Annotated in this window: 107 protein-coding genes and 1 tRNA gene (1 of these 108 only partly in view); 39 read left to right on the top strand and 69 right to left on the bottom strand. The window is 70.7% G+C overall.

The features are described from left to right. Nucleotides 1-107, top strand: partial view of a DUF445 domain-containing protein gene (locus CF165_RS05790; RefSeq protein WP_093946338.1) — the 3' portion only. Its footprint begins 1,102 nt before the window's first position; only the last 107 of its 1,209 coding nucleotides appear in the window; its start codon lies beyond the left edge, outside the window; it ends in the stop codon at nt 105-107. Here CF165_RS05790 and CF165_RS05785 read toward each other — a convergent pair. Genes CF165_RS05785 through CF165_RS05775 form a run of 3 tightly spaced genes read right to left on the bottom strand, consistent with a single transcriptional unit; the run spans nt 104 to nt 2,748 of the window. Continuing rightward, the gene (locus tag CF165_RS05785) at nt 104-985 is read right to left on the bottom strand and encodes a metal ABC transporter permease (protein ID WP_093946337.1); all 882 of its coding nucleotides are present in this window, start codon (nt 983-985) and stop codon (nt 104-106) included. The genes CF165_RS05790 and CF165_RS05785 overlap by 4 nt on opposite strands. 3 nt (nt 986-988) lie before the next feature. After that, on the bottom strand, nt 989-1,834 hold the full coding sequence (locus tag CF165_RS05780; protein WP_093946336.1) for a metal ABC transporter ATP-binding protein: 846 nt from the start codon (nt 1,832-1,834) through the stop codon (nt 989-991). A 2-nt stretch (nt 1,835-1,836) separates the two neighbouring features. Continuing rightward, a complete protein-coding gene (locus tag CF165_RS05775; RefSeq protein ID WP_093946335.1) occupies nt 1,837-2,748 on the bottom strand; it encodes a metal ABC transporter solute-binding protein, Zn/Mn family in 912 nt (303 codons plus the stop codon). 177 nt (nt 2,749-2,925) lie between these two features. Between CF165_RS05775 and CF165_RS05770 the strand changes: the two genes are divergently transcribed. From CF165_RS05770 to CF165_RS05750, 5 genes are all read left to right on the top strand, one after another. Then, nucleotides 2,926-4,026: a LacI family DNA-binding transcriptional regulator gene (locus CF165_RS05770; RefSeq protein ID WP_093946334.1), complete on the top strand. Its 1,101-nt coding sequence runs from the start codon at nt 2,926-2,928 to the stop codon at nt 4,024-4,026. Nucleotides 4,027-4,128: 102 nt separating this feature from the next. Beyond that, nucleotides 4,129-4,620, top strand: a complete 492-nt coding sequence (locus CF165_RS05765; protein WP_093946333.1) for a beta-class carbonic anhydrase — start codon at nt 4,129-4,131, stop codon at nt 4,618-4,620. Between the two features lie 46 nt (nt 4,621-4,666). Continuing rightward, nucleotides 4,667-5,617, top strand: coding sequence for a glycosyltransferase (locus tag CF165_RS05760; RefSeq protein ID WP_093946332.1), 951 nt, complete (start codon nt 4,667-4,669; stop codon nt 5,615-5,617). A gap of 9 nt (nt 5,618-5,626) precedes the next feature. After that, the gene (locus CF165_RS05755; RefSeq protein WP_093946331.1) at nt 5,627-6,502 is read left to right on the top strand and encodes an iron-sulfur binding domain-containing protein; all 876 of its coding nucleotides are present in this window, start codon (nt 5,627-5,629) and stop codon (nt 6,500-6,502) included. A gap of 63 nt (nt 6,503-6,565) precedes the next feature. After that, nucleotides 6,566-7,522 carry a peptidoglycan recognition protein family protein gene (locus CF165_RS05750; RefSeq protein ID WP_093946330.1) on the top strand — a complete coding sequence of 319 codons (957 nt, stop codon included), beginning with the start codon at nt 6,566-6,568 and terminating at the stop codon, nt 7,520-7,522. Between the two features lie 130 nt (nt 7,523-7,652). Here the strand turns inward: CF165_RS05750 and CF165_RS05745 are convergent, their stop codons facing one another. Further along, the gene (locus tag CF165_RS05745) at nt 7,653-8,399 is read right to left on the bottom strand and encodes an alpha/beta fold hydrolase (RefSeq protein WP_093946329.1); all 747 of its coding nucleotides are present in this window, start codon (nt 8,397-8,399) and stop codon (nt 7,653-7,655) included. 74 nt (nt 8,400-8,473) lie between these two features. On the opposite strand from CF165_RS05745, the gene CF165_RS05740 reads away from it, so the two are divergent. After that, nucleotides 8,474-9,880, top strand: a complete 1,407-nt coding sequence (locus tag CF165_RS05740; RefSeq protein ID WP_093946328.1) for a M1 family metallopeptidase — start codon at nt 8,474-8,476, stop codon at nt 9,878-9,880. Here CF165_RS05740 and CF165_RS05735 read toward each other — a convergent pair. Beyond that, a complete protein-coding gene (locus CF165_RS05735) occupies nt 9,866-11,254 on the bottom strand; it encodes an AAA family ATPase (RefSeq protein WP_093946327.1) in 1,389 nt (462 codons plus the stop codon). The two genes, CF165_RS05740 and CF165_RS05735, sit on opposite strands and share 15 nt — an antisense overlap. A 49-nt stretch (nt 11,255-11,303) precedes the next feature. On the opposite strand from CF165_RS05735, the gene CF165_RS05730 reads away from it, so the two are divergent. Continuing rightward, entirely contained in the window at nt 11,304-11,615 is a 312-nt protein-coding gene (locus CF165_RS05730; protein WP_020641917.1) for an antibiotic biosynthesis monooxygenase family protein, read from the top strand. Then, entirely contained in the window at nt 11,608-12,435 is an 828-nt protein-coding gene (locus tag CF165_RS05725; protein ID WP_093946326.1) for an SIR2 family NAD-dependent protein deacylase, read from the top strand. Before CF165_RS05730 ends, CF165_RS05725 begins: the two co-directional genes overlap by 8 nt. Before the next feature lie 18 nt (nt 12,436-12,453). Here the strand turns inward: CF165_RS05725 and CF165_RS05720 are convergent, their stop codons facing one another. Continuing rightward, on the bottom strand, nt 12,454-13,536 hold the full coding sequence (locus CF165_RS05720; protein ID WP_143268444.1) for a hypothetical protein: 1,083 nt from the start codon (nt 13,534-13,536) through the stop codon (nt 12,454-12,456). A gap of 25 nt (nt 13,537-13,561) precedes the next feature. After that, nucleotides 13,562-14,524, bottom strand: coding sequence for an endonuclease/exonuclease/phosphatase family protein (locus CF165_RS05715; RefSeq protein WP_093946324.1), 963 nt, complete (start codon nt 14,522-14,524; stop codon nt 13,562-13,564). 225 nt (nt 14,525-14,749) lie between these two features. Here CF165_RS05715 and CF165_RS05710 point away from each other — a divergent pair, with 225 nt between their 5' ends. Both CF165_RS05710 and CF165_RS05705 read left to right on the top strand, forming a co-directional pair. Next, the gene (locus tag CF165_RS05710; RefSeq protein ID WP_093946323.1) at nt 14,750-15,730 is read left to right on the top strand and encodes an ATP-binding cassette domain-containing protein; all 981 of its coding nucleotides are present in this window, start codon (nt 14,750-14,752) and stop codon (nt 15,728-15,730) included. Next, nucleotides 15,727-16,533: an ABC transporter permease gene (locus CF165_RS05705; RefSeq protein WP_093946322.1), complete on the top strand. Its 807-nt coding sequence runs from the start codon at nt 15,727-15,729 to the stop codon at nt 16,531-16,533. The genes CF165_RS05710 and CF165_RS05705 overlap by 4 nt, the downstream gene beginning before the upstream one ends. Before the next feature lie 73 nt (nt 16,534-16,606). Here CF165_RS05705 and CF165_RS05700 read toward each other — a convergent pair whose 3' ends face one another. Continuing rightward, nucleotides 16,607-19,774 carry an AfsR/SARP family transcriptional regulator gene (locus CF165_RS05700; RefSeq protein ID WP_093946321.1) on the bottom strand — a complete coding sequence of 1,056 codons (3,168 nt, stop codon included), beginning with the start codon at nt 19,772-19,774 and terminating at the stop codon, nt 16,607-16,609. 148 nt (nt 19,775-19,922) lie between these two features. Between CF165_RS05700 and CF165_RS05695 the strand changes: the two genes are divergently transcribed. Further along, nucleotides 19,923-21,356, top strand: a complete 1,434-nt coding sequence (locus tag CF165_RS05695) for a M1 family metallopeptidase (protein WP_093946320.1) — start codon at nt 19,923-19,925, stop codon at nt 21,354-21,356. A gap of 65 nt (nt 21,357-21,421) precedes the next feature. Continuing rightward, nucleotides 21,422-22,063 carry a pyroglutamyl-peptidase I gene (pcp, locus tag CF165_RS05690; RefSeq protein WP_093946426.1) on the top strand — a complete coding sequence of 214 codons (642 nt, stop codon included), beginning with the start codon at nt 21,422-21,424 and terminating at the stop codon, nt 22,061-22,063. Here the strand turns inward: pcp and CF165_RS05685 are convergent. The 5 genes from CF165_RS05685 to CF165_RS05665 all read right to left on the bottom strand — a co-directional run bounded on the left by CF165_RS05685 (nt 22,060) and on the right by CF165_RS05665 (nt 28,101). Beyond that, nucleotides 22,060-22,719: an Ig-like domain-containing protein gene (locus CF165_RS05685; protein WP_093946319.1), complete on the bottom strand. Its 660-nt coding sequence runs from the start codon at nt 22,717-22,719 to the stop codon at nt 22,060-22,062. The two genes, pcp and CF165_RS05685, sit on opposite strands and share 4 nt — an antisense overlap. A gap of 239 nt (nt 22,720-22,958) precedes the next feature. Beyond that, nucleotides 22,959-24,653, bottom strand: coding sequence for an Hsp70 family protein (locus CF165_RS05680; RefSeq protein ID WP_093946318.1), 1,695 nt, complete (start codon nt 24,651-24,653; stop codon nt 22,959-22,961). 58 nt (nt 24,654-24,711) lie between these two features. Beyond that, complete coding sequence (locus CF165_RS05675; protein ID WP_093946317.1) at nt 24,712-25,074, bottom strand: helix-turn-helix domain-containing protein; 363 nt, start codon at nt 25,072-25,074, stop codon at nt 24,712-24,714. 3 nt (nt 25,075-25,077) lie between these two features. Continuing rightward, entirely contained in the window at nt 25,078-25,443 is a 366-nt protein-coding gene (locus CF165_RS05670) for a type II toxin-antitoxin system RelE/ParE family toxin (RefSeq protein WP_093946316.1), read from the bottom strand. 99 nt (nt 25,444-25,542) lie between these two features. After that, nucleotides 25,543-28,101 carry an ATP-dependent Clp protease ATP-binding subunit gene (locus CF165_RS05665; protein ID WP_093946315.1) on the bottom strand — a complete coding sequence of 853 codons (2,559 nt, stop codon included), beginning with the start codon at nt 28,099-28,101 and terminating at the stop codon, nt 25,543-25,545. A 358-nt stretch (nt 28,102-28,459) separates the two neighbouring features. Here CF165_RS05665 and CF165_RS05660 point away from each other — a divergent pair, with 358 nt between their 5' ends. Then, on the top strand, nt 28,460-29,284 hold the full coding sequence (locus tag CF165_RS05660; RefSeq protein WP_093946314.1) for a (2Fe-2S)-binding protein: 825 nt from the start codon (nt 28,460-28,462) through the stop codon (nt 29,282-29,284). Between the two features lie 188 nt (nt 29,285-29,472). On the opposite strand, the gene CF165_RS05655 is transcribed toward CF165_RS05660, so the two are convergent. Beyond that, the gene (locus CF165_RS05655; RefSeq protein WP_093946313.1) at nt 29,473-30,042 is read right to left on the bottom strand and encodes a TIGR03086 family metal-binding protein; all 570 of its coding nucleotides are present in this window, start codon (nt 30,040-30,042) and stop codon (nt 29,473-29,475) included. Between the two features lie 33 nt (nt 30,043-30,075). Here CF165_RS05655 and CF165_RS05650 point away from each other — a divergent pair, with 33 nt between their 5' ends. Beyond that, nucleotides 30,076-30,936: a helix-turn-helix domain-containing protein gene (locus tag CF165_RS05650; protein ID WP_093946312.1), complete on the top strand. Its 861-nt coding sequence runs from the start codon at nt 30,076-30,078 to the stop codon at nt 30,934-30,936. A gap of 122 nt (nt 30,937-31,058) precedes the next feature. Here CF165_RS05650 and CF165_RS05645 read toward each other — a convergent pair whose 3' ends face one another. Both CF165_RS05645 and lysS read right to left on the bottom strand, forming a co-directional pair. Next, the gene (locus tag CF165_RS05645; RefSeq protein ID WP_020641935.1) at nt 31,059-31,409 is read right to left on the bottom strand and encodes a histone-like nucleoid-structuring protein Lsr2; all 351 of its coding nucleotides are present in this window, start codon (nt 31,407-31,409) and stop codon (nt 31,059-31,061) included. A 146-nt stretch (nt 31,410-31,555) separates the two neighbouring features. Continuing rightward, the gene (gene lysS, locus CF165_RS05640) at nt 31,556-33,067 is read right to left on the bottom strand and encodes a lysine--tRNA ligase (protein WP_093946425.1); all 1,512 of its coding nucleotides are present in this window, start codon (nt 33,065-33,067) and stop codon (nt 31,556-31,558) included. 75 nt (nt 33,068-33,142) lie between these two features. Here lysS and CF165_RS05635 point away from each other — a divergent pair, with 75 nt between their 5' ends. Both CF165_RS05635 and CF165_RS05630 read left to right on the top strand, forming a co-directional pair. Beyond that, complete coding sequence (locus tag CF165_RS05635) at nt 33,143-33,895, top strand: class I SAM-dependent methyltransferase (protein WP_093946311.1); 753 nt, start codon at nt 33,143-33,145, stop codon at nt 33,893-33,895. A gap of 66 nt (nt 33,896-33,961) precedes the next feature. Then, the gene (locus CF165_RS05630) at nt 33,962-34,384 is read left to right on the top strand and encodes a DUF6640 family protein (RefSeq protein WP_093946310.1); all 423 of its coding nucleotides are present in this window, start codon (nt 33,962-33,964) and stop codon (nt 34,382-34,384) included. Nucleotides 34,385-34,653: 269 nt separating this feature from the next. Here CF165_RS05630 and CF165_RS05625 read toward each other — a convergent pair whose 3' ends face one another. The 7 genes from CF165_RS05625 to CF165_RS05595 all read right to left on the bottom strand — a co-directional run bounded on the left by CF165_RS05625 (nt 34,654) and on the right by CF165_RS05595 (nt 41,976). Continuing rightward, nucleotides 34,654-35,430 carry a type III pantothenate kinase gene (locus CF165_RS05625; RefSeq protein WP_093946309.1) on the bottom strand — a complete coding sequence of 259 codons (777 nt, stop codon included), beginning with the start codon at nt 35,428-35,430 and terminating at the stop codon, nt 34,654-34,656. Nucleotides 35,431-35,435: 5 nt separating this feature from the next. Next, nucleotides 35,436-35,933, bottom strand: a complete 498-nt coding sequence (gene panD, locus CF165_RS05620) for an aspartate 1-decarboxylase (RefSeq protein ID WP_093946308.1) — start codon at nt 35,931-35,933, stop codon at nt 35,436-35,438. 9 nt (nt 35,934-35,942) lie between these two features. Next, a complete protein-coding gene (gene panC, locus CF165_RS05615; protein WP_093946307.1) occupies nt 35,943-36,848 on the bottom strand; it encodes a pantoate--beta-alanine ligase in 906 nt (301 codons plus the stop codon). Then, nucleotides 36,845-37,804 carry a Rossmann-like and DUF2520 domain-containing protein gene (locus CF165_RS05610; protein WP_439098492.1) on the bottom strand — a complete coding sequence of 320 codons (960 nt, stop codon included), beginning with the start codon at nt 37,802-37,804 and terminating at the stop codon, nt 36,845-36,847. Before CF165_RS05610 ends, panC begins: the two co-directional genes overlap by 4 nt. A gap of 90 nt (nt 37,805-37,894) precedes the next feature. Beyond that, nucleotides 37,895-38,998, bottom strand: coding sequence for a PrsW family intramembrane metalloprotease (locus CF165_RS05605; RefSeq protein WP_093946305.1), 1,104 nt, complete (start codon nt 38,996-38,998; stop codon nt 37,895-37,897). A 164-nt stretch (nt 38,999-39,162) separates the two neighbouring features. Beyond that, nucleotides 39,163-41,445 (bottom strand): DUF6779 domain-containing protein, encoded by a 2,283-nt coding sequence (locus CF165_RS05600; protein WP_093946304.1) that lies wholly within the window; start codon nt 41,443-41,445, stop codon nt 39,163-39,165. Nucleotides 41,446-41,514: 69 nt separating this feature from the next. After that, the gene (locus tag CF165_RS05595) at nt 41,515-41,976 is read right to left on the bottom strand and encodes a DUF3180 domain-containing protein (protein WP_093946303.1); all 462 of its coding nucleotides are present in this window, start codon (nt 41,974-41,976) and stop codon (nt 41,515-41,517) included. 118 nt (nt 41,977-42,094) lie between these two features. On the opposite strand from CF165_RS05595, the gene CF165_RS05590 reads away from it, so the two are divergent. After that, entirely contained in the window at nt 42,095-43,030 is a 936-nt protein-coding gene (locus CF165_RS05590; RefSeq protein ID WP_093946302.1) for a helix-turn-helix domain-containing protein, read from the top strand. Nucleotides 43,031-43,097: 67 nt separating this feature from the next. Here CF165_RS05590 and folK read toward each other — a convergent pair whose 3' ends face one another. From folK to dacB, 13 genes are all read right to left on the bottom strand, one after another. Further along, nucleotides 43,098-43,589, bottom strand: coding sequence for a 2-amino-4-hydroxy-6-hydroxymethyldihydropteridine diphosphokinase (gene folK / locus CF165_RS05585; RefSeq protein ID WP_093946301.1), 492 nt, complete (start codon nt 43,587-43,589; stop codon nt 43,098-43,100). After that, the gene (gene folB / locus CF165_RS05580) at nt 43,586-43,945 is read right to left on the bottom strand and encodes a dihydroneopterin aldolase (protein WP_093946300.1); all 360 of its coding nucleotides are present in this window, start codon (nt 43,943-43,945) and stop codon (nt 43,586-43,588) included. The genes folK and folB overlap by 4 nt, the downstream gene beginning before the upstream one ends. After that, nucleotides 43,938-44,735 (bottom strand): dihydropteroate synthase, encoded by a 798-nt coding sequence (gene folP, locus CF165_RS05575; RefSeq protein ID WP_093946299.1) that lies wholly within the window; start codon nt 44,733-44,735, stop codon nt 43,938-43,940. Before folP ends, folB begins: the two co-directional genes overlap by 8 nt. A gap of 35 nt (nt 44,736-44,770) precedes the next feature. After that, a complete protein-coding gene (gene folE, locus CF165_RS05570) occupies nt 44,771-45,376 on the bottom strand; it encodes a GTP cyclohydrolase I FolE (RefSeq protein ID WP_167441360.1) in 606 nt (201 codons plus the stop codon). Next, nucleotides 45,354-47,753: an ATP-dependent zinc metalloprotease FtsH gene (gene ftsH, locus CF165_RS05565; protein ID WP_093946297.1), complete on the bottom strand. Its 2,400-nt coding sequence runs from the start codon at nt 47,751-47,753 to the stop codon at nt 45,354-45,356. The genes folE and ftsH overlap by 23 nt, the downstream gene beginning before the upstream one ends. Before the next feature lie 186 nt (nt 47,754-47,939). Next, nucleotides 47,940-48,779, bottom strand: a complete 840-nt coding sequence (locus CF165_RS05560) for an ESX secretion-associated protein EspG (protein WP_093946296.1) — start codon at nt 48,777-48,779, stop codon at nt 47,940-47,942. 106 nt (nt 48,780-48,885) lie between these two features. Beyond that, nucleotides 48,886-49,671 (bottom strand): ESX secretion-associated protein EspG, encoded by a 786-nt coding sequence (locus CF165_RS05555; RefSeq protein ID WP_093946295.1) that lies wholly within the window; start codon nt 49,669-49,671, stop codon nt 48,886-48,888. 55 nt (nt 49,672-49,726) lie between these two features. Further along, nucleotides 49,727-51,136 carry a hypothetical protein gene (locus tag CF165_RS05550; protein ID WP_093946294.1) on the bottom strand — a complete coding sequence of 470 codons (1,410 nt, stop codon included), beginning with the start codon at nt 51,134-51,136 and terminating at the stop codon, nt 49,727-49,729. A gap of 22 nt (nt 51,137-51,158) precedes the next feature. Beyond that, the gene (locus CF165_RS05545; RefSeq protein WP_093946293.1) at nt 51,159-51,524 is read right to left on the bottom strand and encodes a hypothetical protein; all 366 of its coding nucleotides are present in this window, start codon (nt 51,522-51,524) and stop codon (nt 51,159-51,161) included. A 141-nt stretch (nt 51,525-51,665) separates the two neighbouring features. Next, nucleotides 51,666-52,217: a hypoxanthine phosphoribosyltransferase gene (hpt, locus tag CF165_RS05540; RefSeq protein ID WP_093946292.1), complete on the bottom strand. Its 552-nt coding sequence runs from the start codon at nt 52,215-52,217 to the stop codon at nt 51,666-51,668. A gap of 3 nt (nt 52,218-52,220) precedes the next feature. Beyond that, on the bottom strand, nt 52,221-53,180 hold the full coding sequence (gene tilS / locus CF165_RS05535) for a tRNA lysidine(34) synthetase TilS (RefSeq protein WP_093946291.1): 960 nt from the start codon (nt 53,178-53,180) through the stop codon (nt 52,221-52,223). Next, entirely contained in the window at nt 53,177-54,187 is a 1,011-nt protein-coding gene (locus tag CF165_RS05530) for a zinc-dependent metalloprotease (protein WP_093946290.1), read from the bottom strand. Before CF165_RS05530 ends, tilS begins: the two co-directional genes overlap by 4 nt. A 94-nt stretch (nt 54,188-54,281) precedes the next feature. Further along, complete coding sequence (gene dacB, locus CF165_RS05525; protein ID WP_093946289.1) at nt 54,282-56,783, bottom strand: D-alanyl-D-alanine carboxypeptidase/D-alanyl-D-alanine endopeptidase; 2,502 nt, start codon at nt 56,781-56,783, stop codon at nt 54,282-54,284. A gap of 175 nt (nt 56,784-56,958) precedes the next feature. On the opposite strand from dacB, the gene CF165_RS05520 reads away from it, so the two are divergent. Continuing rightward, entirely contained in the window at nt 56,959-57,477 is a 519-nt protein-coding gene (locus tag CF165_RS05520; protein WP_093946288.1) for an inorganic diphosphatase, read from the top strand. Between the two features lie 53 nt (nt 57,478-57,530). Here CF165_RS05520 and CF165_RS05515 read toward each other — a convergent pair whose 3' ends face one another. Next, on the bottom strand, nt 57,531-59,186 hold the full coding sequence (locus CF165_RS05515; RefSeq protein WP_093946287.1) for an MDR family MFS transporter: 1,656 nt from the start codon (nt 59,184-59,186) through the stop codon (nt 57,531-57,533). A gap of 93 nt (nt 59,187-59,279) precedes the next feature. After that, complete coding sequence (locus CF165_RS05510) at nt 59,280-60,218, bottom strand: Lrp/AsnC family transcriptional regulator (RefSeq protein WP_240521467.1); 939 nt, start codon at nt 60,216-60,218, stop codon at nt 59,280-59,282. Nucleotides 60,219-60,279: 61 nt separating this feature from the next. On the opposite strand from CF165_RS05510, the gene CF165_RS05505 reads away from it, so the two are divergent. Beyond that, nucleotides 60,280-61,041, top strand: coding sequence for an inositol monophosphatase family protein (locus tag CF165_RS05505; RefSeq protein WP_167441359.1), 762 nt, complete (start codon nt 60,280-60,282; stop codon nt 61,039-61,041). Here CF165_RS05505 and glyA read toward each other — a convergent pair. The 5 genes from glyA to CF165_RS05480 form a co-directional block, all read right to left on the bottom strand. Next, the gene (gene glyA / locus CF165_RS05500) at nt 61,029-62,297 is read right to left on the bottom strand and encodes a serine hydroxymethyltransferase (RefSeq protein WP_093946284.1); all 1,269 of its coding nucleotides are present in this window, start codon (nt 62,295-62,297) and stop codon (nt 61,029-61,031) included. The two genes, CF165_RS05505 and glyA, sit on opposite strands and share 13 nt — an antisense overlap. 142 nt (nt 62,298-62,439) lie before the next feature. After that, entirely contained in the window at nt 62,440-62,862 is a 423-nt protein-coding gene (gene rplK, locus CF165_RS05495; RefSeq protein ID WP_093946283.1) for a 50S ribosomal protein L11, read from the bottom strand. Between the two features lie 33 nt (nt 62,863-62,895). Next, nucleotides 62,896-63,414 (bottom strand): gamma carbonic anhydrase family protein, encoded by a 519-nt coding sequence (locus CF165_RS05490; RefSeq protein ID WP_093946282.1) that lies wholly within the window; start codon nt 63,412-63,414, stop codon nt 62,896-62,898. An 84-nt stretch (nt 63,415-63,498) separates the two neighbouring features. Then, nucleotides 63,499-64,704 carry a M14 family metallopeptidase gene (locus tag CF165_RS05485; RefSeq protein ID WP_093946281.1) on the bottom strand — a complete coding sequence of 402 codons (1,206 nt, stop codon included), beginning with the start codon at nt 64,702-64,704 and terminating at the stop codon, nt 63,499-63,501. A 106-nt stretch (nt 64,705-64,810) separates the two neighbouring features. After that, entirely contained in the window at nt 64,811-65,398 is a 588-nt protein-coding gene (locus CF165_RS05480) for a TetR/AcrR family transcriptional regulator (RefSeq protein ID WP_093946280.1), read from the bottom strand. Between the two features lie 123 nt (nt 65,399-65,521). On the opposite strand from CF165_RS05480, the gene CF165_RS05475 reads away from it, so the two are divergent. The 7 genes from CF165_RS05475 (at nt 65,522) to CF165_RS52435 (ending at nt 71,246) form a co-directional block, all read left to right on the top strand. Next, a complete protein-coding gene (locus tag CF165_RS05475) occupies nt 65,522-65,977 on the top strand; it encodes a GreA/GreB family elongation factor (RefSeq protein ID WP_093946424.1) in 456 nt (151 codons plus the stop codon). 146 nt (nt 65,978-66,123) lie between these two features. After that, nucleotides 66,124-66,993: a hypothetical protein gene (locus tag CF165_RS05470; RefSeq protein WP_093946279.1), complete on the top strand. Its 870-nt coding sequence runs from the start codon at nt 66,124-66,126 to the stop codon at nt 66,991-66,993. A gap of 808 nt (nt 66,994-67,801) precedes the next feature. Continuing rightward, a complete protein-coding gene (locus CF165_RS05465; protein ID WP_093946278.1) occupies nt 67,802-68,704 on the top strand; it encodes a TIR domain-containing protein in 903 nt (300 codons plus the stop codon). A 306-nt stretch (nt 68,705-69,010) separates the two neighbouring features. Then, nucleotides 69,011-69,916: an AAA family ATPase gene (locus CF165_RS05460; RefSeq protein WP_240521466.1), complete on the top strand. Its 906-nt coding sequence runs from the start codon at nt 69,011-69,013 to the stop codon at nt 69,914-69,916. Further along, the gene (locus CF165_RS05455; protein ID WP_240521465.1) at nt 69,913-70,068 is read left to right on the top strand and encodes a DNA-binding protein; all 156 of its coding nucleotides are present in this window, start codon (nt 69,913-69,915) and stop codon (nt 70,066-70,068) included. The genes CF165_RS05460 and CF165_RS05455 overlap by 4 nt, the downstream gene beginning before the upstream one ends. Then, nucleotides 70,052-70,891 carry a site-specific integrase gene (locus CF165_RS05450; protein WP_240521464.1) on the top strand — a complete coding sequence of 280 codons (840 nt, stop codon included), beginning with the start codon at nt 70,052-70,054 and terminating at the stop codon, nt 70,889-70,891. Before CF165_RS05455 ends, CF165_RS05450 begins: the two co-directional genes overlap by 17 nt. Nucleotides 70,892-70,991: 100 nt before the next feature. Then, the gene (locus CF165_RS52435; RefSeq protein ID WP_240521463.1) at nt 70,992-71,246 is read left to right on the top strand and encodes a tyrosine-type recombinase/integrase; all 255 of its coding nucleotides are present in this window, start codon (nt 70,992-70,994) and stop codon (nt 71,244-71,246) included. A 971-nt stretch (nt 71,247-72,217) separates the two neighbouring features. Here the strand turns inward: CF165_RS52435 and CF165_RS05445 are convergent. Continuing rightward, nucleotides 72,218-72,291: transfer RNA gene (locus CF165_RS05445), tRNA-Thr, on the bottom strand. A gap of 133 nt (nt 72,292-72,424) precedes the next feature. On the opposite strand from CF165_RS05445, the gene CF165_RS05440 reads away from it, so the two are divergent. Then, on the top strand, nt 72,425-74,089 hold the full coding sequence (locus CF165_RS05440) for a hypothetical protein (protein WP_205660773.1): 1,665 nt from the start codon (nt 72,425-72,427) through the stop codon (nt 74,087-74,089). Between the two features lie 52 nt (nt 74,090-74,141). Here CF165_RS05440 and CF165_RS05435 read toward each other — a convergent pair whose 3' ends face one another. The 8 genes from CF165_RS05435 to topA form a co-directional block, all read right to left on the bottom strand. Next, nucleotides 74,142-75,347: a DNA polymerase III subunit delta' gene (locus tag CF165_RS05435; protein ID WP_093946277.1), complete on the bottom strand. Its 1,206-nt coding sequence runs from the start codon at nt 75,345-75,347 to the stop codon at nt 74,142-74,144. Then, a complete protein-coding gene (locus CF165_RS05430; RefSeq protein ID WP_093946276.1) occupies nt 75,344-77,458 on the bottom strand; it encodes a bifunctional MFS transporter/dTMP kinase in 2,115 nt (704 codons plus the stop codon). The genes CF165_RS05435 and CF165_RS05430 overlap by 4 nt, the downstream gene beginning before the upstream one ends. A gap of 149 nt (nt 77,459-77,607) precedes the next feature. Continuing rightward, the gene (locus tag CF165_RS05425) at nt 77,608-78,222 is read right to left on the bottom strand and encodes a hypothetical protein (protein WP_240521462.1); all 615 of its coding nucleotides are present in this window, start codon (nt 78,220-78,222) and stop codon (nt 77,608-77,610) included. Nucleotides 78,223-78,466: 244 nt separating this feature from the next. Beyond that, nucleotides 78,467-79,258: a hypothetical protein gene (locus tag CF165_RS05420; RefSeq protein ID WP_093946274.1), complete on the bottom strand. Its 792-nt coding sequence runs from the start codon at nt 79,256-79,258 to the stop codon at nt 78,467-78,469. Continuing rightward, nucleotides 79,251-79,547 (bottom strand): hypothetical protein, encoded by a 297-nt coding sequence (locus tag CF165_RS05415; RefSeq protein ID WP_093946273.1) that lies wholly within the window; start codon nt 79,545-79,547, stop codon nt 79,251-79,253. Before CF165_RS05415 ends, CF165_RS05420 begins: the two co-directional genes overlap by 8 nt. Continuing rightward, nucleotides 79,540-80,337, bottom strand: a complete 798-nt coding sequence (locus tag CF165_RS05410) for an ESX secretion-associated protein EspG (RefSeq protein WP_093946272.1) — start codon at nt 80,335-80,337, stop codon at nt 79,540-79,542. The genes CF165_RS05415 and CF165_RS05410 overlap by 8 nt, the downstream gene beginning before the upstream one ends. A gap of 86 nt (nt 80,338-80,423) precedes the next feature. After that, a complete protein-coding gene (locus tag CF165_RS05405) occupies nt 80,424-81,032 on the bottom strand; it encodes a hypothetical protein (RefSeq protein ID WP_240521461.1) in 609 nt (202 codons plus the stop codon). 117 nt (nt 81,033-81,149) lie between these two features. Then, nucleotides 81,150-84,020 (bottom strand): type I DNA topoisomerase, encoded by a 2,871-nt coding sequence (gene topA, locus CF165_RS05400; protein WP_205660772.1) that lies wholly within the window; start codon nt 84,018-84,020, stop codon nt 81,150-81,152. A gap of 296 nt (nt 84,021-84,316) precedes the next feature. Between topA and CF165_RS05395 the strand changes: the two genes are divergently transcribed. Next, nucleotides 84,317-85,123, top strand: coding sequence for a S1 family peptidase (locus CF165_RS05395; RefSeq protein ID WP_093946271.1), 807 nt, complete (start codon nt 84,317-84,319; stop codon nt 85,121-85,123). Between the two features lie 18 nt (nt 85,124-85,141). Here the strand turns inward: CF165_RS05395 and CF165_RS05390 are convergent, their stop codons facing one another. The 3 genes from CF165_RS05390 to CF165_RS05380 form a co-directional block, all read right to left on the bottom strand. Further along, on the bottom strand, nt 85,142-85,798 hold the full coding sequence (locus tag CF165_RS05390; RefSeq protein WP_093946270.1) for a hypothetical protein: 657 nt from the start codon (nt 85,796-85,798) through the stop codon (nt 85,142-85,144). Nucleotides 85,799-85,849: 51 nt separating this feature from the next. Beyond that, nucleotides 85,850-86,440, bottom strand: coding sequence for a hypothetical protein (locus CF165_RS05385; protein ID WP_093946269.1), 591 nt, complete (start codon nt 86,438-86,440; stop codon nt 85,850-85,852). Between the two features lie 161 nt (nt 86,441-86,601). Continuing rightward, the gene (locus CF165_RS05380; RefSeq protein WP_093946268.1) at nt 86,602-88,896 is read right to left on the bottom strand and encodes a sodium-translocating pyrophosphatase; all 2,295 of its coding nucleotides are present in this window, start codon (nt 88,894-88,896) and stop codon (nt 86,602-86,604) included. A gap of 313 nt (nt 88,897-89,209) precedes the next feature. Here CF165_RS05380 and CF165_RS05375 point away from each other — a divergent pair, with 313 nt between their 5' ends. Then, complete coding sequence (locus CF165_RS05375) at nt 89,210-91,762, top strand: DEAD/DEAH box helicase (protein ID WP_167441358.1); 2,553 nt, start codon at nt 89,210-89,212, stop codon at nt 91,760-91,762. A gap of 84 nt (nt 91,763-91,846) precedes the next feature. On the opposite strand, the gene CF165_RS05370 is transcribed toward CF165_RS05375, so the two are convergent. The 9 genes from CF165_RS05370 to ssd all read right to left on the bottom strand — a co-directional run bounded on the left by CF165_RS05370 (nt 91,847) and on the right by ssd (nt 97,927). Continuing rightward, nucleotides 91,847-92,470: a bifunctional DNA primase/polymerase gene (locus tag CF165_RS05370; protein ID WP_093946267.1), complete on the bottom strand. Its 624-nt coding sequence runs from the start codon at nt 92,468-92,470 to the stop codon at nt 91,847-91,849. Nucleotides 92,471-92,987: 517 nt separating this feature from the next. Beyond that, on the bottom strand, nt 92,988-93,320 hold the full coding sequence (locus CF165_RS05365) for an Rv3654c family TadE-like protein (protein ID WP_093946266.1): 333 nt from the start codon (nt 93,318-93,320) through the stop codon (nt 92,988-92,990). 76 nt (nt 93,321-93,396) lie between these two features. After that, entirely contained in the window at nt 93,397-93,732 is a 336-nt protein-coding gene (locus tag CF165_RS05360) for a TadE family type IV pilus minor pilin (protein WP_093946265.1), read from the bottom strand. A gap of 20 nt (nt 93,733-93,752) precedes the next feature. Then, nucleotides 93,753-93,932, bottom strand: coding sequence for a DUF4244 domain-containing protein (locus tag CF165_RS05355; protein ID WP_093946264.1), 180 nt, complete (start codon nt 93,930-93,932; stop codon nt 93,753-93,755). A gap of 23 nt (nt 93,933-93,955) precedes the next feature. Beyond that, nucleotides 93,956-94,675: a type II secretion system F family protein gene (locus CF165_RS05350; protein WP_093946263.1), complete on the bottom strand. Its 720-nt coding sequence runs from the start codon at nt 94,673-94,675 to the stop codon at nt 93,956-93,958. Further along, the gene (locus CF165_RS05345) at nt 94,672-95,430 is read right to left on the bottom strand and encodes a type II secretion system F family protein (protein ID WP_093946262.1); all 759 of its coding nucleotides are present in this window, start codon (nt 95,428-95,430) and stop codon (nt 94,672-94,674) included. The genes CF165_RS05350 and CF165_RS05345 overlap by 4 nt, the downstream gene beginning before the upstream one ends. A 64-nt stretch (nt 95,431-95,494) precedes the next feature. Beyond that, nucleotides 95,495-96,646 (bottom strand): TadA family conjugal transfer-associated ATPase, encoded by a 1,152-nt coding sequence (locus CF165_RS05340; protein WP_093946261.1) that lies wholly within the window; start codon nt 96,644-96,646, stop codon nt 95,495-95,497. Nucleotides 96,647-96,650: 4 nt separating this feature from the next. Beyond that, entirely contained in the window at nt 96,651-96,857 is a 207-nt protein-coding gene (locus tag CF165_RS05335; RefSeq protein ID WP_093946260.1) for a hypothetical protein, read from the bottom strand. After that, nucleotides 96,854-97,927 (bottom strand): septum site-determining protein Ssd, encoded by a 1,074-nt coding sequence (gene ssd, locus CF165_RS05330; RefSeq protein ID WP_093946259.1) that lies wholly within the window; start codon nt 97,925-97,927, stop codon nt 96,854-96,856. The genes CF165_RS05335 and ssd overlap by 4 nt, the downstream gene beginning before the upstream one ends. A 632-nt stretch (nt 97,928-98,559) precedes the next feature. On the opposite strand from ssd, the gene CF165_RS05325 reads away from it, so the two are divergent. The 7 genes from CF165_RS05325 to nicT all read left to right on the top strand — a co-directional run bounded on the left by CF165_RS05325 (nt 98,560) and on the right by nicT (nt 108,265). Further along, nucleotides 98,560-99,390 (top strand): HAD family hydrolase, encoded by an 831-nt coding sequence (locus CF165_RS05325; protein WP_093946258.1) that lies wholly within the window; start codon nt 98,560-98,562, stop codon nt 99,388-99,390. A gap of 783 nt (nt 99,391-100,173) precedes the next feature. Continuing rightward, nucleotides 100,174-101,913: a glycoside hydrolase family 3 protein gene (locus tag CF165_RS05320; protein ID WP_093946257.1), complete on the top strand. Its 1,740-nt coding sequence runs from the start codon at nt 100,174-100,176 to the stop codon at nt 101,911-101,913. Further along, nucleotides 101,910-103,184, top strand: a complete 1,275-nt coding sequence (locus tag CF165_RS05315) for an exo-beta-N-acetylmuramidase NamZ family protein (RefSeq protein WP_093946418.1) — start codon at nt 101,910-101,912, stop codon at nt 103,182-103,184. Before CF165_RS05320 ends, CF165_RS05315 begins: the two co-directional genes overlap by 4 nt. Nucleotides 103,185-103,231: 47 nt before the next feature. Further along, entirely contained in the window at nt 103,232-104,956 is a 1,725-nt protein-coding gene (locus CF165_RS05310) for a serine hydrolase domain-containing protein (RefSeq protein ID WP_093946256.1), read from the top strand. A 238-nt stretch (nt 104,957-105,194) separates the two neighbouring features. Continuing rightward, nucleotides 105,195-106,169 (top strand): MurR/RpiR family transcriptional regulator, encoded by a 975-nt coding sequence (locus tag CF165_RS05305; RefSeq protein WP_439098491.1) that lies wholly within the window; start codon nt 105,195-105,197, stop codon nt 106,167-106,169. Between the two features lie 23 nt (nt 106,170-106,192). Next, nucleotides 106,193-107,122 (top strand): N-acetylmuramic acid 6-phosphate etherase, encoded by a 930-nt coding sequence (locus tag CF165_RS05300; RefSeq protein ID WP_093946255.1) that lies wholly within the window; start codon nt 106,193-106,195, stop codon nt 107,120-107,122. A 54-nt stretch (nt 107,123-107,176) separates the two neighbouring features. After that, the gene (gene nicT, locus CF165_RS05295) at nt 107,177-108,265 is read left to right on the top strand and encodes a Nickel transporter NicT (protein ID WP_093946254.1); all 1,089 of its coding nucleotides are present in this window, start codon (nt 107,177-107,179) and stop codon (nt 108,263-108,265) included. On the opposite strand, the gene CF165_RS05290 is transcribed toward nicT, so the two are convergent. Beyond that, nucleotides 108,201-109,394, bottom strand: coding sequence for an MFS transporter (locus CF165_RS05290; protein WP_240521459.1), 1,194 nt, complete (start codon nt 109,392-109,394; stop codon nt 108,201-108,203). The two genes, nicT and CF165_RS05290, sit on opposite strands and share 65 nt — an antisense overlap. Nucleotides 109,395-109,448: 54 nt before the next feature. Here CF165_RS05290 and CF165_RS05285 point away from each other — a divergent pair, with 54 nt between their 5' ends. After that, a complete protein-coding gene (locus tag CF165_RS05285) occupies nt 109,449-109,754 on the top strand; it encodes an ArsR/SmtB family transcription factor (RefSeq protein ID WP_093946416.1) in 306 nt (101 codons plus the stop codon). A gap of 1 nt (nt 109,755) precedes the next feature. On the opposite strand, the gene CF165_RS05280 is transcribed toward CF165_RS05285, so the two are convergent. Beyond that, nucleotides 109,756-110,286, bottom strand: a complete 531-nt coding sequence (locus tag CF165_RS05280) for a hypothetical protein (RefSeq protein ID WP_093946252.1) — start codon at nt 110,284-110,286, stop codon at nt 109,756-109,758. A 57-nt stretch (nt 110,287-110,343) separates the two neighbouring features. Further along, nucleotides 110,344-111,216, bottom strand: a complete 873-nt coding sequence (locus CF165_RS05275; protein WP_205660778.1) for a helix-turn-helix transcriptional regulator — start codon at nt 111,214-111,216, stop codon at nt 110,344-110,346. 125 nt (nt 111,217-111,341) lie between these two features. On the opposite strand from CF165_RS05275, the gene CF165_RS05270 reads away from it, so the two are divergent. Continuing rightward, nucleotides 111,342-112,259 (top strand): NADP-dependent oxidoreductase, encoded by a 918-nt coding sequence (locus tag CF165_RS05270; protein ID WP_093946250.1) that lies wholly within the window; start codon nt 111,342-111,344, stop codon nt 112,257-112,259. Here CF165_RS05270 and CF165_RS05265 read toward each other — a convergent pair. After that, nucleotides 112,256-112,978, bottom strand: coding sequence for a Fic family protein (locus tag CF165_RS05265; RefSeq protein ID WP_093946249.1), 723 nt, complete (start codon nt 112,976-112,978; stop codon nt 112,256-112,258). The genes CF165_RS05270 and CF165_RS05265 overlap by 4 nt on opposite strands. Continuing rightward, a complete protein-coding gene (locus CF165_RS05260; RefSeq protein WP_093946248.1) occupies nt 112,975-113,472 on the bottom strand; it encodes a phosphoribosyltransferase in 498 nt (165 codons plus the stop codon). Before CF165_RS05260 ends, CF165_RS05265 begins: the two co-directional genes overlap by 4 nt. Between the last annotated feature and the right edge of the window lie 67 nt (nt 113,473-113,539).

Raw genomic sequence — 113,539 nt, 5'->3', positions numbered from 1 at the left:
GCCTGCTGCGGCCGGCTTTCCGGCAGGACGAGTGGAAGCTGATCGCCGTGGGCGGGGTGATCGGGTTCGTCGTGGGCGAGCTTCAGGTCCTGCTGATGCTGGGTTAGACCGCCGCGACCAGGTCAGGAGCCGGATCGGCCGAGCGGACGCGGGTCCGGCGGTCCCGCTGCCACGCGATCACCCGGCACACCACGTAGATCAAGAACGAAATCGCCGTCACGAACGCGCTCACCGGCAGGCCCGGCGCCAGCGACAGCACGATCCCGCCGAGCGCCGACACCTCCGCGAAGACCACCGCCAGCACCGTCGCCCGCAGCGGCGACGCCGTCACCCGGGCGGCGGCCGCGGCCGGCGTCACCATCAACGCCACCACCAGGAGCGAGCCGACCACCTTCACGCTCAACGCCGTCGACACCCCGACCAGCAGCGCGAACACCACCGTCAGCGTCTTGACCGGGACCCCGCGCGCCACCGCCACGTTCCGGTCCACCGAGGCGAACAGCAACGGCCGGTACACCAGCCCCAGCACTGCCAGCACCACCACCGACGACACCACGAACAACGTCAGGTTCGTCGAATCGATCGTGATGATCTGGCCCGTCAGGATCCCGAACTTGTTCCCGGACCGTCCTTTGTAGAACGACAGGAACAGCACGCCCATGCCGAGGCCGAACGAAAGGATCACGCCGATCACCGAGTCGCGGTCCGCGTCGCGCGCGCCGAGGATGCCCAGCAGCAGCGCCGCCACCACCGCGCCGATCAGGGCGCCGTACTCGACGCCGATGCCCAGCAGCAACGCCGCCGCGCCGCCGGTGAACGCCAGCTCCGATGTGCCGTGCACCGCGAACGACATGCGCCGCATCACGATCAGGGGCCCGAGGACCCCGGCCACCAGGCCGAGGATCGCCGCGGCCAGCAGGGCCGTTTGCACGCCGGGCAGCTCGGTGATCAGCTCCCAGGTCTTGCCGAAGTCGAACAGATCCAAGACTCAGCCCACTTGCTCTTCGACGTCGTGTTCGTGGTGGTGCGGTTCCCCTTCGCACAACGCACTCTGCGCACCCGCGATGTGGATCTGCCCGCCGACCTTGAGCACCTCGACGCGTGTGCCGTACAGCTCCGACAGCGTCGACGTGGTCATGACCTCGTCCGGCTTGCCGATCCGGAACTGGCCGTTGACCAGGTACAGCACCCGGTCGACGAACGGCAGGACCGGGTTGATCTCATGCGTCACGAACAGCACCGCCGTCCCCGCCGCGCGCCGCCGGAAATCGATCAGCTCGCTGATCGCGCGCTGGTGCGCCAGGTCGAGCGACAGCAGCGGCTCGTCGCACAGCAGCACCTCGGGGTCGCCGACCAGGGCTTGCGCCACCCGCAGCCGCTGCTGTTCACCGCCGGACAGGCGGCCGACCGGCTGTTTCGCGTACCGCGTCGCCCCCACATGGGAAATCGCCGAAGCGACGAGACGACGTCGTGCCGCCAAGCCGGAGAGCCCGAAACCCCAGCGGTGCCCGTCGAGACCCAAGCCCACCAGGTCGACGCCGCGCAGCGTCAGCGACTCGTCGATCGCGCGCTGCTGGGGGATGTAGCCGATCTTGCGGTTCGCGCCGCCCGGACGGCCGCCCGCGATCTCGACCGTGCCCGCCGACAGGTCCTGCATGCCGAGCAGCGCCTTGAGGAAGCTGCTCTTGCCGGACCCGTTCGGACCGAGCACGGCGAGGAACTCGCCCGGCTCGACGACGAGGTCGAGCCCCGACCAGAGGGTCCGGGGACCGAACGCCAGGCCCGCCCCGCGGACCCGGACCGCGGGACGTAAGTCGTCGGAGACGGGTGCCATGGCTACTTCAACGCCCCCGACAGCTCGTCGACTTCCCCGGTCATCCAGCCAATGTAGTCCGTCACACCCTTGGGCAGCGTCTCGGTCACGTCGACGACGCCGAGCCCGGCCGCCTTCGCCTGCCCGACGACGTCCTGGGTCAGCGGCGTCACCGTCTGCGCGTTGTTGATCAGCGCCTTGACCTGCTTGGTCGCGATGAGCTGCTTGTAGGTGCTGACCGCGTCGGCGGGCACGTCGGTGTCGTTCTCCACCGCGTCCGAGAACGCCTTCGGCGTCGCGTCGGTGATCTTCGCGCTCGCCAGCAGGTAGTGCGCGACCGGCTCGGTGACGACGACCTTCGTGCCCGGATGGGTGGTCCCCAGCTCTTCGAGGCGCTTCTCCAGCGCGTCGACCTTGGCCTTGAACGCCGTCGCGTTGGCGGCGAACTGCTGCTTCGACGCCGGCTGCAGCTCGCCGAGCTGCGCCGCGACCTGGTCGGCGACCTTGTCGACGCCCGGCAGGTCGTACCAGACGTGCTCGTTCTCGTCGCCGGTCGCGGCGATGTCGTAGGCGACGAGCTTCTTCGCGTCTCCCGCCTGTTCGGTGAGCTTGCCGAAGAACTCGTCGTAGCCGCCGCCGTTGGACAGCAGCAGCTGCGCGCCCTTCGCCGCGAGCGCGTCGTCGGCCGTCGTCTCGTACGAGTGCGGGTCGGCCGACGGGTCGTGGATGATCGACTTGACCTCGACCTTGTCGCCGCCGACGGCGCTGACCACGCTGCCCCAGACGTCGGTCGACGCGACGACCTTGATCTTCCCGGAGCCGCCGGACTGCGCGCTTCCGTCGGAGCCGGACGTCCCACCGGAGCACGCGGCCAGTGCGAACAGGGACAGGGCCGAAGCGGTGGCAAGCGCGGTCCTGGTGCAGCGGGAACTCATCGAGGGACTCCTGGAGACGCTAATGGAAACCGTTGTCAGATTCACCTTACCCCATCCGGATGACTTTCTGGCCATCCGCTCCCGCTTTGGTGTATGCGTCTTCACGCATGCGGATCGAGACATCGACCACGCGGGGTGTCTCTTCATGAATTCGATCTGAACCGTTACGGTTTGCTGATGGGCCGTCCTATTCGCACTCGTAGGCAGGCGACACTGGCGTCGCTCGCGGCGGAGCTCGGCGTGTCCAGGACCACGGTGTCCAACGCCTACAACCGGCCGGACCAGCTGTCCCCCGAACTGCGCCGCCGGGTCCTCGAGACCGCGCGGCGCCTCGGCTACCCCGGCCCCGACCCGGTCGCCCGCTCCCTGCGCACGCGCAAAGCCGGCGCGGTCGGGCTGCTGCTCACCGAGAACCTCTCCTACGCCTTCCGCGACCCCGCCGCCGTCGGCGTGCTCGAAGGACTGGCCCTGGCCTGCGAAGACGCCGGAGTCGGCCTGCACCTGGTACCGGCCAGCCCGGGCCGCGAAGACGTCGCCGCGGTGCACCGCGCGGGCGTCGACGGCTTCGTCGTCTACTCCGTGCCGGACGACGACCCGCACCTGGCCGCCGTGCTCGAGCGGCCGGTGCCGACGGTGATCATCGACCAGCCGAGCTTCGAAGGCGTCGACCGCGTCGGCCCGGACGACGCGGCGGCGGTCGGCAAGATCGCCGAGCACCTCGTGGCCCTTGGCCACCGCCAGGTCGGCGTGATCTGCATGCGGCTGGCTCGCGAGCGCAACGACGACTTCGTCTCCGCGACGCGGCAGAGCGGCGCGCACTTCCACGTCCAGCGCACCCGGCTGGAGGCGCTGGCCGTCGCGTTCTCGGCGGCCGGCGTCGACTGGGCGGGCGTCCCGGTGGTCGAGCGGTTCGACCACACGGTGGACGACGGCGCGTCCGCGGCCCGTCAGCTGCTGGACGCCTACCCGCAGATCACCGCGGTGATCTGCACCTCGGACATCCTCGCGCTCGGCGCCATGGCCGAGGCCGAACGGCGCGGGCTGCGGGTGCCGCAGGACCTGACCGTCACCGGTTTCGACGGCATCGCCGAGGCCGAGCGGATCGGGCTCACCACGGTCCACCAGCCCGTGCTCGAGAAGGGCAAGACGGCCGGACGGCTGCTGCTCAGCTCGGGCGAGCGGAGCGCGCCCAAGACGATCACCCTGCCGACCGAGCTGCGCGTCGGGCGGACGTCGGCGCCGCCGCGGACGGTCGAGGAGCCCTGGTTCGGCGGCTGACCGGCCGTGACATTGCTCGTAGTGCATTGCCCGATCGGGTACCCACCAGGTGCAATGGAGTGGTACGCCCGCGCCGCGGGGCCACTGGCCGGAAGGTGACCGATGACCTCGATCGACGTCTTGCTCAAGCGCAACCAGCAGCTCGGCGAAATCACGCCAGGCGACCGCTCGACACCGAAACCCTCGCTCCAGGTGGCCGTTCTCACCTGCATGGACGCCCGGATCCGGGTCTTCGAGATCTTCGGCCTGCTCCAAGGCGAGTCGCACGTCCTGCGCAACGCGGGCGGGGTGGTGACCGACGACATGATCCGCTCGCTGGCCCTGTCGCAGCGCAAGCTCGGCACCCGCGAGGTGCTGATCGTCCAGCACACCGAGTGCGGTCTCTCGATGGTCACCGAGGACGACTTCAAGGACGAACTGGAGAACGACACCGGTCTGCGCCCGACCTGGTCGGTCGAGGCGTTCCGCAATGTCGAGAACAGCGTCCGGACGTCGGTGGAGCGGGTGCGGCGCAGCGCCTACCTGCCGCACACGGACAACGTCCGCGGGTTCGTCTACGACGTGAAGACGGGGAAGCTCACCGAGGTCGAGTAGGCTATCGTCCCCATTCAGATGTTCTAGACATCCGAATGGGGACAGCATGCGCGTGCTCTTCGCCGGTCTCGCGTCGGCCGGCCACACGTACCCGATGGTCCCGCTCGCGGTCGCGGCGCGGGACATCGGGCACGACGTGCACTTCGCCGCCGGTGAGCACGTCCACGCGCCGCTGCGGCGACTGGGGCTCAACCCGTTCCGGCCCGCCGATTCGTTCTACGAGATCTACGCCGAAGACCTCGAGCCGGACCTGGCGCGGCTGCGACCGGACCTGGTCGTGCACGGCTGGGGCGTCCCTGATGCAGGCGTCGCCGCGCGGCGCGCCGGGATTCCCGCGCTCTGGCACGGGTTCGGCCGGATGTTCCCGCCCGGCATCGGGTTCGAGCGCCCCACCGGCGGCGTGCACCTGGACATCTGCCCGCCGTCCTTGCAGGACGCCGACTTCCTCTCGACCGCCGAGCGCCTCGCCCTGCGTCCCGTTCCCTTCGCCGAGCCGGGTGACTTCCGAGGGCCGCTGATCTACCTGACCCTCGGCACCGCCTTCGGCACCCCGGAGGTGCTCACGACGGCGATCCGGGGACTGGCCGCCCTCGGCGTGCCACTCGTGGTGGCCACCGGACGGGTGCGCCCCGAGGAACTCGGCCCTGTGCCAGACCACGTCACCCTGCACGCCTGGGTCCCGCAGGCGGCGGCGCTCGCGCGCGCGGACCTGGTGGTGCACCACGCGGGCAGCGGAACCACGCTGGGCGCGCTGGCCGCGGGTGTGCCGCAGCTCGTCCTGCCGCAGGGAGCCGACCAGTTCGCCAACGCCGAGGCGCTCGTCAGCGCGGGGGCCGCGGTGCGCCTCCTGCCGGGCGAACTGAGCGCGGACGCCGTTACCGAACAGGCCCGGAAGGCGTCGTCCTGCCGCGACGCGGCTCGCGTGATCGCCGCGGAAATCGCCGCCATGCCGTCCCCGGACGAAGTGGCCCGCGAGCGTCTCGCCGAGGTGAAGTAGCCTCCCGGCGTGGCTGTGGACGCTGACGTACTGCTCGACTGGTTCTCCGCGCACGGCCGGGATCTCCCGTGGCGCGAGCCCACCTGCTCGGCCTGGGGTGTCCTGGTCAGCGAAATCATGCTCCAGCAGACGCCGGTCGTCCGCGTCCAGCCGATCTGGCACGAGTGGATGGCGCGCTGGCCGGTGCCCTCGGCGCTGGCCGCGTCGTCGCAAGGTGAGGTCGTCCGGGCCTGGGGAAAGCTCGGCTACCCGCGTCGCGCCCTGCGGCTGCACGAGGCGGCCGGGGTGATCGCGCGCGAGCACGGCGACGTCGTTCCGTCCGATGTGGACACTCTGCTCGCGTTGCCGGGGATCGGGGCCTACACCGCGCGTGCCGTCGCCGCGTTCGCCTACGGGCGGCGCGCGCCGGTCGTCGACACGAACGTCCGACGGGTCGTCGCGCGGGCGGTGCACGGGGCCGGGGACGCCGGGCCCGCGTCGAACACCCGGGACATGGCCGACGTCGAGGCGCTGCTGCCGGCCGAGGACGCGCCCGCGGCTCGATTTTCGGCGGCGATCATGGAGCTGGGTGCGCTGATCTGCACCGCGCGGTCGCCGAAATGCGCGGACTGCCCGATCTACGACGCCTGTGCGTGGCAGCACGCCGGGCGGCCCGAGTACACCGGCCCGGCCAAGCCGGTGCAGCGGTACGCCGGCACCGACCGGTACGTCCGCGGGCGGCTGCTCGACGTCCTGCGTGGCAGCGAGGGCCCGGTCGACAAGGCTCGCCTCGACCTCGTCTGGCACGACAGTGGCCAGCGCGACCGTTGCCTGGACTCCCTGCTGGTCGACGGCCTGCTCGAACAGACCCGGGACGGCCTCTTCGCTCTACCGGGTGAACACTAACGCGCTACGACCAAAGTTGGTCAATAGTTGTCATCGGCGCGAACCGGAGTTACCTTTCTCACCATGGTCCACGTTGACCGCCGGACCCTGCTGAAGGCGGGGATGACCGCGACCGCGGCCGGCGCACTGGGGATGACGACCACGGGGACGGCCGGCGCGGCCGTGCCGGCACCGACGATCCACCCGACGTCCGAGTGGGGCGCCCGGCCCGCCTCGGGCGCGATCGTGGTGGAGAACCACAAGCCGACCTACATCGTCGTGCACCACGCGGTGGATCCGCCGATGAACAACGACTTCTCGTTGTCGCGCGCCTTCTACGTCTCGCGGTTCATCCAGAACCTGCACATGGACAAGAACGGCTGGATCGACAGCGGCCAGCAGTTCACGAACAGCCGTGGCGGGTACGTCACCGAAGGCAGGCACCGCAGCCTGGAGATCCTGCGCGGCGGCACGCAGCACGTCCAGGGCGCGAACGTCGGCAACCACAACAGCGAGGTCATCGGCATCGAGAACGAGGGGCTGTACAGCACCGTGGACGTGCCGACGGCGCTGTGGAACTCGCTGGTCTCGCTCGTCGCCTACATCGCGCACCAGTACGGCATCGCGCCCGAGTTCATCAAGGGCCACCGCGACTTCAACTCGACCGAGTGCCCCGGCCAGGTGCTCTACAACCGGCTGCCCGAGCTGCGGACGGCGGTGGGCCGCGTCCTCGGCGTCCCGGTGACGCGGTCCGAAGCGGAGTGGCCGCTGCTCAAGCCGGGCGACACGGGCCGGAAGGTCCAGCTGGCGCAGCGGTTCCTGCGCGCGTCCGGCTTCGGCGTCACGGCCGACGGCGTCTTCGGGAAATCGACGAAGGAAGCCGTGACGGCCTTGGCCACGCAGGCGGGGCTGCCGCGCGACACCTGCACCGCGGCCAAGGCGGCCGACGAGACCGGCTTCCTCGGCGCGGACGTCTGGCCGCTGATCGTCCCGGCCGACCGCTCCACGGCGGCCTGGCGAGCGGACCTGGCCCGGGCCTGAAGGGTCGACACGCGTGATCGGGAAGCCGACACGCGTGATTGGGGCGACGACACGGCGGCTCAACGGCGCGCTCGGCGTGTCGTCCCCCTGATCACGCGTGTCGACCCGGCAATCACGCGTGTCGACCTGTTCAGCGGGTCAGGACCTGGGAGAGGAAGGCTTCGACGGCGCCTCGGTAGGTCTCCGGGGCCTCGTCGTGGGGCAGGTGGGCCGAACCCGGGACCACCAGGTGCTTTGCTCCCGGGACGCGGTCGGCGACGAGCGCCTGCTGGCCCGGCGGCATGGCCGTGTGCTCGCCCTCGACCAGCAGCAGCGGGCAGCGGATTCCGTCCACAATGGACCAGAAATCCCGGCGCCCCCACTCGGCGGCGATGACGTACAGGTTCTCGAGGTCGGCGACCAGGTGGAAGCCGTCCTCGTGCTCCTCGACGCAGTCCGCGAAGTACCCTCCCGCGTCGCCGAAGAACTCCCGCACATGGTCGAGCGACTTGAACGGGACCGGCCAGCTCTCGAAGTACCCCCGCCAGGTCTCCACGGTGCGGCCGCGCTGATCCGGCGCGAAGTCCTCGGACACGACCGCGCGCACCAGCTCCGGGTACCGCGCCGCGGTCGCCCACGCGTGCAGGCCGCCCATCGAGTGCCCGATGAGCACCGCCGGACCAGCGTCGAGGCGCCGCAACGCTTCGGCGACGTCGTCGGCGAAGCGCTCGGTCGTCCACGGCCCGACGCGAGGCGCGTTGCCGTGGCCACGCGCGTCCAGGCCGTACACCGCGCCGTAGGGCCGGAGCCACTCCGCGACCCGCCACCACGTCCGCGCCCGGCCCATCAGGCCGTGCAGCAGAACGATCGGCACGCCGCTGCCGCCGAAACAGAGCACGCGGCCACCTAACCACATCTTCCCTGGTGCGGAACGTGACGAAGTGATCGCTTTCCATCACCTATGGTGGTCGTATGCGCCGCCGACCCACCGCCCTCGCCGTCTGCGCCGCGGTGATCGTCGCCGCGGCCTGCGGGGGTGACGCCGTCACGGCCGCGCCCCCGCCACCCCCGATGCACCCCGCTCCCGGGGCCGCCGGTGGCGGCGATCCGTATTACCCGGACGACGGCAACGGCGGTTACGACGCCCAGGGCTACCAGGTCGGCGTGACCTACGACCCGCCGAGCGGGCACCTCGACGGCGACACGACAGTCACGGCGAAGGCCACCCAGGACCTCAGCCGGTTCGACCTCGACCTGCGCGGCCTGGACGTGCACGGGGTCGAGGTCGACGGCAAGCCGGCGCGGTTCACCCGCGAGAAGGCGTTCGAGCTGGTCGTCACGCCGCCGGAGCCGATCCGCGCCGGGACGACGTTCCGCACGCGGGTCCGGTACGGCGGCGACCCGGCGAAGACCCCGCACGACGGCGGCAGCGAGAACGGCTGGCAGCACTCGGCCGACGGCGGCGCGTACATGGTCGGCGAGCCGCACTCGGCGGCGTTCTGGTTCCCCGTGAACGAAACCCCACGCGACAAGGCCACTTTCACGCTCACCGCGCACGTCCCGCCGGGGTGGACGGTCATCTCCAACGGCCGCGAGGGGCCGCCGGGCACCTGGACCGAGCCGAACCCGGTCGCGAGCTACCTGACGACCATCGCGATCGGCAAGTTCAGCGTCGACAAATCGACCCTGCCGGACGGCACGCCCGTGGTCTCGGCGTACGCACCCGGCACCGAGGACCGCCGTGCGATCGGCGACCGGCTGCCGGAGGTGATCGGCTTCCTGAGCGGCAAGTTCGGGCCGTACCCGCAGTCGGCGGCGGGCGGGATCTTCCTGAACGAGGACGTCCGCTTCTCCCTCGAGACGCAGACCCGGCCGACGTACGCGAAGTGGGCCGACCTGCCGACGCTGGTGCACGAGAACGCCCACGAATGGTTCGGCGACTCGGTGTCGCTCGAGAACTGGTCCGACATCTGCCTGAACGAGTGCTTCGCGTCGTATGCGCAGTGGCTGTGGGCCGAGCGCGAGGGCCAGAACCTGGACGACCGCTACCGCGCGGCCATCGAGATCACCCACGCCAGCACCGACTTCTGGGCGCAGAAGCTGGTCAGCATGGGGCAGGGCCACGAGTTCGAAGGCGTCTACAACAAGGGCATCCTGGCGTTGCACGCGCTGCGCCGCCAGATCGGCGACCCGGCGTTCGACCGGCTGCTGCACGAGTGGCCGTCCCGCTACCGCCACGGCAACGCGACCTGGCCGGACTTCGAGGCGATGGTGACGCGGATCAGCGGCAAGAACCTGCGCGCCTTCTTCGACGACTGGTTCCGCGGCACGGCGCTGCCCGCCGACGCCGACCTGTTCCCCGGCTCACTGCGCAGCTGAGCCACCCAGCAAAGACCGCGTCAACGCACTCCGCGCCTCCTGCATCTCCCGCAGCGCCGCCGCCAGCTCCTCGTCCCCGACGGCGACGTCCTCGTCCGGGCGCGCGCTCAGCGCCAGCAGCGACGCGCGGCGCAGCAGCTCCTTCACGAAAGACGCCGTCATCCCCTCGGTCGCTTCGACGATCGGGGCGAGGTCCGCCGTCAACGTGAGACCCCGTGCGTACAGGCGAAGCAGCGCTTCACGCCCCACCGCGTCCGGCAGCGGGATCTCGACGGCGAGGTCGACCCGGCCCGGCCGGTCGGCCAGCGCCTTCTCCAGCGCTTCGGTGCGGTTGGTGGTGAGCAGGAACGTCACGTCGGCGTCGCCGCCCACGCCGTCCATCGCGTCGAGCAGCGTGAACAGCAGGGGGTGCGCGTCCGGCCCGTGGCTGCGGTCCTGCGCGATGAGGTCCACGTCCTCCACCACGACCACGCTGGGCTGCAGCCGCCGCGCCAGCTCCGCCGCCTTCGCCACGAACCGCATCGCCGAGCCGGTCAGAACGATCACCGTGGTGCCCGGCAGGCGGCCCATCAGGTACCGGACCGTGTGCGTCTTGCCGGTGCCGGGCGGCCCGTGCAGCAACAGCCCGCGCTTGAGGTGCTGCCCGGCGGCCAGCAGCCGCTCGCCGTGCTCGGCGATGCCGACCGTGTGCCGCTCGATCGCGTCGAGGACGCCGTCCGGCAGCACGACCTCCTCGCCGGTCAGCTTCGGCCGCGGGAGGAACGTGAGCAGCTCGTTGCCGCGGTGCTCGCTGGTGCCGAAGGCCAGCACCTGCCCCCGCAGGAGGTCGTGCTCAGCCATCAGGCGCTCGACGCGGTCGCGCACCTCGGTGGCGAGCCCCCGTGACGTCGCGAGCACCTCGAGCCGGCACTCCATCTGCCCCCACTGCGGGTTGCCGCCCCGGATCGCGACCACCACCGGCGCCCCGCTCGGCGCGCTCGTGCCGACGAGCCCGAGCTGGACCACTTCCGTCGCTGCGTCCGGGCCGACCGTCGTCGTCGTGAAGTCGACCGAACCGAGCTCGAACGTTCCTCGCATGCGTGCCATCACCAGCATGCCGATGAGGTCCTCGGGACTGCGCTGGCCGCCGGCGACGCCGAACCAGTCCACGGCCGTGCCGTGCTCGGCGAGATAGGCGTCGACACCGCGCTGGAGGTTGGCGTGCTCCCACATCGGCCAGCTGCGCGTCACGACCACCGCCTCCAGCAACCGGACGCCGAGGTGGCCGGTCACGCGGTCGATCAGTTCGCTGCCCTGGTCACTCGCGACTTCGTCGGCGGTGGCGCGGACGATCCGGGCGAGGTCGGCGGCGAGGTCGCGCTCGGTGCTCCCCATGCCACCACAGTGGCACGGATCACACCGCGCGGCCAACTAGTCTGGGGTCATGAGTGTCGTGAAGATCAATGCCATCGAGGTCCCCGAAGGCGCCGGGCCCGAGCTGGAGAAGCGCTTCGCCGCGCGCATGCACGCGGTCGACGAGCAGCCCGGCTTCCTCGGCTTCGAGCTGCTGCGCCCGGTTTCCGGCGAGACGCGCTACTTCGTGTACACGAAGTGGGAGACCGAGGAGCACTACCAGGCGTGGGCGAAGGGCGGGCCGGCCGCGGCGGCGCACTCGGGTGAGCGGGCCAAGCCCGTGTCCACCGGGGCGAACCTGCTGGAGTTCGAGGTCGTCCTCGGCTCGAAGCCGGGTGAGTGACCTCACTGACGCCGCGGAGCTCCTGGACGGCGCCGGCGCGCTCCTGATCTGCGCCGGCGCCGGGATGGGCGTCGACTCCGGCCTGCCCGATTTCCGTGGCGGGGAAGGGTTCTGGCGGGCGTATCCGCCGTACGCCCGGCTCGGACTGCGGTTCGAGGAGCTCGCCGACCCGCGGCACTTCGCCGAGGACCCCGAGCTGGCCTGGGGTTTCTACGGGCACCGGCTGGAGCTGTACCGGAAGACCGTGCCGCACGACGGTTTCCGGCTGCTGCGGTCGTTCGGCGCGCACCTCCCCGGCGGTGTCCGCGTGTTCACGTCTAATGTGGACGGTCAGTTCCAGGCGGCGGGCTTCGAGTTCGTCGCCGAGGCCCACGGCTCGATCCACCACCTGCAGTGCCTGTCCGGCTGTACATCCGGAATCTGGCCCGCGGAAATGGCCGTCGTCGTCGACGAAGAGACCATGCGCGCGGTGCCGCCGCTGCCGTCGTGTCCCCGCTGCGGCGGGCTCGCCCGGCCCAACATCCTGATGTTCGGCGACTTCTCCTGGGTTCCCGACCGCAGCCAAGCCCAGCTGGACGAGCTGACGGCGTGGCGCCGGACCGCGCGTGACCTCGTGGTGGTGGAGCTGGGCGCGGGCCAGGCCGTCCCGACGGTCCGCCGTTACGCCGAGCTCGCGAGCGCGGCGACCGGCGCGCTGATCCGCATCAACCCGCGGGAACCGGAGATCCGCCACGGCCGCGGGGTGTCGATCGCGGCGGGCGCACGGGAAACGCTCACGACCCTGCTCGCAGCCAGAGATCCCGGTTCCCGGCGAGCATGACCCGCCCGTCGGCCAGCGTCACGGCCGCGTGCACCGGGGACTCGCCGCACCCCAGCTCGCCGCGTTGCCAGCCCCGGCCGTCCCGGGCCAGCACGGACGAACAGGACCGCGTGTTTTCGTTGGGCCGCTGCGGTTCGAAAGTCCGCCCGGCCAGCACCGGGTTGCCGTGCGCGTCGAGCGTGCCCGCCACGATCCCACCCGGCCCCGGAGCGTCCACAGTGGACCATGTGCCCGGCTTGCCGGTGACCACGAACGGTTCTGCGAGAAGCCGTTCGAGACCTCGCCGTAGAGCAGCCACTGCCCGGCGACCGGCAGGATCCCGTACACCAGTGTTTGGTCCGATGGCGTCGAAAGCTCCGACACCGTCCAGCTGCCGCCGCCGTCGTGGGACGCCCAGATCTGCAGCCGCGGGTTCGAATACCCGGCCGCGAGCAGTTCGGCACCGTTCGCCGCCACCGACCAGGGGCCGTTCGCGCCGTCCACCCCCGGGACGACCGGCATGACCACCGTGCGTTCGGTCTTGCCCTCGTCGTCCGACACCCAGGCCACCGGCCGGGTCGTCTGCGCGTCGAGGAACGCCGTGCCGACGGCCACGAGGTTGCCGCCCGACCGCGCCAGCGCACCCGGGTCACGCTGACCGCGCAGCTCGGCGAGTTCGGTGACCGTTCCGTCGGCGTCCCGGCGGGTGAACTTGGTGGAGACGCCCAGCACCGAGCCGTCCGGCGCGGGCACCGCTCCCACGGCGGGCAGCCCGCCGCCACGCCAGCCGTTGCCCGCGCCCACGACTTCCGGACCGGGCCCGCCGCTGCCCGGCGCCGGATCGATCTTCAACGCCGAGCAAGCCGCGTCACCGGTCCAGTTCGCGGTGACATTGCGGTAGCCGTTCGAATAGTTGCCGAGGCCGAGCACGCAGCCGCCCACGGGGACCAGCTTCTTCAGCCCGACGTTCGACGCCACCCAGTCGCCGTCGGCCGGGAACTGGACCGCCCCGGCGTGTGCGGTGAAGCCGAGGGCGCTTTTCGGGCCGTCCGCGCTCGCGGCCGGAGCCTGGCCGCAGCCGGCGACCAGCAGGACCAGCAGCAGCGGCACGAGTCTTCGCATGCCGGCCAGCCTGCCAGGGACGCCGTCACGGCAGGCGCACTTCGGCGAAAACCGCCCGGTGATCGCTGCCCGGAACGTCGAAGACCCGGTAGTCCAGCACCGCCGCCCGGTTGTCCACCACCACGTGGTCGATCGTCACCACCGGGGTGTGGTCCGCCGGCCACGTCGGCACCAGTGCCTCGCCGCGTTCCTCCGCCGCGTCGTTGTAGCCGCGGGACAGCACGGTCCGGAACGCCGCGTGGTCCAGCGTCGCGTTGAAGTCGCCCGCCAGGACGCGCAGGCCGTGCTCGCCCGCCGCGCGCGAAAGGTCCTTCATCTCGCGCTCCCACTGCGGGGTGTCGACGTCCGGGGAGATCGGGTGGACGGCGACGATCTCGGCCACCACGCCGTCGCCGAGGTCGGCCTGGGCGCCCGGCTGCTTGGCCGCCGAATCACCGGTCAGGTTGATCTCCTTCAGCGGGAACCGCGACACGATCCCCGAGCCGAACGCGCCGGGCGCCGGGTGCAGCACCCGGTACGGCAGCGTCTCGAACAGCCCGGCCGCGGCCAGCCCGTCGACCGCGCGCGGCGTCATCTCGACCAGGTTCAGCACGTCGATCCGCTGCTCCCGCACCAGATCGACGACGGCCTTGGGGTCCGCCCGGCCGTAGAGCAGGTTCGAGGCGAGCACCCGCAGCGTCTTGCCGTGCACCTCGCGCTGCTCGGCCGCCGACAGGCGCGGGACCACGAGGACCACCAGCACGATCGCCAGCACCAGCGCGACCCCGCCGGTCCACCACCGCCGCAGCGCCAGGGCGACGCCGCCGAGGAGCACGCCGGCGGCCGCCGCGTACGGCGTCAGCGACAGCACGACGATCGTGTACCAGTCGCCGTCGAAACCGATCAGGCGCAGCCCGACCCACGCGCCCAGCAGCGCCACCGGAGCCACCAACAGGCCCGTGACCAGCGGGTTCTTCCGCCGCGACCGCGTCTCTTCCGCAAGCACCATGCTGCCGAGTATGCCGAGTCCGCCCCTGGGCGGCCCGGGTTACGCAACTCCTCCACAAGATCTCCACCAGCGGCTGCCAGCGCGTACCAGCGCCCTGTGCGTGGCTTGCCAGCCCGGACCCCCACTGTGATCTCGGAAGCGACAACTGTTTCTGGGGCCCTGCCCCAGACCCCGGGCCGGGGGCAAGCCCCCTGGACCCCCAAAAGCAGTCAAGGAGGAACGCCCATGTCGCACGCGATCCAAGCCGAGGGCTTGGTCAAGAAGTTCGGGGAGACCAAGGCGCTGGACGGGGTGGACCTCGAGGTGCCGTTCGGGCAGGTCGTGGGGGTGCTCGGGCCGAACGGCGCGGGCAAGACGACCGCCGTCCGGATCCTGGCGACCCTGATGAAACCGGACGCCGGAAGAGCCACGGTCGGGGGCTACGACGTGGTCGCCGACCCCGTGCGGGTCCGCAGCCTGATCGGGCTGACCGGGCAGTACGCGTCGGTCGACGAGGACCTGAACGGCATCGAGAACCTCGTCCTGATCGGCCGGCTGTACGGCTACTCGCGCGCGGTCGCCAAGGCGCGGGCCACCGAGCTGATCGAGCGGTTCGAGCTGACCGGCGCGGCCAAGCGGCCGATCCGGACGTACTCGGGCGGCATGCGGCGGCGGCTCGACCTGGGCGCGAGCCTCGTCGGCCGGCCCGAGGTGCTCTACCTCGACGAGCCGACCACCGGGCTCGACCCGCACGCCCGCAACGAGGTCTGGGACGTCGTCCGCGGCCTCGTCGCCGAGGGCGCGACGGTGCTGCTGACCACGCAGTACCTGGAGGAGGCCGACCAGCTGGCCGACAAGATCACCGTGTTCGACCACGGCCGGGTCGTCGCCGACGGCCGCGCCGACGAGCTGAAGCGCCGTGTCGGCGGGCAGACGCTGCAGGTGCGGCCGACCCAGCTGTCCGACATGGACGCCGTCAACCGGATCCTCGGCGACCTGTCCGGCGTCCGGCCGACCCGCGACGACGCGAGCGGGCTGCTCACCGCACCGGTCAACGACCCCGTGCTGCTGTCCACTTTGGTCCGCAAGCTGGACGAAGCCGGGATCACCGCGGACGAGCTGGCGCTGCGGCTGCCCAGCCTCGACGAGGTGTTCCTCGCCCTCACCGGCCACAAGGCCGAAACGCCCACCGAAGACGTTCGTGACCTCGAAGGGAGCCTGGCATGACGACGCTGGCCCTCGACCGCCCCGCCCCGCCGCGGCACATCAGCCCCGGCAAGGGGTTCCAGCACGCGCTTTCGCTGGCGTGGCGCGGCATCCTGAAGATCCGCAAGAACCCCGAACAGCTCGCCGACGTCACCCTGATGCCGATCATCTTCCTGGTGATGTTCGTCTACCTGTTCGGCGGCGCGCTGTCCGGCTCGACCGACGCCTACCTGCAGATGGTCGTGCCCGGCATCATCGTGATGAACATCCTGCAGGCGTGCCTCGCCGTGGGGACACAGCTCAACACCGACGTCACCAAGGGCGTGTTCGACCGGTTCCGCAGCATGCCGATCGCCCGCTCGGCGCCCCTGATCGGCGCGGTGCTCGCGGACATCGTGCGCTACCTGGTCTGCCTGGTGGTGCTGATGATCGTGGCGACGATCATGGGCTACCGGATCGCGACCAGCCCCGGCGAGTTCGCGGTGGCGATCCTGCTCGCGCTGGCGTTCGGGCTGTCCTTCTGCTGGGGCTCGGTGTTCGTCGGCATGGTGATGAAGTCGCCGGGCTCGGCGCAGGCGCTGATGTTCGTCTTCATCATGCCGCTGACGTTCGGCAGCAACGTGTTCGTGCAGACGAACACCATGCCGGGCTGGCTGCGGGCGTGGGCGGACATCAGCCCGGTCAGCCTGATGGCGAACGCGCTGCGCGGCCTGATGAACGGCGGCGCCGTCGCCGGTCCGCTGGCCGGGGCGCTGGCCTGGATGGCCGGTGCGGTGGTCGTGTTCTTCCCGCTGGCGACCTGGGCGTACCGCCGGCGGGTCTGAAGGGCGCGCACGCACGGGGGTGAGTCGCGCCAGGGGAAGCTGAAAGGGACGTTCGCGGGGGCGGACGTCCCTTTCAGCCGTTTCCGACTTCGTCGAGCAACCAGGCGACGACGTCCTTTTTGGACACCTGACGCGCCCGCTCGTAGATCTCGTCGTAGTCCGGCAGCGCTTCGCGCAGCTCGGCGATCAGTTCACCCACCTCGGGACTGCCGCGGTCGAGCCGGCCGCGGACGACCGCGGAGGCGGCGATCACCCGGGCAGCAGTCTCGTACCGGCCCTGCCGTGCGCGCACCATCGCCAGCAGTTCCACCGCCCCCGCCATGTCCGGCATGTCACCACGCCGGTTCGTCGCCCGGATCGCGATGGCGAGGTGGCCCTCCGCCTCTTCGGCGCGCCCCTGGGCCAGCAGGATCCGCGCCTCGAAGGCGTGGACGAACTCGTCGCCGATACCGCCGGGGAACCAGTCGTCGCCACCCAGCGCCTTGACGCGGTCGAGCAGCGCCCGCGCTCCGGCCAGGTCACCCGTGCGCAACAGCAGCTCGAGCCGTCCGAACATCAGGATGGCCCGGTGCTGCAGGTTCGTGATGCCTTCGCCGTAGCGCTCCGCGGCCTCCTGGTCGCGCCAGGCGCCCTCGAAGTCCCCGGTGCGGGCGCGCTCGACGGCCAGCCGCCACCAGTGCTGCACGGTGTCCTCGTGCGAGCGCAGCTCCATCGAAAGCGCCAGGCCCTCCTGGAAGAACTCGATGGCCTTGACACTGTCGCCGTCCTGGGAAAACGCGTTCGCCTTGAAGCTCAACGTCATCGCGAGGCCCCAGCGGTCACCGATCGCCGCGAACCCGGCGTGCGCCAGATCGCGCGCCCGGTCGGCCCCCTCGACGTCGCCCAGGTCTTCGAGCAGGAAGCTCTCCACCCAGTGCCCGCCGGCCCGGGTCCACGGGTCCGTGTGCTGCTCGGCCCGGCGCACCTCCCGGACGGCGACCTCGCGGTCACCGCCGAGGAAGGCCAGCATCGGCAGGGCCACCGCGAGCCCGGGGTACCGGTTCACCGCTTCGCTGCGCACGCAGTCGTCGACCAGCTCGAGGATCCCCTCGCGGTCGGAGCGCACCGGGATTTCGTCCATGAGGTACAGGAGCGCCCGGTAGGCCGCCGCGACCGCGGGCGGCAACCGGTCGCCGAACGTGAGGGCCTCGCGGATCAGCCCGCCGACCCGGCTGCCCTGGCCGAGCACGGTGAGGTACCAGAACATCCCGTCCAGCAGCGCCACGGCGTTGTCCACATCGGACATCTCGATCGCGCCGCGCAGGGCCGCGACCATGTTCGCGCTCTCGGCCTCGTACTGGCCGATCGCCCGCAGCTGCTCGGCGGTGCGCAGCGTCGGCTCCAGCCGTTGCGCGAGCTCGGCGTAGTACGACGCCACCGCGCGGCGCATCCGGTCGTACTCGCCCGACTCGGCCAGCCGCTCGGTGGCGTAGGCCCGCAGCGTTTCGAGCATCCGGTACCGCGGCTCGCCGCCGGCACCGGCCACTGTGTCCACAATGGACTTCTCGACCAGGCTGCCGAGCACGTACGGCACGTCGGCGGCGGGCAGCAGCTCGTCGGCGCACACGACCTCGATCGATTCCAGCTCGGCGCCGCCCGCGAACACCGCGAGCCGCCGGGCCAGCACCAGTTCGGACTCGGTCAGCAGGTCCCAGCTCCACTCGACCACCGCGCGCAGCGTCCGCTGGCGCGGCAGGGCCGTGCGGCTGCCCGAAGTGAGCAGCCGGAACCGGTCGCCGAGGCGCCCGGCGATCTGGGCCACGGTCATCGAGCGCAGCCGCGCCGCGGCCAGCTCCAGCGCCAGCGGCATCCCGTCGAGCCGGCGGCAGATCTCCCCGACCTGGTCCACAGTGGACTCGTCGAGCACGAAGTCGGGACGGACCGCCGCCGCCCGGTCGAGGAACAGCCGGGTCGAGTCGAGCTCGGCGGCCTCCGCGGGCGCGGCGCGTTCCGCGGGCACCGGCAACGGGCCGAGCGGGCAGAGCGCCTCCCCGGTGATGGCCAGCGGCTCGCGGCTGGTGGCCAGGATCCGCAGCCGCGGCGCCCGGTGCAGCAGTTCGTCGGCCAGCCGCGCGGCCGCGTCGACGATGTGCTCGCAGTTGTCCAGCACCAGCAGCGCTTCCGCGCCGCCGAGCACCTCGACCGCCTGCTCCACGGGGTCCGCCTGGCGGCGGTGGACCTCGGTCTCGGTGCGGATGTCGCGGACCTCGAGCGCGCCCAGCAGCGCGCCGCCGACGTCGTCGGAGTCGCGCACGCCGGCCAGGGCGGCGAACCAGACCCGGCCCCGCTGGTGGGCCGGGTGCCGTGACGCCGCCTCGGTGGCCAGCCGCGTCTTGCCCGCCCCGCCCGGCCCGGTCAAGGTGACCAGCCGGGCCCCGCCGAGCAGTTCCGCCAGCAGCTTGAGCTCATCGTCGCGGCCGACGAACGTGGTCAGCCGCGTCGGCAGCCGGTCCGCGACGGGCGACGGCGGCGCGAGCTCCCCGCGCAGCGCGGCGACGTGGATCTCCTGCAGCTCGGCCGACGGGTCGACGCCGAGCTGGTCGGCCAGCGTGCGCCGGAGCCCGGCGTAGACGGCCAGCGCCTCCGGCTGCCGACCGGCCGCGCAGAGCGCGCGCATCCGCAGCCCGGCCAGCCGTTCGCGCAACGGGTCGGCGTCCGCCGCGGTGGTCAGGTCGGCCAGCACGCCGGCGTGCTCACCCAGCCGGATCAGGGCGTCGAACCGGTCCTCGGCCGCCTCCGCCCGCAGCTCGGCAAGGCGCCGGGCGGGCGCCACGGCGAACGGCGCGTCGAGGACGTCAGCGAGCGCGTCACCCTGCCAGAGCGCGAGGGCCTCGGTGAGCAGCTCGGCCGCGCGAGCGTCCCGGCCCGCGGCGAGCTCACGGCGACCGTCGGCGGCGAGCCGTTCGAACCGCTCGGCGTCGACGTCGTCGGCCGCCAGCGCGAGCCGGTAGCCACCGGGTCCGGATTCGACGGCCACCGGAAGTGCTTTCCGCAGCCGGGAGACCAGCGACTGCAGGGCGTTGGCCGCGTCCGACGGCGGTTCGGCGCCCCAGAGCCCGTCGACGAGCGTGTCGGCCGGGACCGCCCGCCCGGCGTCCAGCGCCAGCCTGGCCAAGAGCATGCGGAGGCGGGCGCCGCCGATGTCGATCGGCGTGCCGTCGTCTTCCGCCGCCCGCAGCGGGCCCAGCAGCGCAACGCGCATGTGTCCAGCTTTCCAGACGCCCGCCCGGCACCGGACCGGGCAGACGGAAGTGCTGATTATCCGGACAAATCCGGCGGGAGCCGCCGGATCGTCCGTCCGTGCCGATACGTTGCGGAACGAAGTCACCCCAAACGGACAGGGAGCGTTCATGAGGGCACAGAAGCCGGTCGTGGTGGCGGCGGCCGTGGTCGCCAGCCTCTGCCTCGGCACCGGTGTCGCCGCCGCGGGTGAAGGCTGGGGCCCGGCGCGGCCCGGCAGCGACGGGGCCGGCGACAGTTACTACCCGCAGGACGGCAACGGCGGCTACGACGTCGCCGACTACAACCTCAAGGTCGGCTACGACCCCGCGTCGCACCAGCTCACCGGGGTCCAGGACATCTCGGCTCGGGCGACCCAGTCGCTGAGCTCGTTCGACCTGGACCTGCACGGCCTCACCGTCGACTCGGTCAAGGTCGACGGCCGGGACGCGAAGTTCAGCCGGACCGGGGACCACGAACTGGTCGTCACACCGTCGCGGGCGCTGTGGCGAGGCCAGAACTTCGCGGTCAAGGTCGCCTACCACGGCGTGCCCGCGCCGATCAGCGACCCGCTGCTCGGCGACAACGGCTGGCAGTTCACCCCGGGCGGCGCGACCTTCGTCGCCGGCGAGCCGAAGTCGGCGACCACCTGGTACCCGGTCAACGACACGCCGCTGGACAAGGCCACGTTCCACCTGGCGATCACCGTGCCCGACGAGTGGGGCGTGATCGCCAACGGCCGCGAACGCGGCTCCTTCAAGGCACCGGGCGGCACCACGCACGTCTGGGCCGAAGAGACGCCGATCGTGCCGTACATGACGACGGTCGCGATCGACAAGTGGACCTTCGACCGGCAGAAGCGCGCGGACGGCACCCCGATCGTCAGCGCGTTCGCCCCGGGCGTGCCCGACTCGGCGAAGCAGGCCGAAGCCCGCCTGCCGGAAATCCTCGACTTCCTCGAGTCCAAGTTCGGCAAGTACCCGGTCGACGCGGCGGGCGGCATCTTCCTCAACGCGCAGATCGGGTTCTCGCTGGAGACGATGAGCCGCCCGATCTACTCCGGCGGCTGGGCCGGGGTCGTCCCGGTGATCGTCCACGAGAACGCCCACCAGTGGTACGGCGACTCGGTCGCGGTCGCGCACTGGCGCGACGTCTGCCTCAACGAGTGCTTCGCCTCCTACGCTGAGTGGCTGTGGGACGAGGCGAAGGAGGGCGTCGACCTGAACAAGCAGTACGCGGCCGACGTCAAGAAGGCGTCGACGGCGTTCTGGAACGGCAAGCTGTACGACATGGGCCCCGGCAAGGAGTTCACGTACGTGTACTCGAAGGGCCCGCTGATGCTGCACGCGCTGCGCAGCTACATCGGGCAGCCGGCGTTCGACTTCGTGCTGAAGACGTGGCCGTCGCTGCACCGGGGCGGGAACGCCAGCATGCAGGAATTCCAGTGCTACACCGAACTCGTCGCGCACCGGAGCCTCAAGGGCTTCTTCGACGCGTGGGTTTACGGCACCGGCAAGCCCGCCGACCAGTACCTCTTCCCGGGCGGCCTGAAGCCGGCCGCCTGAGCCAAGTCCGTGAAGGCCACCTCGAGGAACGTAAGGTGGCCTTCACGGCGGTTCCGGAGGACATGATGGCCAAGGTGCTGATGACGGGGTTCGCGCCGTTCGGCGGCGAGTCGGTGAACCCGTCGTGGCAGGCGGTTTCCCTGGTGGGCGCGCGCCGGAACGACGTCGTCGCGGTCGAGCTGCCCTGCGAGTTCGCCGCGTCGCTGCCCGCGCTGCGCCGGGCTGTCGAAGAGCACCGGCCGTCGCTGGTGGTCTGCGTCGGCCAGGCGGGCGGCCGCTTCGACGTGACGCCGGAGCGCGTCGCGATCAACCTGATCGACGCCCGCATCCCGGACAACGCGGGCGCGCAGCCGATCGACGTCCCGGTGGTCCCGGACGGCCCGGCGGCCTACTTCACGACGCTGCCGGTCAAGGCGTGCACGGCGGCGATCCGCGCCGCGGGCGTGCCGGCGTCGGTTTCCCACACCGCCGGGACGTACGTGTGCAACCAGGTCTTCTACGGCCTGATGCACTTGCTGGCAACGGACTTCCCTGGCGTGCGCGGCGGTTTCGTGCACGTCCCGTTCAGCCCGGAGCAGGTCGCGGCCGCCGGCAAGCCCGCGCCTTCACTGAGCGTCGAGAAGATCGCCGACGCGCTGGAAGCCTTGGCGGACACGGCGTCGAGGGTCACCGAGGACCTGCCGGTCAGCGCGGGCGCGGAGCACTAACCGCCGCGGCCGGTGAGCTCCACGAACGCCGCCGGGCCCGGGACGTTGTGGTGGACCGTCAGGTCCACGGCCCGTTCGCCGGTCGAGGCCGGGGTGAAGCTGACCACCAGCGTGCACCGCCTGCCCGGCTCGACGTCGTGGCCGACGCACGCGCTCGCGTCCACCGCGAAGTCCGGGCCGTCCAGTTCGATCCCGCTCACCCTCAGCGCGCTCGCACCGACACTGCGGACCGCCACCGTGCACGTCGTCGTCGTGCGGACGGGCGTCGCGGGGCAGGTGACCGACTCCGGGACGAGCACGCGGGGCACCGCCGTCTCGGGCACCACCGGGAACGTCGCCGGGCGCCCGCGCACGAGGTCGAGCACGGTCACCCCGGTCACCGTCAGGACCAGCGCGCCCGTCGCCAGCAGCACGATCGCGATCGCCTTGATGCCGCGGGCGCTGCCGTCCTTGACGGTGAACCCGCCGGCCGCCAGGACCGTGACCGCCAGCGTCGAAACCAGCGTCGCGTTCGGGCCCGCGCCGATCGCGGCCGGGACGAGCGTGCCGAGCAGCGACGCCGCGACCGTGACGGCGAAACCGGTCCAGGAGAAGCGTTTCGCGTCCCGCAGCTGGCTCCGCACGGTCGGCGCGCGAGCTTCCGTGAGTGTGCTCATGCAGGGAGGAGCGCCGGACCCCGCCGGCACGGACAAGGTTCCCCCGTTCGGCGGTACGGCGAGCCGCTCGTGATCTGGGGCAAACCACCCTGCTCAGGCTGCGCCGTCCGAACCGGAGCCGGACAACGCCGCCTTGAAGGATCGATCCGCGGATGCGCCTCCGGCCGCGCCGCCGTCCGGGCCCGTCGCCGACGACGACTGGTACGGCAAGGGGATGCGGCTCGAACAGGCCTGGTGACTCAGGCCGGCTTGACCTCGCGGGTGAAGAAAGCGATCAGGTCCTCGGTGCGAATGGGTTCGTACGCGCGGTAGATTCCGGCCGCCCGGCGGTCGTCCGAGCCGAAGAGCACGATCGTCGAGCTCAGGCCGGCGCCGGCGACGTACTTGCCGTGCAGCCCGCCGCCGTCCCAGGTGCCGCGGCCGATGTCGCTGCCGGGGAGCGGCACGTTGGCTTTCTCCTCGAACTCTTCGGCGGTCACGCCCTGGTAGTAGCTGACGGTGCCGCCCGGGATGCCACAGACGACCGCGACCTGGGCGCCCAGCTGCCGGCCGATGTTGTCGATGGTCTTGCAGGTGCCCCGGTCCGGGACGGAGCCGGCCAGCGAGCGCAGGCACGGGGTGAACCCAGCCTGGTCGCGCTGCGCCGTCGATGTGCAGCCCATTGCGTCCTTCGTGGCCCCGTCTCGGGTGAGGAGCACGACGGCGGCGGCCACGAACGCGACGACCACCAACGTGGCGAACGCGAGGAACCAGGGCCGCGCGATCCGGCGCGGTTTCTTCGGCAGCGGCGCGTACTGCGGGACCTGCTGCCAGGGTTGCGGCCGCGGCGGCGACACGGGCGGGCGGACGGGCGCGAACGCGGGCACGGTGAGGTCGGTGGTGCCCAATGGCACGTGGTGGAGTCCGAACGCGACGGCCGTCTCGGGCTGGTCCTGCGTGGTGGGCGTGACGCCGAGCTGCCGTCCGAGCAGGGTGGCCAGCAGCGGCATCCGGCTCGGGCCACCGACGAGGTAGACGCCGCCGAGCTGCGCGGGGTTCAGCCCGGCGCGGCGGATCGTCGTGCCGAGCAGTTCGGCGCTGCGCAGCAGGCTGGGCCGCACGAGTGCTTCGAGCTCGTCCCGGGTGACGAGGACGTCGCCGAAGGGTTCGGGCATCGGCACGTGGGTTCGGGCGTGCCGCGACAGGCTTTCCTTGGCGTCGCGGACATCCTGCAGCAGGGCCCGGCGCGCGCGGCGGTCGGCGGTGGTCTGCGGACGCAGAAGCCGTTGCCACTGTGCGGGATCGGCGTGCGACACTTCGCGTCCGATGTGGACGAGCAGGGCCTGGTCGATGTCGAGGCTGCCGAGGTCGGGCAGGCCGTCCTCGGCGAGCACGGCGAAACCCTGCTGCGTCACGCCGACGACAGCGCAGTCGAAGGTGCCGGCCCCGAGGTCGTAGACGCCGATGGGCCCGCTGGTCCGGCTCCCGAGACTCGCGTAGTGCGCGGCGGCGGCCACCGGCTCGGGAATCAGCCGCACCTCGCCGAACCCGGCCTTCGCGGCGGCGGTCCGGAGCACCTCCTGCCGAGTGGCGCCCCAGCCGGCGGGGTGCGAAATCCGCGTCTGCGCGGGCGGCCGGCCCAGCTGCCGTTCGGCCTCCTCACCGACCCGCCGCAGCACGGCGGCGAAGGCATCGGGGATCGCGACGGCGGTCTCGCCGAGCTGGAGGACGCCCTCGTCGATGCGCCGCTTGGGGTTCGGCTCGAACCGGCTGGGATCGAGCCGAGCCCGCCGCTCGGCATCCTGCCCGACGACGAGCAGGCCGTCGTCGTTGACGTAGACGGCGGAGGACATGGTGACGGACCCGTCGACCTCGATGGCGCGGGGTCCGCGCCCGAAGGCGGAGAGCACCCCGACCGTGCTGGAAGTCCCGAAGTCGATCGACAGCACGTCCAAAGCGGTTCCCCTCCCGAGCCCGCGGGCATCGTCTCACGGGCGGAGGGTGCTGCTTCGATCAGGCGCAGGCGTCGGCCGAACCACGCTCCGCAGCCGAAACCGTGACGTCGTGGTCTTCGAAATCGGCGACCACGTGCATCCGGCCGCCGAGGGCCGTGATGTAGCGGCGGAGGGTGTCCAGTTCCATCTGCCCGGGGTCCCCCTGTTCGAGCTGACTGATCCGCGGCTGGCTGACCCCCATCCGGCGGGCGAGCTCGGTTTGACTGATGCCGGCATCCTCGCGGAGCTGAGCCAGGCGAAAACCGAGCACGTACGCCTCGGTGGCCTCGCGTGCGGCGACGCGGGCGGCCCCGACATCGCGGCCGGCCTCACGGTCGATGGCGAGTTTGTCGGCCTTGACGTCTTTCCAGGATCGGCTCATCGCTCAGTCCTCCCTTCGCTCACACAGGTGATCGCGAAACCGTCGCTCCGCGATCGGGATGTTGACGTCGTACCAGCGCTTCCAGTTTCCAGCCTTGTCGCCGGCCACCAGCAGCAACGCGTGCCGAGTGGGGTCGAACGCGAAGAGGATCCTGATCTCGCTGCTCCCCGCGGACGCCGGTCGCAGTTCTTTCAAGTTGTGCAGGCTCGAACCCTTGACCCGATCGACCAGCGGCCTGCCGAGCCGGGGACCCTCACGGGCGAGCATGTCGATCGCCTCTTCGACCCGGTCCGCGGAGACCGGGTCTTCACGGCACAGATCCACGAACCACTGGTCGACCTCGTCATGCAGTTCGATCTCCCACGCCATCTGCAGACTATAACGTCTACCTTATAGCGCGAATCCTCCAGACGCAAGAAGGGCGGCTCCCCTCGGGGAACCGCCCTCCTGCGAACCACTCAGCCGAGATCAGTCGTTCTCGGCTTCGCCGCCCTGCTCCTCGTGGCCGGCGCCGATGCTGACCGGCGGGGCGTCCGGGATCGACGACGGACGGCGCTCACCGCGGAAGGTGAACTTCGCCTGGTCGTCCTTGTCCTCCGGGTTGCCGCTCCAGCCTTCGACGTCGACCAGGATGATCTGGCCGGGCTCGACCTCGCCGAAGAGGATCTTCTCCGACAGCTGGTCCTCGATCTCGCGCTGGATCGTCCGGCGCAGCGGCCGGGCACCGAGCACGGGGTCGAAGCCGCGCTTCGCGAGGAGGGACTTCGCCTTCTCGGTCAGCTCCAGCTCCATGTCCTTGGCCTTGAGCTGCGTCTCCACGCGGTTGATCATCAGGTCGACCATCATGATGATCTGTTCCTTGGTCAACTGGTGGAACACGATGATGTCATCGATCCGGTTCAGGAACTCCGGGCGGAAATGCTTCTTCATTTCCTCGTTGACCTTCTGCTTCATCTTCTCGTACCGGGTGCCGGTGTCGTTGCCCCCGGCGAACCCGAGCGAGACGGACTTCGAGATGTCCGACGTACCCAGGTTGGACGTGAAGATGAGGACCGTGTTCTTGAAGTCGACCGTGCGACCCTGACCGTCGGTCAGGCGGCCGTCCTCCAGCACCTGCAGGAGCGTGTTGTAGATCTCCTGGTGCGCCTTCTCGATCTCGTCGAACAGGACCACCGAGAACGGCTTGCGACGCACCTTCTCCGTCAGCTGGCCGCCCTCTTCGTAGCCGACGTAGCCCGGAGGGGCACCGAAGAGCCGCGAAGCGGTGTAGCGGTCGTGGAACTCACCCATGTCGATCTGGATGAGCGCGTCGTCCTCGCCGAACAGGAACGAGGCCAGCGCCTTGGACAGCTCGGTCTTACCGACACCGGACGGGCCGGCGAAGATGAACGAGCCCGACGGGCGCTTCGGGTCCTTCAGACCGGCACGCGTACGGCGGATCGCCTGCGAGACGGCCTTGACCGCGTCCTCCTGGCCGATGATGCGCTTGTGGAGCTCGTCCTCCATGCGCAGCAGCCGGGTGGTCTCCTCCTCGGTCAGCTTGAACACCGGGATGCCGGTCCAGTTGGCCAGCACCTCCGCGATCTGCTCGTCGTCGACCTCGGCGACGACGTCGAGGTCGCCGTCCTTCCACTGCTTCTCCCGCTCGCCCTTCTGGCCGAGGAGGGTCTTCTCCTCGTCACGCAGGCGGGCGGCCCGCTCGAAGTCCTGCGCGTCGATCGCGGACTCCTTGTCGCGGCGGACGTTCGCGATCTTCTCGTCGAACTCGCGCAGGTCCGGCGGCGCGGTCATCCGGCGGATGCGCATCCGGGCGCCGGCCTCGTCGATCAGGTCGATCGCCTTGTCCGGGAGGAACCGGTCGTTGATGTACCGGTCCGCCAGGGTCGCGGCGGCGACCAGCGCCGAGTCGGTGATCGAGACGCGGTGGTGCGCCTCGTACCGGTCGCGCAGGCCCTTGAGGATCTCGATGGTGTGCTCCAGCGACGGCTCGCCGACCTGGATCGGCTGGAACCGGCGCTCGAGGGCGGCGTCCTTCTCGATGTACTTGCGGTACTCCTCGAGCGTGGTCGCGCCGATCGTCTGCAGCTCACCGCGGGCGAGCATCGGCTTCAGGATCGAAGCCGCGTCGATCGCGCCCTCGGCGGCACCCGCCCCGACCAGCGTGTGCAGCTCGTCGATGAACAGGATGATGTCGCCGCGGGTCTTGATCTCCTTGAGCACCTTCTTCAGGCGCTCTTCGAAGTCACCGCGGTAGCGGGAGCCGGCGACCAGGGAGCCCAGGTCCAGCGTGTAGAGCTGCTTGTCCTTGAGCGTCTCGGGCACCTCGCCCTTGACGATGCTCTGCGCGAGGCCCTCGACGACGGCGGTCTTGCCGACGCCCGGCTCGCCGATGAGCACCGGGTTGTTCTTGGTCCGGCGGGACAGCACCTGCATGACCCGCTCGATCTCCTTGCCGCGCCCGATGACCGGGTCGAGCTTGCCCTCGCGGGCGAGCACGGTCATGTTGCGGCCGAACTGGTCCAGCACCAGCGACGACGACGGGGTGCCCTCACCGCGGCCGGAACCGGTTTCGGTGGACTCCTTGCCGCCCTGGTAGCCCGAGAGCAGCTGCAGCACCTGCTGGCGGACCCGGTTGAGGTCCGCTCCCAGCTTGACCAGGACCTGCGCGGCGACGCCTTCGCCCTCGCGGATCAGGCCGAGCAGGATGTGCTCGGTGCCGATGTAGTTGTGGCCGAGCTGCAGCGCTTCGCGCAGCGACAGCTCCAGCACCTTCTTGGCGCGCGGCGTGAACGGAATGTGCCCGCTCGGCGCCTGCTGGCCCTGGCCGATGATCTCCTCGACCTGCTGGCGCACGCCCTCCAGGGCGATGCCCAGCGACTCCAGCGCCTTGGCGGCGACACCCTCACCCTCGTGGATCAGACCCAGGAGGATGTGCTCGGTGCCGATGTAGTTGTGGTTGAGCATCCTGGCCTCTTCTTGAGCCAGGACGACCACCCGCCTCGCGCGGTCGGTGAACCTCTCAAACATGTGCACTCCCTCGACTGCTGCGCCGGCGGCCCGTTTCCATCGTGCTTTCACCGCGATGGATTCAGCACCGTGAGACCACTCTAGTAGCCAAGCCGTCGCGCTGGCGTACCACTACGGCTCTCGGCGGTCTTTTTCGCACCCGGACAGGGGGGTCTCCCGGGTGCTTCCATCATCAGGTTGCCCTGCACCTTTACGTCAAGCCCAACGTGCGGACGGCCATACGGATTCCGCCATCCGCGCGGTGTCCGCTCACCGCGAACAGTCCGCAACTGGGGAGTACCCACTCGATTGGCGCAGCGGCGGGTTCCGTGTAAGGTTAGGCACTCCTAATCCTTACGGCGCTCGAGGAGGGCCGCGGTTGAACCAGCAGCGGTCCTTCCGTGACGCACGCGAGGTCGGCGACGGCCTCGCGTCGTCGTTGCGGCGGGTTTCGGGCCTGCAGGACCGCAGTGAGCTGCGGCAGGACGTCCCGGCGGGCTGGATCCGCTGCTCGGAGCTGCTGGACACCCCCGCGAACTTCGACGAGTGGCGCGGCCTGCTGGGCGACTGGCTGCTGCGCGAGCACTCCTCGGCACCGGCCCGCACGACGGCCAGCTGGGTGATGACGTGGTACCTGCACGTGCCGGCGTACGTCGGCGCGCTGTTGCTGCACCACGAGCGCCGGGTGCCGTCACTGAAGCCGGCGGAGCTGGCGTTCCGCCTGTCCGACGACCGCCCCCACCCGGACGGGATGGCGATCCTGGGTGACGCGTTCCACTGCCTGCCGACGGACCCGGGCTCGGCCCGCCCGGAGGCCACGGTGGTCCGCGACGAGCGAGCCCTGGCGGCGGTCCTGCGCGCCCGCTACCTGGCCCACGCGGCCCAGTTCGTCCGGGCGTACGCCCCGATCAGCAGGTTGGGCCGCCGGACACTGTGGGCCGCGGCGACGGACGCGCTGGAGAACTCGCTGTGGTGGGCGGGCCGCCAGGGCGGAACCCCGGAAGCGGAGGGCGCGGGCGTCGCCGACGCGGCGTTGGTCCTCGACGAGCGCTACCCGCCGTTGACGTCGGCATCGGCGTTGCGCCTGGTGGAGAGCCCGGACGGCCACCGAGAGTGGACGCGGCGCCGCGAGAGCTGCTGCTTTTCGTACCTGCTCCCGTCGGCATCGGAGTGCGACGGCTGCCCGCGGACCTGCTCGCGATAGCGGTCCTCAGCGCGGGTGCTTTTCTGGCGGTTCCTCTCGACTCGACGAGACCATGATCGCTACCGATGTGCTCCGCGACCTCGCGCTCGCCGTGAGCTTGGCGGTGTGATGAGGGGCTCGCCTGTCCCCCGCGGCTTCGGCAAAGTCGATCGCTGTTGTCCACATCCAAGCCGCCCTGTGGACAACCGTCAGCGCGGCCACCCCGGATCGCGCCCGGCAGCACCCAGCGCCCGCTCCAGCGGCGGCGCATCGGCAGCCACCTCGACGGCAGGCCCGTAGACGCCCATCGAACGCGCCCGCTCGCCCATGGCCACCGCCGACTCGTACACCGCCAGCGCCGCCTCCGGCGCGCAGTGCAACTCCTGCCCGCCGGCCCGTGCCAAGTCCCAGCCGTGCAGGACGAACTCGCCCAGCACCATGTCCCCGACCACCGCGGCCGGCAGGGAGGCCGTTCCCAGCGCCGTCGTGCCCGTCCACGCCGAAGGCGTCCCGAAGACGTCCGCGAGCGTCGACGTCTGCTTCTCCAAGGCCGCGCGCCAGTCGTCCCCGACCAGCGCCGCCTCGGCTTCCGCGACGGCCGGTGACGGTGGTTCTTCACGCCGTCCCGCGGCGATGAGCCACGGGCCCCAGTACAGGAGGTGGTTCAGCAGCCCGCGGACGTCGTAGCCGGCGCACGGCGTGGGCAGTGTCAGGTCGTCCAGCGCGTCCGCGACCCGGAGGAATTCGGCCGCGGCTGGGCGCAGCAACTCGGCGTTCATGCGGTGATCCAAGCCCGCGGCGGGCAAACGGTCTTGAACGAACGCGACAGCTACCGTGAGCCCGTGGCACACCGGATCCCGCGCGGCATCGTGGACGAAGCCACCGCGCGCACGATGTTCACGCTGACCAGGCACCCGCCCGCACCCGGGCTGGCGGATTTCGTCGACTACCACTGGGTCCTGCGCTGGGACCTGCGCGGCAAACCACCCCACCAGCAACGGGTGCTGCCGAACCTCGCGGTCCACGTGACGTTCTTCCCCGGCGCTTCCGGCGTCTACGGGCCGGCCCGCGACGTGTTTTCGTACTGCCTCGAAGGCCGGGTCCAGGGCTTGGGCGTGCGTTTCCGGCCCGGCTGCTTCCGCGCGTTCCTCGGCGGGCCGGTGCGTGACATCGCCGACCGGGCTGTCCCGCTCGCGGACGTTTTCGGCCCGGGGGCGCTCCAGGCCGCGGAATCGGTGCGCACGGCGGCGGGTGACGCGCAAATGGTCAGTTCGATCGACAACTTGCTGTTGGCAAATCCCGTGACACTCTCCCCGGCCGCGCGGCAGGCCGCGGAGGCGGTGGAATCAATCGCACAGGATCCGGGAATTACCCGGGTGGCGCAACTGTGTGCGGATACTGGACTAACCACCCGCTCTGTACAGCGGTTGTTCGCCGAACACGTCGGCGTCCCGCCCAAGTGGGCGATCCGGATATACCGGCTCAACGACGCCGCACAGCAGCTCGCCTCGGAAGGGCGAGCGGATTACGCCGGTCTGGCGGTTCGGCTGGGCTATAGCGACCAGTCGCACTTCATCCGCGATTTCCGGACAGTGACCGGTCAGTCGCCGGCCGAGTACGCCCGAACGGCCCGCACGGCACCCGAACGGGAACCGGACAAGGATCGGGCATGAAGAAAGCCGCCGGGCGAATTCGCCCGGCGGCCACCGCTGAAACCCCGCGTCGACGAGATTGGCCACGCCACCCGGAAGGTTACCGCTGGTCAGCGACCTGCCGGGGCCGGCATGAACAATCTTCAGTTCTTCTTGTGGTAGGCCTCGACGACCTCGGAGGGGATCCGGCCCCGGTCGGAGACCGCGTAACCGTTCTTGCGCGCCCAAGACCGAATGGCCTGGTTCTGCTCACGGTCCACGGCCGCCGGGCGGGCGGAACCCTTACCCGCGACCGGGCGCACCGAAGCGCGCTTGCGACCACCCGCACGACGCGCGTGCTCGACATACTGGGCGAGGGCGTCCCGCAGCTCCTCCGCGTTTTCCGAGGAGAGGTCGATCTGGTAGCTGACTCCGTCCAAACCGAACTCGACGGTCTCTTCCGCCTCACTGCCGTCGAGGTCGTCGACCAGCGAGACGAGCACCTTCTGTGCCATCCGATTCCTCCTGCGGGGCTTACTCAATGATCTGGTTACGGGGCGAGCCCCGGGACAGAAGACTTTGTCTAGAACATTAGTACCCGCTTCGGGAGGGCAGCGCAAATCTCATTGCCATAACCCGCGGCTATCCTCACACGGCCGGGTTATTCGGGACGCACCAGCGGGAAGAGGATCGTCTCCCGGATACCGAGACCGGTCAGCGCCATGAGCAGCCGGTCGATCCCCATTCCGACGCCGCCGCTCGGCGGCATTCCGTACTCCAGGGCACGCAGGAAATCCTCGTCCAGCCGCATGGCTTCGCTATCGCCCTGCGCGGCCAGCAGGGACTGTTCGGTGAGCCGTTCCCGTTCGACGACCGGATCGACCAGCTCGGAGTATCCGGTGGCGAGTTCGAATCCGCGCACGTAGAGGTCCCACTTCTCGGCGACACCCGGCCGCGAGCGGTGCTGGCGGGTCAAAGGCGACGTCTCCAGCGGAAAATCACGGACAAACGTCGGGGCGTGCAGATGATCTCCGACGAGGTGTTCCCACAGTTCCTCGACGAGCTTCCCGTGCCCGAGCTTCGGGTCCACTTCCAGGCCCCTGGCCTGCGCGAATCCGTGAAGTTTGGCGGCCGGGGTCTCCGGCGTCACCTCTTCGCCGAGGGAATCCGACAACGACTCGTACATTCCGAGTGTGGTCCATTCGCCGGACAGGTCGTACTCCGAACCGTCCGGAAGCGTTACGACCAACGTGTCCAGCACCGACTGCGCGGCCTCCTGGATCAGCTGCCGCGTCATCACCGCGTTCGTGTCGTAAGTGGCGTACGCCTCGTAGTACTCGAGCATCGCGAACTCCGGCGAGTGCGACGAGTCGCTGCCCTCGTTCCGGAAGTTGCGGTTGATCTCGAAGACCTTCTCGATACCGCCGACGACGCAGCGCTTGAGGTAGAGCTCCGGCGCGATCCGCAGGAACAGCTCCAGGTCGAACGCGTTCGAACGCGTGACGAACGGACGGGCCGCGGCGCCGCCGTGCAGCGTCTGCAGCATCGGTGTCTCGACCTCGGTGAACCCGCGGCGGTGGAACGACTCGCGCAGCGACCGGACCACGCCGGCGCGGGTGCGCACGACGTCCCGCGCGCGCGGCCGCATGATGAGGTCGACATACCGCTGGCGGACCCGCGTTTCCTCGGCCAGTTCCTTGAAAGCGTTCGGCAGCGGGCGCAGCGCCTTCGACGTGATGCGCCAGGCGTCGGCCATCACCGAAAGCTCGCCGCGCTTGGACGTGATGACCTCACCCTGCACGAACACGTGGTCGCCGAGGTCGACGTCGGACTTCCACGCCGCCAGCGCGTCTTCGCCGACCTTCGCCAGGCTGATCATCGCCTGCAGCTCGGTGCCGTCACCCTCGCGGAGGCTCGCGAAGCACAGTTTGCCCGTATTGCGCAGGAACATCACCCGGCCGGTGACGCCGACCTGCTCGCCGGTGGCGGTGTCGGCAGGCAGCCCGGAATGCGTGGCGCGCACTTCGGCGAGCGAGTGCGTCCGGGGTACCTCGACCGGGTAAGGATCGATACCCTCCGCGAGGATCCGGTCGCGCTTCTCCCGGCGCACCCGCATCTGCTCGGGCAGTTCGTCTTCGGCGGGCTCGCTGGTGGAAGCGGGGTTTTCGGTCATGGCCATAGGGTACGAACCCGGCCGGACGCTACGCCAACCGGATTACCTTTCCTTTCCGTCGATTAACCTGGCCTCGTGAGCGACCCCACAAGAGCGCGGCGGGCGAGTTCCTTCGGCAGCCGCGCGGCCGAGTACGCCGAGCACCGGCCCGATTACCCGCAGGAGGCGATCGAGTGGGGGCTTTCCGGGGCGAGCGGAACCCCGCGCCGGGTACTCGATCTCGGCGCCGGGACCGGCAAACTCACGCTCGGCCTCGCCGCGCTCGGGCTCGACGTCACCGCGGTCGAACCCGCTCCGGAAATGCGCGCGGAACTCGAGCGGCTCGTCCCGTCGGCGACGTCACTGGCCGGCCAGGCGGAACGGATCCCGCTGCCCGACGCCGGGGTCGACGCGGTTTTCGCCGGTCAGGCGTTCCATTGGTTCGACGAGCCCGCGGCGATGACCGAGATCGGCCGCGTGCTGCGCCCCGGCGGTGTCCTCGTGCCGATGTGGAACTACGAAGACGAATCGGTGCCGTGGGTCGCCGAGTTCGCGAAACTCGGCCGGACCGGGGTGAGCCGCGCCTGGATCGACAGCGACCGGAAGCCGGTCACGCATCCCGGGTTCGAACCCTTCGAAAGCAGCGCGTTTCACCATACGCAACGGCGCACCGCGGAAAGCCTCGCCGAAACGATCGCCACGCATTCGCATCTGATCATCGCGGATCCGGCGGAGGCGGCCGCGAGCCTGGCGAAGATCCGGCAGTTCCTGGCCGCGAATCCGCACACGGCGTCCGGCGAGTTCGACCTGCCGTTGATCACCTGGACGTTCCGCGCCCGCCGCCGCTGATTCCGCATTGACCTCGATCCAAGTGGAGGTTCCATACTGCGGTGGAGGCGGACGAAAGGATCACTCATGCGGACCGAATTCCTGCGCGGCCGTGGGCTGGGGCGGGCACTGATCTCACTGACGTCACTCGTGACGGCAGTGGGCCCGTACCGCGCCGACTGGAACGAGACCCACGTGTACAACCCGGCCTGGCCACCGCACGCGAAGTTCCACAACGGCCAGACGATGAGCCTCGGGCTCGCGCTCGGCGTCACGAGCCTGTGGCAGCTGTGGCGAGCCCCGGGTTCGGCGCGGGCGAGCCTCGACGCCGGGGCGGTGCTGGCGTCGCTGTACTGGCTGACGCAGATCTCCGCGCTGGCGTACCCGGGCTCGAAGGCCGTGGACCCGGACCGCGGGGAAGGGTTCCCGCAGGCGAAGGTGGCTTTCCCGGCGTTGGCGGTGACGGCGTTGGGGTATGTGCTGGAACGGCGCCGGCTGGCCCGCGGCTGAGCCCCTGAAAGCAGCGCCCGCCCCGGAACCCTCCCTGGCAGGGTCCCCGGCAAAGGTCATAGCGCACCCTTTTCAGGTGCCTCACCGGCATGAACAGCACGTTGACGACACAACCGGCACCCCACCCAGACCCCCTCCCCGCAACCCCGATACGAAGCCGAAACACGGACGGTAGTGCCGGGTCAAGGCACGCTTTCCCGCCTTGACGCGGTACTGCCGTCCGTAGTCACAATCCGGCTTCGGGGTGGTGGGCCAACAACCAGGGGGCCTCAAGCACGGATGTTGCGTTCGTAGACCAGCCGCAGCCCGAGCAACGTCAGGTCCGGGACGTGGTCGGTGATCGTCTCCGACTCGCCGATCACCAGCGGGGCCAGGCCGCCCGTCGCCAGCACCGCCACCGGTTCCGTCCCGCCCGGCGAAAGCTCGCGGACGATCCGCCGGACAAGCCCGTCCACCTGGCCCGCGAAGCCGTAGAGGATCCCCGACTGCAGGCACTCCACCGTGTTCTTGCCGATCACCGACCGCGGCGGCACCAGCTCCACCTTCCGCAGCGCCGCCGCGCGCAACGCCAGTGCGTCCACCGAGATCTCGATTCCCGGCGCGAACGCCCCGCCGAGGAACTCGCCGCGGGCCGAGATCGCGTCCACGTTCGTCGACGTGCCGAAGTCGACGACCACGCACGCCGTGCTGTGCAGGTGGTGCGCGGCCAGCGTGTTCACCAACCGGTCCGCGCCCACCTCCTTCGGGTTGTCCACGAGCAGGGCCACGCCCGTGCGCACGCCCGGCTCGACGACGATCTTCGGCACCTTCGCGTAGTACCGCGACAGCATCACGCGAAGCTCGCGCAACACCGCCGGCACCGTCGACAACGCGCTGATGCCGCTGACCGCGTCCGCGTGCGGGCCGAGCAGGCCGCGCACCGTCAACGCCAGCTCGTCGGCCGTCATGCGCGCGTCCGTGCGCATCCGCCAGTCACCGACCAGTGTCCGGCCGGACCACAGCCCCAGGACGATGTTCGTGTTGCCGACGTCGACGGTGAGCAGCAAGCGGGTCAGCTTTCCGCGTGCAGCAACGCGTCGAGGCGGCGGGCGTCCGCCGTCTCGGCGACCGGGAACACCGCCGCTTCCTCGTCGAGCGGCAGCGTCACCGTGCCGGACAGCAGCCCGGACCCCTCCGGCGCGTGGCCGGGGTCGGTGTACCGGTGGACGATCCGGTTGTCCGCGTCGACGAACACCACGCGCGGTTCGTACGTCGCGGCCTCGGCGTCGTCCATCTGGCCGTACGAAATGAGGATGACCAGGTCACCCGGGTGCACCAGGTGCGCCGCGGCGCCGTTGATGCCGAGCACCCCGCTCCCGCGCTCACCCTTGATGACGTAGGTCTCCAGGCGCGCCCCGTTGGTGACGTCCACAATGGACACCTGTTCCCCCGGCAGCAGGTCCGCGGCCTCCATCAGGTCCTCGTCGACCGTCACTGAGCCGACGTAGTGCAGGTCGGCCTGGGTGACGGTGGCCCGGTGGATCTTCGACTTGAGCATCGTGCGGTACATCGTGGACTCCTATTCCCCTGCGTCCAGCCGCTCCGGGTGTTCGACGGCAGCGCCGAGCAACACCGGAACGTTGTCGATCAGCCGGGTACTCCCCACCCGGGCCGCGATCAACAGTCGTGCTTCACCATCGACGGGCGCGGGCCCGAGGTCGGTTCCCCTCAACTCCAGGTAATCCACCTCGACCGCGGGACGCGCCGCGAGGGTCTTCCACGCGGTCTCCAGGACCGCGTCCGCACCGTCCCGGCCGACGAACGCCCCCGCGGTGAGGGCGGCCGACAGGACGATGGCGTCTTCGCGCTGTTCAGGCGTCAGGTAGACGTTGCGGGACGACAGCGCCAGCCCGTCCCGCTCCCGCACGGTCGGCACGCCGATGACGTGCGTGTCGATGTTCAGGTCCCGCACCATCCGCTTGATCAGGACCAGTTGCTGGTAGTCCTTTTCGCCGAACAGGGCGTAGTCCGGGCGGAGCAGGTTGAACAGCTTCGCCACGACGGTGAGCACGCCGGCGAAGTGGCCGGGCCGGACAGCGCCCTCCAGTTCCTCGCCGAGCGGGCCGGGGTGCACGGTCACCGCGGCGCCGTCGGCGTAGAGCGCGTCGGCGCTCGGTGTGAACGCGATTTCGACGCCGTCCTCGCTCAGCACGGCGAGGTCGTTCTCCAGCGGCCGCGGGTAGGCCTCGAAGTCCTCACCCGCGCCGAACTGCAACGGGTTGACGAAGATCGAGGTGGCCACGACGTTGTTGGGCAGCCGCTTCGCGCGGCGGATCAGTTCGCGGTGGCCGGCGTGCAGCGCGCCCATGGTCGGCACGAGCGCCAGCTTGCGGCCGACGCCGTGCAAGGCCCGGCTGACCTGGCTCACCTGCTCCGGCGAGGAGAACGTGTTCAGGGTGCCGCGGCTGAATTTCGGTGTGGTCACTGGTCTGGATGCCCTTCGGCGGGATCGTCGAGGAGTTCGGTGAGGTCTTTGGCGGCCGCGGTGTCCAGCAGCCCGGCAGCCGTCGAACGCGCCACCGTGCGCTTGGCCAGCGCCCGGTAGGCCGGCGCCACGTCCGGCGCCCGGTCCGCCAGTACCGCGAGGTGCTTGCGGACGGTGCCGAGATCGCCACGGGCGACCGGGCCGGTCAGCGCGCGGTCGCCGTGCCGGAGAACATTATCCAACGCCGCCGAAAGCAGCGGCGCGACCAGGCGCTCCGGCTGCTCGATTCCCGCCTCCCGCAAGGCTTCCGCGCAGTCGGCGACCAGCGTCATCAGGTGGTTCGCGCCGTGGGTCAACGCAGCGTGGTAGAGCGCTCGCGCGGAGTCGGGGATCCGCACCGGCTCCGCGCCCATCTCGACGGTGAGCGCTTCGCCGACGTGCCAGGCCGCCTCGTCGTCCGCGGCCGCCGTGACGCCGATGCTGCACGCCGCCAGCCGCTCGAGGTCCTCCTCGCGGCCGGTGAACGTCATCACGGGGTGCAGCGCGAGCGGCAGCGCTCCCGCCTCGGCCACCGGCGCCAGGACGTCGATGCCGTGCGCGCCGGAGGTGTGCACGACGATCTGCCCGGCCCGGACCGACCCGGTCGCGACGAGCCCGCGGACCATCCCGGCCAGCGCGTCGTCGGGGAGGGCGAGCAGCACCAGATCGGCCCGGCTCACGGTCTCGTCGGGCGGCAGGAGGGGCACGTCCGGGAGGAGGCGTTCGGCGCGGGCCAGCGACGCGCCGGACAGGCCCGACGCGGCGACCACCGTGTGCCCCGCCCGGGCCAGCGCGGCGCCGAGCACGCTGCCCACCCGGCCGGCGGAAACGACACCGACCGCGAGGCGGGCGGGCCTCATCATGGCGTGCGCCTGTGGACGCTCATGGTTCGCAGACTCCCTCTGCTCTCGTTCCAGTCCCGCTCCGGGTACCGGACGAACGGCGCGAGACTAACTCGATCGAGCGCGCCGCGTTGAGCCCGGGTGACCAGCTTCACCCGGACCGGGTCACCCTCGGGCGGCCTCGTCGGCGAGGCGCGTGGCCTCCGCCCGGGCGGCCTTCAAGGTGCGCAGCAGCTCCTGCTGGCGCTGCCGGTCGGTCTCGCTGGTGAGCTGGTGCCGGTCGAGGAACGCGAGCTCCGTCACGCTGGCCTGGTAGACGGCCACGGCCTTCGCGGCCTGCTTGCCCGACTGCCGTTTCGCCTGGCGGCGCCAGGCACGGCGCCCCGGCAGGCTGGCCAGCAGGTCGACCTCCGACGGCGCTATCCAGCGCGCCGCCGCCATGTGCGGCAGCGCCGTGGCGATGATCCGCTGCTCCCGCTTCCGCTGCAGGATGACCAGGTAGACGACGCCGAGGAACAGCGGCAGCATGATCAGGAAGTACACGGTGAGGAACTTCGACCCGCCGAGCAGCGCGGCGCTGTTCCACAGCGCGTGCAGGCTGACCGCGGCCAGGTAGCCGGCGAGCGGCGCGATGACCTTCAACGCCTTGGCCGTCGTCCGCGCGGCGATGCCGATCCCGATGCCGGTGAGCACCGCGAACAGCGGGTGCGTGAACGGCGCGAGCACGCCACGCAGGAAGAACGCCGTGATGACGCCCTGGCTGTGCCCGTCGCCGAAGCCGTAGTCGGCGAACGCGCGGCCGAAGTAGTAGATGTTCTCGGTGAAAGCGAACCCCGCGGCGCTGAACCCGGCGTAGACGACGCCGTCCACGACGCCGTCGAACTCGCTGGAGCGGCGCCAGAGGATGAGCACCACGAACAGCGCCTTCGCGGCCTCCTCGACGACGGGGGCGGACACCAGCGCGGCGAGCGTGTTGCCGTGGCCGGTGCCGAGCAGCTCGTCACCGACCGCTTCGGCGGTGGTGTTGATGAGCAGCGCGGTGATCGTCGCGATGCAGGCGCCCCAGGCGAAGGCGAGCAGCAGGAACTTCGCGGGCTCGGGCTCCCAGCGGTCGACCCACAGGAACCCGGCCACCACGCCGGCGACCGGCACGAGCGCGGCCAGCACGCCGATCGTGACGGCGAGCGGGCCGACCCGCGCCGTGGCGAGACCGAACAGGAACAGGCCGCACAGGGCCACCACGATCAGCCCGAGCACCGGCAGCAGCACGGTGATCCGGCGAGGCCGCCGTCCGCGATCCAGTCCCGTCGCGGGCGAGAGGGTTCCGCTCACAGCCGGTCACCCTACGCAGACCGGACAAAGACCGGAACGCCACCTCGCGCCTCGCCACGCCCGAGGTGGCGTTCGACACGTCGAGTCGGCACCGGAGCGGTTCAGTCCTCGGCGCGCCTGCGCCGGCGCGGCGTGGCCCCGGTGCCGCCGTTCGCCGCCAGCAGCTCGCTCACCGAACGTCCCGCGGCGTGCGAACCGCTGCCCGGAGCGGGCTCGGCGGCGCGACGGCCGTTGTGCGCGCCGTGCCCGTTGCCGTTGCCGTTGTTGCCGTTGTTGCCGTTCTGCTCGATGTCCGCCGGGTCGACCGGGGCCATGTTGCGGCGGGACAGGGACGCCCGTTCGGCGACCATGCCTTCCCAGGCCGGCGGCTCGCCTTCCGGGCGACGGCGGCGGCCGCCACCCGCCGGCTCCGGCGCGGGCACCGCGGGCATCTGCTGGGAGTCGTCCGGCTTGCGGCGACGGCCACCGGACCGGCCCTGGAAGTTGCGGACCGACTCCGGCAGCGTCGGGTTCACCGGCGGCGCTTCGGCCTGGGCGGCTTCCACGGGCGCGCGGTGCGAACCGCTGTGCCGGGACGCCGGCTCCTCCAGGGCAGGCGACATGTCGGCTCGCGAGAACTGCTCCAGCCGCGACGGACGGCGGCCGTCGGCGGCCGGGACCGGCGTGGTCGGCGGCACCACCGGAGGCAGGTTCGTGCGCGACTGCTGCCGCGGCGACGAGCCGTTGCTCGGCACCGGCGTCGTCGCCGGGACGGGCGGGAGGTTGGTGCGCGACGCCGCGGCGTCCCGCGGCATCGGCGGCTTGGCCTGCTGTTCTTGCGGCATTGGCGGCATTGGCGGCTTCGGCCGGTGCGGCCGCTGCCGCTCGGCGAAGTCGTCGCGGTTCTGGAAGGCCGCGCTGAGGTCCTTCACCGGGCGGATGTCCGACCGCGACATCTCCGACGGCTTCGGCGGCGGCACGTTGGCCGCCGGACGGGGCGGCGCCGGACGGGGCGGCTCGGGCGCCTTGCGGGGATCCGGGCGCACGCCGTTCGGCTGGCCACCGACGCGGGGGATGTCCGGCCGGGACATCTCGACGCGCGGAATGTCCGGACGCGACATCTCGACCCGGGGAATGTCCGGACGCGACATCTCCACACGAGGAATGTCCGGACGCGACATCTCCACACGAGGGATGTCAGGCCGCGACATCTCCACGCGAGGAATGTCCGAACGCGACACCTCCGCCGGCCGGATCGCCGGACGCGACATCTCCACGCGGGGGATGTCGGGCCGCGACATCTCGACCCGCGGAATGTCCGAACGCGACATCTCCACACGAGGAATGTCCGAACGCGACATCTCCGCGCGGCGCGCGGGCGGCGGCTCGGGACGGCGGATCTCCGTATTGGGCTCCGGGCGGCGGATCTCGGTCTTCGGCTCCGTGGGGCGGCGGATCTCGGTCCTGGGGTCGACGGGCCGGGGCACGTCACGGCGCGTCGGCTCGGCCGCGGCTTCCGGACGTCGCTCGGGCTGTGACGCGGCCACTTCATCCGGCTTCGGCAGGCGCATGGGTTGTGACTCGGCCTGGCGGCGGGCCGCTTCGGCGCGCAGTTCGGCGGCCTTCAGCTCGCGCTGCGCGGCGTTCAGCGCCGGGTCGACCGGCGGCACCGGCGGACGGCGCTCGCTCAGCGGCTTCGGCCGCGCGATCTGCTGGGTGCTCTGCGCGGAGACGTTCGCCGGCGCCTTCGGGCCCGGCTTGCCGCCGAAGCCCTTGCCCTTGCCGAGGCCCTTCCCGTTCGACGCCTTGCGGCGACGCTCGTCGAGCACGCGGTCGATCAGCTCGGTCGGCCGTTCGCCGCCCTCGACCACCGGCTTCTTCCCGGCCATCAGCTGGGCGGGCTTCTTCTTCGGCGCGTTGTCGGGGATCATGCGGTTCTCGTCGGACAGCTTGCGCATCCGGGTCGCCTGCGCGGTCAGCGCGACGCGTTCGAGCAGCACTTCGCCGCCGAACAGTGATTGGAGGCTGTCGCGCAGGGCGGACACTTCGGCGCGCAGCGCCGCCAGTTCCTCGCGTTCCTTGGAGTCGGCCACGTTGGTCTTCTCCGCCTCCATCTCCAGCTCGTACTCGCGCCGGGCCGCGATCTCGCGTTCCAGCTCCAACTCGTACACAGCCTGCGCCTCGGCGACCGCGTCCTCGCTCTGTGCCGCGCTCTTGCGGTACTTCACGGCGAGGAATGCGCCGATCAGGGCGGCCCAGAGGGCGGCGACGATCCCGAGCCGGAGATAGCGGAGATCGTCGCTGAGCACCAGTGCGAGGGTGGCTCCGATGGCGAGGACAAAGCCGACGACAAGCCACGGCCTGCCCAGTAGGCGGCCGCGCGAGTCGTCACCCACGCCGGTCATGACTGACACCGTACCTGCTCGTAATCCGAACGAGACCTGCTCGGTCCAGCGAGCGGTGTGATTCCAGCGCTAACCGGTCGACCCGCGGGCGCTCTCCCGGTCTTGGTCTCGGGGGGTCCGGCAGCAGTGTTCGAGCCACAAACCCGCTGCTACCAGGGCCGCGGCGGACACCACGCCGACCACCGCGGCGCGGGTGTCGAGCACCGCCGCGACGAGTTCGTCACGTCGCGGAAAAAGATAGGCGAGCGCGGCCAGCCAGGCGCCCGCCATGAACGCTCCGGCGAGTGACGACGCCTTGGCGAGGGCGACCGATCGGGCGACCCCGATCGCGGCAACGACGCGGCCGCTCTTGATCCGCGAGCGGATGGAGAACGCGAGGACGGCCTCGATCACCGCCAGGACGGCGAAGGTGACGCCGGCGAGCAGCGGCAGCTGCGGCAGCGAGCCGTAGGCGGCCAGGAAGAGCAGGTAGCCGAGGACCAGGCCGAGCAGCCCGGCCACCACCAGGTCTCGAGGCCGGGTGAAGTGCATGTCCCAACCGTACCGTGCAGTAACGTTGCGGGCTCCGCCCCGGGCCGGGGGCTCCGCCACCCGGGCTTCCTCAAGTACGGTTGACTCTCCACCGACTGGAGAGTTCATCATGCGTCTTGTGGGCTCCACCGCGACCTTCACCATCGGCGAGCTGTCCCGGCGGACCGGCCTGCCGGTCAAGACGATCCGCTTCTACTCGGACGAGGGCCTCCTGCCACCGACCGAGCGGACCGACGCCGGCTACCGGCTCTACGACGCGGCGGCGATGGCCCGCCTGGAGCTGGTCCGCACGCTGCGCGAGCTGGGCCTCGGCCTCGCCGACGTCTCCGCCGCCCTGAGCCAGTCGACGACCGTCGGCGAGCTGGCGACCCGGCACGTCGAGGCGCTCGACGAGCAGATCCGGCGGCTGCGGCTGCGCCGGGCGGTGCTGCGCGCGGTGGCCAAACGTGATTCCGAGCTGGAGGAAGTGAAGCTGATGAACCGTCTCGCGTCGATGTCCGACGAGGAGCGCAAGCGGCTGGTCGACGAGTTCTGGGACGAGATGGTCGCGGGGCTCGACGTGGACCAGGAGTTCTACCGCCGGATGCGCTCGTGCAAGCCGGAGCTGCCCGACGACCCGTCGCCCGAGCAGCTCGAAGCCTGGATCGAATTCGCCGAACTGATCCAGGACCCGGACTTCCGGGCCCTGATCCGCGGCATGAGCGAGACGCAGGCGCAGCAGATCGAGGACGGCGAGTTCCAGCAGCCGGCGGAGGCCTGGCGGGAGAACTGGACGGCGTGGATCGCCCGCGCCCAAGAGGCTCTGGACTCCGGAGAAAACCCGACGTCACCGACGGGGCAAACGCTTGCGGCGGAGATCGCGGCGGCGTCGGCACGGCCGGACCAGGACGCGGCCTCCCCGGAGTTCCGCCGCGAACTGGCCGATCGCTTCGCCTCGGGCGGCGACCCGCGTTCCGAGCGCTACTGGCAGCTGCTGGCGACCATCAACGGCTGGCCGCCGGTCCCGACGACGCAGCCCGCCGTCGGTTTCATGATCGCGGCCCTGCGCGGCTGAGGACTTGCCTGTCGCCGAGTTGGGACAGCAACTCGGCGATCGGCGAGCGACCAGGGGTTGACTTTTGTCAGCTCAGCGTGAGCTCGGTACGCCGGACGGTGGCGATCTCGTCCGCCGGCCGCGCGGCGAGCAGCGTGGCGATCGGGCCGTGGCCCGGCAGCACCGCGTCCGGCTCGATCTCCGCCCACGGCACCAGCACGCTGGCGCGCTCCGGCGTCCCCGGGTGCGGCAGCAGCAGCTCCGGGTCTTCCGACGTCACGCCGTCCACCGTGACCACGTCGACGTCCAGGGTTCGCGGGCCCCAGCGCAGCTCGCGAACCCGCCCGGCGGCCTGTTCGGCGGCCTGGCCGGTGCGCAGCCACGCCCAGTGGTCCCGCGCCGGATCGTCGACGACGCACACGGCGTTGAGGAAGTCCGGCTGGTCCTCGACACCCCAGGCCCTGGTCTCGTACACGCTCGACACGGCGACCAGCGCGGGCCGCACGGCGTCCAGGGCCAGCTTCAGGAACCCGAGCCGGTCGCCCAGGTTGGAGCCGAGCGAAAGCACCGCCCGGCTCATCGGTCCCGCCGCACGGTCACCGCGACGTCGTCGAAGGTCAGCGGGATCGGCGCCGACGGCTTGTGCACCGTCACCTCGACCGCGCTCAGGCGTTCGTCGCGCATGACCTCGTCGGCGATCTTGCCCGCGACACTCTCGATGAGGTCGTACGGCTCGCCCGCGACGATCCCGGCCGCCAGCTCGGCCAGCTCGCCGTAGTGCAGGGTCTTGGTCAGGTCGTCCGACGCGGCGGCCGGCCCGAGGTCGAGCCACACCGTGACGTCGACGACGAACTCCTGGCCGTCCCGCTTCTCGTGCTCGAACACGCCGTGGCGGCCGAACACGCGCAGGCCGGTCAGCGTGATCCGGTCAGCCATCCGTCCTCCAGGCGGCGGCCACCGCGACCGCGTCCAGCGAAGCCCCGACCTCGTGCACCCGCACGCCCCACGCCCCGGCGGCGGCGGCGAGCGCGGAGATCGCGGCGGTGGCGTCCTCACGGCCGTCCGGCGGCCGCGGCGTACCGTCCTTTTCGGACAGAAGGTGGCCGAGGAACCGTTTGCGCGAAGCGCCGACGAGCACCGGGAAACCCAGCGAAAGCAACGAATCCAGGCCGCGAAGCAAAGCCCAGTCGTGCTCGGCGTTCTTCGCGAAGCCGAGCCCCGGGTCCAGCACGATCGCGCTCTCGGCCACGCCCGCCGCGATCGCTTCGTCCACTCTGGACAGCAGCTCGGCGCGGACGTCAGCCACCACGTCCTCGTACTTCGCGAGCGCCTGCATGTCCTTGCTGTGCCCCCGCCAGTGCATCAGCACCCACGGCACCCCGGCGTCGGCGGCGACCCGCGCCATGTCCGGGTCGGCGAGACCACCCGAGACGTCGTTGACGACGTGCGCCCCGGCTTCGAGCGCCGCGGCGGCGACGGCCGCACGCGTGGTGTCGACCGACAACGCGACCCCTTCGGCGGCAAGGGTCTTGATCACCGGCAGGACACGCTGCAGTTCGGTGTCCGCGTCCACCCGGGACGCCCCGGGCCGCGTCGACTCACCACCGACGTCGATCAGGTCGGCACCGCGTGCCCACATCGCGCGGGCGTGCTCCAGCGCCTGGTCGAGCCCGAGGTAGCGGCCACCGTCCGAAAAGGAATCCGGCGTCACGTTCAGCACGCCCATGACAACGCACCGGCCGGGCGTGGGAAGCCCGATGCTCACCGGCGCGCCTTGATGAGATCGAGCGCCTCCGCCCGCGACGACGGCGAGTTCTTGAGCTGCCCGCGGACGGCCGAGGTGGTGGTGCGGGCGCCGGGCTTCCGGATGCCGCGCATGGCCATGCAGAGATGCTCGGCCTCGATCACGACGATGACACCGCGCGGCTCGAGCTTGCGGACCATGGCGTCGGCGACCTGGGAGGTCAGGCGTTCCTGGACCTGAGGGCGCTTGGCGTAGAGGTCGACCAGGCGAGCGAGCTTCGAGAGCCCGGTGACCTTCCCGGCGGCGTTCGGGATGTACCCGACGTGTGCGACGCCGTGGAAAGGCACCAGGTGGTGTTCACACACGCTGAACATCGGGATGTCCGTGACCAGCACCAGCTCTTCGTGAGCCTCGTCGAACGTCCGGTCCAGCACCGTGTCGGGCTCGGTGTACAGGCCCGCGAACATCTCGCGGTACGCGCGGGCCACCCGGGCGGGGGTCTCCTTGAGACCGTCCCGCTCCGGGTTTTCGCCACACGCCAGGAGGAGCTCGCGGATCGCCTTCTCCGCCCGGTCGAAATCGAAGACCGGGCGGTCGGCGTCACTGGGGCTTGTCTGGTCCATCCACGTCACGACGCTCCCCCTCGCTCTGCTGGTTGCCGGCTTGGTCGGCGAACCAGCCGTGCTCACGAGGGCGTTCGTCACCACCGGGCCGCCACGACTGGCCCGGCTGACCGCCCGGCGAAGTCGCGGGCGTCCAGCCCGGAGGGGCACCGTAGTTCGGCGGGCCGCTCTGGCCCGCCGGGCCGCCCGGCTGCTGGCCGCCGTAGTTCTGCGGCCAGTGCGCCGTGCCGTTGGGACCACCGTTCGGGCCGCCGTAGGGACGGCCGCCGTTCGGGTAGGCACCCGGCGGGGCGTACGGGTTCGCGTTCGGGTCGACCGGAGACGGCGACGGGTACGGCGGACCGCCCGGCAGGTCGCCCGCGCCCTGGGCCGTGCCGACCGGGGTCGGTTCCGGCTTCAGGACCGGCTTCTCCTTCTCCGGCGGCGGCCACGGCTCGCCGCGCTCCATCGCCAGCTCGCCCGGGGTCTTGATCGGCGGCTTGTCCGACGGCGTCCGCTCACCGAACTCGTTGAACACGGTGATGTGCGGGCGCTTCTCGACCGTCGCGAAGATCCGCTCCAGGTCCTTGCGGGTCAGCGTCTCCTTCTCCAGGAGCTCGATGACCAGCTCGTCGAGCACGTCGCGGTAGGTGTTGAGCACGTGCCACGCCTCGGTGTGCGCCGTCTCGATGAGCTTGCGCACCTCCTCGTCGATCTCGTGCGCCACCTCGAGCGAGTAGTCCGCCTGCCGTCCGGCCGACCGGCCGAGGAACGGGTCGCCCTGTTCCTGGCCGTACTTGACCGCGCCGAGGCGGGCGCTCATGCCGTACTCGGTGACCATCGCGCGGGCGATCTTCGTCGCCTGCTCGATGTCCGACGACGCGCCGGTGGTGGGCTCGTGGAAGACGAGCTCCTCCGCCGTGCGGCCACCCATCGCGAAGACCAGCCGCCCGATCATCTCGGAACGGGTCATCAGGTCCTTGTCGTCCTCGGGGACGAGCAGCGCGTGCCCGCCCGTGCGGCCGCGCGGCAGGATCGTCAGCTTGTAGACCGGTTCGATGTCCGGCATCGCCCACGCGGCGAGCGCGTGCCCACCTTCGTGGTAGGCCGTGATCTTCTTCTCCTTCTCGGAGATGATCCGGCTCTTGCGCGCCGGGCCGCCGACAACGCGGTCGACCGACTCCTCCAGCGCCACGTCGGTGATCACGTGCCCGTTCTGGCGGGCGGTGAGCAGCGCGGCCTCGTTGAGCACGTTCGCCAGGTCGGCGCCGGACATGCCGACGGTCCGCTTGGCCAGGCTGGTCAGGTCCGTGCCCTGGGCGATCGGCTTGCCCTTGGCGTGCACCTCGAGGATCGCCTTACGGCCGCGCAGGTCGGGCGCGGACACCGGGATCTGCCGGTCGAACCGGCCGGGGCGCAGCAGCGCCGGGTCGAGGATGTCGGGCCGGTTCGTCGCCGCGATCAGGATGATGCCGCCGCGGGCGTCGAAGCCGTCCATCTCGACGAGCAGCTGGTTCAGCGTCTGCTCGCGCTCGTCGTGCCCGCCGCCGAGGCCGGCGCCGCGCTGGCGGCCGACCGCGTCGATCTCGTCGACGAAGATGATGCACGGCGCGTTCTGCTTGGCCTGTTCGAACAGGTCACGCACACGCGAGGCACCGACACCGACGAACATCTCGACGAAGTCCGAGCCGGAGATCGTGTAGAACGGCACGCCCGCCTCGCCGGCGACGGCCCGCGCGAGCAGCGTCTTGCCGGTACCCGGCGGCCCGTAGAGCAGCACGCCCTTCGGGATCTTCGCGCCGAGCGCCTGATATCGCGCCGGGTTCTGCAGGAAGTCCTTGATCTCGTACAGCTCTTCGACGGCCTCGTCGGCGCCCGCGACGTCCCCGAAGGTCGTCTTGGGCATGTCCTTGTTCAGCTGCTTGGCCTTGGACTTGCCGAAGTTGAGGACGCGGTTGCCGCCGCCCTGCGCGTTGTTCATCATCCACATCAGCAGGCCCAGGACGAGGGCGAGCGGGATGGCGAAGATGAGGATCTGCGTCAGCACGCCCTGCTGGGTCACCTTGGTGGTGAACTTGATCGGCTGGCCACCGGTCTTCGCCGCGATCAACGAGTCGTAGATCGGGCGGGTGGCGTCCGAGGGGTACTGCGAAATGATCTGGGTGACCTGCTGGCCGTCCACGTCGATGGGCTTGGACAGCAGCAGCTTGAGCTGCTGTTCCTTGTCCTCGAGGCTGGCTTCCTTGACGTTGTTCGAGGAGATCTGGGAGTTCGCCACCGAGATGGGTGCCTGGGTGTACCCACGATCACTGTCGAAGATCGTGTTGTACGCGAACAACGCCAGCAACCCCGCGACGATCCACAGCAGTGGGTTCCTGAGCACGCTCTTCCGGTTCATACGACTCGGCCCTGGTGGCCTCGACCCTCCCTGGTTGGGCGGCTCCTGTGATACCCGCCATCACGATCTTGACAACCACTGGTGCCTGGACACCTGCCCATCAGGGTACCGTCCGCTGCCGCGTTCATCCCCTGTGAGCCTCTCGCAGGTCAACGGGCGATACCGCCCCCGGGTTCCCGGCCGGTGTCATCGCCGGTCAACTTGACGCGTGCCATCGGACACACTGCTCACCATCTCGCCCAGCCGGGTCCGCAACGTCGCCGCGTCGGCGGGGGCGACCGTGACCCACTCGCGGCCGTCCGTACCTGCGCGGGAGAGGCTCAGGTAGCGCCCGGTGGCGGTGTCGAACCAGGCCAGCACGCGGGACCGTTGCTTGGCCCCGACCTGCGAACGGCTGTTCGCTGCCAGCTGACCGCCGCGCAGCCGCGGCTGGCCGGCGATGCGGCCGTAGGCCTCGCGCGGATCGGCCGTGACGCGCTCGCTCAGCGGTGTCCGGCGCGCCTTGCCCCGCCGTTTGTCTTCTTCCTCACCCGCCGCCGGCAGCGGCACGGGCACCCGGATCGGTGCCGTGCGCAGGGCGTCGTCCAGCGGAAGTGTGACCGACGCCTCGCTGCCGCGGGGCCCGGCGGGCAGCACCCCGATGACCGAGGACACCAGGGCGTCCGGCGGGACGTCCCGCAGCCAGATGCCGTCGGCGTCCTGGATCGCGAGCACGCCCTTGGTGTCGTCGGCCGCCGCCAGCACACCCACGGTGGGCGCCTCGAACTGCGGGATGTGCAGTGCGTCGATGGTCAGCGGGGCGAAGGCCAGCAGGTTCAGGGCATCCTCGATCGGCGGCGCGAGCCTGCCGCGCGGCTCCCGGATGCCACGGGCCTTCAGCTCGACGTCGGCGCGGTGGCGCAGCGAGACGCGCTCGTTCTCGGTCGCGCCGTGCGACCGGACGATCAGCGGATAGGGCAGCTCCCCGACCTGCGCCGACTCCCATAGGAAGTCGAACGCCAGTGGCGAGAAGAACTCTTGCATCACTACTCTCCCGGATCGGACTCTTGCTCAGCGTAGCCCGCACCACCGACAAAACGGGACGGTCGCCTGAGCACACTCGGAGAAGCCGGAGCCTCGATCCTGCCAAAGGTCACACGGTGCTGGTCTGCGCGGCTCCCGCCAGCATCTCGCCGAGGCGGTGACGCAGCGTGGCCGCGTCGGCGGGGGCGACGGTGATCCAGTCCCGGCCGTCGCGGCCGCGGCTGGCCTGGGTGAAGTAGCGGCCGGTCTCCGTGTCGAACCAGCTCAGCACCGGCGTGCGCGTCCGCCCGCCCACCCGGTTGCGGGCGTTGGCGCCGATCTGGCCACCACGCAGCCGCGGCTGGGCGTGCAGCCTGGCCAGCGCCTTGCGGTCCTCGTCGGCCGAAGCACGCTCGTCGCCGTTGCCGCGGCGCTGCAGGAAGTCGACGCCGTGCGGGCCGACCAGCTGCTCCAGCGGCACTGTGACCGACTTCTCACTGCCGCGCGGAGCTCCCGGAAGCAGCGAGACGATCGCGCTCGCGAGCCCGTCCACCGGACACGGCTGCAGGTGCAGGCCGCGGGTGTCCTGCACGGCCAGCAGCCCCTGGCCGCCCAGCACGCCGGCGATGGCGAGCAGCGGTTCGGCGTCCGGGGCGATCAGCTGGACGGCGTCCAGGCTCAGTTCGGGGCTCGCCAGCACGCCGAAGTAGTCCTCGAGGTGCGGCTCGGGACGGCCGCGGCCGTCGGCGAGCCCGCGCGCGGCCAGGTCTTCCAGGACCCGGCGGCGCAGCATCGACCGTTCGTCGACGGTCTCGCCGTGTGAGCGGACGCGCAGCGGGTACGGCAGCTCGCCCAGCCCGGCGGACTCCCACAGGAAGTCCACCTCGACCGGGGTGAGCAGCTCAGCGGTCGGCATCGAGCCACCCCCAGTGAAGGACGAGCCGGGCGCGCGGTGCGCGCCCGGCTGCGGGTCAGCGGTCTTCGTCGTCCTCGGACCACGCGCCGATGACCGGCGGCGGGGTCGCCTGGTTCGCGCCGAAGGCCTCGTCCGGGTCCGCCTCGATGAGGAAGGACGCGTGCGTGTGCTCCTCGTCCTGCTCCGCGTGGGCGCCGTGCGGGGCCATGCCGCCCATGCCGCCCATGCCCGGGCTCATCGGCGGCGGGGTCTGCCCGCCGATGGTGCCCGCCGGCGAGACGACACCCTGCTGCGGCGCCTGAGCCGACGCGGCGCTCTGCCCCTGGCCTTCGGCCGACGCGAGAGTCGTGTCGTTCTCGGCCTTCGCGCCGGACTTGCTGCCGGAGCCCAGCGCCCGCGACGCCAGCGCGCCGAGACCACCGGCGAGGCCGCCGATGCCGAGGCCCATGCCCACCTTGCCGAGCGGGTTGCCGCCGCCGGACTGCGCCCCGCCCGGGGCGACCTGGCCGGTGCCGGTGCCGGTACCGACGCCGGTACCGGTGCCCGCGGCCGTGCCGCCCGGCGCGTCGCTGCCGAGCGCGGCGGCGGCCTCGTGCCCGAAGCCCGCGGTGCCGTGAGCCGCGTTCGGGCCGACCGCCGCGTGCTGCGCGCCGAACGCGCCGCCCTGGCCGCCGAAGCCCGTGCCGCCGGAAGCGAAGACCGCGCCACCCGCGCCGCCGGGCAGGCTCTGCACCTGGCCCGCGCTGCCGACGGAGCCGATCGAGGAGAACGAAACGGAGTTGTGCGAAGCGGTCGGCTGCATGCCGAGCGACTCCGGGCCGAAGCTCGGGGTCGAGCTGTCGACCTCGCTCATCGCCTTGGTGTAGGCGTTGAAGAACGCGACCTGCTGCGCCTTGACGTCGTTGGCCGCGTCCGCCTGAGCCTTCTGGTCGGCGATCAGCGCTGCCGGGCCGCCGGCCAGCGCCGCGGCCATGGCCTGCTTCGGGTCGTAGTCCTTCGGGGCGGGCATCTTCTTGACCTCGGCGGCCGCCGCGGCCTGCCGGGCGAGCCGGTCGGACATCGTGTGCGCGGCCTCGGACGCCTGCGAACCGGAGTTGGCGATGGCCACCAGCGAGCCCTGCGCGCCCGCGGCACCCTGGCCGACCCACGCGTTGCCCAGCTCGGCGATCGCGTTGTACAGGTGGTCGGACGCCTGCTTCAGCTCGCTGCCGTGGTGCGCCCAGGCGTGCCCGGTCGCCTCGGCCGTGCCGGGGTCGTTGTTGTTGACCGCGCCGTTGTACAGCTGCTGGCTCGCCTGCGCGTTCCAGTTCGGCGGGTTGGCGATCGCGCGGTCGCTGCCCATGTCGAAGCCGTCGGAACGGCCGCGGGCGTCGGCGACGATGTTCTGCGACGCCGAGTTGTCGCCGAGCTGGACGACCGAGCCCGGGTTGCCGGTCGACGGCTGGTCGCTGTGGTTCGGAGCCATGACTACGAGTTCCCCTCTGGACTCAGGCGTTGCGGAACGGGTCGGCGGCCGCCTGGTCGATCTCGTGGTACCGGGACATCGCCGTGACGATGCCCTCCTCGGCGGCGGAGTACTGGTCGAGCAGGTTCTGCAGCGCGGCGGCGTAGGAGTCGTTCCCGCCGTCCGCGCGCTGGACGAACTTCGCCGCCATCGCGTTGCCGACCGGGTTGTCACCGAGCTTCGGCGGCTGGGCCAGGGTGCCCGCGCCGGCGAGCAGGGCCTCGACCGCGTCCTTGCCGGTGCGGATCTTGTTCAGCACGGCCTGCGCGGCGTCGGGGTCGATCCCGACCTGACCCGCCGCGGCCGCGGCCTTGAAGGCGTTCGCGTCGGCGGCGCTGCTGTTCCCCATCTGACTCTCTCCCGTTCCCCCGACCCGGTTCACCGCGGGCACGACTGGTCTTCGCATAGGTTAACGCACGTGATCAGAGCCTATGACGCAATCGGCGAAGCCGGGGTTCCGCAAATCCGGTAGTTGCGCCGAACGGTCGGGTCAAGACGTGTAGACCCGCGGATCGAGGGTGCCGATGTAGGGCAGGTCCCGGTACCGCTCGGCGTAGTCGAGGCCGTAGCCGACGACGAACTCGTTGGGGATGTCGAAGCCGATGTACTTGACCGGCACGTCCACCTTCACCGCTTCCGGCTTGCGCAGCAGCGAAACGACCTCGAGCGACGCGGGGTTGCGGCTCGCGAGGTTCTTCAGCAGCCACGACAGCGTCAGGCCGGAGTCGACGATGTCCTCGACGATCAGGACGTCCCGGCCCGCGATGTCGCGGTCGAGGTCCTTGAGGATCCGCACGACGCCGGACGACGAGGTCGCCGATCCGTACGAAGAGACGGCCATGAATTCCAGCTGCGTCGGCAGCGGCAGCGCGCGGGCGAAGTCGGTCATGAACATGACCGCGCCCTTCAGGACACCCACCAGCAGGAGTTCGCCCTGCCCGTTGGGCGGATAGTCGGCGGCGATCTGCTCCGCCAACTCCGCGATCTTGTCCTTGATCTGCTGCTCGGTGACGAGCACGGAGGCGATTTCGCCCTCGTACACGGGTCATTCCCCTCGGGTGGTGGGTTGGGAGATGACGCAGAGCCTGCCATGCGCCCGGCGCGCTTCCAAGTTGCCCGGCAGCCAGACGCCGCCCTGTCCACGCCACCGGGCGACGAGCGCGTCGACCGCGCGGAGGTGCGCGTCAGTGAGTTCGCGCACCTCCGATGCCAGCAGCCACCTGCGGAGAACCCGCCGCCGGACCGCCGGCGGCTCCGCCGCGAGGATGGCCACATCCAGCCCATCGGGGCCGCCCGCCCGGGTGAAGATCTCCTCCGCCACTGTGTCCAATGCCTCGTTGTCCTCGCGCAGCTGCGCGGCCGTGCGGGCGAGCGCGGCCGCCACCCCGCCGTTGAGGACGTCTTCCAGCAACGGCAGCACTTCGGTGCGCAACCGGACGCGCGTGAAGCGCGGCTCGGCGTTGTGCGGGTCGTCCCACGGTTCGACGCCGAGCTCGGCACAGGCCGCCCGGGTGGTGGCGCGCGGGACGGCGAGCAGCGGACGGCCCCACGGCGGGTCGTGCGGCCGCATGCCGGCGACGCTGCGCGGGCCGGAGCCGCGGCCGAGCCCGAGCAGGACGGTTTCGGCCTGGTCGTCGAGGGTGTGCCCGAGCAGGACGAGGTCGTGGCCGGCCAGCGCCCGGTACCGGGCCTTGCGCGCGGCGGCTTCCGGGCCGCCCGGGCCGGTCACCTCGGCCTGGCGCACCTCGGCTTCGTCGGCGCCGAGGGCCTTCGCCGCGGCGGCGGCGTCACGCGCGATCTTCGCCGAGCCGTCCTGCAGCCCGTGGTCGACGACCAGGGCGCGGACGACGTGCCCGCGGCGGTGCCCGACGTACGCGGTGGCCTCGGCCAGCGCGAGGGAGTCGGCGCCGCCGGAGACCGCGACGCACAGCTCCGGCGGTGCGTCGACGGACTCCAGGAAGGCGCGGACGGCCCGGCGGACGGCCGCGACCGCCTGCCCGGTCATCCGTGCAGGCGCCGGACCCACGCCGCCGGATCGGAGATCTCGGCGCGCGACGGCAGGGTGTTCGGCGACCGCCAGACGGCGTTGAAGCCGTCCATGCCGACGGCGTCCACGACATGCTTCGTGAACTTCGCGCCTTCTTCGTACTGACGGATCTTCGCGTCGACGCCGAGCAGCGCGCGCAGCAGCCGGTCGAAGACGCCGCCGCCCTTGCGCCGGGCGGTGAACCGCGCGCGGATCTTGTCGACGCTCGGCACGACCTGCGGCCCGACAGCGTCCATCACGTAGTCGGCGTGCCCTTCCAGGAGCGTCGAAAGCGCCAGCAGCCGGTCGAACACCGCGCGTTCCTTCGGCGACTGGAGCAGCTCGGCGAGGTTCAGCTTCGGCCCCTGCTTGATCGCTTCGGGCAGTCTGCCGACCAGGTCGGCCAGGCTGTCGGTGCCTCCGCCCGCGAGGCCGGAGACCAGCCGCTCGACCTCGTCGGCGAAGTAGTCGCGCAGCCACCGGACCGCGGTGAACTGCAGCCGGTGGGTGCACTCGTGCAGGCAGACCCAGAGCCGGAAGTCGTGGCCGGGCACGTCCATCGCCTGCTCGGCGGCGACGACGTTCGGCGCGACCAGCAGCAGGCGGCCTTCCTTGTCGGGGCCGCCGAACGGGTCGTACTGGCCCAGCACGCGGCTGGCGAGGAACGCGAGCACCAGCCCGGTCTGCACCCCGGCGCCGCCGGCCAGGATCGGCCCCAGCGGCCCGCCCTGCTGCGGCAGCGCCCGCCCGGTCAGCGCGTCCAGGCCGGCCGCGGCGGAGCGCACCCAGCCGGGCCGGTCGACGACTTCACCGGGCAGCAGCGGCAGGTCGAGGCCCAGGTTCGTCAGCTGCCGCACGTGCCCCTCGGCCTCGACGGTCAGCTCGCGCAGGTCGGTGACGGCCGCTTCGGCCGCTTCGCGCGGGACTTGCGGACCACCGCGCACCAGCAACGCGCCGGTCTGCGCGGCGATCGCCCAGTCGACCATGGAGCGGGTCTGCGTTTCCTGACTCACCCTTCCGACGCTACCCGGCCCCGGCGGGTTTCCGGCCACGATCTTCGTACGGTTCGGCGTCCTCCGGCTACGTACAGCCGCACTTGCGCAGGCTGGTCGCGAGGGCGTCGACGCCGTCGCGGGCGGGTTCCTGGTCGGCGCCGTTGGACATGAACGCGAACACCAGCACCCGGCCGTCCTGGTCGAGGACCAGCCCGGCGAGGGTGGTCACCGCGGTGAGCGCGCCCGTCTTGGCACGCACCCAGCCGCGGCCGGCCTGCGACGCCGGCGTGTCGAACCGCTTGTCGGCGAGCGTGCCGGAGCCGCCGGCCACCGGGAGGCCCGCCAGCAGCGGGCGCAGCTTCGCCGTGCCCGGGTTCTTGCCCTCCGGCGCCGCCGCGGCCGCCAGGATCTGGACCAGTGCGCGCGCCGAAATCTTGTTCTCCTTCGAGATGCCGCTGCCGTCGGACAGCTTCACGCCGGAGACGTCGAAGCTGTGGTCCTTCAGCACCTTGAGGGTCGCCGCGGCGCCGCCGGCGAAGCTCGCCTCCTGCCCGTTGGCCAGCGCGACCTGCCGCGCCAGCGCCTCGGCGAGGACGTCGTCGGACAGCTCCATCATGTCGGCGACGAGTTCGGTCAGCGGGGCCGACTTGACCTCGGCGAGCACCTTGGCGTCCTTCGGCGCGGTCGCCTGACCGCCGGCCGAGGCGCTGAGCTTCGACGCGATCGTCCCCGCGAGCGCGGTGCCCGCGTTGGCGATGCGCTGGGAGCCGTTGTTCTTCGCGTCCGTGCGGCCGGCGTCGGCCATCACCGACGAGATCTGCGTGGCGAACGTGGACGGCGCGTCGCCCGGGTCCCAGCCCGGCGCGGTCGTCGCGCCCTTGAACAGGCTCAGGTCGACCTGCACCTTCTTGACGCCCGGGTGGGCCTTCTTCACCTGCGCGACGAGGTCGTCGACGTGCGCGGCGCCCGGGTACAGCGGCGAATCGGTGCCGATCGGCAGCGCGGTGAGGGTGGGGTCGCCGCCGCCGACGAGGATCACCGTGCCCGGGTCGGCACCCTGGACGATCTTCGTCGAAAACCGCGTGTTCGGGTCCATCGAGAGCAGCGCGGCCGCGCCCGTGAGCACCTTCGTCGTCGATGCGGGCGTCACCGCCGACGACGCGTTGCGGTCCCAGAGCACGGTCCCGGTCGCCGGGTCGATCACACTGCCGGTGAGCTGCGCAAGCGCGCTGTTCCCGGCTGCCGACGCGAGCGCGGCCTTGACGCCGTTCGCGGTCGGCGCCGACCCGGCGGTCGCCGGACCCTGCAGCTGGCGCGTCGCCGCGACCGGCTCGGGCATGTCCCCCTTGGGCGCGTTCGGCGCCCACGGCAGGCCCAGCCGGTTCGAGACCTTCGGCGTCGACGCGGCGTAGCCGGCTCCGGCCAGGAGCAGCAGGACGACCACGACGAGCGCGATCACCTTGCCCTTGCGCCGTTTCTTCGGCGGCTCGGCGGACGACGCCTGGGCCGCGGGCGGGGACGGCGGCTCGGCGGGCGGCTCGGGCCGGGGCTGATCGCCGCGGGGCGGCTCGGTCCGGGGCTGGGGTTGCTGCTGGAAGGCGCCGGGGAACTGCGTGGGCCGCTCGATCCCGACGGTCGCCTCGGCGTCGAACCGCTGCCCGTCCGGCTCGATCCGCTGCGGCCGGGCCAGCGACCCGGCGGACGCCGACGGCACCACGCCGCGCGGCGGCTCCGGCGGCAGCACGGGACGGCGGTCGCCCGGTTCGGCGGTGCGGTCGTCCCGCACTTCGAGGCGCTGGGCCCAGGGCGCGTCGGGGAGTTGCTCCGTTCGCTGCCGCGCGTCGGCGCTCTGGCTCTCTCCGCGGCTCAGCTGCTCTTCGCGGCGCTGTTGCTCGTCACGCCACAACTGCAGCTCTTCACGCCACGGCTGCTGCGGCTCCTCGCGGCGCTCCTGCTGCTCGTCGGGCCGGACGTCGCGCTCGACCGGCACCAGCGGCGCCTTCTTGACCTCGATGTACTGGGTGCTCTCCCCGGCCGACGACGGCGCGGCCGGCTTCTGCTCGGGCTGCTCGACCTGGATGTACTGGGTGCCTTCTTCAGCGGGCTGCGCCTCAGCAGGCTCCTTCGCCGGGGCGACCGGCTTCTGCTCGGGCTGCTCCACCTGGATGTACTGGGTGCCCTCTTCGGCGAGCTCCGCCGGAGGCTCCTTCGCCACGGACGGCTCCTCCGCCACCGGGGACTCCTCCGCCACCGGGGACTCCTCCGCCGCCGGGGGCTCCTCCGCTACCGGCGACTGCTTCGGCTGGCGGCTGCCGAGCCGGTCGGCCAGGTCCTGCTTGGCCGGGGTCGGCGGCGGCGCGGGCTCCTCCTCCACCGGGGCGTTGAGCCCCGGGATCGGCTCGGGCGGGACGTTCGGCGCGAACCACGAGCCCTTCGGGGCCTCACTGCCTGTGACCTTGGGCACGCCCGGTTCGTTCCCGGTGCTCTTCGGCGAGTCGGGCAGGGACATCGGAGTGGTCTTCCGCGCGCCGGACGACGAGCGGTCTTCGTCCGACGAAGGCCACATCGGCTGGTCGTTTTCCGGCACCCACCACTCCTTCTCACCCGCCCCGGGAGGGGCCAAGCTCACATGCCGCGTGGCCGACATCGATGCGACCCCGACGCAGGGCGTAGTCCACACTAGGAGACGTCAAGACGGTCATGAAGGTTGCCGCCCGCGACGCGTGGCATGCCCGCAACCCAAAGAAGCAGTGAGGACAGGCGTGGAGTTCGACGTCACGATCGAGATCCCCAAAGGGGAGCGCAACAAGTACGAGGTCGACCACAAGACCGGCCGCATCAAGCTGGACCGGACCCTGTTCACGGCCACGCAGTACCCGGCCGACTACGGCTTCATCGACGACACCCTCGGCCAGGACGGCGACCCGCTCGACGTGATGGTGCTCGTCCAAGAGCCCACCTTCCCGGGCTGCCTGATCCGCTGCCGCGCGATCGGCATGTTCCGGATGACCGACGAGAAGGGCCCGGACGACAAGGTCATCGCCGTCCCGTCGAACGACCCGCGCCTCGAGCACCTGCGCGACATCCACCACATGAACGAGTTCCACCGGCTGGAGATCCAGCACTTCTTCGAGGTCTACAAGGACCTCGAGCCGGGCAAGAGCGTCGAAGGCTCGAGCTGGGTCGGCCGCACCGAGGCCGAGGCCGAGATCGCCCGCTCGTACGAGCGCGAGACCGACCGCCTGGCCAAGGACGCGGCCAACGGCGGCGCGGCCCACTAGCCCGCACGCGAAAGGCCCCTCGGGAAGCTTCCCGAGGGGCCTTTTTCACGCGGTCAGTGCGCCAGGGCGAGGGCCGGCGCGGCGTCCGCTTCGGCGTCCGCGCGCTGCTCCATCGCCGACTTGTCCGACAGCGGCTTCTCCTTGAGGAACCACACCAGCGCGAAGCCGACGGTCAGCACGATCCCGCCGACCAGGAACACCGTGCTCATCGACTCGGCGAAGCCCTGCAGGATCGGCCGGGCCAGCGTCGGGTCGAGCGTCGACAGGAACGACGTGTCGTTGACGTCGAGGCCGCCCTGCATCTGCTTCGCGAACTCCGGGTGCTGCGCCAGCGCCGCCGTGTAGGCCGGCGTGGTCATCGCCGAGCGGATGGCGTTCGCGATCCGGTCGCCGACCGTGCCGAAGAGGATCGACAGGAACACCGCGGTGCCCGCCGTGCCACCGATCTGCCGGAAGAACGTCGCCGCCGAGGTGGCGACGCCGATGTCCTGCGGGCGGACGTCGTTGGTCGCGGCCAGCACCAGCGTCTGCATCGAGGCGCCGAGGCCCAGGCCGATCACGAAGGCGATCACCATGACGAAGGCCAGCGAGGTGTCGACGGTGATCGTCGACAGCGCGAACAGCGCCGCCGCCATCAGGCCGATCCCGGCCACCGCGAACATCTTGTACCGGCCGGTCCGGGAGATCACCGCGCCACTGCCCATGCTCGCGACCATGATGCCCAGCGTCAGCGGGAGCATCTGCAGGCCCGCTTGGGTCGGCGTCGCGCCCTTGACGATCTGCAGGTACAGCGGCAGCGACATCATCGCGCCGAACATCCCGGCGCCCTGCACGACCGTGACGATCGTCGACATCCGGAAGACCGGCCGGTTGAACAGGCGCAGCGGCAGCAGGGCGGCGTCGCCCATCCGGCGTTCGATCCAGACGAAGGCGGTCACGCCCAGCGCGCCGACGACGTACATCGCGATTGAAGCGGCGGAACCCCAGCCCCACTCGCGGCCCTGCTCGGCGACGATCAGCAGCGGCACCAGGCCGGTGGCCAGCGCCACGGCACCCCAGTAGTCGACCTTCTGGTCCACGCGGCTGTGCGGGAGGTTCAGCACCTTCGTGACGACGACCAGCGCGGCCAGCGCGATCGGGACGTTGACGAGGAAGACCCAGCGCCAGCCGGTGATGCCGGCGAAGGTGTCGATGCCGGCGAAGAACCCGCCGACGACCGGGCCCGCGACGCTCGAGATGCCGAACACCGCCATGAAGTAGCCCTGGTACTTGCTGCGCTCGCGCGGCGCGGTGATGTCGGTGATGATCGCCAGCGCGAGGGACATCAGGCCACCGGCGCCGAGGCCCTGGAAGGCGCGGAACGCGGCGAGCTCGTACATCGACGTCGCCATGCCGCTGGCCAGCGAGCCGACCAGGAACAGCGAGATCGCCGTCAGGTACATGGGCTTGCGGCCGTAGAGGTCGGACAGCTTGCCGTACAGCGGCGTCGACAGGGTCGCGGTGATCAGGTACGCCGTGGTGGCCCAGGCCTGCAGGGACAGGCCGTGGAGCTCGTCGGCGATGGTGCGCATCGACGACGACACGATGGTCTGGTCGAGCGCGGCGAGGAACATGCCGAGCATCAGCCCGGACAGCACGGTCAGGATCTGGCGGTGAGTCAGTTTGCCGTTCGTAGCGGCTGCTCCTTCCGCCGTGGTGGTGTCGCTCATGGTGGTCTCCCTCGGAAGCCTTCGTGGCAGTTGCTTGTACCGCTCAACTACTTGTCTGAGCCAAGTATTCCTCGGGAAGCTTGTATGGTGCAATCAAATTTTCTGTGAGCCCGGTCTCCCTCCCCGCTTGACGGCCCGCGCGACCACGGTGACCTCGGCGGATGGCACGTCGAGGCTGGTCACGAAGGCGTAGAGGTCGCTCGTGTCCCGGCACCACACGGCGGCCATCAGGTTCGTGACGCCGGTGGTGGCGAGGGTCCCGTGCACCGCCGGGTGCTTCGCCAGCACCTGCCCGGCCTCGTCGAGCCGGCCGGGCGGGACGGTCATCCAGACGTTGGCGTCGACCGCCAGGCCGAGCGCGCGGACGTCGATGTTCGCGTACGTGCGAATACGACCGGCCGCGGTCAGCCGGTCGAGGCGGCGGCGAACGGTGGATTCCGGCGCCTCCGCGGCCAGCTCGCCCGGCCCGAGCCGCGCGTCGACCGCCAGCCGCGCCAGGAGCCGACGGTCGAGCTCGTCCAGGGTGAGGTCTTCACCGGGTGGCGCCGGGGTGAGCGCGGCGACCTCCTCGGCGGTGAGCAAGCCGGTGCGCCACTGCGTCGCATCGGAGAAGACGTGCAGGATCGAGTGCGCGCGCAGTTCGGTGACCGCGGACGTCGACGGCAGCGCGTCGTGCACCAACCGGCCGTCGAGCCCGCCGAGCGCGACGGCGCTGATCTCCTCACCGCCGGCGAGGATGTCGACGAACAGGACGTCGTCGCGCTTGGCCAGGCCTTCGGCGATCACCGGCGTCCGGCCGCGAAGGACTTTGACCCGCAACAGCATCGCGCCACGCAGGCCGTGTGCCGGATTCGGGACGTTGACGACGGCCAGCCGGCCGTCGGCGGTGAGCCGCGCGATGACGCGGGTGACGGTCCGCGGCGAGAGATCGAGGACTTCGGCGATCCGCCCCGGCCCCGCGCGGCCGTCGAGCTGGAGCGCCGAGACGACCCGCTGTTCGTTTTCGGTCAGCAGCTGCATTGCGTAGTCCACTTCCGCTCACCCCGTCGGGCTGGAGTACCCGCGTCAGCCGGCCCAGCCTAATCCTGGGCACATGCTGAACTCTGTGATCGACATCGTGGAAACCCTGGCCGGCGGCGTCCGCGCGCCTGCCCGGCCGCCCGCTTCGTTCGAGGAGCTCGCCGCGGCCTTCTCGGCGATCGACGACCCACTGGCCGCCGGTTTCCGCGCCGCGCTCACCGAGCTGCGGCCCGGAGCGGCGTGGGCGGACGAGTTCGACGACCTGCCCGGCGGCGAGGTCTGGGTGGTGGACGCGCTGGACGGCGCCGTCCAGCTGCTCCAAGGCCTCCCGCAGTACTGCCTCACCGTGACGCTGGTGCGCGACGGCGAACCGGAACTGGCCGTGCTGCATTCGCCGTGGCTCGGGGAGACTTACGCGGCGCTGCGCGGCGAAGGCGCCCGGCGGAACGGCGAGCGGATCGAGCCGTCACGGAAGAAGTCCCTGGACGCGGCCGTCGCGGCCACCAGCCAGCCGCCGTTCGTCGGGAAGCAGCCGGGCGTCGCGGAAGCGGCCGGGCGGTCGCTGACCGCGGTGCTCGGCGAAGTCGCGGCGGTGCGAAACCTCGGGCCGACGTCGTGGCAGGTCGCCGACGTCGCCGCCGGGCGCCTGGACCTGTTCTGGCAGTACGGCCGCGACGCGACCAACCTGGCCGGAGCCGCGCTGATCGCGCGTGAGGCCGGCGCGGTCGTCACCACCGCCGGCGGCGCCCCGTGGACGCCGTCGGCCGGCAGCTTCGTCGCGACCGCGCCGGCCCTGCACGCACTGGTGCTCGACGCGCTGGGTCAGGCGGAGTAGCCGGGGATCGGGAACGGCTCGAGGAACTCGCGGATCTCCGCGGCGATCGTGTCCAGCACGGCTTCGTCGTCGGCGGCCGCCGCGGTGATCGTGCGGTCGATCCACGCCGCCACCTCGACCTGGTGCTCCGGCCGGAGGCCGCGGGTGGTGATCGCGGACGTGCCGAGCCGGATGCCGGACGGGTCGAACGGCTTGCGCGGGTCGAACGGCACCGTGTTGTAGTTCAGCTCGATGCCCGCGCGGTCGAGGGCCTGCGCGGCCGGCTTGCCCGCGACGCCCTTGTTCGTCAGGTCGATCAGCAGCAGGTGGTTGTCGGTGCCGCCGGACACGAGGTCGTAGCCGCAGGCCAGCAGCGCGTCGGCCAGCGCGCGGGCGTTCGCGACGATCCGGTGCGCGTACTCGCTGAACGACGGCTGCTGCGCCTCGTGCAGCGCGACCGCGATCGCGGCGGTCGTGTGGTTGTGCGGCCCGCCCTGCAGGCCGGGGAACACCGCCTTGTCGACGGCCTTCGCGTGCTCGGCGTCCGAAAGGATCATCGCGCCACGCGGGCCGCGCAGGGTCTTGTGCGTCGTCGTCGTGATCACCTGCGCGTGCCCGACCGGCGACGGGTGCGCGCCGCCCGCGACCAGCCCGGCGATGTGCGCGATGTCGGCGACGAGCACCGCGTCCACCTCGGCGGCGATCTCGGCGAACGCCGGGAAATCGATCGTCCGCGGGATCGCCGTGCCGCCGGCGAAGATCAGCTTCGGCCGGTGCTGGCGAGCGAGGTCGCGCACCTGGTCGAGGTCGACGCGGCCGGTCTCCTTGGCGACGCCGTAGCGCACCGGCGTGAACCACTTGCCGGTCGCGGACACGCCCCACCCGTGCGTGAGGTGGCCACCGTCCGGCAGCGCCATGCCGAGCACGTTGTCACCCGGCTGCGCGAAGGCGAGGTAGGCGGCCAGGTTCGCCGGCGACCCGGAGTACGGCTGGACGTTCGCGTGGTCGGCGCCGAACACGGCCTTCGCCCGGTCGATGGCGAGCTGCTCGACCTGGTCGATGAACTGCTGGCCTTCGTAGTACCGCTTGCCCGCGTAGCCCTCGGAGTACTTGTTGGTGAGGACAGTGCCGGTCGCTTCGAGCACGGCCTGCGAGACGTAGTTTTCCGAAGCGATCAGGCGGATCTTGTCGTGCTGTCGCTGGGCTTCGCCCTCGACGAGCCCGGCGATGGCGGGATCGGCGGCGGCGAGTGCGTTCAGTTTCGGCTGGTGTGTCATGGCGTACTCCGGCTCTGGAGTGGCCTTCACCCAGGCGCGCGGTGCCGGCCTCGTCGTCGCTTCCCGGTGGTGCTCCACCTCGATGGCGCCAGTCGCTGCTGCGGGGTGAAGCCTAGTCCACGAAGCTCGGACGTCGATGGACTCAACCCACGACGGCTACTCCCATCGAGCGAGCCGTGCCCGCGATCGTGCGCATCGCCGCCTCGACGTCGGAGGTGTTCAGGTCCGGCAGCTTGCGCTCGGCGATCCCGCGCAGCTGATCCTTGGTCAGCTTCCCGGCGACCTCGTGCCCGGGTCGCGCAGAACCCTTGTCCCCCAACGCTTTCTTGATGAGGAACGACGTCGGCGGCGTCTTGAGCCGGAGCGCGAACGAGCGGTCTTCGAACACCGAGACGACCACCGGGACGATGTCGCCGCGCTGGGCCGCCGTCGCCGCGTCGTAGGCCTTCTTGATCTCGACGAGGTTGACCCCGGTCTGTCCCAGCATCTTGCCGAGGTCGACGACCGGGGCGTTGCCCGCGGCGAGTTCCAGGGTGACCTGGTGAGTGAGTTTCTTCGGAGCCATGCCCCGAAGCTAGGGTCTCCAGCTACTGGAGGGTCAAACCGGTTTTGTTCCCGCGCGGTGTCGGCGCGCCAGCTCCTGGTAGATCGCCGCGTTGTGCTCGACCCACATCCGCGCCGAGTCGGTCAGCGGGACGAACTTCTTCGCCGGGCTGCCCATCGCGATCACCTCCGGCGGCACCTCCGTCGCCGGCGTGACCGTCGCCCCGGCCGCGACCAGCGCCCGCGCGCCGATCTTCGCCTTGTCGAGCACCGTCGAGCCGTTGCCGATCAGCGCCTGTTCCTCGATCGTGCAGTCGTGCACCAGGCACTGGTGGCCCACGGTGACGTTCTTGCCCACCTCGCAGACGCCGTCGTTGACGTGGATCACCGAGTTGTCCTGGATGTTGGCGCCCTCGCGGATGACGATCCGGCCGAAGTCGGCCCGGATCACCGCGCCGAACCAGATCGAGGCGTCCTTCTCGACGACGACGTCGCCGATGAGGGTGGCGGTGGGCGCGATCCACGCGTCCGGGTGGACCTGCGGGCTGAGCCCTTCGAACGAGAACAGAGGCATGCCCCGCACCCTAAACCGCGCAGGCCCCCTCCCCCGGTCCAACGGGGAAGGGGGCCGTTCGCGAGCCGCGCCGGTTGCTGGGGGTCAACCGGTGATCGCGGCGTTGATCAGGATGTCGACGGCCTGGTCGTTGCGCGTCGTCTGCGGCACGATCTGGGTGTCGCGCGGGTAGAAGCCCGGGCTGCTGCCCTTCGGGTACATCTCAAAGGTGAAGCTCCAGATCTTGTGCTGCGCCCACATCCAGTCGTTGACGCTGCCGTCGGTGATGTAGAGGTCGCTGGACTGCTCCGGCGTGTAGCCGTTGGTCGCGGCCATCTGCCTGCCGAGCGTCTGGAACTTCTGCGCCTCGGCCGCGGTCAGGCCCGGCGCGGTGTCGGCGTAGGTGTAGCCGAACGGCCAGAGCACCAGCTCGGAGTAGGTGTGGAAGTCGATGTGCGTCTTGATCTGCTGGACGCCGCCGACGACCCGCGAGTTCACCCAGTTCGAGACGGCGCGGGTCTCGGGTGCCGAGAACGCCGCCGTGCCGCGGTAGGTCTCGCTGGACGTCGAGCCCGACGAGCCGCCGCAGCAGCCCCACTTGTAGCCCCAGTTGCGGTTGGTGTCGGTGCCGGGGCCCTGGCGGTTCTTGCGCCAGCTGTGGAACGTGCCACCGGAGATGTCGTACTCGGAGCCGTCCGGGTTGACGCTCGGGATCACCCAGATCTCGGTGCTGTCGACGAGCCGCTTGATCGCGGGATCCGTCGCGTATCCGCTGGTCAGCCGCTGCACGATGTGCAGGCACATCTCGGTGGTGAGGTGCTCGCGCGCGTGCTGGTTGCAGGTGAAGAGGACCTCGGGCTCGTTCTCGTCAGTGGCGGCGTTGTCGCTGATCTTGATCAACGACAGGGCACGGCCTTCGTACGACGTGCCGGCGCTGCCGAGCTTGGCGAGCGACGGGTAGTTCGCGACGGTCTTCTGCAGCTCGGTCTGCGTCTCCGCGTAGGTGTGGTAGCCGGTGTAGCCGGCGGGGAAGTCCTCGACGGCCGCGGTGCCCTGCGGCCGGCTCACCGCACCGAGCGCCTTGACGCCGAAGCCGAGCGCGCGCAGCTGGGCCGCTTCGGCCGGGTTGGCGATCACGGTCGTCGTCGCGCCTTCGGCGTCGAGGATGTCCGCGCCGGTCCTCGCCACCTCGGTGCGCTGCTGGGCGGTACCCGTGCCGGTCACCTCGTACACCTGCGGTCCGCCGGGCTGGGCGGCCCCGGCCTGGCCGCCGGCGGTGAGCACCAAGAGGACGGCCGCGGCCGCTGCCATGCACGTTCGTGTGCGCATCACGTCTCCTGCTCTCGGGGGTCCTTCGACCTTGGCCGGAGCCGGACGGACCGCACAAGCCGTAGCAGTACGGATCTATTGGGCGTTTCTAGCCGTAGTCGGCGAAACAGAGCGCCTCGATGTCGGCACGCAGCGTGGCGAACGGCCGCGGGCGCACCCGCTGCTGAACGACCGTGCCCAGCAGGTAGGACAGCAGTGCGCGAGCCCGCGCCCGAGGGTCGTCGACGTCGAGCGGGGCGAGCAGCTCAGCGAGCAGTTCGGTGAGCGACGTGAGCATGACGTCGATGGCCTGCGGGTGCTGCGCCCGTCCGGCGGCGATCCAGTACTCGAACCAGAGGAAGGCGGCGTTCGGGTTCGCGGCGAAGACGCTCAGGTACTCCTCGAGGACGGCGAAGAGCCGCTCGCGGGGTTCGTCGTGCTCCGCGGCGACCTCGCGCAGACCCTCGGCGAAGGCGGTGATGTGCGCGGCCATCGCCCGGTCGATGAGGACGTCGATGTCGGCGAAGTAGTAGTGGATCGCGCTCTTGGTGAGCGGGCCGGCGTCGGCGATGGCCCGGACGGTGCAGCCGGCGAGCCCGTCGCGGGCGAGGACGACGCGGGCGGCTTCGACGATCTGTTCCTGCTTGGCCAGCTGGTTGGGTGAGAGCCGCTCGCTGCGACCGGGGACTGCGCTCACGGTGATTCTCGTTACCTTCTTCCTGGACGGCAGCCCCGAATCCTAGGGCAGACGTCCGATGGGTGACCTTCGGGTGAAAAACCGGATTGGCCACCCCGGTCCGGGCAGCGGACAATGCCCGGCATGGTGATCTCAGGGGACAAGGGGCTCAGCCCGGCTGCGCGCAGCCAGTTGGAGAAGGAAATCGCGAACTTGCGCGCGCAGCGGGAAGCTCTGGCGCCGCAGCCCGGTGAACAGGAACGCACCGGCGACGCGGCGGACCAGGCGGACGTGATCGACCGGGCGGAAGCGGCCGCCCGGCTGGACCGCCAGATCGCCGACCTGGCCGCGAAGATGGAACACGGTGGTTACGGCAACGCGCAGCTCCCGGACGGCACGGTCGTCTCCCTGCGCTTCGCCGACGGAGACGAAGAGACGTTCCAGGTGGTGACGGTCCCCGGCGAGGACGCGGACGCGATCACCTCGGACAGCCCGCTGGGCCTGGCCCTGGTCGGCGCCAAGGCGGGCGACGAGATCACCTACCGAACCCCCCGAGGCGACGCGAAGGCCACGGTGGTGAAGCTGACCCCGCCCCAGTAGCCCCCAGCCGTCCGAAGGGCCCCCGGCGTGTCGTCACCGGGGGCCCTTTGCCGACCCCGTACGGGTGGTTCTGAACGCCGGATTCGCGGGCCGCGGATGTGATAGACAGGCGGGGTGCCGAGATCCACTGCGTTCCTGGAGATCCTGTGAACGACGACGTGTCGCGGAACCTCGTCGTCTTCCGCCTGAAGGGATTCGACGAACCGGTACTGGCCAGCGCACCGACACAGGCCGATGACGCCGTCGAACAGGCGTGGGCGAGCGTCCGGCAGCAGCACAAGGTGCGCGGGTCCGCGGTTTTGGCCGTTTACAGCGAATGGCAGCCATCCGAGGCCGACCGGAAGTTCATGGCCAAGCACTTCCGCAAGGCGGAGTGCACATACAGTTTCGCCCGCCCCGCCCCCGGCGAGTGGGAGCGCGCGTTCGCCGAAGCCCGCGCCGTGATGGCCGAAACCCACGAAGCCCGGCAGTCCTCCGAGGAAGTGCTCCCGGTGTTGTGGTGCACGTCCTCACCGAGCGCCGCCCTGCTCGACGCACTCCCGCACCAGCCCCTGGTACCGGGCCGGCTGTTGGTAGCGCTCGCGGTGGTGTCGCGGACCCCGCAGGGCAAGATCGGAATGCAGCACATCACCCGGCACCAGCACGAGCAGATGGGCGCGCCCCCGCTCGAGGACCTGTTCGACGTCGGGTACCAGAGCCTGACGCGGGGGCTGAAGTTCGAAGTCCGCGGTTCGGGTCCGGATGTCCTCGTGTCGGTAGTCAGGGAGAACCTGATGGCGGCGTCGGTGCTGGCCCTGCCGGACCTGTACGCCCAGCTGTCCCAGCACCTCGGCACGGGCGACCTGCTGGTCGGCTTGCCCTGCCCGGACGAGATGTACGTCGCCAGGGCGGAATCCGAGCTGGCGGACACCATCCGGGAGCAGGTGCTCGGTTCGCCGTACGAGACCACGGAGCTGGTCCCGTCGGTGCTGCGCCTCGGCCCCCGCGGTTTGGAACTACTCGCCGAACGCGGCTGAGCCGTCTGACGTCGAGTCGGGCGCAACCGCAGCGAGATGCCCAACCCAGCCACGACGGGGGCCGGGGGCAGAGCCCCGGGCGGGGTGTGGGGCGGAGCCCCACAGGACACGCGAGACAAGAAAAGGCCCGCGCCCTCCGCGGGCACGGGCCTTCAAATCTTGTCGAGCCGCCTAGGGGAATCGAGCTCCTGCCCTATTTCATTACGAGCGGAATTCGTCACTTTTTGACCTTGGTCGCAGGGCTCTGACCTGCACGTCCACGGTCCCCGAACGTCCGTGTACGTCCGGGGTTAGTCACCGTGATTGTCGCCCAGTTAGACACCCACCCCAGATCAAAGAGGCTGAAACAGCGGTAAGTGGAGTGTCACTCCACTTACCGCTGTTTCAGCCTCTTTCGCTGCTCAGCGACTAGAGACATAGTAGTAGAGTAGGAAAAGAGCTGTCACCATTGGCGTCACCCATCTGTCCCACCTAAACCCGCAGGTCAAAGGGGGTTAAGTGACAGGTGCGACAGTCTCGACATCCCGCAGGCGTCACTCACCTAAAAGACGAGGCGCAAGCACTGTTCCGCCGCCGCGCAGCAACCAGCCCCTCAGGGCGACAGGTCCAACCTCGCAGGCCCGACAACGTCGGGGCCGCCGTATTCGGCCGCCTGAGGCGATCTGAGAAGGCCAAATTCGGCTCGTTCCCAGCGCGCACGTGAGCCTAGCGGGCTTGGTTGACTCCCTCGCCAAGTAGCTCAAGGCGAACGACAAGAGCCGTCTGCGGCAGAACAGGGCGGCCCCAACGTCCGCTAGAATGGCTCAGCATGAAGGTATTTCTAAGCTGGTCCAGTGAATATAGTCGCCAAATTGCCGCCTCAGTTAGAGAATGGCTACCTTTTCTGATCAACGAGGTTGAGCCATTTATGTCTTCTGGGATCGAAGCTGGCGCTCGCTGGCAGGAAGAAATATCATCACAGCTCGAATCAACAGATTTCGGGATAGTGTTTGTAACAGCTGAAAACCAAGGGAAGCCTTGGCTAAATTTTGAAGCCGGAGCATTGGCTAAGTCTGTTTCAGCGAGTCATGTCGTACCCCTTGCGATTGACCTTGGGCTGGCAGATATCCAAAATCCGTTAGGTCAGTTCCAGGCGCAGAGGCTGGACGAGGCTGGAATGAAAAAGGTCATCCGTGCATTGAATTCTGTCGCACAAAGGCCAATGGATGCAGGCATGATCGATAAGCTTCTGGCTACATGGTGGCCCGAACTTCATCAGAAGATAGAAGCTATTAAGGCTGGACCACTCGCCCAAGCAGCACTAGTTCAACCAGAGCGGCCCGAGCGTGAAATTTTGGAAGAGGTCCTGTCAACGGTTCGCGGATTGGCTCGTTCGCAGCGTGCAAACTCGAGTCAGATGCAGACAGTTTCAGTGGTGACAGAGGAGAGTCTTCGGGGTGGTGGCCGTATATACGAGCCCTTCTCGCGACTACCAGCGAGCCAGAGACAATTCTATCAATATGTCAAATCGAAGTTACCCGCAGCCTATGACGGTGAATTCGCGACACGACTGTCTCCAGACGGGGGAGTCATCTACTTCAAGAATTCTCCGAGTGGCGAAATTTTAGAAGCGCTTGATAATATTACAAAAGGCGCTAAAGTCCCCGTGCGAATCGAGGTGGGACCGAGCTTTTTTCCGGACAGGTATCTCGATGGCGGAAACAACTCTTAAGAATTAGCCAACTAGACAGCCTTTGCGCCATTGGTTGCCGAAATTGCTTGCACGAGTGGCGACGGGTACGCGGTCACCGTCCTCGGCTATTGGCACGCAAGGCGCGCGCAGGGGTCCCGCGAGATGGCGTTGGGTGGCCGCTCGCCCCGAGGAACGAGGCAATCTGCTGCGCGGGAGCCTCGCAGCACAGCCGGTTGGTCCCGGGCACTGTACGGGCGGAGTGTGGGCTGACCACAACTCCCCGCTGCGCCCACAGTGGGTGATCACCTGGACACCGGCCGCCGGTTGCAGCGCCGGCGGCGGCAGATGCTCGCCGCCGACGGATGGGCCGTACCGCTGCTGACCCTCGAAACCGCCTGCCCCACCATGACCAGCGGCGGAGACGCCGTGCTGGTCGAGTGGCCGGAGGAGAACCCGCACGCCCGGCTGGTCATCATCGACACCTACGAGAAGATGCGCGGCTCCGACGCCTCGGGCATGTCCGCCTACGCCGGCGACTTCGCCGCGGCCGGCCGGTTCAAGCAGCTCGCCAACCACTACAGCGTCCCCTTCCTGCTCATCCACCACGTCCGCAAACAAGGCGCGGAGGACTGGCAAAACCTCGTGTCCGGCACCAATGGGCTCACCGGTGCCGCGGACGCCACGCTCGTACTCGAGCGCGGACGTGGGCAGGCGGACGGGACGCAGCACGTGATCGGACGCGACGTCGAAGAGGCCGACTACGCCATGACCTTCGATGCCACCGCCGGCAGGTGGACGAAGCTCGACGGGCCGGCCGCCGACCACCTGGTCGGCGACACCCGCGCGCAGATCCTCCGCCTGCTGCGCGACCACGGGCCGCTCGCGCCCAAAGCGATCGCCGAAGCGCTCGACCCCAACCCGGCAGCATCCGCCAGACCTGCAAGCGCATGGGCGACGCCGGCCAGCTCGCGCGCACGGTGGACGGCATCTACAGCGCGCCAGGCGCGAGTGACAGCAGCCCCACACCCACCCAGTCACACCTGTCATGGGTGTCACCCCAGGCCGCTGACCAGCACGAACCCGAGTGACACCCCGAGTGACACCCACCGAGAGGAGCACCCGTGTTCGTCACCTCCACCGACCCGCAGCACGACGCGAGGGGACACCCGATGGACATCGCCATCACGCCGGCCGCGGTTCCCGCGCGGCACTTGTACACGGTCCAGGAAGCCAAGCGCCTGCTTTCCATGAGCCGTTCGGTGATCTACGAGCAATTGCGCGCCAGTCGCCTCGGGTCCGTGAAGCAGGGCCGGGCACGGCTCATTCCAGCAAAAGCCATTCAGCAGTACGTGGATCTTCTCATCAGCGAAGCGGAGGTGACCGGCTATGGCAACGCGGCGTAGTCGTGGGGATGGCGGACTCTACTGGGACGAGTCGCGCCAACGCTGGACGGCAGAAGTCACCGTCGGGTTCCGGCCGGACGGCAAGCGCATCGTGCGGAAAGCGCGCGGCAAGACGAAGACGGAAGCCAAAGCCAAGCTCAAGGAACTGCTCGACGACATCGAGAAGGGTGCCGCAAACGCGTCGGCCGGGTACACGGTCGAGCACGCCCTTGACGACTGGTTGAAGCGCTACGCACAGTGCCAGCGAGACCCGAACACGGTCAAGGCAGTCCGCTCGCTGGTCAACAATCACATCGTGCCGCCGCTGGGCGCACGTCCGCTGGTGAAGCTGGAAGTCGACGACGTAGAAGACTGGCTCGCGGAAAAGGCGGAAGTGCTGGTGACGTCGACCGTGCGTAACCTCCGGTCGATCCTCCAGCGAGCGATCAACCGCGCGCAGGTTGGGAAGCGCGTCAAGCACAACGTGGTGTTGCTGTGCGATGAGCTGCCAGCCGGGAAGGGGACCGGGCGTCCGTCGAAGGCGCTCACGCTCGCCCAAGCCGAAGCGGTGCTCGCGGCGGCGGAGTCGTCGCCGATGCGGGCCTACATCGTGGTGTCGCTGCTGACCGGCGCGCGAACCGAGGAGATGCGCCCGCTCACCTGGGATCACGTCGACCTGGTGGGCAAGCCGGACGCGACGCCGGCGATCCCGCCGAACATCAAGGTGTGGCGCTCGGTCCGCGCCCGCGGGGAGACGAAGACCCGGAAGTCCCGGCGCACGCTGGCGCTGCCTGAGCGGGCCGTGAGGGCGCTGGAAGACCACCGGGTGGCCCAGAGGCGGTGAAGGCGGTCGCGGGCGACGACTGGCACGAACAGGGGCTCGTGTTCGCCACGAACGTCGGCATCGAGCGGGACGTCAACAACGTCCGCGGGACTTCCGTCGTGTGGTCAAGGCGGCCGGGCTCAACCCGACCCAGTGGACGCCCCGGGAGCTGCGCCACAGCTTCGTCTCGATCCTCTCGGACGGCGGGATGCCGATCGAGGAGATCTCGCGACTGGTCGGACACAGCAGCACGGCCGTGACGGAGCTGGTCTACCGGAAGCAGATCCGCCCGGTGGTCGAGTCGGGCGCGGTCGCGATGGACCAGATTTTCCCCCCGGCGGGTGCACGGGCTGAGCCTTCTCGGCCTATCGACTAGCCGTCTTAGTCATCCACTAGAAGGTCAGCCTCCACCCGAGCCGTCGGTTGGAGGCTGGGTTAATCGGAACGCCGTCCTAGCTCGCCCACGCGGGCTTGCCCGCCGTCGTCGCCAAAGCGCCAGAAGGCCCCGGTCTCCAATGGGAGCCGGGGCCTTCTGCTCGGTCAGGTCATCATCCGAGGAGCTTAACGCGTGAGCAGGAATTCGATCAGCGGCTTGAACTGGTCCCAGTGCAACACCGCGTAAAAGGCCAGCGCGACCAGCGCTGCGACGGTGAGGAGCACGATCATCGTCCGGCGAAACCGCTCGGGGCACCGCAGGATGTTGTCGGCCAGTTCGTACGACGTAGTGGGTGGGCGGAATGTGTCCGGGCACGTCGGGACACGTCGAGTACAGTCACACACGTGGCATCAACTCCGAAGGTTCGCTAGCCGGGTGGGTTGTCACATCGAGGGCGTTCGGGTGGTCAGAGACCCGAGCGCCCTCTTACATTTTCCGATGTCGTCTCTTGCCTTGCGGTTGGAACCAAGCCTAACGCTCCCTCGACAGTTGACTTCTCCGTAGTGACATCATGCAGGACTGGTTACTCCATTGCGGGTACGCGCAACATGAGCGCGCACCGCTGAGCTGGGAGAACTCCACTCAGCCAAGGTGGCAGCAGGCCAGACAGGAAGCACGGCATCGTTTTGACAATTGACATCGTTACATGGCAAGTGACACGCGCCCACCAACCCGGTAGCACAGTGCGTACATGACCGGGCACTCCCGAAGTACAAGTTCGAACACACGTCCTAACTTGTCAGATCCCACGGCCTAGCCCGGCGCCGCCCTCGGTGGACCAACGCTCCCTCGACGAGTGAACCTGCTGAAGTTTCTTCTCCTGCCGACCAGGCGTCTTAGTCACCCACTTAGTCACCCACCAGACGAGTCAGGCCCCATCCGAGGTGTCTCGGATGGGGCCTGACCTGCGGAGCCGCCTAGGGGAATCGAACCCCTGACCTATTCATTACGAGTGAATCGCTCTGGCCGACTGAGCTAAGGCGGCATGTCTCCGGCTCGCGCTGGCGACGGTAGCAAGTGTAGCGGAGACTCTGCGCGTCACTTTCCGGGGGGACCGTCGTTAGGGCCCTATGACGTCGGTCTCACTCCTCGGTCGACCTATCTGGAGGCTCTGGCACATGCGGCGAAGACTGCCCCGTTCGGTGGCCCTGCCGGCGGCCGCTGCGTTGCTCCTGTTCAGCTCCGCGCCCGCGCAGGCCGATCCCGTCTATCCGACGACGCCGATTCCGCAGCCGGCGAATCCGGGGCAGGCGCCCATTTCGGCGCCGATCGGGCCGCAGCCGCTCGGGCAGGCCGTCGGGGATGCCGGGACCGCGCTCGGGATCATCCGGCTGCTGCCCAACGCCGTGCCGACGAGCACCATCCTGCCGGGGTTCGGGCAGACGCTGCCGAAGCAGTCCGCGCTCGAGGCGGGCATGGGCCTGTCGAGCGCGTCGGCGAACTCCGACGCCTACCTGAGCTATGAGAAGGCCATCGCGCAGGCGTCGCCGTTCGGGTTGTCGGTGGGCGGGAACGCGCCGCAGACGCCGGGCAGTGTCGTGCAGACCGCGTTGCCGGACAACCCGCAGCCCATCAGCGGGGGACTCAACGCGCCGTCGAACCCGCTGCTCAACGTCGGTCTGCTCAACGGGAGCGCGCACGCGCGGTGGAGCCCGACGCTCGGTCCGTGCGTCGACACCATCGCCGACGCCAGCACTTCGGTGGCGAGCCTGTCGCTGCTGAACGTCATCCCCTCGATGCCGAACCTGGGCCTCGACGCCCTCAAGCCGAAGCTCGACCCCGGCGCCCTGGCGAACGGGTTCGACCTCACCAAGGGCCTGCAGAGCCTCGGTGGCCTGCTGCAGGGCGGCGGCCAGACCGCGGCGAACGGGGCCGGGTCGCTGCTGAGCCTGCCGAACACGCTGTCGTCGCGGTCGCAGGTCAAGCTGGTCGACCTGCCCGGCTCGAAGAACAAGGCCGTCCAGGCGACGTCGACGCTGCAGGCCGCGGACATCGAGATCCTCAAGGGCACGCCGCTGGCGCTGAGCGTCAAGGTGGCCAGCCAGCCGACGCTCAAGGTGACCTCCACCGGCGACGCCAAGACGTCCAAAGTCGAGTACACCGCGCCGGTGCTGACCATCGAGGCCGGCGGCAAGGTCCTGTACACCCTGGATGCCGCGCACCCGACCAAGGACATTCCGATCGGGCTGCCCCTGAAGGGGCTGAGCAACCAGTTCGGGCAGCTCAGCGACATCCCGGTGGTCGGCGGGCTGGTCTCGACGCTCACCAAGGGCGTCCAGCAGGTCGGCGACACCGCCGGGACCGTCCTCGACCTCGGCGTGCTGCGGCTGAGCATCGCCGGGCTCGACCAGAAGTCCGCGAACATGACCACGCCGTTCAAGGGCTTCCAGCTCGGCGCTTCGGCGCGGATGTTCGACCTGCAGCTGCTGCCGACGACCAAGCTCAAGAGCCTGCTGCCGGACGACCAGGCGAAGAACCTGCCGTCGTCGCTGGCCCAGCTGTCGCTCGGCGAGCAGGTCGCGCGGGCCTACGCGCCGACCGGCGGCGTCATCTGCGGGACCACGTCGACGCCGCCCGCCGGCGGCGAGGCGCCGAAGGGGCCGGTGAAGAACCTCGCCTACACAGGTGGCGCCTACGACACCGTGCCGCTGTTCTGGACGGGCACCGCGATGCTGCTGCTCGGCGTGGTCATGGTGGCCGCGATGCCGGGCGGACGGCGTCGCCCGCTCGCCGTCGCCGTCGAGGAGAAGCCGTTCAAGCCGTCACCCCGTCCGCGCGAATGATCCGAGGGGTGTGAAGGAACCCGTCAGGTTCTCCTGGCGGGTTCCTTCGCGTTCAGCCCTGGCGAAGCGTCGTGACCATCGCCTCGATCGCGATGCGCGGCTTCACGTTCAGGTCGATCGCCTCGCGGCATTCCAGCACCGCTTCGAGCCGGCGAAGCGTCGACTCCGGCGTCCACGCGTGCGCTGCTTCGCGGATCTGGTCGGCGTGGTCCGGGTGGTTGAGCGACGCGCCGGAGCGGGTTCCCGTCACCAGGACGTCGCGGTAGAACCCGGCGAGGTCGACCAGCGCGAGGTCCAGCGTGTCGCGCTGGGTCCGGGTGGCGCGGGACTTCTGCTTCTTCTCCAGCTGCTTGACGGCGGCTTCGGCGGCCCGCTTCGCGCCGGCGACGCCCTTGCCGATGCCGTCGCCGCCCATCGCGGTGCGCAGCTCGTTGCGCTCGTCCTCGTCGCGGCCCTTGCTGGCCTCGCCCGCGTCGGCCTCGGCCGCGCTGATCAGCTGATCGGCGCACGTGAAGACGTCACTGGCCCGGCGGAGGCCGAGCGGGATCCGCAGCACGGTGGCCCGGCGCTGCCGCGCGGCCTCGTCGGTGGCGAGCCGGCGCGCCCGGCCGACGTGGCCGCCGCACACCGACGCGGCCCACTGCGCGCGTTCGGGGTCGACATGGTCACGACGCATGAGCACGTCGGCGATCGCCTCCGGCGGCGGCGTCCGCAGCGTCACCAGGCGGCAGCGCGAACGGATCGTCACCGAGACGTCCTCGGGGTGGTCGGACGGCGCACAAAGCAGGAACACCGTCCGGTCCGGCGGCTCCTCGACGGCCTTCAGCAGGGCGTTCGACGCGCCTTCGGTGAGCCGGTCGGCGTCCTCGATGATCACGACCTGCCAGTTGCCGGTGGTCGGGCGGCGTGCGGCGGCCTGCACCAGCGCCCGCATCTCCGCGACCGAGATCGACAGGCCTTCCGGCACGACGAGCCGGACGTCGGCGTGGGTACCCGTCATGGTCGTGTGACAGCCGGGACAGGCGTCGCAGCCGGTGCCGGTGCTGCACTGCAGGGCCGCGGCGAACGTCCGCGCGGCCACCGAACGGCCGGATCCGGGCGGCCCGGTGAGCAGCCAGGCGTGCGTCATCGCGCCGGGCGGTGCGGGCTCACCGGCGACGATCTTCGCGGCGGCCGACGCGGCCGCGCTCAGCGTTTCGACCGCGGGCTCCTGGCCGACCAGCTGGTTCCAGACACCGATGCGTTCGGTCGTCGTCACTTCGCCTCCACGCGAGGCGCTTCCGGGGTATCGATGGGCAGCGTTTCCAGCGGGAGCGTCACCGGCTTCTCCGTCGTCGGCGCCAGCGAGGCCTGCCGGCCGACGAACACGGCGCGCAGCGCGGTGCGGATGCGCTCGGCGACCTCGGCGTCGGTGCCGTCGGCGTCGATCACGACGTAGCGCTCCGGGTCGGCCTCGGCCATCTCGGTGAGCAGGTGCTGGACGCGCCACTGGTCGTTCAGCGTGGCCGACTTGTCGCGCGGCGCCCCGTTGGGAGCGGAGTCGAGCAGGACGGTCAGGTCGGGACGCAGCCGCCCGGTCGCCCAGTCGGCGAGGCCTTCGAGCTCGTCGCTGTCCAGCCCAGCGACCGCCGACAAGTGCGCCAGCGGGGAGTCGACGAACCGTTCCATCACGACCACCGAACCGGCGTCGAGCGCCGGCTGGACGTGCCGCTCCACGATGTCGGCCCGCACCGCCGCGGCCGCCAGCGCCTGGGCCCGCGCCCCGGTCAGCGAAGCACCGGAGACCAGCGCGGCGAGCCGCTTGTCGTCGAGCGCCGGATCGGAGGCGACCACGACCGGGCGGGTGCCGCCGCGCAGCCAGTCGGCGAGGTTGACGGCCTGGATCGCGGTGTTGATCGCCGTGGTGCCTTCGACGGCGATCAGGAAGCCGTTGACACGCCGAGGTGTGCGACGCAGCGCGTTGCGCAGGTCGGACAGAATCGGTTCGGTGCGCTTGTCGTCCATCTGCCGGTAGGCGAAGAGACCGGCGACCAGCGCGATGGCCGCGCCGCCGAGCATCACCGGGCGCGTGCCGTCGATCCTGAGCTCGTTGCCCCAGACGGAGACATTGCGCTGGTGCACCAGACCGACCAGCAGCGGCACGGTGACCGTGGTGCCGAACAGCACGAGCTTCATCATCAGCTGGTAGATCGCGTTGATCCGGCCGCGGATGGCGTCTTCGACGCGTGAGCCGATGATCGTGACGCCGGTGAGGAACGCCGTCCCGGCCCAGATGCCGACGAAGAACACACCGACCAGCGCGATCGTCAGGTGCGGCGACAACGCCACCACCAGCAGCGAGAGCGCAGCCGCGATGATCGAGATGCCGAACAGCCGGTCGTGCGCGAGCCGCCGGGCGAGCTTCGGCGCGGTGGCCATGCCGGTCGCGAGCCCGAGGAACACGGCCAGGACCAGCAGGTTGAACGCCGAGTCACCGGCCAGCAGGCTCGAGGAGTACGGCTTGGCCGAGCCGATCACGGCACCACCGGCGGCGAACGCGCCGAACGCGCCCACCAGCAGGCCGCGCACGAGCGGCGTGCTGCGGATGAAGCGGAAGCCGTCCGCGATCATCTGGCCGACGCCGACCTTCTCTTCGTCGGCCGCCTTGACCTTCTGCTCCGGCAGCTCGTGCACGTTGCGCAGGGAGAGTTCCGGGATCCGGGTGGCGATGAGGATCGCGCTGGCCAGGTAGAGCAGGCCGGTGATCATGACGACGAGCTTCGCGATGCTGAGGCTCGCGTCGTCGTTGGGGAAGAAGTGGAACGTCGTGTTGACGCCGGTCAGGATCGCGTTCGCGCCGGCCGCGGTGATGACGGCGAGGCCGTAGGTCATCACCATGCCGAGCTGGTTGGCCGTCTCGACCTGGTCGGGACGGCGGAGCAGGTTCGGGACCGCCGCCTCTTTCGAGGGGATCCACATGCTCGCCGCGCTGCCGACGAGGAAGTTGCCGACGAGCAGCCACCACGGCGCGCTGACGATCGCGATGGAGAGCAGGAACCCGCACCGCAGCAGGTCGGCGACGACCATCACCTTGCGGCGGTCGAACCGGTCCGCGAGCAGCCCGCCGACCGGGGCGAACAGCAGCCCCGGCGCCAAGCCGGTCAGCACCACGCCGACGAACGCGAAGTTCTGGGCGAAGTAGTTGTCCGTGAGCTTCGTGGCCAGGCCGGTGAGGGCCAGGATGTTCAGCCAGTCGGCCACGCTGCACAGGTACGTGACGCCCCAGAGGCGCCGGAACGGTTTGATCGCCAGTACCCGCCGGACCCGGTTGATCGTGGACGCCTCGGCGCCCGACGACGCACCCGGGCCGGCCCCGGGTACCGATCGCACGCCCTCGCTGATACGCCCACCCCATTAGTCACCGCGGCGTCGGACGCCCCCGTGAGGTCGTCCGACCGTGAAGCCAGGGTAGCCCGATCGGCCTCTGGCGCGCGGCACGGCCCCGTGGTGCGGGGCAGGCGGTGAGCAGCGGACGGACGCTAGTCGAACAGCCCTGTCACGCTGCTGACCAGGCTGGACACCATCTCGATGGCGACGATGCCGAACACGATCAGCAGCACCACGGCCAGCATGACTCCGGCCGCGCTCGACGACGGCCGGTTGAACGCCGGCATCGACATCGAGGGCATCTTCGGCAGCTTCCGCCGCCGGACGGGCACGACTTCCAAGTCGTCGGCGTCGTCCTCGGGCAGCACCTCCGACCGGACGGGCCTGAGCAGCTGCGGCGGCCGGGTCGGCCACGTGCGCTGCCGGTTCCGCTGCCGGGGCAGCACCCCCAGCGGTGGCGCGACGGCCTCGCCCACCGAAGTCAAGGTGCCCGCCGGCGGGATGGCTTGCGGGGCCCTGACCCCTTCATCACGCAGCGTCTCTTCGACCATCCGGCGCACGACCTCTTCGTCGGGCGGCACGGGTCCGGCCACCGGGATGGCAGCGGGCTCGTGGCCGTTCGGGACCGCGACGCCCGGCTCGGGTGCCGCGGTGACCAGTCCGGAGACCGGGTCCGCGAACGTCTCGCCGGACGCAGCGGACAGAGTGCCGTCGCGCTGAGTGAGCTCGGGGGCATTGAAGAAGGGAGCCTCACCGTTCGCGCTCATGGTGACCACCTCACTACTGAATGTCCTCGCCTTTCCAGGGTAGCGACGATGGCGGATAACGCATCCGCCCAATGGCTCTGTCTCCAGTGGAGAGTCGGTCACGCAGCGCAAGCCCGTACCCGAACCTCTGCAGTGTCCAGTCCGCGCGTGGTCTGGTCGACCGCCGATGGTGACAGATTGTAGTGAGCCCGATCACACCGGTGCGATCCGCGGCTGCGCCGGCCATGTCACGGGAACCGCTTTCTCAGGGCACCTCCTCCTGTCCGAGGTCGATCATTTTCCGGCACCAGTCGCGGAGCATGCCGCGGCTGAAGGGACTGAGGACCAGCTGGCGCCGGCCGTCGCCACGGTCGAGCGCCGCCAGGGCGAAGCGGCCCAGATCCGTGTCGACCAGCACGAAGCCGTGGTCGGGGAACTCCGCGCACAGGCCGCCGAACGCCAGCATGTCCAGCACCGCGGTGCCCGTACGCGGACGGGCCAGCAGTTCCCGCATCGCGCCCACGTCGTCGTCCTGGCCGTCGTGCACCAGGCCGTCGTCGTCCACCGTCACCCAGATCGCCCGGGGCGAGGCCCCGAACGGGACCTCCGGCAGCTCCGCCACCAGCATTTCCGGCAGCTCCTCGAAGTCGGCGAGGTGGATCGCCGTGCGGCCGGGCAGCGAGCCCATCATGAAGGCCCGCTCGCCGTCGGCGTAGCACCGGATGTCCGCCGTCTCCGGTCCTCCGTCGAACACGCCGCACAGCGCCGCCCGGACCGAACCGCGCAGCATCAGCGACACCACCTCGAAGCCAACCTCGTTGAGCTCGCCCGCCTCGCCGAACGGCGTGCCGTCGATCCAGGCGGCCCACGCCACGTGCCGCTCGACCTCGTCGACCAGGTCCGCCGGGTCGTCGGAGACCGGGCCGTGCACCAGGATGTCGTGGTCGCTGACGTCCGGGTTGTACAGCCGGTCGACCGGCTCGCGATCCGGCATCGCCGCCAGCACCGGCCAAGCCGCCAGCTCCAGCAGCTCCCGGGCCGCAGTCCGTTCAGCCATGACAGCGCACCACCTCCCCCGCCGCTCCGTTCCGGCCGGCCGTCGCGCGACCGTGGTCGTCGCGGCAGACCGGCTCGGCCGCTCGGCCCGGGCCGCTCCCGGCCAGACCGGACTGAGCGGCCCCGCCCTCCGTGGCCCGCTGGTCCGGCAGACCGCTGTTCAGCTCCGCCGCCTCGAGGATGGCTTCGCCCACCGTGAGGTCCATCGGCGCCGGGGCGACCTCCGGGTCCTTGCCTGGGGGCGGCTCCGCGGCCACCGGGGCCGGCCGGTGCGCGTCGTACTCACGCATGGCTCTGCACCGCCTCGACGATCCACTGCTCGGCCGTGCTCCGCGACGCCGGACCCCACGTGACCGTCCAGCGCCCGTTCCGCCCCACGGCGGCGCTGAACTGGTACCGGCCGAGGTCGTTGTCCACCAGCCCGAACGCGCCGTGCGGGTATTCGGCCAGGATCGCGTCGCGCACCGCCAGGTCGACGAGCACCGTGCCCAGCCGGGGCCGCGCCGCGCACGCCCGGATCAGCTCCACCGCCCGCTCGCACCGGCGCGGGATCAGCCCGCGCTCGTCGGTCTCGATGCGCAGGTGCTCTCCCGGCCCCGGCGGCCGGTCGGGCAGCCCGTCGAACACCCAGCCCGGCAGCTCGCTGAGGAACCCGGACCGCAGCCGCGCGCGGTTGCCCAGCTTGTGCAGGACCGTGGTGTAGTCCTCGTCGCCGAAGAACCGCACTTCCCACGGCTGGGGCCGGGCCGGGAAGACGCCGGTGACCACGCCGCGGATGAAGCCACCGCGCAGCGCCCGGTACAGCCCGACGGCCTCGGCCGTGACCTCTCCGCCCGGCGCGAGGCCGATGGCGGCCATCCCGGCCACGAACCGGGTGTACTGCTCGACCTCGTCGGCCAGGCTCCGCTCGGCCGGCGGCGACGGGCGACGGCCCGGCAGCGGCGAGGTGTCCGCCAGCACCGGCGGGATCTCGAACTCGGGGTCGTAGAACTCCATCACGGAGGGCCGCTCCGGCACCTCGGCCGACAGCGGGGCGATGACCTCGTCGATGACGTCGAAGACGGCGACTGCGTTGCTCACCCCTCGATTGAACACCCTGGCACCGACAATTTCTCGCACATTTGTTCGACTGGGTGACATCGTTCGGTGAGCGGTCGGCGGGCGGCTCAGCCATGGTCCGGCACCCGCCCCTCGACGAAGTCGGCCAGCCGTTCCACGCTTCCGGGCAGCCACCAGAACCGGCGGTGGCCACCCCGGCGTCTGCCGAGCGCCGCCAGGTGACGGCCGCGGTCGTCGTCGACGAACGCCAGCATCTCCCACGGCCGCCGTGCGCCGTCGCGGATGACGTCCAGCTGGACGGTACCGAGCCGGGTCCGCCGCAGATCGTCCATCAGGTCGAGGACGAGACACTCCTGCTCGGGCTCCAGCACCCCGCGCTCGTCGGCGTCGAGGTACAGGCCCTCGCCCGGCGCCGGCGGTAGGGGAGGCAGCCGGGTGAACGCCAGCCGCAGGAGTTCGGCGACTGAGCCCGGCGAAGGCCCGGACAGGCTCAGGCCGTCACCGGCGATGCCGAACCTCGTCCGGTCGTCGAAGAACGCCGAGGTCCACGGTTCGCCGGACATCGCGACGGCCACGCCGCAGACGCCGCCGCTCCCGAGGAAGCCCGGGAGGGATTCCACCAGGTCCGTCGCGGTGGAACTGCCGGCGGCCGCCGCCCGGACCGGCTTGAGGATCTTCGTGGTCACCGTGTGCACGGTGCGTGGTGTTTTGGTCACGCGTTCATGGAACCCGGCACCACCGACAATTTCCCGAACATCCGTTCGAGGTGTCACCTGAAGGTGTGACGTCGAAGGCCTCCCCACCATGTCAGCGGGGAGGCCTTCGAGACGGACTTACTTCGTCTTCGTCGCGGTGGAGCGCTTGGTCGTGGCCGACTTCGCGGCGGCGGCCTTCTTGGTCGTCCCCGCCTTGACCGTCTTCGCCGTCGTCGAGGCCGGCTTGCGCGCGGGCGCCTTCCGCTTCGGCGCCGGCCCCTTGGCCCGCTTCTCCGCCAACAGCTCGGACGCCCGTTCCGCGGTCAGCGACTCAATTTCGTCGCCCTTGCGCAGCGTCGCGTTGTACTCGCCGTCGGTCACGTACGGGCCGAACCGGCCGTCCTTGACCACCATCGGCTTCTTCGACACCGGGTCCTCGCCGAGTTCCTTGAGCGGCGGCTTCGCCGTCGCGGACCGGCCCCGCTGCTTGGGCTCCGAGTAGATCTTCAGCGCTTCTTCGAGGGTGATCGAGAAGAGCTGGTCCTCGGTCGAGAGCGAACGCGAGTCCGTGCCCTTCTTCAGGTACGGCCCGTAGCGCCCGTTCTGCGCCGTGATCTCGTCGCCGGACTCCGGGTCCTTGCCGACCACGCGCGGCAGCGAAAGCAGCTTCAGCGCGTCTTCCAGCGTGATGGTCTCGATGTCCATCGACTTGAACAGCGAGCCCGTACGCGGCTTCGGCGCCTTCGCCTTGGCGGCCTTCTTCTGCGCGGCCGTGGCGTCTTCGGGGATCTCGATCTCCGGCAGCACCTCGGTCACGTACGGCCCGAAGCGGCCTTCCTTCGCGACGATCTCGTGCCCGCTCACCGGGTCGGTGCCCAGCGTCCGGCCCTCCTGCGGGGTCGCGAACAGCTTCTCCGCGATCTCCTGCGTCAGCTCGTCCGGCGGCAGGTCCTCCGGCAGGTTCGCGCGCTGCGAGTTCCCGTCGACCTCGCGCTCGAGGTACGGCCCGTAGCGGCCGACGCGGACCACGACGGTGTGCCCGTTCTCGTCGCTGAACAGCGGGATCGAGTTGATCTCCCGCGCGTCGATGTCCTCGACGCTGCCCTCGACCAGCTTCTTCAGGCCGCCCAGCCGGCCGATCGAGCCGTCGACACCCATGTCGCCGCCGAAGTAGAACTTCGACAGCCACTGGCCGCGCTGCTCGTCGCCGTTGGCGATGCGGTCGAGCTCGTCCTCCATGCCGGCGGTGAAGTCGTAGTCGACGAGCCGCTCGAAGTGCCGTTCCATCAGGCCGATCACGGCGAACGCGACCCACGAGGGAACGAGCGCGGAACCCTTCTTCCAGACGTAACCGCGGTCCTGGATGGTCTTGATGATCGACGCGTACGTCGACGGGCGGCCGATGCCCAGCTCTTCCAGCTTGCTGACCAGGCTCGGCTCGGAGTAGCGCGCCGGCGGCGACGTGGTGTGGCCGTCCGGGTTCAGCTCGGACGCGGTCAGCGCCTGGTCCTTCTCGAGCACCGGCAGGCGACTCTGCTTGTCGTCGGCCTCGCCACCGGTCTCGGTGTCGACCGCCTCGACGTACGCCTTGAGGAAGCCCGCGAAGGTGATCGTGCGGCCCGAAGCGGCGAAGGTGCACTCTTCGCCCGAAGTCGCGTTGCCGACGATGCGCACGGACATCGTGGTGCCCTTGGCGTCCGCCATCTGCGACGCGATCGTGCGCTGCCAGATCATCTCGTAGAGCCGGTACTCGTCGGTGTCCAGCTCGCTCGCGACCTGCCCCGGCGTGCGGAAGACCTCGCCCGACGGCCGGATCGCCTCGTGGGCCTCCTGCGCGTTCTTGACCTTGCGCGTGTACTGGCGCGGCGACGGCGAGACGTACTCCTTGCCGTACAGCTGCGTGGCCTGGCTGCGCGCGGCCGAGATCGCCGACTCCGAGAGCGTCGTGGAGTCGGTACGCATATAGGTGATGTAGCCGTTTTCGTACAGCTTCTGCGCGATCCGCATCGTGCGCTCGGAGGTGAACCGCATCTTGCGGCCCGCCTCCTGCTGCAGCGTCGACGTCATGAAGGGCGCGTACGGCTTCCGCGTGTACGGCTTCTCCTCGACGCTCGAGACCTTGAAGTCACGCTGCTTCAGCGCCTCGGCCAGGCGCCGCGCGTCGACCTCGGCCAGCACGCGGACCTCGTTGTTCGACGCCTTGAGCTGCCCGTCCGAGCCGAAGTCGCGGCCGGTGGCCAGGCGCGCGCCGTCGACGGCGACGAGCCGGGCCGGGAAGTTCCGCGGCGAAGCCTCTTCCCCGGCGTCCATGGTCGCCGAGATGTCCCAGTACGACGCCGAGGTGAAGCGCATGCGCTCGCGTTCACGCTCGACCACGATCCGGGTCGCCACCGACTGCACACGGCCCGCCGAGAGCTTCGGCATGACCTTCTTCCACAGCACCGGCGAGACCTCGTAGCCGTAGAGGCGGTCGAGGATGCGGCGGGTCTCCTGGGCGTCGACGAGGTCGGCGTCCAGCTCACGGGTCGAATCGGCGGCGGCACGGATGGCCTGCTCGGTGACCTCGTGGAAGACCATCCGGCGGACCGGGACCTTCGGCTTCAGCGTCTCGAGGAGGTGCCACGCGATGGCCTCGCCCTCGCGGTCGGGGTCCGTGGCGAGGTAGAGCTCGTCGACGTCCTTCAGCAGGCTCTTGAGCTCGGTGACCTTGGACTTCTTGTCCGGGGTGACCACGTAGAGGGCCTTGAAGCCGTTGTCGACGTCGACGCCGAGCCGCGCCCACGCCTCGCCCTTGTACTGGGCCGGGACGTCGGCGGCACCGCGCGGCAGGTCGCGGATGTGCCCGACGGAGGACTCGACGACGTAACCGCCGCCCAGGTAGGGGGCGATCTTGCGGGCCTTCGTCGGCGACTCGACGATGACCAGCCGCCGGTGCCCGGCGCCGTTGTCCGCCGAGGCGCCGTTCTTGTTGGTCCGTGCTCCTGCCACGCTGTCCTGCTCTCCGCTCATCTCGTCCCGCCGCCGCGAGACTGCACCACGTCCCAGCCAGGGGCCGTGTCTCGACCTGCCAGTGTGCACGCTGTCCCGGGCCGGACGGCGCGGAGGTGGCCCAACACGCCGCCGGTCCTGTGTCCAGCGCATCGCCGCTGACCTCGGCGATGTTTCCTCAACGTACCGGCCAAGTGATTTCGGACACGTCCCGCGCAGCCTAGCGGGTGACCGTCCGGATACCCTCCGTTCGACGGTGGTGGGCCCGGGGATGTCACAGCTTCACTGGTTTCCCCGTCCAGCCGAAAGGACTTGCCATGACCCGACGCCTGCTCGGCGCCCTGTTCACCGCCGCGACCGCCACAGTATTACTGGGGGCCACTCCGGCGAACGCGGCCGCGGCGAACTTCGCCGGTACCGTGGCCCTGTCCAACTGTTCGGGGTCGGTGGTCAAGCCGGCCGCGACACCCGACACGGCGCCCGCGCTCGTCATGTCCAACGGGCACTGCATGGAGACCGGCTTCCCCGGGCCGGGCCAGGTAATCACGAACCGCGCCTCCACCCGGACGTTCACGCTGCTCACCGCCAGCGGGAGCAACAAAGCCACGCTTCGCGCCAAAAAGATCGTCTACGGCACCATGACCGACACCGACGTGTCGCTCTACCAGCTCACCACCACCTACGCGCAGATCAAGGCCAGCTACGGGATCTCGCCGCTCGAGTTGTCGAACGCCCACCCGACGGCCGGCGCGGCCATCGACGTCGTCTCGGGGTACTGGAAGCGCGTCTACTCCTGCAACATCGACGGCTTCGTGTACCGGCTGAAGGAAGGCAGCTGGACCTGGAAGGACTCGATCCGCTACACGTCCGCCTGCCAGACCATCGGCGGCACCTCCGGTTCGCCGGTCATCTCCGGCGGCAAGGTCGTCGGCGTGAACAACACCGGCAACGAGGACGGCGAACGCTGCACGGAGAACAACCCGTGCGAGGTCGACCAGGCCGGCAACGTCACGGTGCGCTACAAGACGAACTACGGCCAGGAGACCTACGGCATCCCGGCCTGCCTCACCGCGGCCAACGAAATCGCCCTCACCCAGGCCGGCTGCACGCTGCCCCGGCCCTGACGCGGTTCTCGCACCCGGTCAGGCCGTGCTCGTCACGGCCTCCGGGTGCGACTCCGCGTGCGGCTGTGGCGCGGCCCCGGGCCAAGCCGCTTCGGCGCCCGGCGGCGGCTCCCCGATCAGTTCCAGCAGCGCCTCCAACCGGCGTTTCCCAGTGACTTTCACGGCGGGGACCTCGGCCTTCGGGCCGGTCAGCTTCGCCGAAACGCCCAGCGGCGTCAGCGCTTCGACCAGCCGCTCGTGCATGCCGGGGGCAAGCGGGTCGACACCCAGCAGGTATCCCTGGGTGCCCGGACGGCCGCCGGCCAGCGCCCACATCCGCAGCATCGCGCCGCTCAGGCGGAAGCCCGCCGGCACCGCCTTGCCCGAGTCGTCCTGCGCCGGGCCCGCGCAGCCCTCACGCAGCCACCGCAGCGCCAGCGGGAGCAGGTCGACCCGGAACGACGTGCGCACCTGCGGGCGGCCGCAGTCGGCCTTCGACACCTGTGCGTCCGCGCCGCGGCAGCGGAACTCGCGCGCCAGGACGTGCGCCCGCCACGGCTCCTCGACGACCACCGACAAGCGGGCGGCCGTGCGCCCGAAGCCGGTGATCTGGCCGTGGCAGCACAACAGGCCGGCCAGGTCGCCCAGGCCCGGCCCGCTGGCCTCGGCGGAGAAGAGCGAGATCGTCCGATCCACCGCGACATACTAGAACACAAGTTCGATTCACGGCAGGTCTCAGGCCGATCTTCATCCGTCAGGCTGATCCAGCCGGCGGCAGGCCGGAGCGCGCTGCTCCGCCGCCGCCAAGGCCGGGATGTCCTTGAGGCCCTTGAGGTAGTCGAGCGCGTCGATGCGGTCGAGGGCCGCCCTGGCCTGGCCGAGGGCGTCCTTCGTCGCCGCCGCGTCGCCGCGGACCCGATCGATGCGCTTACGCGCGTTCTCGGCCTGGGCGCGGATCTCGGCGAACTGCCTGATGACGGCCTCGCGGCCACCGTCCGCCGACGGCACCGGAGGCGCGCCGAGCGCGTTCAGCCCGGCCAGGCTCCGGTCGAGCCCGCCGACGACCGACGAAAGGAGGTCACTGGACGTCCTTGACGCCTTCTGCGGAGTGCTGGGATCCACGGCGGGCAGCGCCGCGAGCGTGCTGACCAGGTGCGTCACCGCGTCGCAGTAGTCGCCCGCCCACCTCGCCGCGGGATCGGCCTGGGGAACCACGGTCGTCACCGGAAGATCTTGGTCCCGCGGCGGCGGCTGCACCGCGGAAGGCTGCCCGCACCCGGCGAGACCGATGGCGATCGTCGTGGTCAGAGCGGCGAAAACGGTCGACCGCTGCCGCACCCGCGTACCTCCTGCCCGACGACGTCCCGGCAGGCCCGACGGTACCGATTCGGTGCTGCTTCGCAAGTCGCCGGGCCTTTCTGGGATGGCCTGACCGGACCCCGGGCAAGCCCCGGGCCCGGCACGCGTCGCCGCGTACCGGGCCCGGGGTCACCCTGAACTCAGGCCTTGATCTCGGCCGGGGTGTCGGAAAGAACCGTCCCCCGCCGCTTCGAGACCACGATCGCCGCCACGATGATGGCGACCGCGACCAGCGAGATGATGATGCGCACCGCGGTGTTCTCGTCCGGGCCGATCGAGAACTGCACGACGGCCGGCGCGATCAGCACGGAGACCAGGTTCATCACCTTGATCAGCGGGTTGATCGCCGGGCCGGCGGTGTCCTTGAACGGGTCACCCACGGTGTCACCGATGATGGTGGCCTCGTGCGCGGACGAGCCCTTGCCGCCGTGGTTGCCGTCCTCGACCAGCTTCTTCGCGTTGTCCCACGCGCCACCGGAGTTGGCGAGGAAGATCGCCATCAGGGTGCCGCAGGCGATCGCGCCGGCCAGGTAGCCGGCGAGCGCGCCGGTGCCCAGGCCGAAGCCGACCGCGATCGGGGCGAAGACCGCCAGCAGACCCGGCGTCGTCAGCTCACGCAGCGAGTCGCGCGTGACGATGTCGACGACCTTGCCGTACTCGGGGCGGGTGGTGCCCTCCATGATGCCCGGGATGTCGCGGAACTGGCGGCGGACTTCGTAGACCACCGCGCCGGCCGCGCGGGAAACCGCGTTGACGGCGAGACCCGAGAACATGAACACCACGGCCGCGCCGATGATCACGCCGACCAGCGTGTTCGGGCTGACGATCTGGTTGACGAACGACTTCGCCGAGTCCATGCCGGTGACCACGCCGTTGCCCATGCCCGCGAGCGTCTTCGTGATCGCGTCCGAGTAGGACCCGAAGAGCGCGGTCGCCGCGAGGACGGCGGTCGCGATCGCGATGCCCTTGGTGATGGCCTTGGTGGTGTTGCCCACCGCGTCCAGCTCCGTGAGGATCTGCGCGGCCTTCTCGTCGACGTCGCCCGACATCTCGGCGATGCCCTGCGCGTTGTCCGAAACCGGGCCGAAGGTGTCCATCGCGACGATGACGCCGACGGTGGTCAGCAGACCGGTACCGGCCAGCGCCACGGCGAACAGCGCGACACCGCCGCCGAGCAGGTACGCGCCGAACACGGCCGCACCGATCACCAGCGCGGTGTACACCGCGGACTCGAAGCCGACCGAGATGCCGGAGAGGATGACGGTCGCGCCGCCGGTCTCCGACGTCTGCGCGACGTCCTTGACCGGCTTGTACTCGGTGCCGGTGTAGTAGCCGGTCAGCTTCAGGATGACCGCCGCGAGCACGATGCCGATGATCACCGCGATGGTCGCGATGACCGCCGGGTTGCCCGAGTTCTCGTACCCGGCGCCGAAGTCCGAGAAGCTGCTCGGCAGGTACACGAACGACGCGATCGCCGACAGCACCGCGGAAATGACCGCGGAGATGTAGAAGGAGCGGTTGATCGTGACCAGGCCGCCCTCACCCGCGCGCGCCTTGGTGATGTAGACACCGATCACCGCGGTGATCACGCCGATGGCCGGCACGATCAGCGGGAAGATCAGGCCGTGCACGCCGAACGCGGTGCTGCCGAGGATCAGGGCGGCGACGAGCATGACGGCGTAGGACTCGAAGAGGTCCGCGGCCATGCCGGCGCAGTCACCGACGTTGTCACCCACGTTGTCCGCGATGGTCGCGGCGTTGCGCGGGTCGTCCTCCGGGATGCCCTGCTCGACCTTGCCGACCAGGTCCGCGCCGACGTCGGCGGCCTTGGTGAAGATACCGCCGCCGACACGCATGAACATCGCGATCAGCGCGGCGCCGAAACCGAAGCCCTCCAGCACCTTGGGCGCCTGGCCGGTGTAGACCAGCACGACGACCGCGGCGCCGAAGAGGCCGAGACCGACGGTGATCATGCCGACCACACCACCGGTGCGGAACGCCACGCGCATCGCGATCTCGCGGCCGCCTTCCTCGCGCGACGCGGCGGCCACGCGCAGGTTCGCCTGCGTGGCCAGCCACATGCCGAGGTAGCCGATCGCGAACGAGAACCCGGCGCCGACCAGGAAGAAGAGCGAACGGCCGATCTTCTCCTTCCAGTCGTCGGCGGGAAGTGCGAAGAGCAGGAGGAACACGATCACGCCGAAAATGGCGAGGGTGTTCCGCTGCCGCTTGAGGTATGCGGCCGCGCCTTCCTGCACCGCCTTGGCGATGTCCTGCATCTTGGCGGTGCCCTGGCCTGCGGCCAGCACCTCCTTGAGCAGGACGTAGCCGATGACGAGTGCGGCAAGCGCGACCACGGCGACTACACCGACAATCGTGTAGCCACCTCCGGAGAGCGTGATGGACCCGCCCTCCGCGAGGAACTGCCGTGACATTCGTCCTCCAGGAGACGTCGCCGTGCGCCAGCGTCGACGGCAAGCCGAGGGTTCGACACGGCCGGCGCTGGCATGGACCCTGTACCGAGCGACACGCTAGCCGGGCAGCAATGCACGTCTCACATGACGCTCACCACAGAGGGTGTGGATTGCGGGAGTGTATTGGTATCGCAACCAGCGCCTTCACGCCGTCCCAGGGACGGTACATTCCGTTACCTTGTGAGCCTCCTCACTTGATCGATCACCCTTTCGCCGATCCGTTGGCGCAGTTGGGGATGCCGGAACTGTCGGACCCCTGTGCCAAGCTCGGCGGATGGACGACTCACGGGGGCGGCGGCTGCTGGGGCGGGTGACCGCGGGCATCCCGTCGCGCGAGAACCCGATCACGCACGTCGCGGACCTGCCGGGTCGCGCGGCAGGCTACGCAGAGTGGCCGACGTGGACGGATCCGGCGGTTGTCGCTGCGCTGCGTGACTGCGGTGTCTCGGCGCCGTGGGTGCATCAGGCGGAGGCGGCTTCGCACGCGTACGAGGGCCGTCACGTCGTGATCTCGACCGGTACGGCGTCGGGCAAGTCGCTGGCCTACCAGCTGCCGGTGCTGTCCCGGCTGGCCGCGGGCGAGAAGGCGAACGCCCTGTACCTGTCGCCGACGAAGGCGCTGGGCGCGGACCAGCTGCGTTCGGTGTCCTCTTTGGACGTGCCGGGGGTGCGGGCGGCGTCGTTCGACGGGGACACGCCGATGGCCGAGCGCGACTGGGTGCGCGCCCACGCGAACTGGGTGTTCACCAACCCGGACATGCTGCACCGCGGGATCCTCTCGGCGCACGGGCGGTGGGCGACGTTCTTCCGGCGGCTCAGCTGCGTGGTCGTCGACGAGTGTCACAGCTATCGCGGTGTCTTCGGCTCGCACGTCGCCCTGCTGCTTCGCCGGCTACGACGGGTGGCCGAGCACTACGGCGCCTCGCCGGTGTTCGTGCTCGCTTCGGCGACAACGGCTTCACCGGCTTCGTTCGCTTCGCGGCTGACGGGCGTTCCGTGCGTCGCGGTGACGGAGGACGCGTCGCCGCGCGGCGCCCGGACGGTGGCGTTGTGGGAGCCGCCGCTGCTGGAGGAACTGACCGGGGAGAACGGCGCGCCGGTCCGGCGCTCGGCCGGCGCGGAGACGTCGCGGATCCTCGCCGACCTGGTCGTCGAGGGCGCGCGTTCCCTGGCCTTCATCCGGTCGCGGCGCGGCGCGGAACTGGCCGCGCTGGGCGCGCGGCGCATTTTGTCCGAAGTGGACCCAGCGCTGACGGAAACCGTTGCGGCGTATCGGTCCGGCTATCTTCCGGAAGAGCGGCGGGCTTTGGAGGCCGCGCTGCTGTCGGGCCGGCTGCTGGGCGTCGCGACGACCAACGCCCTGGAACTGGGCGTCGACATCGCGGGCCTGGACGCGGTGGTGCTGGCCGGCTACCCGGGCACCCTCGCGTCGTTCTGGCAGCAGGCCGGCCGGGCGGGCCGGTCCGGTGACTCGGCGCTGGTGGTGTTCGTCGCGCGCGACGATCCGCTCGACACCTACCTGGTGCACCACCCGGCGGCACTGCTCGACCGGCCCGTGGAGACCGCGGTGCTCGACCCGGCGAACCCGTACGTGCTGGCGCCGCAGCTCGCGTGCGCCGTCGCCGAACTTCCGCTGACCACCCCCGAGCTGGAGATGTTCGGCGGCGCGGCGGCCCAGGAGGTGCTGGCCGAGCTGGCGGAGCAGAAGCTGCTGCGGCGCCGGTCGAGCGGCTGGTATTGGATTTCACGGGACCGCCCGCACGCCGAGGTCGGGATCCGCGGGACCGGCGGCGAGCAGATCGCGGTGGTCGAGTCGGACTCCGGCCGGATGCTCGGGACGGTCGACCCGGGGGCGGCCTGCTTCGCCGTGCACCCCGGCGCGGTGTACCTGCACCAGGGGTCGTCGTACGTCGTCGACGAGCTGGACCTGGAAACCGGGCTGGCGCTGGTGCACGCGGAGAACCCGGACTGGACGACGACCCCGCGCGAGATCGTCGACATCTCGGTGCTGAGCACCCAGGAAAAGCAGGACTTCGGCGGAGTGAGCGTCTGCCTCGGGGAGGTCGCCGTGACGTCACAGGTGGTCGGTTACCTGCGGCGGCGTCCTTCGGGTGAGGTGCTGGACCACACGCCGCTCGACCTGCCGGAGCAGAGCCTGCGTACAAGAGCGGTCTGGTACACGGTCTCTTCGGAGCTGCTCGCGAGCTCCGCATCCGATGGCGAGGTGGGGACCGGGGGCCATCGGGTGGGGACCGAATCTGCAGGGCCGGTGGGGACCGGGGACGCTCGTGAGGGGTCCGGGGCTGCCGAGGCGACCCCCGCGGGGGACCGGGGGCTTGCCCGCTCCGGGTCTCAGGTGGGGGCTCGGCCCACACGAGACACCGGGAGCGAGGTCGGCGAGCGCTCTGACCTTTCTCACGAGCTACGCAGGACACCGGGGGGTGCCGGATTGGTTCCGGCACGGGTCCCCGGTGCCCTGCATGCCGCCGAGCACGCGGCGATCGGCCTGCTACCGCTGTTCGCTACGTGCGACCGGTGGGACATCGGCGGGGTGAGTACCGCGTGGCACGAAGACACCGGGGAGGCGACGGTGTTCGTGCATGACGGGCATCCCGGGGGTGCGGGATTTGCCGAACGCGGTTATGCCGCGATTGTCCCGTGGCTGGCCGCAACGCGGGAGGCGATCGTCTCCTGCGAGTGCCCGACGGGGTGCCCGTCCTGCGTTCAGTCGCCGAAGTGCGGGAACGGCAACGAACCGCTGGACAAGGCGGGGGCGGTGGCGGTTCTGGGAACCGTGCTCGGGGCTTTGCGTCAACACGGCACCTAGAACGGCCACTCGGTGGTTCATGGAGTTGTGTCCTGCTCCGCCTCGGCCGGGCTGGGACCGGCCGCGACGGTCGTTCGGGGTGGTTCAGGCCGCGCTGGACTGGACCAGCTGAGCGGCCTGCTCGCGCTCGCCGCGAAGCGCACGGACGAGGACGTCGTGCACCTCGGCGGCGTCCGGCAGCTGCCAGCCGCACACCTCGGGCTTGACGCGCCAGTGCACGACCCCGTGCTGGAACGGCGACGGCGGCAGCGGGATGTAGCTGTCCTTGCCGTGCCACTGGATCGAGGTGAGGGGGCCGAACTCGGCCGGCACGTGGTCGGCGACGGTGGTCAGGAAGAGCCAGCGGCCGTTCGGCAGCGCGATGATGGGCGCCGGGTGGCCGAGGGCACGCAGGAGGCGGCAGGCGCGCTTGCCGAGTTCGTCGTCGACCTCGATGGCGTCGAGGACGGTGCCGGTGGCGACGAGGAGGCTGTGGGTGCGGTCGGAGAACCAGGTGGCGACCTCGTGGGCGTGGGTGCCGATCTGCTCGCGCCAGGCGTCACTGGCCGGAACCGGACGGCGCCAGGTGAGGTCGTCGCCGTCGGCCGGCGGAGCGGGGTTGACGCCCGGGAGCACCGGCCAGCCACGCCAGGCGAGACCGATCGCCTCCGCCCGCAGTTCGATGCGGAAGGCGCCCCGCCAGCTGTCCGGCCAATTCGCGTCCAACATTGTGTTTCCTGCCTTCAAGGTCCGGTTCTCCGCGACCCGCTAGACCCGGTCGTGGTGTCGCACATCTCACTTAACGGCAAGTTGCACATTGCCCGGAACCCCCGCGCGACAACCGGTGGTTACGGGGCGATGAACGCCCAGTGATCCATACGGCCCGACCGAATCCGGCGGCGCGGATCGACGGTGAACGGCGACCGCACACGGACCGTTCGTCGTGCGAAAGCCCAGGACGGGCCTGCCGTTTCAGGGTCGTGCGCCAGGCGAAACGTGCCGGTTCAGCCCAGGTGAGCAGCCGATTCGACCGCTCGCCGTGCACTGACGACCGCTGCCCGTGACAATCGGCCGCTCATCGCCCGGCCCGGCGGATCAGCCGGTCATCGGCGCATACCGACCGGTCGGCGTTCGGCGAGCGGTGACGGCCGAGACCGCGGTCGGTGGCGGCCAGACGAACGCTCGCCTGGCTCGTCGGCTGGATGGTTCGCGCGCGAGGCGTGGCACCTGTGCCACGGTCGAGGGGTCACGGTGGTTGGCCAGTGGGGCCGGCGCGGGCCCGCGCCGACAGTGCGGACATGCCGCCGAGACCGAGGGCCGGGGCCTGGACTTCGACGAAGGCGTCGAGGCGCTGCCATCGGCAGGCGAGAAGCGTGACTCCCATCCGGTCGGCGACCCACCTGGCGCGTTCGCACGCCTGGGCCGGGCCTTCCGCGGCGTGCGAAGCCGCGGCGAGCGCGCCCAGATCGGCCGCGGACTCGGCGCGGTGCCGGGCGAGGACCGCGGCGCCGAGCCAGAAGCCGAGTACCGCCACCCCGGCCAGCGCGGCCACCGCCATTGCCGTCCAGATGGTGGCCACTCCGCTGTCGCGGCTGTCTTGAGGATGTGGCCAGTCTCGCTGGCTGGGCGACGGCGGCCGGGTGGGCGTTCGCCGGTCAACCTGGTGCATTCCCGGCCTCCGTGCCCGGCTCGGCGACCGCGTAGGCCGTGGCGTCCAGGTGAACCGCCGGGAGCAGCCTGCCTGCCGGGCGGGCCGTGACCTGCACCGAGATCGCGTCACCCCTCTGCTGGACGGTGAGGCTCGCCCCCGCCGGCGCTATCCGGTGGACCACTGCCGCGGCCTCGTGGGGCTGGCCTCTCGCCAGCAGGCGGGCCGCCTCGCGGGCCGCGTCCGTGCAGCGCAGCTGGCTCGTCAGCACCGTGAGGCCCGCGACCAGCAGCACCGTCATCACGGCCAGGCCGGCCAAGCCGAGCGCTGCCTCGACGGTCACCGAACCTTCGTCGCGGCAGCTCATGACGGCACCGTCAGGGCCTTCATGAGCAGACCGGTCAGCCATGAGACGACCGAGTCCCCGGTCAGCAGGCTGTAGAGGACAGCCGCGAAGGCCGCGACCGCAACCGTGACGATGGCGTACTCGACCGTCGTGGAGCCGTCGTCGGGGCGGGGGTGCCGCCGGTGGAACGTGCGCATGGGATTCCCTTCACTTGCGGTGGTCAGAAGAGCGGGCCGAGCTTTCCGGCCAGGCCGAGGACGACCGGCAGGACGCCCAGGCAGAAGAAGGCGGGCAGGAAACACAGGCCGACGGGCAGGGCGAGCGCCACCCCGGCCCGTTCGGCGCGTTCCTCCGCTTCGGTGGCCAGCTCGTCGCGGACACGTCCGGCGAGGTCGGCGGCGGCCGCGGCGAAGGCCGCGCCGGAACGGGACGTCCGGATCGCGGCGGCCGCCAGCTCGCCGAGTCCCGGAACGGCTCGCACCGGCGCCCAGGCCTCGTCGGGCCGGGAGCCGAGGGCGAGCAGCCCGGCGGTCGAGCGCAACGCCACGCCCGCTTCGGCGGGCGCGGTACCGGCCACGGCATCGAGAGCCGAGGGCACCGGCAGCCCGGCCTGCAGGCAGGCGGCGAGGAGGTCGAGCGTCCCCGCGAGCCGCAGCCTGGCGGCGATGTCCACGGCCGGTGATCGCGGCCGGCGGGTGCGGCGGATCGCCCACCACCCGGTGGCGGTCACGATCGCGCCCAGCACCACGCCGGTGACGCCGCCGACCAGCACCGCCGTCGAAACGCCGCCCAGGGTCGCCGCGAGGTGAGGTACCGCGCGGGGCCACTTGCGCACGGGCTCGGGGCTGCCGGCCAGCCGGCTCAAGCGCCGCAGCACGGCGACGTCGTCCGGCCAGACGAGCAGAGCGCCGGCGACGAGCAGAAGTGCGGTGGGGTTCATCGGGCACGCACCTGCCCGGTCAGGGCACGACACCAAGCCGTTCCGGCCCACAGCAGGACGCTTCCCGTGACCAGGAGCAGCCCGCCTGGTGTGCTGTCGGTCAGCACCGTCAGCGGGGCCGCGCCCATGGTTTGGCCGAGCAGCACGCCCAGGGCCGGGAGGCCGGTGAGTACCGCCGCGCTCGCTCGGGGGCCCGCCAGTTTCGCGCGTGTCCGGCGGGCGAATGCCAAGGCCGCCTCCGCGTCGCGGCGTGCCGCGTCCAGGACGTCGGCCATCGGTAAGCCGTGGCGGTTGGCCAGTGTCCAGGCCGCGGCCAGTTCCGGTAGGGCCGGTGCGTGCAGCTCCGTATCGAGCCGGGCCGCCGTCGCCAACGCCCGGAGGTCGCCCGCCACCTCCGGGACGACCTCCGCCGCCGCTTCCACGGCTGTCACCGGGTGGGCGCCGGACCTCAGTTCGGCCACCATCGTCCGCAACGCCGTCGCGGTGTGGGCCGCCGTCGCGAGGTCCGCGGCAGCGCGGTGGTGGGCTCGCCACTCCTGGCGCCACGCCAGCGTCAGCACGGCGACGGCGATCGCGCCTCCCGCTCCCGCCAGCAGTCCGGCGAGGGCCGACGGGAGCAGCCAGCGGAACACGCGCCACACCTCGGGGATCCGGACGGTCGTGCGTTGCTCGACCACCGCTTGGAGCCGGTTCGGCGGCGCCGGCCAGCACGCCAGAGCCGCGCCCACGCACAGCGGGACCCATGCGGTGATCATCGGCGCTTCCTCCGCTCGCGCGGGAACACGTTCACCAGCAACGAAAAGCGCACCAGCAGGAGGATCAGCACGCGATCGCCCCCGACGTCACGAACAGGTGGCGGTCGACCGTCCAGCGGCCGCTGCGCCACACCGGCACGACGCGCGCCCGGCCGTGTTCGGCGCGAAGCACGCCGACTTCGGCGAGCCGTCGCCGTCCGCCGGGCTCGCGGCGCATGTGCAGCACCACGCGGATCGCGGCGACGAGCTGGCTGTGCACCGCGTCGCGGCCGAGGCCGCCGAGTGCCGCCAGTGCCTCGATGCGGGCGGGCACCTCGGCCGGGGAATTGGCGTGGACGGTGCACGCGCCGCCGTCGTGCCCGGTGTTCAACGCGGTGAGCAGCGCGCCGACCTCGGCGCCGCGGACCTCACCGACCACCAGCCGGTCGGGTCGCATGCGCAGCGCCTGGCGCACCAGCTCGGGCAGGCCGACCGCGCCCGCACCCTCCACATTGGCCGGACGGGCGACGAGGCCGACGAACTGCGGGTGCGCGGGCTGCAACTCGCCGGCGTCCTCGACGCAGACGATCCGTTCACGCGGGTCGACCGCACCGAGTAGCGCGGCCAGGAGCGTGGTCTTGCCCGCGCCCGTGCCTCCGGTGACGAGAAACGCCATCCGCCGCGTGACGACGGTCTTCAGCAGCTTCGCGCCCTCCGCGTCGAACGCACCGAGTTCGCCGAGCGTGGCGAGGTCGTGCGTCGCCGGGCGCAGGACGCGAAGGGACAAACAGGTGCCGCCGGCCGCGATCGGTGGCAGGACGGCGTGCACGCGGATCCGGCCGTGGGGGCCGGCGGCGGGCAGCCAGCCGTCCACGAACGGCTGGGCGTCGTCGAGACGACGGCCCGCTGCGAGGGCGAGACGCTGGGCCAAGCGACGGACGGACTCTTCGCCGGTGAAGCGGACGCTGGTGCGGGTGAGGCCCGCGGGGCCGTCCGTCCAGACTTCGTCCGGGCCGGTGACGAGCACGTCGGTGATCGCGGGGTCGTCGAGGAGCGGGGCCAGCGGACCGGCGCCGACGAATTCGTCGCGGGCTCGGCGAGCCGCGTCGAGGACCGCGTCATGGCCCAGGGCACCGCCCGCTTCGGCGCGGACAGCGGTCGCGACGGCGACCGGATCGGCCCGCCGCCGATCGCCGGCGAGGCGGTGGCGGACTCGGTCCACGAAGTCGGTGGTCATCGGTTCACCGGCCTTCTCGGAGTGTGGGCCGGTGGCCGGCCGTGACGCGGGTACCGGGCGAAGGGCACGAGCAACGCTGCGGCGCCGGCAGCAACGTCAGGAAGTTCTCCGCGCTCACCGGGCCGCGGCTCGCCAGGGTCAAGACCGTGGCCAGCAGGAGCTCGCCCACCCTGATCGGGCCGCCCGGCGGGCGGAGATCCGCGGCGCTCATCGGGACGCTGCCCGGGCTTCGCGACGGGCCACCGCCAGGACTTCCGCCGCCGCCGAGGCCAGCGGTCCCGCCGGTTTGGCCGGGAACTCACCGCGCTCCACGGCGGCGGACAGGCCGCGCTCCGGGAGCATCGAGGCCAGCATGGGCGGCCCGAGGAGACCGGCCGTCCGGAGGGCCGAGGAGTCTTTCTTGGACCGTCCACAGGAGACCACGCCGGTGCGGGCCGTCAGTTCGGCGAGCCCGCGCAAGACCTGCTTCGCCGCCAGGCACGCGCGCAACTCCACCGGCACGATCATCACCACCAGGTCGGCCACCGCGACCGCTTCAGCCGCCGCGCCGCCGAGGGGCCGGGGGAGGTCGCACACGACCGTGCGGCCCGAGCGGCGGCCCGCGGAGAGGACCGCCGACAGCGACTCGACCGCCGGGCCCTCGCCCTCGCGGCCGCACGCCAGCACCGGGAGACTGCCGCCGCGATGTCTTCGTTGCGGGAGGGCCGCGGCCAGCGACGACATCGAAACCCGGCCGTCCAGCCGCAGGTCCGGCCAACGCGGTCCGGCCGTCTTTTCCAAGCCCACCAGCGCATCCAGGCCACCGCCGAGCGGGTCACAGTCCACCAGCAGGGCCCCGCCCGGATCGCGGTCGGCCACCAGCGCCAGCGTCGCGGCGAAGACGGACGCGCCCGCGCCACCCCGGCCGCCGACCACACCGAGCACCAGCCCGGGTTGCTCCGCCGGTGTCTCGACGATGTCGGCGAACGCGCCGATGAGCTCGGACTCCTCGTCGGGCAACGAGATCACGCGCTCGACGCCACCGCGGAACGCGTGCTCCCACGTCCGCGGTCCCGGGCTGCCCTTGCAGACCAGGAGGATCCCGGCGCGCCGGGGCAAGGTGGCCGGCAGCCGCGCGGTTTCTTCGTCGAGGACCACCAGTGGCGCACGGGCCCAGTGCCCGTGCGCCGCGGTCAGGTCCGGTGCGCGGTCGAACTCGCAGCCCGCGACCGCGGCCACGCGCAGGATCTCGTCGAGCACGGTTTCGTCCGCGGCGACCACGAGCGGTCGTTCCCCCGTCATGCGTTCCTCCCCCGTCGTCGGTGCGGGCCGTGGTGGCCCGGCTTCCACCGTCGCGGGCGGGGCACGGCGGCACAACGGGCCGGACGGCCGGCTGTGGACAACCGGGGTGTTGTGGACAACTGCCGCCCGGGGACCGGCTCGCGGACCGGTTCTGTCGGTGGGCTGTGGCAGGATCGCGCGCGCCCGTGACGCACCCGCGGCGGAATAGACACGAAAACCCGTTTTGGATGATCGCGGCACGATGCCGAAACCCGAACCCGGCGCCCGGGGAAAGAGGTGAAGGTAAACGGAAGGCAAGACGGTAGCCCTCGGCCGGAGCGCTCGCGAAAACGAAAATCGGACCGGGGCGAAGAAAAGCAAGGGGAAGGTAAGAGGGCGGCCCCCGCCAGGGGGGAGGGACGGGGGCCGCCGTGGGTTCAGCCCCGGGGGGTCGGACTGAACCGGCCCGGTTGGACACCGGGCCCGTTCACTGTAACTCCGCCCGGCACCGGTTCGCGCGCCGGACGACGCACACAGTTCGGTAACGGCACAGCGCGCCCGAAGTGCCTGCCTGTCATGGATTTTCCGCCCGCCGCGACGCGCGCGTGGTGGATCAACGGGACGCGCCTCGATCAAGCTTCTATCCTGGGCGGGTGGCCGAACCGAGCAGCGCGCCGTCGCGCATCCGGAAGCCGGGCCCGGAGCACGCGGTGGCCGCGTTCTTCGACCTGGACAAGACGATCATCGCTTCGTCGAGCGCACTGGCTTTCAGCCGGCCATTGCTCAAGGAGGGATTGATCAACCGTCGCGCCGCGTTGCGCAGCGCCTACGCGCAGCTGGTGTTCTCGCTCGCCGGCGCCGACGAAAACAAGACCGAACGGCTGCGCGCCGAGGTTTCCGCGCTCTGCGCGGGCTGGGACGTCGCCCAGGTTTCGGCGATAGTCCGCGAAACCCTGCACGACGTCGTCGACCCCCTCGTGTACGCGGAGGCGGCGGAACTGATCGCGCGCCACCACGCGGACGGGCACGACGTGATCGTGCTGTCGGCGACCGGCGAAGAGGTCGTCGCGCCGGTGGCGGAGATGCTCGGCGCGACCCGGAGCGTGGCGACGCGGATGCAGATCGTCGACGGCCGCTACTCCGGCGAAGTCGACTTCTACTGCTACGGCGCCAACAAGGCCGTCGCCGCGAAGCAGCTCGCCGCGACCTACGGCTACGACCTCGCCGAGTGCTTCGCCTACACCGACTCCAGCACCGACATCCCGCTGCTCGAGGTCGTCGGGCACCCGCACGCGGTCAACCCGGACAAGCTCCTGCGGCGGGAAGCCCTCGAACGCGGCTGGCCGATCCTGGCCTTCGACCGGCCCATGTCGCTGCGCACCCGGCTTCCGACGCGGTCGGCCGGGATGGTGGCGCTCGGTGTCGGCGCGGTGGCCGCCGGGGCGACCTGGTACGGCCTCAGCCGTCGCCGTCGGTCCCGATAGCGCGGGCCGGCCACCCACACGGCCGTACGGCCTCCACTTTGCTTGGCCCAGCCCCGAATTGTCCGTCGCGCAGGGTGCCCGTGTCACCCGATCCAGCCTCTGTACCGGTGCACCCGTACGCGCACTTGAAGTGACCGGGCTCACGGCGTAGAAAGTAGGTGCGGACGTTCGGTCGGCCAGGGAACAGGTAGAAGAGAAGCCTGTTCCACCCCGGCAAACCTCCGTGCGCGGACTCCGGGTACCCACGCGCAGCGCGCCGCGGGAGGCTCGTCGTCTAGGGACTGCGTAGTGGGACGCCACACGCCGAGTCCATGTAGGTACGACCAGAGTTGCACGCTTGGTCGCCCGAGATGTTCGCGCTTTGCAGGCGGCGCCCATGGCCCTCGGCCATGGGCGCCGCCTCGTCTCTGTGGGGGACGTGATCAGCCGGGCATCACGCGTGACTGGCGGGGCATCACCTGTGATCAGCGGGGCATCGCGCGTGAGCGGGAGCGGATCTCGCGTGATCGAAGCCGTGACTCGCGTGATCGGACGCGGAACTCGCCGGCCACCCGTTCGGCCCCTCGGCAACTTGCGAACGGCGAATTTCCTACCGATCCGGGTACGACTGGACCGTTCGTGCGGTCGGTCGATGGACAGCGCCGGATTCGGTGAGTAGCTTCCCGATACTGGCGCCTCCGAGTGGACTTCTGACGTCACCACCGGGCGCCCGCTACTTCTGGGAGGCTGGTCGTGACGACCCGAAATCGGAGGTTCCATGCGCTCGCCCTGCCCGTCGCGGGGGTGCTCGCCCTCACCGGTGTGGGTGTCGCGACCGCCGCGAGCGCACCGCGCGTGAGCGCGGACGCCCAGGCCGAGGCCGCGGCGACCCAGGCGCTGCGCGGGCTCACGCTCGAGCAGAAGGTCGGGCAGCTGTTCGTCACCTGGGTCAACGGCAAGTCGGCCGACGAGGTCAACCCGAAGAACCAGACCGACTTCGGCGTCGACACCCCCGCGCAGGTCATCCGGAAGTACCACTTGGGCGGTGTCATCTACTTCAACAACGACACGCGCGACAACTTCGACGACCCCGTCCAGGTCTCGAAGCTGTCCAACGGCCTCCAGAAGGCCGCCATCACGAGCGGGGCGCACATCCCGCTGCAGATCGCGGCCGACCAGGAGGGCGGGACCGTCACGCGGATGGGCGCGCCGGCCACCGAGTTCCCGAACGCCATGGCCATCTCGGCCGGGCGCGACACCGACCGCGCGACGCAGGCCGCCACGATCCTCGGCCGCGAACTGCGGGCCGTCGGCATCAACCAGGACTTCGCGCCCGACTCGGACGTCAACTCCAATCCCGTCAACCCGGTCATCGGCGTCCGGTCCTTCTCCGGGCAGCCGGGCCTGGCCGGCGACTTCGTCACCGCCGAGGTGAAGGGCTTCGAGAAGTCCGTCGCGGCGACCGCCAAGCACTTCCCCGGGCACGGCGCCGCGCCGACCGACAGCCACACCGGGCTGCCCCGGATCGACAGCACCGAGGCTTACTGGCGCGCCACCGACGTGCCGCCGTTCAAGGCCGCGATCGCGGCCGGCGTCGACTCGATCATGAGCGCGCACATCCAGTTCCCCAGCCTCGACCCGTCGCTCGAGCCGGCGACGCTGTCGAAGCCGATCATCACCGGCAGGCTGCGCGGCGAGCTGGGCTACAACGGTGTCGTGATCACCGATTCGCTCGAGATGGAGGGCGTGCGCAAGCTGCACAGCGACGCCGAAATCCCGGTGCTTGCGCTCAAAGCAGGCGTCGACCAGCTGCTCATGCCGGTGCACCTCGACGTCGCGATCAACTCCGTGCTCAACGCCGTGAAGTCGGGTGAGATCCCGATGTGGCGGATCGATCAGAGCGTGCTGCGCGTGCTGAAGCTGAAGTTCAAGCGCGGCATCCTGTTCTCGCCGTTCGTCGACCCGGGCCGCGTGATGAAGACCGTCGGCATCCCGTCGAGCCTGGCCACCGCCCAGGACATCGCCGACCGCGGCATCACGGCCATCGCGAACGACGCCGGTCTCCTGCCGCTCAAGCAGAAGCCCGCGACGACACTGGTCACCGGCTGGGGCGTTTCCACGACGGCGTCCCTCGCGCAGAAGCTAACTGCGCACGGCACGGCCGCGACGGCCTACCAGACCGGTCAGGCTCCGACGGACGCGCAGATCGCGCAGGCGGTCGCGAACGCCGCGAAGGCCGACCTCGTCGTCGTGCTGACCAACAACATCGCCACCTACCCGCTGCAGACCAAGCTGCTCGACGCCCTGCAGGCCACCGGAAAACCGGTCGTCGCCGTCGCCGCCCAGATCCCGTACGACGCCGGTTTCCCGACCACGGTGCAGACCTGGCTGGCCACCTACGGCTACATCGGCCCGACCCTGGAGGCCCTGGCCAAGGTCATCCTCGGCGAGACGAAGCCGGTCGGGAAGCTGCCGGTCGACATCTCGGCGGGCGCCGACGTGCACACCGTGAAGTACCCGTTCGGCCACGGGCTGACGTGGTGAACCTGAACCGGCGGCACTTCCTCGGCGCGAGCACGCTCGCGGTCCCGGCGCTGGCGGGCGGCTCCGCCGTCGCGGGAGCCCACCCCGAGCAGCCGGCGCAGGCACCGGAACACGGCCGTGTCCTCACCGGCGCCGAGCAGCTGGCCGCGCAGGGCTGGCGGCCGCTGAAGGGCCGCAAACTCGGCGTGCTGTCGAACCCGACCGGCGTCCTGCTGAACGGCGACCACATCGTCGACTCGATGGTCGCGGCCGGGGTGAAACCGGTCGCGGCCTTCGGTCCCGAGCACGGCTTCCGCGGCAGCGCGCAGGCCGGTGGGTCCGAGGGCGACTACACCGACCCGCGCACCGGCGTGCCGGTGTACGACGCGTACGGCGTTGACGCGACGAAGCTCGCTTCGCTGTTCACCAAGGCGGGCGTCGACACGGTCGTGTTCGACATCGCGGACGTCGGGGCGCGTTTCTACACCTACATCTGGTCGCTCTACACCGCGATGGTGGCCGCGGCGCAGGTCAAAGCCGCCTTCGTCGTGCTCGACCGGCCGAACCCGCTCGGCGGCCGGGCGGCCGGGCCGGTGCTCGACCCGAAGTTCGCCTCCGGGATCGGGCGGAAGCCGATCGCGCAGCAGCACGGCATGACCGTCGGCGAGCTGGCGCGCTTCTTCGCCGAGGAGTTCCTGCCCGGCGAAGGCGTGCAGCTCGAGCACCTCGATGTTGTCCAGGTCCGCGGCTGGCAGCGCGACACGCTGTTCGCGCGGACCGGCCTGAACTGGGTGCTGCCGAGCCCGAACATGCCGACGCCGGACACCGCCCTCGTCTACCCGGGCACCGGGATGTTCGAAGGCACGGTGTTCTCCGAGGGCCGGGGCACCACCCGGCCGTTCGAGATCATCGGCGCACCCGGGCTCGACTGGCGCTGGCGCGAAAAGCTCGAAGACCTGCGGCTGCCCGGGGCGCGGTTCCGCGAGATCTACTTCGTGCCGACGTTCAGCAAGTTCGTCAACCAGACGTGCGGCGGCGTGCAGGTGGGTGTCGACGACCCGCGGGCCTTCGACGCGATCCGGACCGCGGTCGCCATGCTCGTCACGGCGAAGGCCCTGCACCCGGACGTCTTCGCCTGGCGTCCCGACAACTACATCGACAAGCTCTCCGGGTCCGATCGCCTGCGGACCATGGTCGACGCCGGTGCGGGCGTCGACGAGGTCACCGGGGCCTGGCGGGCCGAGCTGGCCGAGTTCGACCGGAAACGTCGCCGCTACCTGCTCTACCGCTGAGAGGAAGAGTCGTGCGTGCTAGGAAGGTCCTCGCCGCGGCCACCGGAGTGCTGGTCGCGCTGACCACGTTGACCTCGGGAGCCAGCGCCATCACCGGACGCCACGACCCCAGCGCCGGCCGCTTCGACCGGCCGCACCAGGGCTTCGCCGCGCCGTGGACGACCCTGCGGGCGGGAAAGCCGCAGGACGTCGGCCTCGACCCGGCGCCGATCAAGGCGGCGGAGGACTTCCTGGCGAGCTGGACGAAGCCGGACGCCACCGGCCACCCGCACTTCTCCGGCGCGGTCGGCCTGCTCGCGCACGACGGCGTGGTCGTCGACCGGTACGCGGTCGGCGGCGCGCTGCGGTACGCCGACGCCAAGGGCACCGAGCTGCCCGCGGACCAGCAGGTCCCGATGCGCGACGACACGATCTTCGACATGGCGTCGATCTCGAAGCTGTTCACGTCGATCGCCGTGCTGCAGTTGGCCGAGCGCGGGCAGCTGACCATCGACACCCCGGTCTCCCGCTTCTTCCCCGAGTTCGCCACCGGCGACAAGGCCGCCATCACGGTCGAGATGCTGCTCACGCACACCTCCGGGTTCGACGCCGACCCGATCCCATCGCTGTGGGCCGGCTACCCGGACATCCCGTCGCGCCGGCAGGCCGTGCTCGACAGCCCGCTGAAGAACAAGCCGGGCACGACCTACCTCTACTCGGACATCAACCTGCTGACCCTCGGCTTCATCGTCGAGAAGCTGACCGGGCAGTCGCTGGACAAGGTCGTCCACGATCGGATCACCGCGCCGCTCGGCATGGCCGACACCGGTTACAACCCGCCCGCGGCGAAGCTGAACCGGATCGCCGCGACGGAGTTCGAGGCCAACCCGCCGCGGGGGATGGTGCGCGGCAGCGTGCACGACGAGAACGCGTGGTCGCTCGGCGGCGTCGCCGGGCACGCCGGCGTGTTCAGCACGGCGAGCGACATGGCCGTGCTGGCCCAGACCGTCCTCAACGGCGGCAGCTACCGCGGGCACCGCGTCCTGCGCGAGGACACCGTGCGCGAGATGCTGACGAACTACAACCGGCAGTTCCCGGACGACTCGCACGGCCTGGGCTTCGAGCTCGACCAGCCCTGGTACATGGGTGCGCTGGCGTCGCCGGTCAGCGCCGGGCACACCGGTTTCACCGGGACGACGCTGGTCATCGACCTCCAGTCGCGGTCGTTCGCCATCCTGCTGACCAACCGGGTGCACCCGACGCGCACCTGGGGTTCGATCAACACCGCCCGCCAGGTTTGGGCGACGTCGCTGGCCAGGGCCATGGCCGTGCGGCCGGTGGCGGGCAAGGACGCCTGGACGAGCACTCTGGGTAACGCGAGCGTTGCCACGCTGAGTACCCGGTCATTTACTACGCATAGTGATCAAGCAGTCGTTTCCTTCTTCGCTTTCGTGGACACCGAGGGCAGCAGTGATCCACTTCAGCTGCAGGCCAGCACCGACGGCGTGAACTGGCAACCGATCACGGTATCGGTATCCGGGCCGGGCGCACCCTCCGGAAGCGTGACGTCGCTCTCCGGACACGGGCACCGTGCCTGGTGGAAGGTGGCGGGCGCGGTGCCGCAGGGCCCGGCGGTGAGCCTGCGATGGCGTTACGGCACCGACCCGAGTTACACCGGCCGCGGAGTTTCCGTGGACGGTGTGAAAGTCACCGAGAGCGGCCGATCACTCCTCGACGGTGAACGAGACCCCGCTGCTTTCGTCGCAGAGGGTTGGCAATTGAGCTCTCGGTGACCCCTCTGTCGCCGAACGTCGACCAACCGCCGGAATTTACCGTCCTCTTGCCGCTTGCACCGCGACACTAAGTTGCCAAGTCGTTAGCTAGACCGCGTTAACAAGGTCGACCCTGTTGGCGACTTTCTGGTCAACGATTAATCGCAAATCTAGATCCGCAGACACGGACGGGTTGCGATCGTACCGAAGGGTGTGGGTAGCCTTGTCGCAAATGCCAACGGTTAGTAACTTTCCGACGGTGAGTGATACCGAATCCGTAGTCGGCCCGGCACCGTCCGAGCCCGCATCGGTCCAGACGGCCGTGCGAGACGCCGACTCCAGCCCGCTGGTGCGGATCCGGTCGCTGCTCCCCGGCCTGGCCCGCGCCGAGCAGCGCGTGGCCAAGGTGGTGCTGGAAGATCCCGCGCACGTGGCGCGACGCAGCATCACCGAGGTGGCCCTGGCCGCCAACACGAGCGAGACCACGGTGACGCGGTTCTGCAAGGCCGTCGGCGTCGGCGGGTACCCGCAGCTGCGCATCGCGCTGGCGGCGGACACCGCCCGCACCGAGGCGCGCACCACGCGCAACCTCGGCGGCGAGATCGGCCCGGAGGACGACCTGGCCGCCGTGATCGGCAAGGTCAGCTTCGCCGACGCGCGAGCCGTCGAGGAGACGGCCGACCAGCTCGACATCGCCACGCTGGAGCGGGTGATCGCCGCCGTCGCGAGCGCCGGCCGCGTGGACGTCTACGGCGTGGGCGCCAGTGCGTTCGTCGCCGCGGACCTGCAGCAGAAGCTGCACCGCATCGGCCGCGTGTGCTTCGCGTGGTCGGACACGCACATCATGCTCACCTCGGCCGCGGTGCTGAGCCCCGGTGACGTCGCGATCGGCGTCTCGCACACCGGCGCGACCACCGACACCGTCGAGGCGCTGCGCGTGGCGCGCGAGCACGGCGCGAGCACCATCGCCGTGACGAACTTCCCGCGCTCCCCGATCACGGAGGTCGCCGACCACGTTTTGACGACCGCGGCGCGGGAAACCACCTTCCGTTCGGGAGCGACGGCGAGCCGGATCGCCCAGCTCACCGTCATCGACTGCCTGTTCATCGGGGTCGCGCAGCGGCACATGGACGCCTCGGTCAACGCCCTGGACGCGACGAGGGACGCGGTCGGCTCACACCGCTTGGGGGTCAGGCCGGACGGTCGTCGCCGTCCGCGGGAAACCGGCAAGTAATGACCGACGAAAATGTGAGGCGCATGATGACCGTCCCCGTGCAAGCGGTGCACGTCGATTCGCCGACCGAGACCCGCAATCCCCGCACCACGGACATCGACCTGATGTCCACCGCGGGGATCCTGGGCGCGATCAACGCCGAGGACCGCACGGTCCCCGGTGCCGTCGCCGCGGTGCTGCCCCAGGTGGCGCGCGCGGTGGACTACGCGGTGGACGCCCTGCGGGCGGGGGGCCGGGTGCACTACGTCGGCGCGGGGACGTCCGGGCGCCTGGCCACCCTGGACGCGGCCGAGCTGGTGCCGACGTTCAACGTGCCGGGCGACTGGTTCGTCGCGCACCACGCCGGCGGCGAGCGCGCGCTGCGCAACGCCGTCGAAAACGCGGAGGACGACTCGGCGGCGGGCGCCGCCGAGATGGCCGCCATGGTGCAGCCGGGTGACTTCGTGCTGGGGCTGACGGCGTCGGGCAGGACGCCGTACGTGCTGGGTGCGCTGGCCGCGGCGTCGCGCCAGGGCGCCCGGACCGGGCTGGTCTCGGGCAACGCCAAGGCCGCGAAGCCGGCCGGGGTGGACGTGCTCATCGCCGTCGACACCGGCCCGGAAGCGATCGCCGGCTCGACCCGGATGAAGGCGGGCACGGCGCAGAAGATGATCCTGACGTCGTTCTCCACCGCGACGATGATCAAGCTGGGCCGGACCTACTCCAACCTGATGGTCAGCATGCGGGCCACCAACGCGAAGCTGCGCGGCCGGACCATCCGGATCCTGCAGGAGGCCACCGGCATGACGATGGCGGACTGCTCGGACGCGCTCACCGAAGCCGGGGGCGACCTCAAGGTGGCGCTGGTGCACTTGTTGTCCGGTGAGGACGTCAAGAGCGCCGCGAAGGCGTTGCACGCGTCGGGCGGGCACGTGCGCAAGGCGTTGGACCTGGTACGGGTGCGCGCTAGCTAGACCATCATCTGTTCATCTGTCTACCCTCTCAGATGAGAGTGAGGCAGGTGGGCGATGGCGGGCACGGACGAGGACTCGCGGCGCGGGCTGTCGCGTCGCGAGTGGGTGTCGATCGGCGGGATGGCCGGATTCGTCCTGCTGCTGAACGTCGTGGGCTGGGGCGTGCTCACGGCGTTCGTCGCGCCGCACCACTACGCGCTGGGCACGTCCGGCGTGTTCGGGATCGGCCTCGGCGTCACGGCCTTCACGCTGGGCATGCGGCACGCGTTCGACGCCGACCACATCGCCGCGATCGACGGCACCACGCGCAAGCTGATGGCCGACGGACGGCGGCCGCTGTCGGTCGGGTTCTGGTTCTCGCTCGGGCACTCGACGGTCGTCTTCGCGCTGTGCCTCCTGCTCTCCCTCGGCGTCCGCGCGCTGGCCGGGCAGGTCGAGGACGGCTCCTCGGCGTTGCACGAAGCCACCGGTGTGATCGGGACGTCGGTGTCCGGCGTGTTCCTGTACGTGATCGCGATCCTGAACCTCGTGGTGCTCGTCGGGATCCTGCGAGTCTTCAAGAAGATGCGCCACGGCGAGTTCGACGAAGCCGCGCTCGAACGCCACCTGGACAACCGCGGCGTGCTGAACCGGTTGCTGCGCGGCGCGACGAAGGCCGTGCGCAAACCGTGGCACATCTACCCGGTCGGGCTGCTGTTCGGCCTGGGCTTCGACACCGCGACCGAAATCGGGCTGCTCGTGCTCGCCGCGGGCGCCGCGACGTTCGCGCTGCCGTGGTACGCGATCCTCGTGCTGCCGGTCCTGTTCGCCGCCGGGATGACCCTGTTCGACACCGTGGACGGCTGCTTCATGAACCTCGCCTACGGCTGGGCGTTCGCGAAGCCGGTGCGCAAGATCTTCTACAACATCACGGTGACCGCCCTGTCGGTCGCGGTGGCGCTGGTCGTCGGGACGATCGAGCTGGTGTCGATCCTGGCCGAGAAGCTGGACATCACGTCGGGTCCGTTGGCCGCGATCGCCTCGGTGAACCTCGACTACGTCGGCTTCGGGATCGTCGGGCTGTTCGTGCTGACCTGGGTCATCGCGCTGGCGGTGTGGCGGTTCGGGCGGATCGAAGAGAAGTGGTCGGCGAAGCTTTCCTGAGGACGGCGCCCAGCGCGGCGACGGCGGCGAGCGCGCCCGCGGGCCCCACCCACGACGGTCCCGCGGCGGCGAGAACCACCCCGCCCAGCGCGGAACCCAGCGCGCCGCCGAGGTAGATCGCCGAGCCGTTCAGTCCCAATGCGACAGCCGGGGCGTCCGGCGCGACCGTGAAGAGCCGGTGCTGCTGCGGCACCATCAGCATCCCGCCGAAGACACCGGAGAAGAGGGCGAGCACCAGCGCACCGGGCAACGACAGCACGGCGAGGTCCAGGACGGCGAGCACGACGGCGGTCCCGGCCAGCGACAGCGCGCGGACCTTCGCCGGGCCGAGGCGGTCGGTGGCGCGGCCCGCGAACGTCGTGCCGGCGACCTGGCCGAGCCCGGACCCGACCAGCACCCACGACAGCACCGCGCCGCTCGCGACCGGCGCGACCAGCACCGGGAGGTAGACGAACACCGTGAAACCGGCGATCGTGCCGAGGATCGTCACCAGCAGCACGCGAGCGACGGGCGGTCGCACGACCACGGCGAGCCGGGCGCGCAGGCCGGCCGCGGGCACGCGGACCTCGGGCAGGATCGGGATCAGCGCCGCGACGACGACCGCGACCCCGCCGATCCCCCACATCACCGCGCGCCAGCCGAACCAGTTCCCGGCCAGCACGCCGATCGGGACGCCGAGCACCATCGACACGCTCATCCCGGCGGCCACCGTCGCGAGCGCGCGGCCCCGGCGTTCTTCGGACGAGAGCGCCCCGGCGAGCACGTAGGCGTTGGATTGGAAGGCGGCCGCGCCGACCGCGGCGAGCACCCGCGCCGCGGCGACCACCGCGAACGACATGCCGAGTGCCTGCCCGGCCATGCCCACGGTGAACAGCGCCATGCCGCCGGCCAGCAGCCATCGGCGGTCCCAGCCGCCGGTGAACGCGGCGATGAGCGGCGACGCGATCGCGTAGGTCAGGGCGAAGACGGTGGTGAGCTGGCCCGCGACGGACTCCGTCACGTGCAGGTCGGCGGCGATGGCGGGCAGGAGGCCGTTGAGCACGAACCCGTCGGTGCCGACGGTGAACGTGCCCACCGCGAGGACGAGCAGGACCCCCAGCCGATCATTAGATGATCGTCGAATCGTCATGGGGCCATGATGGAGGTATACTTCGATCGTTGTCAAATGGTCGAAGGGAAAGCCGTGGCCCGAACGCTGCCCCAGCCGGCGCGCGAGGCGATCGAGATCGTGCCGGTGCTGCAGGCGCTCGCCGACCCCGTGCGCCTGGAACTGGTGCGCGAACTGGCGAAGGTGACCGAGCCGCGCAGCTGTGCGCTCGGCGAGTACGACGTCGACATCACCGCGCCGACGCTCTCGCACCACTGGCGGGTACTGCGCGAAGCCGGTCTGACCACGACGTTCGTCGAAGGCCGGACGCGCTGGGTCGAACTACGCCGCGAAGACGTGCAGGCGCGGTTTCCCGGCCTGCTGGACGCCGTCCTCGCCTAGCTCACGGGGCGTAGATGGTGAGGGTCGTCGGGCCGGTGAGACTCCCGATCCCCGAGCCGGCGCACGCGAGCGCATCCGGCGTCACGAGCGTCGCCACCTGGACCGCGCTGCCCGGCGTGTACCGCCCTGCCGTGATCACACCCGTGTTGGTGACCACGACCTGACCGGCGACCACCGTGGTCGTGAAGTTGTACGTGAAGGTGGTCGGCGCGGCCAGCGGATTGCCCCACACGTACGTGCGCGACGTCGACCCCGCGTTGAGCAGCGTCGTGCAGGAGACCACGTCGGTGAACACCTGCGTGTAGGTCGCGTTGAACGCCTGGGGGTCGGTGCAGACGGGGAACGTTCCGGTGAGAACACCGGACACGAGCCGAGGCGTGTTGGTGATGGGCGGGTCGTAGGTGACCGCCCAGGTGCCGGCACAGGTCTGGACGGCGGTCGCCGCGTGCGCCGGTCCCGCGGACGCGAGCACGCTCCCCGCCGCGGCGAGCACGGCCACCAGGAACGCACCGAACCTTCGCGACCGGCCCATGGCAGTCCCCCCCTCTGCGACAACCTTCGTAATAGACCACGAACGAGGACGCGCCGACTACCGCCGTTCCGGCACTCCAGGTCGAGGAGAAGCGGTCGTGACGCACCGGTGCTGCGGCCCGAGGACGCGCAGCACGTCCAGGACGTCGGTGCCGCCGGGCGGCGGGGTGAAGATCCGCAGCCGCTGGTCCGTCGCGGGCGTCGCCAGCACTTCGCAGTCGAACTCGATCGTGCCGAGCTCGGGGTGCACCAGCCGGTAGCGGTGGGCCCGGCGGACCGCGACCTCGTGCCGGTCCCACAGCGCCGCGAACTCGGCGCTCGCCGTGCGCAGCCGCGCGACCAGCGCGCGGGACGCCGGGTCGTCCCCGCGGTGGGCCACCGCGGCCCGCAGGTCGGCGACCAGCTCCCGGCCGTGCTCCTCGTGCTCCTCGGCCGCGAAGTGATCGCGGACGGACGGCTCGGTGAACCAGCGCAGCACGACGTTGCGGTCCTCCTCGGCCACCGAGCACACGCACCCGAACAACGCCAGCGCGAGGTCGTTCTGCGCCAGCACGTCACCCAGGTCGCTCAGCACCTGGACCGGGACGCCGTCGAGCCGGTCGAGCAGGTACAGCAGGCCCGGCCGCAGGTGCTCGCCCGCCCGCGCGCCCTCCGGCGGGCGGTGCCCGGCGAGCAGGTACAGGTGGTCGCGCTCGTCCTCGGTCAGCCGAAGGGCCCGCGCCAGCGCGGCCAGCAGCTGCCCTGACGGCTGCGGGCTTCTGGCCTGCTCGAGCCGCATGTAGTAGTCGGGCGACATCCCGGCGCGGGCCGCGACCTCCTCCCGGCGCAGGCCCGGCGTGCGCCGGCGCGGCCCCTCGGCCAGCCCGACGTCCCGCGGGGTCAGCCGCTCGCGGGACCGGCGCAGGAACCCGGCGAGGTCGGCGCGCTGCATTCCCATGCGTCCATGGATAGCACCGTTCGCCGGGCGCAGCCTCGGACCGCCGGTCCTAGGCAGACCGCTCCGTTCCCGCGCCGGGCGCGAAGCGGCACGGTCGAGGGCGACGAAAGGAGCACGCGATGAAGGCGGTGCGGTTCCACGAGTACGGCGGGATCGACGTCCTGCGGGTGGCGGAGGTGGCGCGTCCGGTGCCCGGCCCCGGGCAGGTACTGGTCGAGGTCCGCGCGGCCGGGATCCAGCCCGGCGAGACGATGATCCGGCGGGGAGCCCGGCACGGGCGCTGGCCGGCGACGTTCCCCTCCGGGCAGGGCAGCGACCTGGCCGGAGTCGTCGTCGAGGCCGGGCCGGAGGTGCGGGGCGTCGCGGTGGGCGACGAAGTCCTCGGCTTCACCCACGAGCGGGCGAGTCACGCGGAGTTCGTCGTGGTCGACGACTTCCGGCTGACCCCGCGTCCGAAGGGACTGTCCTGGGAGGTGGCCGGGTCGTTGTCCGTGGCGGGCACGACCGCGTACGCCACGGTCTTCGCGGTCGACCTCGAGCCGGACGACACGGTCGTCGTGTCCGGGGCGGCAGGCGGGGTCGGATCCCTCGCCGTGCAGCTGGCACGACGGCGCGGCGCGACGGTGATCGGGCTGGCGAGCGAGCGGAATCACGCGTGGCTGGCCGCTCACGGCGTCATCCCGGTCGAGTACGGCACTGGCGTGGCCGAGCGGATCCGGGACGCCGCAGGCGGCAAGGTCGACGCGTTCATCGACACGTTCGGCGATGGCTACGTCGAGCTGGCGATCGAGCTGGGCGTGCGGCCCGAGCGGATCGACACGATCCGCGACTGGGCGGCCGCGGCGCGGATGGGCGCCCGCACCGACGGCGAAGGCTCGGCGGCCTGCGCGGTCGTGGTCGGCGAGCTGGCCCGGCTCGCCGCGCGCGGACAGCTCGAGGTACCGATCGCCCGCACCTACCCCTTGGAGCGGGTCCGGGACGCCTTCCGCGAACTGGAACGGCGGCACACCCACGGCAAGATCGTGCTCCGGCCCTAGGAAGCCGCGTCCGAGATGCTCTTCGCTTCGCGCGCACCGGCTTCGAACGCTTCGCAGCAGAAGAGCAGCCACGCGCGTACGCCCTCGGGCGTCCCACCCGCGAACCCTTCTGCCGCCTCCAGATACCTGGGGACACGCCGGAAGAAGGCGACTTCGGGCACGCTCAGGGCCTTCGGGTCGAGGCCCGTCGCGACCATCGTGAGGCGCGCGGCCGCTCGCGCCACGACACCGTCCGCCGTGCCGAAAGGCTTGAGGGCCAACAGTTCCCCGTGCACCACGGCCGTCAGGACCGGGCCCGGCACCGACGTCGCTCCGGTCACGAGCTGGGCGAGCAGTTCGAGACGGCCACCGCCGGAATGCGGGCGCCCCAACGCGTCCGGGTCGTCGACGAGGTCCGCCGCGGCCAGGACGTGCAGGCGCGCCAACGCCTGCATCGGCGCGCGGCGCCACGTCGGCAGGATCGACTCCAGCGTCTCCGCGACGCGCAGCGCGCCCGCGAGGACCGGGTCGGCGACCGCGCCGTCGGCGGGCAGTTCGGGGTTCGCGCCCTCGATACCGGCGGACGCGCGGGCGGCCCGCACCGACGCCTCCGCCGCCGTCGCCGCGCCGCCGCGGAGGTTGGCCGGGAGGCGGTGGACCGCGAAGACCGCGTCCTGTGCGGACTTCGCCGCCGCTGCGACGCCTTCGAGGTCGAGCAGCGGCTTGAGCGGGTCACTCATGCGTCGAGCACCTGTCCTTCGCGGGTGACCACGGGCGGCAGCACCGACCACGGGAAGTTGATCCACTTTTCGGTGTGCCGCCAGACGTACTCGCACTTGACCGTCGAGTGCGGCTTTTCGTAGACGACCGCCGAGCGCACCTCGGCGACGTGCTCGAGGCAGTAGTCGCGGACCAGCTTGAGCGTGGCGCCGGTGTCGGCGACGTCGTCGGCGATCAGCACCTTCTTGCTCGTGAGGTCGACGACGTTGGGCACCGGCGGCAGCATCACCGGCAGGTCGAGGCGCTGGTCGACGCCGGTGTAGAACTCGACGTTCATCACGTGCAGGTTCTTCACGTCGAGCGCGTAGCCGAGCGAGCCGGCGACGAAGAGGCCGCCGCGGGCGATGGAGAGGATGAGGTCCGGCGCGAAGCCGTCGTCGGCGATGGTGTGAGCCAGTTCACGGCTCGCCGTGCCGAACAGCTCCCAGCTCAGCTCTTCCCGCTCTTCGGCCATCGATCTCGCCCTTCGTCGTGGTCCGCCGAGCATAGGCAACAGAGAAGTGGCCTCTGACAATGCTCGG

Origin of the sequence: Amycolatopsis vastitatis (genome assembly GCF_002234595.1) — a bacterium.
GTDB lineage: Bacteria > Actinomycetota > Actinomycetes > Mycobacteriales > Pseudonocardiaceae > Amycolatopsis > Amycolatopsis vastitatis.
The sequence above is the reverse complement of the archived record's forward strand: the minus strand, read 5'-3'. Positions and strand labels throughout refer to the sequence as shown.

What these genes read in the sequence shown, in the direction of transcription:
- CF165_RS05735 (WP_093946327.1), bottom strand. Translation starts at nt 11,254, where the DNA reads ATGGGGAGCACCGAGCGCGACCTCGCCGCCGACCTCGCCCGGATCGTC.
- CF165_RS05720 (WP_143268444.1), bottom strand. Translation starts at nt 13,536, where the DNA reads ATGCGAAGACTCGTGCCGCTGCTGCTGGTCCTGCTGGTCGCCGGCTGC.
- folE (WP_167441360.1), bottom strand. Translation starts at nt 45,376, where the DNA reads ATGGACCAGACAAGCCCCAGTGACGCCGACCGCCCGGTCTTCGATTTC.
- CF165_RS05300 (WP_093946255.1), top strand. Translation starts at nt 106,193, where the DNA reads ATGATGACCGTCCCCGTGCAAGCGGTGCACGTCGATTCGCCGACCGAG.
- CF165_RS05550 (WP_093946294.1), bottom strand. Translation starts at nt 51,136, where the DNA reads ATGGCTCCGAACCACAGCGACCAGCCGTCGACCGGCAACCCGGGCTCG.
- rplK (WP_093946283.1), bottom strand. Translation starts at nt 62,862, where the DNA reads ATGGCTCCGAAGAAACTCACTCACCAGGTCACCCTGGAACTCGCCGCG.
- CF165_RS05775 (WP_093946335.1), bottom strand. Translation starts at nt 2,748, where the DNA reads ATGAGTTCCCGCTGCACCAGGACCGCGCTTGCCACCGCTTCGGCCCTG.
- CF165_RS05270 (WP_093946250.1), top strand. Translation starts at nt 111,342, where the DNA reads ATGAAGGCGGTGCGGTTCCACGAGTACGGCGGGATCGACGTCCTGCGG.
- CF165_RS05355 (WP_093946264.1), bottom strand. Translation starts at nt 93,932, where the DNA reads ATGCGCACGTTCCACCGGCGGCACCCCCGCCCCGACGACGGCTCCACG.
- CF165_RS05335 (WP_093946260.1), bottom strand. Translation starts at nt 96,857, where the DNA reads ATGAGCGCCGCGGATCTCCGCCCGCCGGGCGGCCCGATCAGGGTGGGC.
- panD (WP_093946308.1), bottom strand. Translation starts at nt 35,933, where the DNA reads ATGTACCGCACGATGCTCAAGTCGAAGATCCACCGGGCCACCGTCACC.
- CF165_RS05545 (WP_093946293.1), bottom strand. Translation starts at nt 51,524, where the DNA reads ATGGGGAACAGCAGCGCCGCCGACGCGAACGCCTTCAAGGCCGCGGCC.
- CF165_RS05440 (WP_205660773.1), top strand. Translation starts at nt 72,425, where the DNA reads ATGCGGCGAAGACTGCCCCGTTCGGTGGCCCTGCCGGCGGCCGCTGCG.
- ftsH (WP_093946297.1), bottom strand. Translation starts at nt 47,753, where the DNA reads ATGAACCGGAAGAGCGTGCTCAGGAACCCACTGCTGTGGATCGTCGCG.
- CF165_RS05395 (WP_093946271.1), top strand. Translation starts at nt 84,317, where the DNA reads ATGACCCGACGCCTGCTCGGCGCCCTGTTCACCGCCGCGACCGCCACA.
- CF165_RS05630 (WP_093946310.1), top strand. Translation starts at nt 33,962, where the DNA reads ATGCGGACCGAATTCCTGCGCGGCCGTGGGCTGGGGCGGGCACTGATC.
- CF165_RS05770 (WP_093946334.1), top strand. Translation starts at nt 2,926, where the DNA reads ATGGGCCGTCCTATTCGCACTCGTAGGCAGGCGACACTGGCGTCGCTC.
- CF165_RS05415 (WP_093946273.1), bottom strand. Translation starts at nt 79,547, where the DNA reads ATGCGTGAGTACGACGCGCACCGGCCGGCCCCGGTGGCCGCGGAGCCG.
- CF165_RS05595 (WP_093946303.1), bottom strand. Translation starts at nt 41,976, where the DNA reads ATGCACTTCACCCGGCCTCGAGACCTGGTGGTGGCCGGGCTGCTCGGC.
- folK (WP_093946301.1), bottom strand. Translation starts at nt 43,589, where the DNA reads ATGAGCCGGGCGGTGCTTTCGCTCGGCTCCAACCTGGGCGACCGGCTC.
- CF165_RS05600 (WP_093946304.1), bottom strand. Translation starts at nt 41,445, where the DNA reads ATGACCGGCGTGGGTGACGACTCGCGCGGCCGCCTACTGGGCAGGCCG.
- topA (WP_205660772.1), bottom strand. Translation starts at nt 84,020, where the DNA reads ATGAGCGGAGAGCAGGACAGCGTGGCAGGAGCACGGACCAACAAGAAC.
- CF165_RS05490 (WP_093946282.1), bottom strand. Translation starts at nt 63,414, where the DNA reads ATGCCTCTGTTCTCGTTCGAAGGGCTCAGCCCGCAGGTCCACCCGGAC.
- CF165_RS05740 (WP_093946328.1), top strand. Translation starts at nt 8,474, where the DNA reads ATGCGCCGCCGACCCACCGCCCTCGCCGTCTGCGCCGCGGTGATCGTC.
- CF165_RS05685 (WP_093946319.1), bottom strand. Translation starts at nt 22,719, where the DNA reads ATGAGCACACTCACGGAAGCTCGCGCGCCGACCGTGCGGAGCCAGCTG.
- CF165_RS05710 (WP_093946323.1), top strand. Translation starts at nt 14,750, where the DNA reads ATGTCGCACGCGATCCAAGCCGAGGGCTTGGTCAAGAAGTTCGGGGAG.
- CF165_RS05280 (WP_093946252.1), bottom strand. Translation starts at nt 110,286, where the DNA reads ATGGGCCGGTCGCGAAGGTTCGGTGCGTTCCTGGTGGCCGTGCTCGCC.
- CF165_RS05455 (WP_240521465.1), top strand. Translation starts at nt 69,913, where the DNA reads ATGAGCCGTTCGGTGATCTACGAGCAATTGCGCGCCAGTCGCCTCGGG.
- folB (WP_093946300.1), bottom strand. Translation starts at nt 43,945, where the DNA reads ATGGCTGACCGGATCACGCTGACCGGCCTGCGCGTGTTCGGCCGCCAC.
- CF165_RS05515 (WP_093946287.1), bottom strand. Translation starts at nt 59,186, where the DNA reads ATGAGCGACACCACCACGGCGGAAGGAGCAGCCGCTACGAACGGCAAA.
- folP (WP_093946299.1), bottom strand. Translation starts at nt 44,735, where the DNA reads ATGGGCGTGCTGAACGTGACGCCGGATTCCTTTTCGGACGGTGGCCGC.
- CF165_RS05340 (WP_093946261.1), bottom strand. Translation starts at nt 96,646, where the DNA reads ATGACCACCGACTTCGTGGACCGAGTCCGCCACCGCCTCGCCGGCGAT.
- CF165_RS05730 (WP_020641917.1), top strand. Translation starts at nt 11,304, where the DNA reads ATGAGTGTCGTGAAGATCAATGCCATCGAGGTCCCCGAAGGCGCCGGG.
- CF165_RS05760 (WP_093946332.1), top strand. Translation starts at nt 4,667, where the DNA reads ATGCGCGTGCTCTTCGCCGGTCTCGCGTCGGCCGGCCACACGTACCCG.
- CF165_RS05670 (WP_093946316.1), bottom strand. Translation starts at nt 25,443, where the DNA reads ATGGCGTGGGAGATCGAACTGCATGACGAGGTCGACCAGTGGTTCGTG.
- CF165_RS05260 (WP_093946248.1), bottom strand. Translation starts at nt 113,472, where the DNA reads ATGGCCGAAGAGCGGGAAGAGCTGAGCTGGGAGCTGTTCGGCACGGCG.
- CF165_RS05375 (WP_167441358.1), top strand. Translation starts at nt 89,210, where the DNA reads ATGGACGACTCACGGGGGCGGCGGCTGCTGGGGCGGGTGACCGCGGGC.
- CF165_RS05275 (WP_205660778.1), bottom strand. Translation starts at nt 111,216, where the DNA reads ATGCAGCGCGCCGACCTCGCCGGGTTCCTGCGCCGGTCCCGCGAGCGG.
- CF165_RS05780 (WP_093946336.1), bottom strand. Translation starts at nt 1,834, where the DNA reads ATGGCACCCGTCTCCGACGACTTACGTCCCGCGGTCCGGGTCCGCGGG.
- CF165_RS05420 (WP_093946274.1), bottom strand. Translation starts at nt 79,258, where the DNA reads ATGGCTGAACGGACTGCGGCCCGGGAGCTGCTGGAGCTGGCGGCTTGG.
- CF165_RS05715 (WP_093946324.1), bottom strand. Translation starts at nt 14,524, where the DNA reads ATGGTGCTTGCGGAAGAGACGCGGTCGCGGCGGAAGAACCCGCTGGTC.
- lysS (WP_093946425.1), bottom strand. Translation starts at nt 33,067, where the DNA reads ATGACCGAAAACCCCGCTTCCACCAGCGAGCCCGCCGAAGACGAACTG.
- CF165_RS05350 (WP_093946263.1), bottom strand. Translation starts at nt 94,675, where the DNA reads ATGAACCCCACCGCACTTCTGCTCGTCGCCGGCGCTCTGCTCGTCTGG.
- glyA (WP_093946284.1), bottom strand. Translation starts at nt 62,297, where the DNA reads ATGACACACCAGCCGAAACTGAACGCACTCGCCGCCGCCGATCCCGCC.
- CF165_RS05380 (WP_093946268.1), bottom strand. Translation starts at nt 88,896, where the DNA reads ATGTCACGGCAGTTCCTCGCGGAGGGCGGGTCCATCACGCTCTCCGGA.
- nicT (WP_093946254.1), top strand. Translation starts at nt 107,177, where the DNA reads ATGGCGGGCACGGACGAGGACTCGCGGCGCGGGCTGTCGCGTCGCGAG.
- CF165_RS05750 (WP_093946330.1), top strand. Translation starts at nt 6,566, where the DNA reads ATGGTCCACGTTGACCGCCGGACCCTGCTGAAGGCGGGGATGACCGCG.
- CF165_RS05370 (WP_093946267.1), bottom strand. Translation starts at nt 92,470, where the DNA reads ATGTTGGACGCGAATTGGCCGGACAGCTGGCGGGGCGCCTTCCGCATC.
- CF165_RS05290 (WP_240521459.1), bottom strand. Translation starts at nt 109,394, where the DNA reads ATGACGATTCGACGATCATCTAATGATCGGCTGGGGGTCCTGCTCGTC.
- tilS (WP_093946291.1), bottom strand. Translation starts at nt 53,180, where the DNA reads ATGACCGGGCAGGCGGTCGCGGCCGTCCGCCGGGCCGTCCGCGCCTTC.
- CF165_RS05555 (WP_093946295.1), bottom strand. Translation starts at nt 49,671, where the DNA reads ATGCCGACCGCTGAGCTGCTCACCCCGGTCGAGGTGGACTTCCTGTGG.
- CF165_RS05450 (WP_240521464.1), top strand. Translation starts at nt 70,052, where the DNA reads ATGGCAACGCGGCGTAGTCGTGGGGATGGCGGACTCTACTGGGACGAG.
- CF165_RS05265 (WP_093946249.1), bottom strand. Translation starts at nt 112,978, where the DNA reads ATGAGTGACCCGCTCAAGCCGCTGCTCGACCTCGAAGGCGTCGCAGCG.
- CF165_RS05460 (WP_240521466.1), top strand. Translation starts at nt 69,011, where the DNA reads ATGCTCGCCGCCGACGGATGGGCCGTACCGCTGCTGACCCTCGAAACC.
- CF165_RS05675 (WP_093946317.1), bottom strand. Translation starts at nt 25,074, where the DNA reads ATGAGCCGATCCTGGAAAGACGTCAAGGCCGACAAACTCGCCATCGAC.
- CF165_RS05530 (WP_093946290.1), bottom strand. Translation starts at nt 54,187, where the DNA reads ATGGTCGACTGGGCGATCGCCGCGCAGACCGGCGCGTTGCTGGTGCGC.
- CF165_RS05465 (WP_093946278.1), top strand. Translation starts at nt 67,802, where the DNA reads ATGAAGGTATTTCTAAGCTGGTCCAGTGAATATAGTCGCCAAATTGCC.
- CF165_RS05425 (WP_240521462.1), bottom strand. Translation starts at nt 78,222, where the DNA reads ATGAGCGCGAACGGTGAGGCTCCCTTCTTCAATGCCCCCGAGCTCACT.
- CF165_RS05695 (WP_093946320.1), top strand. Translation starts at nt 19,923, where the DNA reads ATGAGGGCACAGAAGCCGGTCGTGGTGGCGGCGGCCGTGGTCGCCAGC.
- CF165_RS05645 (WP_020641935.1), bottom strand. Translation starts at nt 31,409, where the DNA reads ATGGCACAGAAGGTGCTCGTCTCGCTGGTCGACGACCTCGACGGCAGT.
- CF165_RS05705 (WP_093946322.1), top strand. Translation starts at nt 15,727, where the DNA reads ATGACGACGCTGGCCCTCGACCGCCCCGCCCCGCCGCGGCACATCAGC.
- CF165_RS05485 (WP_093946281.1), bottom strand. Translation starts at nt 64,704, where the DNA reads ATGGCAGCGGCCGCGGCCGTCCTCTTGGTGCTCACCGCCGGCGGCCAG.
- CF165_RS05655 (WP_093946313.1), bottom strand. Translation starts at nt 30,042, where the DNA reads ATGAACGCCGAGTTGCTGCGCCCAGCCGCGGCCGAATTCCTCCGGGTC.
- pcp (WP_093946426.1), top strand. Translation starts at nt 21,422, where the DNA reads ATGGCCAAGGTGCTGATGACGGGGTTCGCGCCGTTCGGCGGCGAGTCG.
- CF165_RS05665 (WP_093946315.1), bottom strand. Translation starts at nt 28,101, where the DNA reads ATGTTTGAGAGGTTCACCGACCGCGCGAGGCGGGTGGTCGTCCTGGCT.
- CF165_RS05475 (WP_093946424.1), top strand. Translation starts at nt 65,522, where the DNA reads ATGGTGATCTCAGGGGACAAGGGGCTCAGCCCGGCTGCGCGCAGCCAG.
- ssd (WP_093946259.1), bottom strand. Translation starts at nt 97,927, where the DNA reads ATGACGGGGGAACGACCGCTCGTGGTCGCCGCGGACGAAACCGTGCTC.
- CF165_RS05700 (WP_093946321.1), bottom strand. Translation starts at nt 19,774, where the DNA reads ATGCGCGTTGCGCTGCTGGGCCCGCTGCGGGCGGCGGAAGACGACGGC.
- CF165_RS05505 (WP_167441359.1), top strand. Translation starts at nt 60,280, where the DNA reads ATGCTGAACTCTGTGATCGACATCGTGGAAACCCTGGCCGGCGGCGTC.
- CF165_RS05345 (WP_093946262.1), bottom strand. Translation starts at nt 95,430, where the DNA reads ATGATCACCGCATGGGTCCCGCTGTGCGTGGGCGCGGCTCTGGCGTGC.
- CF165_RS05765 (WP_093946333.1), top strand. Translation starts at nt 4,129, where the DNA reads ATGACCTCGATCGACGTCTTGCTCAAGCGCAACCAGCAGCTCGGCGAA.